The 111,024-nt window shown below is 61.7% G+C and carries 114 protein-coding genes, 1 tRNA gene and 1 pseudogene (2 of these 116 running past the window's edge); 41 read left to right on the top strand and 75 right to left on the bottom strand.

Annotated features, from left to right (window positions below; translation table 11 throughout):
* On the bottom strand, positions 1-253 hold the beginning of the coding sequence (locus O3303_RS05525; protein ID WP_269561069.1) for an aminotransferase class I/II-fold pyridoxal phosphate-dependent enzyme. Its footprint begins 998 nt before the window's first position; only the first 253 of its 1,251 coding nucleotides appear in the window; the start codon lies at positions 251-253; the stop codon falls past the left edge of the window.
* Positions 254-600: 347 nt separating this feature from the next.
* On the opposite strand from O3303_RS05525, the gene accC reads away from it, so the two are divergent.
* Both accC and O3303_RS05515 read left to right on the top strand, forming a co-directional pair.
* Positions 601-2,112, top strand: coding sequence for an acetyl-CoA carboxylase biotin carboxylase subunit (accC, locus tag O3303_RS05520; protein ID WP_269561068.1), 1,512 nt, complete (start codon positions 601-603; stop codon positions 2,110-2,112).
* A gap of 303 nt (positions 2,113-2,415) precedes the next feature.
* A complete protein-coding gene (locus tag O3303_RS05515) occupies positions 2,416-2,907 on the top strand; it encodes a hypothetical protein (RefSeq protein ID WP_269561067.1) in 492 nt (163 codons plus the stop codon).
* Between the two features lie 92 nt (positions 2,908-2,999).
* Here the strand turns inward: O3303_RS05515 and O3303_RS05510 are convergent, their stop codons facing one another.
* Positions 3,000-3,821 carry a universal stress protein gene (locus O3303_RS05510; RefSeq protein ID WP_269561066.1) on the bottom strand — a complete coding sequence of 274 codons (822 nt, stop codon included), beginning with the start codon at positions 3,819-3,821 and terminating at the stop codon, positions 3,000-3,002.
* Between the two features lie 195 nt (positions 3,822-4,016).
* Here O3303_RS05510 and O3303_RS05505 point away from each other — a divergent pair, with 195 nt between their 5' ends.
* The 3 genes from O3303_RS05505 (at position 4,017) to O3303_RS05495 (ending at position 7,183) form a co-directional block, all read left to right on the top strand.
* A complete protein-coding gene (locus O3303_RS05505; protein ID WP_269561065.1) occupies positions 4,017-5,057 on the top strand; it encodes a 2-hydroxyacid dehydrogenase in 1,041 nt (346 codons plus the stop codon).
* 286 nt (positions 5,058-5,343) lie between these two features.
* Positions 5,344-6,204 (top strand): universal stress protein, encoded by an 861-nt coding sequence (locus tag O3303_RS05500; RefSeq protein ID WP_269561064.1) that lies wholly within the window; start codon positions 5,344-5,346, stop codon positions 6,202-6,204.
* Positions 6,205-6,304: 100 nt separating this feature from the next.
* A complete protein-coding gene (locus tag O3303_RS05495) occupies positions 6,305-7,183 on the top strand; it encodes a universal stress protein (RefSeq protein ID WP_269561063.1) in 879 nt (292 codons plus the stop codon).
* 190 nt (positions 7,184-7,373) lie between these two features.
* Here O3303_RS05495 and O3303_RS05490 read toward each other — a convergent pair whose 3' ends face one another.
* Positions 7,374-7,721 (bottom strand): hypothetical protein, encoded by a 348-nt coding sequence (locus O3303_RS05490; protein ID WP_269561062.1) that lies wholly within the window; start codon positions 7,719-7,721, stop codon positions 7,374-7,376.
* 145 nt (positions 7,722-7,866) lie between these two features.
* On the opposite strand from O3303_RS05490, the gene O3303_RS05485 reads away from it, so the two are divergent.
* From O3303_RS05485 to O3303_RS05435, 11 genes are all read left to right on the top strand, one after another.
* Positions 7,867-9,483 carry a sensor histidine kinase gene (locus O3303_RS05485; RefSeq protein WP_269561061.1) on the top strand — a complete coding sequence of 539 codons (1,617 nt, stop codon included), beginning with the start codon at positions 7,867-7,869 and terminating at the stop codon, positions 9,481-9,483.
* Positions 9,461-10,516, top strand: a complete 1,056-nt coding sequence (locus tag O3303_RS05480) for a response regulator (RefSeq protein WP_269561060.1) — start codon at positions 9,461-9,463, stop codon at positions 10,514-10,516. The genes O3303_RS05485 and O3303_RS05480 overlap by 23 nt, the downstream gene beginning before the upstream one ends.
* Before the next feature lie 245 nt (positions 10,517-10,761).
* Positions 10,762-13,287, top strand: a complete 2,526-nt coding sequence (locus O3303_RS05475; protein ID WP_269561059.1) for a heavy metal translocating P-type ATPase — start codon at positions 10,762-10,764, stop codon at positions 13,285-13,287.
* Positions 13,288-13,411: 124 nt separating this feature from the next.
* The gene (gene ccoS / locus O3303_RS05470) at positions 13,412-13,576 is read left to right on the top strand and encodes a cbb3-type cytochrome oxidase assembly protein CcoS (RefSeq protein ID WP_269561058.1); all 165 of its coding nucleotides are present in this window, start codon (positions 13,412-13,414) and stop codon (positions 13,574-13,576) included.
* Between the two features lie 103 nt (positions 13,577-13,679).
* Positions 13,680-15,893 carry a cytochrome-c oxidase, cbb3-type subunit I gene (gene ccoN / locus O3303_RS05465; RefSeq protein ID WP_269561057.1) on the top strand — a complete coding sequence of 738 codons (2,214 nt, stop codon included), beginning with the start codon at positions 13,680-13,682 and terminating at the stop codon, positions 15,891-15,893.
* 73 nt (positions 15,894-15,966) lie between these two features.
* Positions 15,967-16,170: a hypothetical protein gene (locus O3303_RS05460; protein ID WP_269561056.1), complete on the top strand. Its 204-nt coding sequence runs from the start codon at positions 15,967-15,969 to the stop codon at positions 16,168-16,170.
* Positions 16,164-17,042, top strand: a complete 879-nt coding sequence (locus O3303_RS05455; RefSeq protein ID WP_269561055.1) for a cbb3-type cytochrome c oxidase N-terminal domain-containing protein — start codon at positions 16,164-16,166, stop codon at positions 17,040-17,042. The genes O3303_RS05460 and O3303_RS05455 overlap by 7 nt, the downstream gene beginning before the upstream one ends.
* A gap of 127 nt (positions 17,043-17,169) precedes the next feature.
* A complete protein-coding gene (gene ccoG / locus O3303_RS05450) occupies positions 17,170-18,579 on the top strand; it encodes a cytochrome c oxidase accessory protein CcoG (RefSeq protein ID WP_269561054.1) in 1,410 nt (469 codons plus the stop codon).
* A 27-nt stretch (positions 18,580-18,606) separates the two neighbouring features.
* Entirely contained in the window at positions 18,607-19,068 is a 462-nt protein-coding gene (locus O3303_RS05445; RefSeq protein WP_269561053.1) for a FixH family protein, read from the top strand.
* A 125-nt stretch (positions 19,069-19,193) separates the two neighbouring features.
* A complete protein-coding gene (locus tag O3303_RS05440; protein WP_269561052.1) occupies positions 19,194-19,925 on the top strand; it encodes a sulfite exporter TauE/SafE family protein in 732 nt (243 codons plus the stop codon).
* A gap of 43 nt (positions 19,926-19,968) precedes the next feature.
* Entirely contained in the window at positions 19,969-20,892 is a 924-nt protein-coding gene (locus O3303_RS05435) for a universal stress protein (protein WP_269561051.1), read from the top strand.
* 99 nt (positions 20,893-20,991) lie between these two features.
* Here O3303_RS05435 and bshB1 read toward each other — a convergent pair whose 3' ends face one another.
* From bshB1 to O3303_RS05390, 9 genes are all read right to left on the bottom strand, one after another.
* Positions 20,992-21,711 carry a bacillithiol biosynthesis deacetylase BshB1 gene (gene bshB1 / locus O3303_RS05430; RefSeq protein ID WP_269561050.1) on the bottom strand — a complete coding sequence of 240 codons (720 nt, stop codon included), beginning with the start codon at positions 21,709-21,711 and terminating at the stop codon, positions 20,992-20,994.
* Between the two features lie 96 nt (positions 21,712-21,807).
* On the bottom strand, positions 21,808-22,938 hold the full coding sequence (locus O3303_RS05425) for a M23 family metallopeptidase (protein ID WP_269561049.1): 1,131 nt from the start codon (positions 22,936-22,938) through the stop codon (positions 21,808-21,810).
* A 139-nt stretch (positions 22,939-23,077) separates the two neighbouring features.
* Positions 23,078-24,028 carry a thioredoxin-disulfide reductase gene (trxB, locus tag O3303_RS05420; RefSeq protein ID WP_269561048.1) on the bottom strand — a complete coding sequence of 317 codons (951 nt, stop codon included), beginning with the start codon at positions 24,026-24,028 and terminating at the stop codon, positions 23,078-23,080.
* Positions 24,025-24,606, bottom strand: coding sequence for a DUF6985 domain-containing protein (locus O3303_RS05415; RefSeq protein ID WP_269561047.1), 582 nt, complete (start codon positions 24,604-24,606; stop codon positions 24,025-24,027). The genes trxB and O3303_RS05415 overlap by 4 nt, the downstream gene beginning before the upstream one ends.
* A 75-nt stretch (positions 24,607-24,681) precedes the next feature.
* The gene (locus O3303_RS05410) at positions 24,682-25,545 is read right to left on the bottom strand and encodes a sigma-70 family RNA polymerase sigma factor (RefSeq protein WP_022823752.1); all 864 of its coding nucleotides are present in this window, start codon (positions 25,543-25,545) and stop codon (positions 24,682-24,684) included.
* Between the two features lie 133 nt (positions 25,546-25,678).
* On the bottom strand, positions 25,679-27,838 hold the full coding sequence (gene pnp / locus O3303_RS05405; RefSeq protein WP_269561046.1) for a polyribonucleotide nucleotidyltransferase: 2,160 nt from the start codon (positions 27,836-27,838) through the stop codon (positions 25,679-25,681).
* Between the two features lie 199 nt (positions 27,839-28,037).
* Complete coding sequence (gene rpsO / locus O3303_RS05400) at positions 28,038-28,313, bottom strand: 30S ribosomal protein S15 (RefSeq protein WP_022823754.1); 276 nt, start codon at positions 28,311-28,313, stop codon at positions 28,038-28,040.
* Positions 28,314-28,492: 179 nt separating this feature from the next.
* The gene (locus tag O3303_RS05395) at positions 28,493-29,926 is read right to left on the bottom strand and encodes an LptF/LptG family permease (RefSeq protein ID WP_269561045.1); all 1,434 of its coding nucleotides are present in this window, start codon (positions 29,924-29,926) and stop codon (positions 28,493-28,495) included.
* A 114-nt stretch (positions 29,927-30,040) separates the two neighbouring features.
* Positions 30,041-30,454, bottom strand: coding sequence for an START-like domain-containing protein (locus O3303_RS05390; RefSeq protein WP_269561044.1), 414 nt, complete (start codon positions 30,452-30,454; stop codon positions 30,041-30,043).
* A gap of 137 nt (positions 30,455-30,591) precedes the next feature.
* Between O3303_RS05390 and O3303_RS05385 the strand changes: the two genes are divergently transcribed.
* Positions 30,592-30,665, top strand: a tRNA-Met gene (locus O3303_RS05385).
* Positions 30,666-30,794: 129 nt separating this feature from the next.
* The gene (locus tag O3303_RS05380) at positions 30,795-31,883 is read left to right on the top strand and encodes a tyrosine-type recombinase/integrase (RefSeq protein WP_269561043.1); all 1,089 of its coding nucleotides are present in this window, start codon (positions 30,795-30,797) and stop codon (positions 31,881-31,883) included.
* 46 nt (positions 31,884-31,929) lie between these two features.
* Here O3303_RS05380 and O3303_RS05375 read toward each other — a convergent pair whose 3' ends face one another.
* Positions 31,930-32,280 (bottom strand): hypothetical protein, encoded by a 351-nt coding sequence (locus O3303_RS05375; RefSeq protein ID WP_269561042.1) that lies wholly within the window; start codon positions 32,278-32,280, stop codon positions 31,930-31,932.
* 80 nt (positions 32,281-32,360) lie between these two features.
* Complete coding sequence (locus O3303_RS05370; RefSeq protein WP_269561041.1) at positions 32,361-32,942, bottom strand: recombinase family protein; 582 nt, start codon at positions 32,940-32,942, stop codon at positions 32,361-32,363.
* Between the two features lie 214 nt (positions 32,943-33,156).
* On the opposite strand from O3303_RS05370, the gene O3303_RS21915 reads away from it, so the two are divergent.
* Entirely contained in the window at positions 33,157-33,498 is a 342-nt protein-coding gene (locus tag O3303_RS21915; RefSeq protein ID WP_350356608.1) for an SH3 domain-containing protein, read from the top strand.
* A gap of 392 nt (positions 33,499-33,890) precedes the next feature.
* Here the strand turns inward: O3303_RS21915 and O3303_RS05365 are convergent, their stop codons facing one another.
* The 36 genes from O3303_RS05365 to O3303_RS05190 form a co-directional block, all read right to left on the bottom strand.
* Positions 33,891-34,451: a hypothetical protein gene (locus O3303_RS05365; protein ID WP_269561040.1), complete on the bottom strand. Its 561-nt coding sequence runs from the start codon at positions 34,449-34,451 to the stop codon at positions 33,891-33,893.
* Between the two features lie 283 nt (positions 34,452-34,734).
* Complete coding sequence (locus O3303_RS05360; RefSeq protein ID WP_269561039.1) at positions 34,735-35,502, bottom strand: HNH endonuclease; 768 nt, start codon at positions 35,500-35,502, stop codon at positions 34,735-34,737.
* Positions 35,503-35,667: 165 nt separating this feature from the next.
* The gene (locus O3303_RS05355) at positions 35,668-39,282 is read right to left on the bottom strand and encodes a phage tail tape measure protein (protein ID WP_269561038.1); all 3,615 of its coding nucleotides are present in this window, start codon (positions 39,280-39,282) and stop codon (positions 35,668-35,670) included.
* An 11-nt stretch (positions 39,283-39,293) separates the two neighbouring features.
* Positions 39,294-39,746, bottom strand: coding sequence for a hypothetical protein (locus O3303_RS05350; protein WP_269561037.1), 453 nt, complete (start codon positions 39,744-39,746; stop codon positions 39,294-39,296).
* The gene (locus O3303_RS05345; protein ID WP_269561036.1) at positions 39,743-41,149 is read right to left on the bottom strand and encodes a hypothetical protein; all 1,407 of its coding nucleotides are present in this window, start codon (positions 41,147-41,149) and stop codon (positions 39,743-39,745) included. Before O3303_RS05345 ends, O3303_RS05350 begins: the two co-directional genes overlap by 4 nt.
* Before the next feature lie 5 nt (positions 41,150-41,154).
* Complete coding sequence (locus tag O3303_RS05340) at positions 41,155-43,215, bottom strand: SprB repeat-containing protein (protein ID WP_269561035.1); 2,061 nt, start codon at positions 43,213-43,215, stop codon at positions 41,155-41,157.
* Positions 43,216-43,217: 2 nt separating this feature from the next.
* Positions 43,218-43,751: a hypothetical protein gene (locus tag O3303_RS05335; protein WP_269561034.1), complete on the bottom strand. Its 534-nt coding sequence runs from the start codon at positions 43,749-43,751 to the stop codon at positions 43,218-43,220.
* Positions 43,751-44,554 carry a hypothetical protein gene (locus O3303_RS05330; protein ID WP_269561033.1) on the bottom strand — a complete coding sequence of 268 codons (804 nt, stop codon included), beginning with the start codon at positions 44,552-44,554 and terminating at the stop codon, positions 43,751-43,753. The genes O3303_RS05335 and O3303_RS05330 overlap by 1 nt, the downstream gene beginning before the upstream one ends.
* 128 nt (positions 44,555-44,682) lie before the next feature.
* Positions 44,683-44,973 carry a hypothetical protein gene (locus O3303_RS05325; protein ID WP_269561032.1) on the bottom strand — a complete coding sequence of 97 codons (291 nt, stop codon included), beginning with the start codon at positions 44,971-44,973 and terminating at the stop codon, positions 44,683-44,685.
* Positions 44,974-45,000: 27 nt separating this feature from the next.
* Positions 45,001-45,396, bottom strand: a complete 396-nt coding sequence (locus O3303_RS05320) for a hypothetical protein (RefSeq protein ID WP_269561031.1) — start codon at positions 45,394-45,396, stop codon at positions 45,001-45,003.
* A complete protein-coding gene (locus tag O3303_RS05315; protein WP_269561030.1) occupies positions 45,393-45,845 on the bottom strand; it encodes a lysozyme in 453 nt (150 codons plus the stop codon). Before O3303_RS05315 ends, O3303_RS05320 begins: the two co-directional genes overlap by 4 nt.
* Positions 45,842-46,381, bottom strand: a complete 540-nt coding sequence (locus tag O3303_RS05310; protein WP_269561029.1) for a phage holin family protein — start codon at positions 46,379-46,381, stop codon at positions 45,842-45,844. The genes O3303_RS05315 and O3303_RS05310 overlap by 4 nt, the downstream gene beginning before the upstream one ends.
* Entirely contained in the window at positions 46,381-47,406 is a 1,026-nt protein-coding gene (locus O3303_RS05305; RefSeq protein ID WP_269561028.1) for a DUF6712 family protein, read from the bottom strand. The genes O3303_RS05310 and O3303_RS05305 overlap by 1 nt, the downstream gene beginning before the upstream one ends.
* A gap of 16 nt (positions 47,407-47,422) precedes the next feature.
* Entirely contained in the window at positions 47,423-48,790 is a 1,368-nt protein-coding gene (locus O3303_RS05300) for a hypothetical protein (protein ID WP_269561027.1), read from the bottom strand.
* Positions 48,790-49,176 carry a hypothetical protein gene (locus tag O3303_RS05295; protein ID WP_269561026.1) on the bottom strand — a complete coding sequence of 129 codons (387 nt, stop codon included), beginning with the start codon at positions 49,174-49,176 and terminating at the stop codon, positions 48,790-48,792. Before O3303_RS05295 ends, O3303_RS05300 begins: the two co-directional genes overlap by 1 nt.
* A gap of 385 nt (positions 49,177-49,561) precedes the next feature.
* On the bottom strand, positions 49,562-51,262 hold the full coding sequence (locus tag O3303_RS05290) for a hypothetical protein (RefSeq protein ID WP_269561025.1): 1,701 nt from the start codon (positions 51,260-51,262) through the stop codon (positions 49,562-49,564).
* Positions 51,252-51,935, bottom strand: a complete 684-nt coding sequence (locus O3303_RS05285) for a hypothetical protein (RefSeq protein WP_269561024.1) — start codon at positions 51,933-51,935, stop codon at positions 51,252-51,254. Before O3303_RS05285 ends, O3303_RS05290 begins: the two co-directional genes overlap by 11 nt.
* A complete protein-coding gene (locus O3303_RS05280) occupies positions 51,928-52,548 on the bottom strand; it encodes a hypothetical protein (protein ID WP_269561023.1) in 621 nt (206 codons plus the stop codon). The genes O3303_RS05285 and O3303_RS05280 overlap by 8 nt, the downstream gene beginning before the upstream one ends.
* A gap of 451 nt (positions 52,549-52,999) precedes the next feature.
* Complete coding sequence (locus tag O3303_RS05275; RefSeq protein ID WP_269561022.1) at positions 53,000-53,230, bottom strand: hypothetical protein; 231 nt, start codon at positions 53,228-53,230, stop codon at positions 53,000-53,002.
* A 3-nt stretch (positions 53,231-53,233) separates the two neighbouring features.
* Positions 53,234-53,779: a hypothetical protein gene (locus O3303_RS05270; RefSeq protein WP_269561021.1), complete on the bottom strand. Its 546-nt coding sequence runs from the start codon at positions 53,777-53,779 to the stop codon at positions 53,234-53,236.
* 49 nt (positions 53,780-53,828) lie between these two features.
* On the bottom strand, positions 53,829-54,155 hold the full coding sequence (locus tag O3303_RS05265) for a hypothetical protein (protein ID WP_269561020.1): 327 nt from the start codon (positions 54,153-54,155) through the stop codon (positions 53,829-53,831).
* Between the two features lie 87 nt (positions 54,156-54,242).
* Entirely contained in the window at positions 54,243-55,202 is a 960-nt protein-coding gene (locus tag O3303_RS05260) for a hypothetical protein (RefSeq protein ID WP_269561019.1), read from the bottom strand.
* Between the two features lie 50 nt (positions 55,203-55,252).
* Positions 55,253-55,678, bottom strand: a complete 426-nt coding sequence (locus O3303_RS05255; protein WP_269561018.1) for a hypothetical protein — start codon at positions 55,676-55,678, stop codon at positions 55,253-55,255.
* Positions 55,679-55,727: 49 nt separating this feature from the next.
* Positions 55,728-56,666 (bottom strand): S49 family peptidase, encoded by a 939-nt coding sequence (locus O3303_RS05250; RefSeq protein WP_269561017.1) that lies wholly within the window; start codon positions 56,664-56,666, stop codon positions 55,728-55,730.
* Positions 56,667-56,854: 188 nt separating this feature from the next.
* On the bottom strand, positions 56,855-57,313 hold the full coding sequence (locus tag O3303_RS05245) for a hypothetical protein (RefSeq protein WP_269561016.1): 459 nt from the start codon (positions 57,311-57,313) through the stop codon (positions 56,855-56,857).
* 9 nt (positions 57,314-57,322) lie between these two features.
* Positions 57,323-57,796, bottom strand: a complete 474-nt coding sequence (locus O3303_RS05240; protein WP_269561015.1) for a LamG-like jellyroll fold domain-containing protein — start codon at positions 57,794-57,796, stop codon at positions 57,323-57,325.
* 224 nt (positions 57,797-58,020) lie between these two features.
* The gene (locus O3303_RS05235; RefSeq protein WP_269561014.1) at positions 58,021-59,838 is read right to left on the bottom strand and encodes a hypothetical protein; all 1,818 of its coding nucleotides are present in this window, start codon (positions 59,836-59,838) and stop codon (positions 58,021-58,023) included.
* On the bottom strand, positions 59,838-60,539 hold the full coding sequence (locus O3303_RS05230) for a hypothetical protein (RefSeq protein WP_269561013.1): 702 nt from the start codon (positions 60,537-60,539) through the stop codon (positions 59,838-59,840). Before O3303_RS05230 ends, O3303_RS05235 begins: the two co-directional genes overlap by 1 nt.
* A gap of 3 nt (positions 60,540-60,542) precedes the next feature.
* Positions 60,543-61,157 carry a hypothetical protein gene (locus O3303_RS05225; protein ID WP_269561012.1) on the bottom strand — a complete coding sequence of 205 codons (615 nt, stop codon included), beginning with the start codon at positions 61,155-61,157 and terminating at the stop codon, positions 60,543-60,545.
* A gap of 243 nt (positions 61,158-61,400) precedes the next feature.
* Entirely contained in the window at positions 61,401-61,802 is a 402-nt protein-coding gene (locus tag O3303_RS05220) for a hypothetical protein (protein ID WP_269561011.1), read from the bottom strand.
* Between the two features lie 20 nt (positions 61,803-61,822).
* On the bottom strand, positions 61,823-62,143 hold the full coding sequence (locus O3303_RS05215) for a hypothetical protein (RefSeq protein ID WP_269561010.1): 321 nt from the start codon (positions 62,141-62,143) through the stop codon (positions 61,823-61,825).
* 51 nt (positions 62,144-62,194) lie between these two features.
* Positions 62,195-63,559 (bottom strand): helix-turn-helix domain-containing protein, encoded by a 1,365-nt coding sequence (locus tag O3303_RS05210; protein ID WP_269561009.1) that lies wholly within the window; start codon positions 63,557-63,559, stop codon positions 62,195-62,197.
* A gap of 207 nt (positions 63,560-63,766) precedes the next feature.
* Complete coding sequence (locus O3303_RS05205; RefSeq protein ID WP_269561008.1) at positions 63,767-64,030, bottom strand: hypothetical protein; 264 nt, start codon at positions 64,028-64,030, stop codon at positions 63,767-63,769.
* Positions 64,027-64,386 carry a hypothetical protein gene (locus tag O3303_RS05200; RefSeq protein ID WP_269561007.1) on the bottom strand — a complete coding sequence of 120 codons (360 nt, stop codon included), beginning with the start codon at positions 64,384-64,386 and terminating at the stop codon, positions 64,027-64,029. The genes O3303_RS05205 and O3303_RS05200 overlap by 4 nt, the downstream gene beginning before the upstream one ends.
* Positions 64,387-64,397: 11 nt before the next feature.
* On the bottom strand, positions 64,398-64,748 hold the full coding sequence (locus O3303_RS05195; RefSeq protein WP_269561006.1) for a hypothetical protein: 351 nt from the start codon (positions 64,746-64,748) through the stop codon (positions 64,398-64,400).
* 18 nt (positions 64,749-64,766) lie between these two features.
* Complete coding sequence (locus O3303_RS05190; protein WP_269561005.1) at positions 64,767-64,976, bottom strand: hypothetical protein; 210 nt, start codon at positions 64,974-64,976, stop codon at positions 64,767-64,769.
* A gap of 170 nt (positions 64,977-65,146) precedes the next feature.
* Between O3303_RS05190 and O3303_RS05185 the strand changes: the two genes are divergently transcribed.
* Together O3303_RS05185 and O3303_RS05180 are read left to right on the top strand one after the other, a co-directional pair.
* Positions 65,147-65,485 (top strand): hypothetical protein, encoded by a 339-nt coding sequence (locus O3303_RS05185; protein ID WP_269561004.1) that lies wholly within the window; start codon positions 65,147-65,149, stop codon positions 65,483-65,485.
* Between the two features lie 78 nt (positions 65,486-65,563).
* Positions 65,564-65,923 (top strand): hypothetical protein, encoded by a 360-nt coding sequence (locus O3303_RS05180; protein ID WP_269561003.1) that lies wholly within the window; start codon positions 65,564-65,566, stop codon positions 65,921-65,923.
* A gap of 59 nt (positions 65,924-65,982) precedes the next feature.
* Here O3303_RS05180 and O3303_RS05175 read toward each other — a convergent pair whose 3' ends face one another.
* The 3 genes from O3303_RS05175 to O3303_RS05165 are packed head-to-tail and all read right to left on the bottom strand — an operon-like array spanning position 65,983 to position 66,859.
* A complete protein-coding gene (locus tag O3303_RS05175) occupies positions 65,983-66,294 on the bottom strand; it encodes a hypothetical protein (RefSeq protein ID WP_269561002.1) in 312 nt (103 codons plus the stop codon).
* Entirely contained in the window at positions 66,291-66,602 is a 312-nt protein-coding gene (locus O3303_RS05170) for a hypothetical protein (protein WP_269561001.1), read from the bottom strand. The genes O3303_RS05175 and O3303_RS05170 overlap by 4 nt, the downstream gene beginning before the upstream one ends.
* Positions 66,603-66,646: 44 nt before the next feature.
* On the bottom strand, positions 66,647-66,859 hold the full coding sequence (locus tag O3303_RS05165) for a hypothetical protein (protein ID WP_269561000.1): 213 nt from the start codon (positions 66,857-66,859) through the stop codon (positions 66,647-66,649).
* Between the two features lie 89 nt (positions 66,860-66,948).
* Between O3303_RS05165 and O3303_RS05160 the strand changes: the two genes are divergently transcribed.
* The 6 genes from O3303_RS05160 (at position 66,949) to O3303_RS05135 (ending at position 73,387) form a co-directional block, all read left to right on the top strand.
* A complete protein-coding gene (locus O3303_RS05160; RefSeq protein WP_269560999.1) occupies positions 66,949-67,311 on the top strand; it encodes a hypothetical protein in 363 nt (120 codons plus the stop codon).
* A 387-nt stretch (positions 67,312-67,698) separates the two neighbouring features.
* Positions 67,699-68,079 (top strand): hypothetical protein, encoded by a 381-nt coding sequence (locus tag O3303_RS05155; protein WP_269560998.1) that lies wholly within the window; start codon positions 67,699-67,701, stop codon positions 68,077-68,079.
* A 14-nt stretch (positions 68,080-68,093) separates the two neighbouring features.
* Positions 68,094-68,534, top strand: coding sequence for a hypothetical protein (locus tag O3303_RS05150; RefSeq protein ID WP_269560997.1), 441 nt, complete (start codon positions 68,094-68,096; stop codon positions 68,532-68,534).
* Positions 68,535-68,580: 46 nt separating this feature from the next.
* Positions 68,581-69,033: a hypothetical protein gene (locus O3303_RS05145; protein WP_269560996.1), complete on the top strand. Its 453-nt coding sequence runs from the start codon at positions 68,581-68,583 to the stop codon at positions 69,031-69,033.
* A gap of 2 nt (positions 69,034-69,035) precedes the next feature.
* Positions 69,036-70,472 carry a hypothetical protein gene (locus O3303_RS05140; RefSeq protein WP_269560995.1) on the top strand — a complete coding sequence of 479 codons (1,437 nt, stop codon included), beginning with the start codon at positions 69,036-69,038 and terminating at the stop codon, positions 70,470-70,472.
* 374 nt (positions 70,473-70,846) lie between these two features.
* On the top strand, positions 70,847-73,387 hold the full coding sequence (locus O3303_RS05135; RefSeq protein ID WP_269560994.1) for a DEAD/DEAH box helicase: 2,541 nt from the start codon (positions 70,847-70,849) through the stop codon (positions 73,385-73,387).
* Between the two features lie 185 nt (positions 73,388-73,572).
* Here O3303_RS05135 and O3303_RS05130 read toward each other — a convergent pair whose 3' ends face one another.
* On the bottom strand, positions 73,573-74,871 hold the full coding sequence (locus O3303_RS05130) for a Y-family DNA polymerase (protein ID WP_269560993.1): 1,299 nt from the start codon (positions 74,869-74,871) through the stop codon (positions 73,573-73,575).
* 17 nt (positions 74,872-74,888) lie between these two features.
* Complete coding sequence (gene umuD, locus O3303_RS05125) at positions 74,889-75,356, bottom strand: translesion error-prone DNA polymerase V autoproteolytic subunit (protein ID WP_269560992.1); 468 nt, start codon at positions 75,354-75,356, stop codon at positions 74,889-74,891.
* A 249-nt stretch (positions 75,357-75,605) separates the two neighbouring features.
* Between umuD and O3303_RS05120 the strand changes: the two genes are divergently transcribed.
* Positions 75,606-75,938, top strand: coding sequence for a hypothetical protein (locus O3303_RS05120; RefSeq protein WP_269560991.1), 333 nt, complete (start codon positions 75,606-75,608; stop codon positions 75,936-75,938).
* A gap of 433 nt (positions 75,939-76,371) precedes the next feature.
* Entirely contained in the window at positions 76,372-76,791 is a 420-nt protein-coding gene (locus tag O3303_RS05115) for an STAS/SEC14 domain-containing protein (RefSeq protein ID WP_269560990.1), read from the top strand.
* 95 nt (positions 76,792-76,886) lie between these two features.
* Here O3303_RS05115 and rplT read toward each other — a convergent pair whose 3' ends face one another.
* The 8 genes and pseudogenes from rplT to O3303_RS05075 form a co-directional block, all read right to left on the bottom strand.
* Positions 76,887-77,231 (bottom strand): 50S ribosomal protein L20, encoded by a 345-nt coding sequence (rplT, locus tag O3303_RS05110; protein ID WP_269560989.1) that lies wholly within the window; start codon positions 77,229-77,231, stop codon positions 76,887-76,889.
* A gap of 158 nt (positions 77,232-77,389) precedes the next feature.
* On the bottom strand, positions 77,390-77,584 hold the full coding sequence (rpmI, locus tag O3303_RS05105) for a 50S ribosomal protein L35 (protein ID WP_187316339.1): 195 nt from the start codon (positions 77,582-77,584) through the stop codon (positions 77,390-77,392).
* 207 nt (positions 77,585-77,791) lie between these two features.
* Positions 77,792-78,349, bottom strand: a pseudogene (gene infC, locus O3303_RS05100) (translation initiation factor IF-3); the annotation flags it as partial.
* Positions 78,350-78,613: 264 nt separating this feature from the next.
* Positions 78,614-80,557 carry a threonine--tRNA ligase gene (thrS, locus tag O3303_RS05095; protein ID WP_269560988.1) on the bottom strand — a complete coding sequence of 648 codons (1,944 nt, stop codon included), beginning with the start codon at positions 80,555-80,557 and terminating at the stop codon, positions 78,614-78,616.
* A 110-nt stretch (positions 80,558-80,667) separates the two neighbouring features.
* Positions 80,668-81,816, bottom strand: a complete 1,149-nt coding sequence (locus O3303_RS05090) for a tetratricopeptide repeat protein (protein ID WP_269560987.1) — start codon at positions 81,814-81,816, stop codon at positions 80,668-80,670.
* Positions 81,817-81,868: 52 nt separating this feature from the next.
* Positions 81,869-82,741 (bottom strand): tetratricopeptide repeat protein, encoded by an 873-nt coding sequence (locus O3303_RS05085; RefSeq protein WP_269560986.1) that lies wholly within the window; start codon positions 82,739-82,741, stop codon positions 81,869-81,871.
* A gap of 175 nt (positions 82,742-82,916) precedes the next feature.
* Complete coding sequence (locus O3303_RS05080; protein WP_269560985.1) at positions 82,917-85,874, bottom strand: DNA gyrase/topoisomerase IV subunit A; 2,958 nt, start codon at positions 85,872-85,874, stop codon at positions 82,917-82,919.
* A gap of 172 nt (positions 85,875-86,046) precedes the next feature.
* Entirely contained in the window at positions 86,047-87,963 is a 1,917-nt protein-coding gene (locus O3303_RS05075) for a DNA topoisomerase IV subunit B (protein ID WP_269560984.1), read from the bottom strand.
* A 192-nt stretch (positions 87,964-88,155) separates the two neighbouring features.
* Between O3303_RS05075 and O3303_RS05070 the strand changes: the two genes are divergently transcribed.
* Positions 88,156-89,337, top strand: a complete 1,182-nt coding sequence (locus O3303_RS05070) for an AI-2E family transporter (protein WP_269560983.1) — start codon at positions 88,156-88,158, stop codon at positions 89,335-89,337.
* A 47-nt stretch (positions 89,338-89,384) separates the two neighbouring features.
* On the opposite strand, the gene O3303_RS05065 is transcribed toward O3303_RS05070, so the two are convergent.
* Both O3303_RS05065 and O3303_RS05060 read right to left on the bottom strand, forming a co-directional pair.
* Positions 89,385-90,365, bottom strand: coding sequence for a GNAT family N-acetyltransferase (locus O3303_RS05065; RefSeq protein WP_269560982.1), 981 nt, complete (start codon positions 90,363-90,365; stop codon positions 89,385-89,387).
* A complete protein-coding gene (locus tag O3303_RS05060) occupies positions 90,362-90,811 on the bottom strand; it encodes a sugar 3,4-ketoisomerase (RefSeq protein WP_269560981.1) in 450 nt (149 codons plus the stop codon). Before O3303_RS05060 ends, O3303_RS05065 begins: the two co-directional genes overlap by 4 nt.
* Positions 90,812-91,049: 238 nt before the next feature.
* Here O3303_RS05060 and O3303_RS05055 point away from each other — a divergent pair, with 238 nt between their 5' ends.
* The 3 genes from O3303_RS05055 (at position 91,050) to O3303_RS05045 (ending at position 93,911) form a co-directional block, all read left to right on the top strand.
* On the top strand, positions 91,050-91,520 hold the full coding sequence (locus O3303_RS05055) for a PA2169 family four-helix-bundle protein (RefSeq protein WP_269560980.1): 471 nt from the start codon (positions 91,050-91,052) through the stop codon (positions 91,518-91,520).
* A gap of 168 nt (positions 91,521-91,688) precedes the next feature.
* On the top strand, positions 91,689-93,245 hold the full coding sequence (locus tag O3303_RS05050) for an exonuclease domain-containing protein (RefSeq protein ID WP_269560979.1): 1,557 nt from the start codon (positions 91,689-91,691) through the stop codon (positions 93,243-93,245).
* Between the two features lie 237 nt (positions 93,246-93,482).
* Positions 93,483-93,911 (top strand): hypothetical protein, encoded by a 429-nt coding sequence (locus tag O3303_RS05045; protein ID WP_269560978.1) that lies wholly within the window; start codon positions 93,483-93,485, stop codon positions 93,909-93,911.
* A gap of 11 nt (positions 93,912-93,922) precedes the next feature.
* On the opposite strand, the gene O3303_RS05040 is transcribed toward O3303_RS05045, so the two are convergent.
* A complete protein-coding gene (locus O3303_RS05040; RefSeq protein ID WP_269560977.1) occupies positions 93,923-94,351 on the bottom strand; it encodes a hypothetical protein in 429 nt (142 codons plus the stop codon).
* A gap of 86 nt (positions 94,352-94,437) precedes the next feature.
* Positions 94,438-96,045: a hypothetical protein gene (locus O3303_RS05035; protein WP_269560976.1), complete on the bottom strand. Its 1,608-nt coding sequence runs from the start codon at positions 96,043-96,045 to the stop codon at positions 94,438-94,440.
* Positions 96,046-96,218: 173 nt separating this feature from the next.
* Here O3303_RS05035 and O3303_RS05030 point away from each other — a divergent pair, with 173 nt between their 5' ends.
* On the top strand, positions 96,219-97,808 hold the full coding sequence (locus O3303_RS05030; RefSeq protein ID WP_269560975.1) for a hypothetical protein: 1,590 nt from the start codon (positions 96,219-96,221) through the stop codon (positions 97,806-97,808).
* A gap of 89 nt (positions 97,809-97,897) precedes the next feature.
* Here the strand turns inward: O3303_RS05030 and O3303_RS05025 are convergent, their stop codons facing one another.
* The gene (locus O3303_RS05025; RefSeq protein WP_269560974.1) at positions 97,898-99,019 is read right to left on the bottom strand and encodes a DNA topoisomerase IB; all 1,122 of its coding nucleotides are present in this window, start codon (positions 99,017-99,019) and stop codon (positions 97,898-97,900) included.
* A 277-nt stretch (positions 99,020-99,296) separates the two neighbouring features.
* Between O3303_RS05025 and O3303_RS05020 the strand changes: the two genes are divergently transcribed.
* Complete coding sequence (locus tag O3303_RS05020) at positions 99,297-100,112, top strand: M48 family metalloprotease (protein ID WP_269560973.1); 816 nt, start codon at positions 99,297-99,299, stop codon at positions 100,110-100,112.
* Positions 100,113-100,218: 106 nt separating this feature from the next.
* On the top strand, positions 100,219-101,415 hold the full coding sequence (locus O3303_RS05015; protein ID WP_269560972.1) for an App1 family protein phosphatidate phosphatase: 1,197 nt from the start codon (positions 100,219-100,221) through the stop codon (positions 101,413-101,415).
* Positions 101,416-101,616: 201 nt separating this feature from the next.
* Here the strand turns inward: O3303_RS05015 and O3303_RS05010 are convergent, their stop codons facing one another.
* Together O3303_RS05010 and mtgA are read right to left on the bottom strand one after the other, a co-directional pair.
* On the bottom strand, positions 101,617-102,075 hold the full coding sequence (locus tag O3303_RS05010; protein WP_269560971.1) for a YybH family protein: 459 nt from the start codon (positions 102,073-102,075) through the stop codon (positions 101,617-101,619).
* Between the two features lie 79 nt (positions 102,076-102,154).
* On the bottom strand, positions 102,155-102,898 hold the full coding sequence (mtgA, locus tag O3303_RS05005) for a monofunctional biosynthetic peptidoglycan transglycosylase (RefSeq protein ID WP_269560970.1): 744 nt from the start codon (positions 102,896-102,898) through the stop codon (positions 102,155-102,157).
* A gap of 140 nt (positions 102,899-103,038) precedes the next feature.
* Here mtgA and O3303_RS05000 point away from each other — a divergent pair, with 140 nt between their 5' ends.
* Both O3303_RS05000 and O3303_RS04995 read left to right on the top strand, forming a co-directional pair.
* The gene (locus O3303_RS05000; protein ID WP_269560969.1) at positions 103,039-103,674 is read left to right on the top strand and encodes an LON peptidase substrate-binding domain-containing protein; all 636 of its coding nucleotides are present in this window, start codon (positions 103,039-103,041) and stop codon (positions 103,672-103,674) included.
* Between the two features lie 83 nt (positions 103,675-103,757).
* Positions 103,758-104,996 carry a metallophosphoesterase gene (locus O3303_RS04995; protein WP_269560968.1) on the top strand — a complete coding sequence of 413 codons (1,239 nt, stop codon included), beginning with the start codon at positions 103,758-103,760 and terminating at the stop codon, positions 104,994-104,996.
* On the opposite strand, the gene O3303_RS04990 is transcribed toward O3303_RS04995, so the two are convergent.
* Together O3303_RS04990 and O3303_RS04985 are read right to left on the bottom strand one after the other, a co-directional pair.
* A complete protein-coding gene (locus O3303_RS04990) occupies positions 104,991-105,908 on the bottom strand; it encodes a diacylglycerol/lipid kinase family protein (protein ID WP_269560967.1) in 918 nt (305 codons plus the stop codon). The two genes, O3303_RS04995 and O3303_RS04990, sit on opposite strands and share 6 nt — an antisense overlap.
* 116 nt (positions 105,909-106,024) lie before the next feature.
* On the bottom strand, positions 106,025-106,834 hold the full coding sequence (locus O3303_RS04985) for a M48 family metallopeptidase (RefSeq protein ID WP_269560966.1): 810 nt from the start codon (positions 106,832-106,834) through the stop codon (positions 106,025-106,027).
* Positions 106,835-107,032: 198 nt separating this feature from the next.
* Here O3303_RS04985 and O3303_RS04980 point away from each other — a divergent pair, with 198 nt between their 5' ends.
* Positions 107,033-107,227, top strand: coding sequence for a hypothetical protein (locus O3303_RS04980; RefSeq protein ID WP_044017754.1), 195 nt, complete (start codon positions 107,033-107,035; stop codon positions 107,225-107,227).
* Between the two features lie 77 nt (positions 107,228-107,304).
* Here the strand turns inward: O3303_RS04980 and O3303_RS04975 are convergent, their stop codons facing one another.
* Complete coding sequence (locus O3303_RS04975; RefSeq protein ID WP_269560965.1) at positions 107,305-108,027, bottom strand: murein L,D-transpeptidase catalytic domain family protein; 723 nt, start codon at positions 108,025-108,027, stop codon at positions 107,305-107,307.
* Positions 108,028-108,235: 208 nt separating this feature from the next.
* Here O3303_RS04975 and O3303_RS04970 point away from each other — a divergent pair, with 208 nt between their 5' ends.
* Positions 108,236-108,628, top strand: coding sequence for a hypothetical protein (locus O3303_RS04970; RefSeq protein ID WP_269560964.1), 393 nt, complete (start codon positions 108,236-108,238; stop codon positions 108,626-108,628).
* Between the two features lie 174 nt (positions 108,629-108,802).
* Here the strand turns inward: O3303_RS04970 and O3303_RS04965 are convergent, their stop codons facing one another.
* Together O3303_RS04965 and O3303_RS04960 are read right to left on the bottom strand one after the other, a co-directional pair.
* The gene (locus O3303_RS04965) at positions 108,803-109,207 is read right to left on the bottom strand and encodes a DUF4890 domain-containing protein (RefSeq protein WP_269560963.1); all 405 of its coding nucleotides are present in this window, start codon (positions 109,205-109,207) and stop codon (positions 108,803-108,805) included.
* 277 nt (positions 109,208-109,484) lie between these two features.
* Positions 109,485-109,955 carry a DUF4199 domain-containing protein gene (locus tag O3303_RS04960; RefSeq protein ID WP_269560962.1) on the bottom strand — a complete coding sequence of 157 codons (471 nt, stop codon included), beginning with the start codon at positions 109,953-109,955 and terminating at the stop codon, positions 109,485-109,487.
* Positions 109,956-110,248: 293 nt separating this feature from the next.
* Here O3303_RS04960 and O3303_RS04955 point away from each other — a divergent pair, with 293 nt between their 5' ends.
* Positions 110,249-111,024, top strand: the 5' portion of a protein-coding gene (locus O3303_RS04955; protein ID WP_269560961.1) for an ABC-F family ATP-binding cassette domain-containing protein. The gene runs 847 nt beyond the window's last position; the window shows 776 of its 1,623 coding nt (coding positions 1-776); the start codon lies at positions 110,249-110,251; its stop codon lies beyond the right edge, outside the window.

Genomic DNA, 111,024 nt, shown 5'->3' with positions numbered 1-111,024 from the left:
ACATCATGCGGGCGCCCATGGGCAGAGCCATGCCGAACTCGGCAGCGGCGTCGGCGTCGGCCTTGCGTACCTCGGGGTGGTTGGCCAGGCCCAGGTAGTTATTCAGGCTCCAGGTGAGCACCTCCTTGCCGCGGAAAATCATGCGGGGCTTGATTTCGCCTTCCAGCTTAGGGAACGTGAAATAGCCGTGCGCGTAGTGCGAGTGGCTGCCCAGCGGGCCGCGGTTGGCGGCAATCTTCTCAAATAGATCCACGAGGGGACGGGTTAATGTGAAAGGAAACGAGCGGCTGTCCGCGAAGGGCTAACCGCCGGGGAATGTACAAAGTTATGGCAATCCGCAAAGGTAACCCCCAGCAGGCAGGCTTCCAACCATCCGCGAATTGGGCCGGGCAGTTTTACGGTCCGGCCGGAATGGCGTTTCTTTGGGTATCTGAACGCCTGTTACAGCCAACAGTAACGTCATGCTGAGCTTGTCGAAGCATCTCTACCGCTTCGTTGCAGTAGTAATACAACGAAGCGGTAGAGATGCTTCGACAAGCTCAGCATGACGTTCTATTTACATAATCCGACTCCTCTCCTACCCGCTCCACCTCTCTCCTGATGAAAAAAATCACCAAGCTGCTCGTGGCCAACCGCGGCGAAATTGCGTTGCGCGTGCTGCGCTCGGCCAAGGAAATGGGCCTCCAGACCGTGGCCATCTACTCCGAGGCCGACCGCAACGCCCTGCACGTACGCTACGCCGATGAGGCCGTGTGCGTGGGCCCGCCCGCCAGCAAAGACAGCTACCTGCGCGGCGACAAAATTCTGGAAGTCTGCCGCCAGCTGGGCGTCGATGCCATTCACCCCGGCTACGGCTTCCTGAGCGAAAACGCCGAATTTGCCCGCATGGTCACGGAGGCCGGGCTGATTTTCGTGGGGCCTTCGCCGGAAGCCATGAACCTGATGGGCGACAAGCTCTCAGCCAAGCAGGCCGTGAAAGCCTACAACATCCCGCTGGTGCCCGGCACCGACGAGGCCATTTCCGACGTGGAGGAGGCCAAGCGCATTGCTGCCACGGTGGGCTTCCCCATCCTGATCAAGGCTTCGGCCGGCGGTGGCGGCAAGGGCATGCGCATCGTGAATTCGGCCGAGGATTTCGAGGAGCAGATGCAGTTGGCCATCAACGAGGCCGTGTCAGCTTTCGGCGACGGAGCCGTATTCATTGAGAAGTTCGTGACCGGCCCGCGCCACATCGAAATTCAGGTGCTCGGCGACGAGCACGGCAACATCGTGCACCTGTTCGAGCGGGAATGCTCGATTCAGCGCCGCCACCAGAAGGTGATTGAGGAAGCGCCCTCGGCGGTGCTCACGCCCGAGCTGCGCGCCGAAATGGGCCGCTGCGCCGTGGACGTGGCCCGAGCCTGCAACTACACCGGGGCCGGCACCGTGGAGTTTCTGCTCGATGACCAGCACAACTTCTACTTCCTGGAGATGAACACCCGCCTGCAGGTGGAGCACCCCGTGACGGAGCAGATTACGGGCCTCGACCTAGTGAAGGAGCAGATCAAGGTGGCCCAGGGCTTGCCCCTCGCCTTCCAGCAGGAAGACCTGAGCATCAACGGCCACGCCCTGGAGCTGCGCGTGTACGCCGAGGACCCGCAGAACAACTTCCTGCCTGACATCGGGACGCTGACCACCTACGTGCGCCCCCAGGGCCCCGGCGTACGCGTCGACGACGGCTTCGAGCAGGGCATGGAAATCCCGATCTACTACGACCCGATGATTGCCAAGCTCGTCACCTTCGGGGCTACCCGCGAGGAGGCCATTGCCCGGATGCTGCGTGCCATTGAGGAGTACCAGATTACCGGCATCGAAACCACGCTGGGCTTCGGCCGCTACGTGCTGCAGCACCCGGCCTTCGTGAGCGGCAACTTCGACACCAACTTCATCCGCGACCATTTCCCGGCCGACGCCCTGAAACCCACCGCCCCGGACGAAGCCACCGCCAAGCTCGCCGCCGTGCTCACCGCCATGCTCCTGACGGACAAGAAACCCGGTGCCACCGCCGCTTCTGCTGAAGCACCAACCGCTACCGGCTCCGCTTGGAAGCGGAACCGGCTGGGGGTGCGGTAGACGGTAAAGTCATGCAAAAGCGAAGCCCAGCCATAACGGCTGGGCTTCGCTTTTATACCACAGGGTAGTTCTGATGGATTCCGCCCTCGCTCGGCTGTGCCGAGTGAGCCGCTACGCCCAAGCAGCTATGCTGCGCGCGTTGGTGTTGTTGAAGTCAGCGGCACGGACGGATTCGGGGCGCAATCCCTCAGGCGTGGCAGCTCATTCGGCGCAGCCGGGCGAGGGCATGGGTAAGCCTGGGGCTTCGCGCCGTTAACGCCGTCGCGCCTGCTCGTGTAGGCTCTCAATAATGACCTTTTGCGAATGAGCATCCAGGAATTTCTGCTTAAAACCTGTTTGATTATTGTTCTCCCAGGAGTGATTCTTTACGGCTGCCTGCGTGAGAATGAAGCGTTTGTCATTGAACAGAAAGCCCACCGGACCTGTCTCAACTCACTGCATGGCTCATCTGTGACAATGATGACCATCGTTGGACAAGCGGATGATGGCCACCTGGTTTATCAGCACATCGTAGATGCGTCGGCACTTCAACAGCTGCGTGTGCTCGCCAAGGGTCTACGACCGGTGCGGGTGCAGGCCGGAGGTTACAGACCGTCGCTCAGACGCTACAGTCTGCAGGTAGCCAATGGTCGTGATACGTGTAAGCTGGTTGTCTATAAGATGCCACCGGGAACGGCTGACCTACTCGATGGAGTTGGGGACAGCGCCTACGAAGCGCCCAGATTCATTCCATTTTTAGACAGTCTTTTCCGTTTACAATCCCCTGCGATAACCAGGCAGTGGCTCAGTAAGTGACAACTGTTGCCTTTACTGCCTCGCCAGCGGTAACTCCGCAACCGCGCCGCCTGGATGTAACCCGGGCGGCGTTGGTCGTTCTGGCAGCAACCCTACGCCGCGGGCAGCACCAGCACCGGCAGCTGGCTGTGCAGTAACACCTGGGCCGTTACGCTTTGGTGGAAGAGCTGCCCGAAGAAGCTCCGGTGCCGGGCAACCAGCACCACCAGATCATAATCGGCGGGGTTGGCGGCGTGCAGGATGGCGGCGGCGGGGTGCGCGTGCCCGATCGTGCGGGTGTGCACCGGCGGCAAATTGATGGTGAGGCCGGTGCGCAACACGGAGTCCAGGGCCTGGGTTTCGGTGGCAGCCGACGAAGCGCCGTCGGGGGCGACGTGCAGCACCGTGAGCTGGGCCTGCAGGGCCGTGAGCAGGTGGCGGGCGGAGCCGGCATACTCGCCGAGCGTGAACGGCTCGCCATCAACGGCCAGCAGTACGCGCCGGGGCGGAGCGGTGGTTTGCTGACTGTGGGGCACCACCAGCATAGGATACGGGCCCGTGCGCAGGATGTCGAGGGCGGTGGTTTGCACCAGCTCATCGGGCGTGTTGGCCTGGTCGGGGCGGCCCAGGATGATGAGGGCCGGATGGTAGCGGCTGACGGCATCGGCCACGGCATACGCCACGCGGCCGTGCGCCACTTCGGCCACCACGGGCACGGCCAGGTTGCCGGCCAGGCTACTGAGGGCGAGGCCGATGGCCTCCTGACTCAGGTTGGACAGCTCCCCGGTGAACATTTCAGGGTCGAGCAGGGAGTTACGGCGCACGTGCAGCAGCACCAGCCGCGCCCCCAAGGCTCCGGCCAGGTTGGTGGCGTAGTCGAGGGCGCGGTTGGCGGCCTGGAAAAAGTCGGTGAGAATCAGCAGGGAAGTAGCCATGAGGTGCGGGCGTAGCGGAAAGAGAAAGTGAGAGGCAAAGCACCGGCGCCAGCGCCGGCAGTCCTATGCCAAAACTTAGCGGCCGGCATGACATTCATCATGGAAACCGGCCGGGCCGGGCCGTAACCTTGTGGGGTAAGCTGCCCGGCCTGCCGGCTTTCGGTGGGTTGCCAGCTTGCGTTTCGCCCTGCCCCTATGCACGCCACCCTGTTCAGTGTTCAATCGTTTGAGCGCAGCTTTCTGCAACACGCCAACACCCGCCACCACCAGCTGCAGCTGCTGGACACGCGCCTGTGCGCCGACACCGCCCACCTGGCCCAAGGCGCGGCGGCCATCAGCGTGTTCAGCCCCGATGATGTGTCGGGGCCGGTGCTGGAGCAGCTCAGCAGCTACGGCGTGCGCTATGTGGCCGTGCGCGCCGCCGGCTACGACAACGTAGACCTGGTGGCGGCCCGGCAGCTGGGCATCCGGGTGGCCAACGTGCCCGACTACTCGCCCTACGCCATTGCCGAGCACGCCGTGACGCTCATGCTGACGCTGTGCCGCCACCTGCACCAGGCCGACCAGCAGCTGCGCGCCAACGACTTCCGGCTCGACCAGCTGATCGGGTTTGAGCTGCACGGCAAAACGGTCGGGATTCTGGGCGTGGGACGCATTGGGGCCGTGGTGGCGCGCATTCTGCACGGCTTCGGCTGCCGGCTGCTGGGCACCGATGTGCAGCCCAACCCCGAGCTGACCGAGCGCTACGGCCTGGAATACGTGCCGCTCAGCCAGCTCTGCGCCCAGGCCGACATCATCAGCGTGCATACGCCGCTCACGCCCGCCACCCACCACCTGATCAACGAGCGGCTGCTCAAAAGCATGAAGCCCGGCGTGATGCTCATCAACACCGGGCGCGGGGGCGTGCTGGACACGGCCGCCGCGCTGCGGGCCCTCAAATCGGGCCATCTGGGCTTTCTGGGGCTGGATGTGTACGAGGCCGAGAAGGGCCTGTTCTTCACGGACCACACCCGCGACCTGCTGCTCGACGACACCTTTGCCCGCCTGCTCACCTTCAAAAACGTGCTCATCACGGGCCACCAGGCCTACCTCACCCGGGAGGCCCTCACCAACATTGCCGAGGCCACCGTGGCCAGCCTCACGGCCTGGGGCCAGGGCGAGGCGCCGGCGCACGAGCTGTTACCGCCGCCGGTCAAAGCCGGCAGCAGCGCTACGCCGGCCAGCGCAAAGGCATGACGAATGTCATGGTCCAGCCCGTTGCTTATCAGTTTATTAGCAGAACAAACGCCGTACGTTTCCGCCAACCCTTTTGTCTGCTGTAGGCCACGCTGCCCTAAACTCCCCAACGCCATGGTAACTCCCACAATTCTGTTTACGACGCTGCTGCTGGCCGTCCTGGCCCTCACCAGCGCCTATCTGCGCGGCACGCAGCACCGGCCCAACGCCTGAGGCGCAGGCCGCTCCGGCGGCCACGCGGTGCGGGCGGCCTTGTATCCAACTCCTCACCTTCCAGCTCTGACCCATGCCTGCTTCCCTTCTGGTACTGACGAATCTGGCGGAGCCCGCCGAGCAGGCTGCGCGCTATGCGGGGCTGCTCGGGGAGCCGCTGCACGCGCGGCTGGTGCTGCTGCACCTGTACCACAATCCGGTGCTGGACCCCGAACTGGTAACCGTGACGACGGCGCAGGCCTACCGCAGCCAGGCCGAAACGTCGGTGGCGCTGCACGAGCTGGCTGCCCGCCTGACCGTGCCCGCCACCGTCGAAGTATCGGTGTGGGCGGCCCCCGAGGCCGTGGACGAGGCCGTACGGCGGCATCAGCCGCTGCTGCTGGCCATGGGCCTGAGCCCCGAGCCGGACATGCTCGACCATCTGCTGCACAACCAGGCCCTGCCCGTGCTGCGGGCCACGCACCGCCCGCTGCTGCTGGTGCCAGCCGCCGCCGCCGGGCACCGGCCCCGCCGGGTGGTGCTGGCCGTCGATGCCGAAGAGTTTACGCCGAATGCCGCCACCCGGGCCGTGGCCCCGCTGCTGGCAGCCTGGGGAGCCGTCTTCACGGTAGTGCACGTGGCCGCCGCCACCGAGCGGGAGGCCTTTGTGGGCCAGCGGGCCCTGGGGGCCGTACACCTGAGCGCGCTGCTGCCGCCGGCCACCGCGCCGGTGCTCTACGAATCCAAGCTGATGCCGCCGGCCGCCGGCATTCTGCAGGCCCTGGACGATGTGCAGGCCGACCTGCTGGTGCTGATTGCCCGCCCGCGGAGCTTTCTGGGGCGGCTGTTTCACCGGAGCGTGACGGCCCAGGTGCTGCGCAGCAGCCCCGTGCCGGTGTTGCTGCTGCCGGTAGAAGCCCCCGCACAGCCCGGCTGGATGCCGCCGATGTGCTGAGTAGCCGGCCGCCGGAGCAGCTGCCACGGCCCGTACAGGCTCTTCGCCCGTCCGGCTGCCTTGTAGCTCCAACCCACAACACTACCTTTTCCGTTGCGCCATGAAACCCAATCTGGTTGTTCTCACCGACTTTTCGGCTGCGGCCGAACGGGCCCGGGCCTATGCCGCCGCTTTGGCAGCGCCGCTGGGGGCCGAGCTGCACCTGGTGCACGCCTACTATCCGCTGCCGCTCACGGCCACCGAGTTTGGCGTCATCATGCCCCCCATCGATGCCCGCTACGTGCAGGACACCCGACAGGCGCTGGCGCAGGTAGCCGCCGACATGCCCGTGCCCGCCACGGCCGAGCTGCTGGAAACCGACTGGTCCGGGGCGGTAGTACGCGCGCTCAACCGTTACCATCCGCTGCTGCTGGTGGCCGGCCTCACCGCCACCGATGGCCTGCTGGACGAGTGGCTCAGCAACCGCGCCCTGCCCCTGGCCCACGAAACCGGCTACCCGCTGCTGCTGGTGCCAGAGCACCTCCCCGACTCGGCTCTGCGGGCGCCGCGCCGCCTGGCTCTGGCCCTGGAGGACCGGCCGTTCCGGCTGGGCCCGGCGGCCACTGCCGTAGCGCCTCTGCTCGATGCGCTGGGCACCGACGTGGTGGCCGTGTGCGTGCTCACGCCGGAGCAGCAAATCGGGGGCCACGCCGGCCTGCACGCCCTGCAGCGCTCCGGCCTGAGTGCCGCCATTGCCGGGTGCGGGCTGCACACCGTAATGAGCGAGTGGCCGGGGCCGGGAATTCTGCAGGCCGCCCAGCAGCTGTCGGCGGATATGGTGGGCCTGCTCGACCAGGGCCACGGCTGGGTGCACAAGCTGTTCCACGGCAGCGTCATCGACCATGTGCTGCGCCATGCACAGCGGCCGGTGCTGCTGCTGCCTACGATGCCAGATTCGGGGCTTCCCCACTACCCCCCGGCCCGGCCAGCATTATTATAGCTTGAAAGCAGCATATTTCTCCCTCAAAACAGGCGGGGCGGGCATCGGGCAGCAGCCTGACACCCGCCCCGCCTGCTGCTGTTTCAGCCGCAGGCCACCGGGCTGCTTCCGACGCGTTGGCTGCCTGAATTTCCGGCTGGCGCTTTATCTTAGGAAAAGGATGGGGCGTGAGGCTATTCACCAGGACGATTTAGCCACCAACTCCCCCGATACCGGCCTGCAGCAGCACCAGGCTGAGGGCGGCCACGCCGGCGCTGGTGGGCATGCCGGGCTGGCGCCACAGCTCCACGCCCTGGTGCAGCAGCACGCAGGTGGGCAGCTGCTCGGGCGCAAAGCTGTGCACCACCGCCGGAAAAGCCCCCTCATTGATTTGCATTACCTGCACGGCCGTACCCAGCCGGCGCTGAAGCGCAGCCAGATCGGGGGCCGAAAAGGCCGGCCCGGCCGCCTGGGGCGAAACGGGCAGCGCGGGCAGCAGCACCAGCAGCACGGCAGCAGCCGGCAGTTCTGGCGCCACCGGTGGAAGATGGCCTGGCATGGGCAACAGTGAAAACGGGGGAATACGAGGCCAAAACTACCGCCCGGCCACCCGCGCCAATATGACGAACGTCAGGATACCCACTGAGATAGGTCATCTGCTGTTTTTTGCGCAAGTTGCGCGCTTCCCCGCTTCTTGCTGCCCCATGCCTACCGCGCTGTACCAGAATCCGCTGACCGATATTCTGTTTGAGCAGGCCCGGGATTTTGTGGGCCTCTACGACGTGACGCTGGGCTGGTTTACGCAGGTGAATGCCGCCGGCTACCAGCTGCTGGGCTACCCCTCGGCCCAGGCCCTCTACCACGACCCGCGCCGCACGCTGCGCGCCGAGCCGCTGCCCCCCGCCGAGCGGGCTGCCCTGCACGAGCACATCCGGCAGGAAGGCCGCTACGAGCAGGAGCTGGAGGTGCGCCACCAGGCCGGCCACACGTTCTGGGCTCAGGTAGAAGCCTCGCCACTGCTGCTGGAAGGGCAGCCGTATTTCCTGATCCGGCTCACCAACACCGAGCCGCTGCACCAGGCCGAGCAGCAGTTGGCCCAGAGTCTGCGCCGGTTTGAGGCCGTGTTTGCGCACGCCACCATCGGCATCATCGTCTGCAACCGCCAGGGCAGCATCGAGCTGGCCAACGCCAAGGCCCAGGAGCTTTTCGGCTACGGCGGTCCGGAGGGCCTCACGGGCCGCCGCATCGAGGAGCTGGTGCCCGATGCCGCCGGCCGCCGCCACGAGCAGCTGCGCACCGGCTTCAACGCCCACCCCACGGCCCGCGTGATGGGCGCCCACCGCGGCGCGCTGGAGGCCCTGCGCCAGGATGGCAGCGTATTTCCGGTGGAAATCAGCCTCAGCTATTTCCACCTCGACGACGAGCTGTTCGTGGTGGCCTATATCATCGACATCAGCTTCAAGAAGGACGCCGAGCGGGAGCTGATTGCCCAGCGCCAGCGCGTGGAACGCCTCAATGCCGACCTGGAACGCAAAGTAGCCGACCGCACCCACGCCCTAATGACCACCCTGGGCCAGCTGGAGCAGCGCACCCGCGAGCTGACCCAGGCCCTGGCCGCCGAGCAGGAGCTGGGCGAGCTGAAGTCGCGCTTCGTGAGCATGGCCTCGCACGAGTTCCGCACGCCCCTGACCACGGTACTCACCTCGGCGGCCCTCATCGAAAAGTACCCCGGCGCCGACCAGCAGGACAAGCGCCTGCGCCACCTGGACCGCATCCGCACCTCGGTGAAGCACCTGAGCGACATTCTGGAGGAGTTTCTGTCGGTGGGCCGGATTGAGGAAGGCCGGGTGCAGGCCCGCCCCGCCCTACTGGATCTGCCGGAGCTGCTGCAGGAAACCGTGGCCGACGTGCAGGGGCTGCTACGGCCCGGCCAGCGCATCGTACCGGAGCTATTGGGCACCGAGCCCGCCTGGCTGGACACGTCGCTGCTGCGCAAAATCCTGGTCAATCTGCTGTCCAACGCCCTCAAATACGCCGCCGAAAACACCACAGTGCTGGTGCGCGCCGCCACCGAAGCCGGCCGCCTCACGCTGGTGGTGCAGGACGAAGGCGTGGGCATCTCGGAGGAAGACCAGCAGCACCTGTTCGAGCGGTTTTTCCGGGCCCGCAACGTCACCAATATCCCGGGCACCGGCCTGGGGCTCTACATCATTGGCAAGTACCTGGAGCTGATGGGCGGCACCATTGCCCTACACAGCCAGCTGGGGGTCGGCACCACCGTCACCATCTCCATACCCTATGAAAACCATTCTGCTGATTGAAGACAATGCCCCGATTCGCGAAAACACCGCCGAAATTCTGGAGCTGGCCGGCTACGCCGTGCACACCGCCGAAAACGGCAAGCTGGGCGTGGAGCAGGCCCTGGCCGTGCGCCCCGACCTGGTGATCTGCGACATTATGATGCCCGTGCTCGACGGCTACGGCGTGCTGCACATCTTCAACCAGAACCCCCAGCTGGCCGGCATTCCCTTCATCTTCCTGACGGCCAAAACCGAGCGCACCGACCAGCGGCGCGGCATGGAGCTGGGCGCCGACGACTACCTGACCAAGCCCTTCGACGAAACCGAGCTGCTGAGCGCCATCACGGGCCGCCTCAACCGCTTCCGCCGCCTGCAGCCCGACTACGACCTGCGCGGCGAGGGCGGCCTGCACGAGTTTCTGGACGATGCCCGCGCCGTGGGCGACCTGCAGCGCCTGTCCGTGGACCGCAAGCCCCACACCGTGCGCAAGAAACAGGACATCTACCGCGAAGGCGACGAGCCGGCGCGGGTGTACTTCGTGCAGAGCGGGCGGGTGAAAACCGTGAAAACCACCGGCGGCGGCAAGGAGCTGATTACGGGCCTCTACGGTCCCGGCGAGTTTTTCGGGTACCTGTCGGTGCTGCAGCGCACGCCCTACGACGACTCGGCCGTGGCCGTGGACGATGCCGACCTGGTGCACATTCCGAAGAGTGATTTTCTGCAGCTGGTGATGCACAACGCCGAGGTGGGCCAGCAGTTTATCCGGCTGCTGGCGGGCCGGGTGCGCGAGCGGGAGCAGCAGCTGCTGGACATGGCCTACAACTCCATCCGGCGGCGCGTGGCCGACACGCTGCTGCACATGCACGAGCAAGCCGGCAGCACTCCGGAAGCCGCCATCCAGCTCTCCCGCGACGACCTGGCCGCCATTGTGGGCACCGCGCCTGAGTCCTTGATCCGCACGCTGAGCGAGTTCCGGCAGGATGGCCTGATCGAGCTGACGCCCAAGAATATCCGGGTGCTGCAGCCGGCCAAACTGCGCAACGGCCACTGGTAAGCCCCCGGCCGCAAGCGCCAAACCACGCGCTAAAAGCCACTCAGCAACCGCTCCGGGCCAATAAAAAGGCCAGGCCGGGAGCAACTCCGACCCGGCCTTCCGGAACAACACGGCAAAGGTGAATATTTGGCGCGGGTTTTCGAAGCGGAGCCACCTGAAATGAATCAGCGGCGGGCCTGACATTCGTCAGGTAACGGGCGCGCCGTGCGGCGGAGCTTTGGGGCTGCCACCAGCCCCCTTTGCCCGTGCCTACTGCGCCCGTTTCCGCCGACACCCTCACCTCCCTGGCCTGCACCCACTGCGGCGACGCCTGCCCCGATGAGCCTGTCAAACTGGCCGAAAACCCGAAATTGCACTTTTGCTGTATTGGATGCAAAACAGTGTATGAGCTTCTGGCAGCCAGCCAGTTGTGCACCTACTACCGCCTCGATGCAGCGCCCGGCCAGAAGATAAAGCCCGTGGAGCTGCCCGGCCGCTTCGCCTACCTCGACTCCGAGGCGGTGCAGAGCCAGCTGCTGGCGTTCCGCTCCGATACGCTGGCGCGGCTCACGCTCACCATCCCGCAGATGCACTGCGCCTCCTGCATCTGGCTGCTGGAAAATCTGTTTAAGCTGGATGCGGGAATTTCGTCCTCGCGGGTCAACTTTCTGCGCAAGGAGCTCACCGTCAGCTACCGGCCGGCGCGCACTTCGCTGCGGGCGGTGGTGCAGCTGCTGGCCAGCGTGGGCTACGAGCCGCAGATTACGCTGGCCGAGCTGGGTGCCCAGCCCCACCGCGCCAGCCGCACGCTCTACTACCAACTGGGCGTGGCGGCCTTCGGCTTCGGCAACGTGATGCTGCTGGCTTTCCCCGACTACTTTTCCTTCACCGAGGGACTGCAGGCCACTTTCGGGCAGTTTTTTGGCTGGCTGAGCTTGCTGCTGGCCGTGCCGGTGCTGCTGGTGAGTGCGCGCGGCTTCTACCGGGCGGCCTGGCAGGGCTTGCGCCAGCGCCACATCACGCTCGAGGTGCCCATCAGCCTGGGCCTCACGGCGCTGTTCGTGACCAGCGTGGTGGAGGTGGCCACCCAGCGCGGCCCCGGCTACTTCGACTCGTTTACCGGGCTGGTGTTCTTCATGCTGATCGGCAAATGGGTGCAGCAACGCACCTACGACGCCCTGCGCTTCGACCGGGACTTCACGGCCTACTTTCCGGTGGCCGTGACGCTGCTTACGCCTGCCGGCGAACAGTCGGTGTCGGTGAAGGAGCTGCAGCCGGGGCAGCGGATTCGGGTGCGGCACCAGGAGCTTGTTCCGGCCGATGCAGTGCTGCGGCGCGGCGCCGGCCAGATCGACTACAGCTTTGTGTCGGGCGAGAGTGAGCCGGTGGCGAAGGCGGCCGGCGAGCTGGTGTATGCCGGCGGCCGGCAGATGGGCGAAACCGTGGAGCTGGAAGTGGTGCGTAACGTGTCGCAGGGCTACCTCACCCAGCTCTGGAACAACTCCGCCTTTCAGAAACCCGAAAAAGCCTCCCTGGAAACCTACGCCAACCACGTAGGCCGCTACTTCGTGGCCCTGACGCTGGTGCTGGCCCTGGGAGCCGTGGCCTACTGGTACCCGCGCAGCCCGGCCATGGCGTTGCGGGCCTTCACGTCGGTGCTGGTCATTGCCTGCCCGTGCGCGCTGTCGTTGGCCACGCCGTTTGCGTTGGGGGCGGCGCTGCGGGTGCTGGGCCGGCGCAAGCTGTACCTGAAAAACGCCGCCGTAGTAGAAACCCTGGGCCGCGCCGATACCCTCGTCTTCGATAAAACCGGCACTCTCACCGACGTGCACCGCGCCGCCGTTTCCTATGAAGGCCTGGCCCTCAACCCACACCAATTACAGGCCGTAGCCGCGTTGGTTCGCCACTCCACGCACCCGCTCAGCCAGCGCCTGGCGGCCGAGCTGCCGGCCAGCTCGCTGGCCGTAGCCGGCTTTGCCGAAGTGCCCGGCCAGGGCCTGCGCGGCATCGTGGGCGGCGTGGCGGTGCGGGTTGGCTCGGCCGACTTCGTGGGGTTAAACGATTGTATTGACGCGACAATTCGCGCCTCGGCGTTGAACGGTACTACTGTGGGCAATCCGAACGGCGCGAACGACGAGACGCGAAGTGTCGCGTCTTTACACGCCAATCAAACCACGACGAGCCTGCAATCCAGCGTCTATGTCAGGCTGGATGAGGCGGTGCAGGGCTGCTTCACATTCCATAACGCCTACCGCGAGGGTCTGCCCGCAGTGCTGGCGAAGCTCAGTCAGCGCTACCGCCTGGCCGTGCTCAGCGGCGACAACGATACCGAGCAGCACCGGCTCCGGGAGCTGTTCGGCCCGCAGGCGGAGCTGCGCTTCCGCCAGAGCCCCCAGCAGAAACTCGACTACGTGGCCCAGCTCCGGCAGCAGGGCTGCACCGTCGTCATGGTCGGCGACGGCCTGAACGACGCCGGGGCCCTGCAGCGCGCCGACGTCGGCATTGCCCTCACCGACACGCTCACCAACTTCTCCCCGGCCTGCGACGCCATTCTGGAGGCTGGCAACTTCGGGCAGCTGGCCACTATCCTAAGTTTCTCGCAGGACTGCCTGCGCATCGTACTGGCCACATTCGCGCTGTCGTTCTGCTACAACGGCATCGGGCTGACGCTGGCGGTGCAGGGCCGGTTCACGCCCATCGTGTCGGCCATTCTCATGCCCATCAGCTCGCTGAGCGTGATGGTGTTTGCCACGCTGCTTGTGCACCTGGCCGCCTGGCGGCGGGGGCTGTAAATGGCCGCGGATTCGCGTCTGGTCGTTGAACGACCGGAACCGCGCCAAACCACGCCGCTAAACAACATCACCAACGACGAGACGCGAATACGCGTCTCTACACCGTGCAAACTCCTCCCCCGCCATGACCATCATTTTCCTGCTTATCGGCATCAGTCTGCTGGTGGCGCTTACGTTTCTGGGCGCGTTTTTCTGGGCGGTGCGCTCGGGCCAGTACGAGGACGACTACACGCCGGCCGTGCGCATGCTGTTCGAGGACGAAATCGAGCAGGAAACGCCCGCGCCCTAGCCCGCTGCCTGACATCAATCACGCAGCGGGCTGACTTTCGTCAGCTTTTCGGGAACGGCCGGCCAGGACCTTTGGGGCAGATACTTTTCCTCTCCTCCTGGCTATGCAAGTCGAACCCCTACTCCCGGCCGCGGCCCCGCAAACGCCGCCGGCCCCGAGGCCGCCCGCGCCGGCCGTCGACACGTTTTTCTACGACAACAAGATTGTCCGCGACTTTGGTATTGCCACCGTCATCTGGGGCATTATCGGGATGCTGGTGGGCGTGCTGGCCGCGTTTGAGCTAGCCAGGCCCGAGGTGAACATGGGCACGGCTTACACCACCTTCGGGCGCATCCGGCCGCTGCATACCAACGCCGTCATTTTCGCATTCGTCGGCAACGGCATTTTTACCGGCGTCTACTACTCGCTGCAGCGGCTGTGCAAAGCCCGCATGTTTTCGGATGTACTCAGCAAGGTGCATTTCTGGGGCTGGCAGCTGATAATCGTGTCGGCCGTGGCCACGCTGCCACTGGGCATCACCACCAGCAAGGAATACGCCGAGCTGGAGTGGCCCATTGACATTGCTATTACACTGGTGTGGGTGGTGTTCGGCTGGAACATGTTCGGCACCATTGCCCGGCGCCGCGAGCGGCACCTGTACGTGGGCATCTGGTTCTACATTGCCACCTTCATTACGGTGGCCGTGCTGCACATCGTCAACTCGATGGCGGTGCCGGTGAGTTTGTTCAAAAGCTACTCCATGTACGCCGGCGTGCAGGATGCGCTGGTGCAGTGGTGGTACGGGCACAACGCGGTGGCCTTCTTCCTGACCACGCCCTACCTGGGGCTGATGTACTACTTCGTGCCCAAAGCCGCCGAGCGGCCGGTGTATTCCTACCGGCTCAGCATCGTGCACTTCTGGTCGCTGATCTTCATTTACATCTGGGCCGGGCCGCACCATTTGCTGTACACGGCCCTGCCCGACTGGGCCCAGAGTTTGGGCGTGGCCTTCAGCATCATGCTGATTGCGCCCAGCTGGGGCGGCATGATCAACGGGCTGCTGACGCTGCGCGGCGCCTGGGACAAGGTGCGCGAGGAGCCGGTGCTTAAGTTCTTCGTGGTGGCCATCACGGCCTACGGCATGGCCACTTTCGAGGGCCCGATGCTGAGCCTCAAGAACGTGAATGCCATTGCCCACTTCACCGACTGGATTGTGGCCCACGTGCACGTGGGGGCTTTGGGCTGGAACGGCTTCCTCACCTTCGGGATGCTGTACTGGCTGTGGCCGCGCCTCTACCGCACGCCGCTGTACTCCAAAAAACTGGCCACCACGCACTTCTGGCTGGGCACGCTGGGCATCCTGTTCTACGCCATTCCCATGTACTGGGCCGGCTTCACGCAGGGCCTGATGTGGAAGCAGTTCAATGCCGAGGGCATGCTGCAGTACCCCAACTTCCTGGAAACCGTGATTCAGCTGGTGCCCATGTACTACCTGCGCGGCATTGGCGGGGTGCTTTACCTGAGCGGCGTGTTTCTGCTGATGTACAACCTCTACAAAACGGCGCAGGCCGGCTCGCTGCTGGCCAACGAAAAGGCCCAGGCCCCTGCCCTGCTGCCCGAAGCCCAGGACCCGCACGTGCAGTCCGGGCACTGGCACCGCTGGCTGGAGCGCCGTCCGTTTCAGCTGGCTGTGGGCGCCACGGTGGCCATTGCCATCGGCGGGGCGGTGGAGATGATTCCGACTTTTCTGGTGAAGTCCAACGTGCCCACCATTGCCTCGGTGAAGCCCTACCGGCCGCTGGAGCTGCAGGGCCGCGACCTGTACATCAAGGAAGGCTGCTCCAACTGCCACACCCAGATGGTGCGCCCGTTCCGGTCGGAAACCGAGCGCTACGGCGAGTACAGCAAAGCCGGCGAGTACGTCTACGACCGGCCCTTCCTGTGGGGCAGCAAGCGCACCGGCCCCGACTTGCAGCGCGAGGGCCAGAAGTACCCCAACTCCTGGCACTACAACCACATGATGGACCCCACCAGCATGTCGCCGGGCTCCATCATGCCGCCCTACCCGTGGCTGTTTGAAAACACCATCGACTACAGCACGCTGCCGGCCAAAATCCGGGTGCTGCAGGGCCTGGGAACTCCCTACCCCGCCGGCTTCGACCAGCAAGCCGTGGCCGACGCCCAGCAGCAGGCGCAAGGCATCGTGGCCAACCTGAAAAAGGAAGACATCGAGCTGAAATCAGACCGGGAAATCGTGGCCCTGATTGCCTACCTGCAGCGCCTGGGCACCGACATTAAGGTGCAGCCGGCGCAGGCCGCCGAAGCCGCAGCGCAGTAGTATCTGGTTCGGTCCGGCAGCGCCGCTGTCGGACCGGAAACCAATTTCAAACCGCCTCAATCCTCCCCAAACCATGGATAAGAACGTCTTGCAATCCATTGCGGGCATCACCATCTACCCGCTTATTTCCTTCGCCATTTTCTTCTTGTTTTTCCTGGGCTTGCTGGTGTACGTGGCGGTGGCCAGCCGGCCGCACCTGCGCGCCATGAGTGCATTGCCCCTCGCCGACAACGACCTGTACCCAACCTCGCACCCCGAACCCGACGCCTCATGCTAACCAAACGAACTGTGCTGCTGAGCATCTTGGGGTTGCTGATCGGCTACGCGGCCGCGGGCCAGTCCGCGGCGGCCGCCCCAGCCGCGGCCACTACGGCCCTTACCGGGCAGCAGGTGCTGTTCTGGGTGCTGCTGGGCTTGCTGGGTCTTTTGCTGATAGTGCTGCTGCTCACGCTGGTGGGCGTGGTGGTGCAGATGAAGCCCCAGCTGCGCCAGCTCTACGAACTCCCAACCGTGCACGACACCTGGAGCGGCCAGGTGCTGGGCCTGCTGGTGGGCGACGCCCGCCTGGTGCAGGGCGAGGTGCGCGACGAACTGATGGACCACGAGTACGACGGCATCCACGAGTTCGACAACGACCTGCCGCCGTGGTGGAAATACGGCTTCTACCTCACCATTCTCATTGCCATCGGCTACGTGGGCTACTACCACGTGCTGCAGGCCGGGCCGCTACAAACCGCCGAATACGCCGTGGAAATGCAGCAGGCGGCCCTGTTCGTGCCCGTCGGCTCCGATGACCCCAACCAGGTCACCACCTACCAGGTACTCACGGCCTCCGCCGACCTAGGCAGCGGCAAAGACCTGTTCCAAACCAACTGCGCGGCCTGCCACGGAACCAGCGGCGAGGGCAAAGTCGGCCCGAACCTGACCGACGAGTTCTGGCTGCACGGCGGCGAGGTGAACCACGTCTACAAAACCATCAAGTTCGGGGTGAACGGAAAGGGCATGGTGGCCTGGAAAGGCAAGCTCTCCAGCAAGCAGATGCTGCAGGTGAGCTCCTACGTGCTGAGCCTACAGGGAACCAAACCCGCCAATGCCAAGGAGCCGCAGGGCGAGAAAGAGGCCACTACTAAGACCGTGGCCGGGCTGTAAGCCGTCGGCCGGTCCGACACCTGCCTCCAGCCGCGCCGACTGGCCCCAAAACTCAGCAGCTTACCCTTACGACAGCCGGTCAGACGCCTACGGCGTCGGACCGGAACGCCCATCAACCTACGCCCCCATGCCCGCCACTCAGTTCAAGCCCGACGACTCGTACCGCGACTCGCTTTCGACGATAGATGCGGCCGGCAAACGGGTGTGGCTCTACCCCAAGCAGCCCGCCGGCCGCCTGTATAGCTACCGCAAATGGCTCAGCTACGGGTTTCTGGCGCTGCTGTTTGCCGGGCCGTGGCTGCGTATCAACGGGCTGCCGGTACTGCTGCTCAACCTGCCGGCCCGGAAGTTCATCATCTTCGGCCAGATCTTTTGGCCTCAGGATTTCTTCCTGCTGCTAGTAGCCACGCTCACGTTTCTGGTGTTCATCATCGTCTTCACGGTGGTGTACGGGCGGGTGTTCTGCGGCTGGGTTTGCCCGCAGACCATCTTTTTGGAGATGGTATTCCGGCGCATCGAATACTGGCTGGAAGGTGACGCACCCCAGCAGAAAGCCCTCGACCGCCGCGCACTGGACTGGGACAAGCTCTGGCGCAAAACCACCAAGCACGTGCTGTTTCTGGCCGTGTCGTTCGTCATTGCCAACACGTTTCTGGCCTACATCATCGGCACCGAAGAGCTGACGCGGATTGTCACCGACCCACCGGCGGCGCACCTGGGCGGGCTGGCCTCGCTCACGCTGTTCACGGGCGTGTTTTACGCGGTGTTTGCACGCTTCCGGGAGCAGGTGTGCACCATTGTGTGCCCCTACGGCCGTCTGCAAGGCGTATTGCTCGACAAAAACAGCCTGGTAGTGGCCTACGACTACCAGCGGGGCGAGCCGCGCGAAAAGCTACGCAAAGCCCAGGCCCGTACCGCCGGCGACTGCATCGACTGCCACCAGTGCGTGCAGGTCTGCCCCACCGGCATCGACATCCGCAACGGCGCCACCCAGCTGGAGTGCACCAACTGCACCGCCTGCATCGACGCCTGCAACGCCATCATGCTGCAGGTAAATCTGCCCCAGGGCCTGATCAGGGCCGCCTCGGTCAATGGCATTGCCAACGGTACGAAGTTCCGGTTTACGGGCCGGGTGAAAGCGCTGTCGGGGGTACTGCTGCTGCTGCTGGCGGCACTTACGGGCCTGCTGGCAACCCGGGAGAACGTGGCTGCCACGGTGTTGCGCACGCCGGGGCAGCTGTATCAGAAAACGGCCGCCGGCACCATCACCAACCTCTACAACATCTCGGTCATCAACAAAACCAACCACGCCTACCCCATCACGCTGCGGGTGCTGGAGCCGGCGCAGGGCCGCATTGCGCTGGTGGGCGGGCGGCCGCTCACGCTGCCGGCGCAGGGCATCACGGAGGGCGTGTTTTTCGCCGAGCTGCCCCGCACGGCGCTGCACCGCACCAACCAGACGCTGCGCATCGGGCTGTTCAGCGGCCAGCAGCTGGTCGCCGAAACCTCCACCAAATTCCTCGGGCCGGTGCAGTAGCACCGTCGCCGCTAACCGTTTTTCGCCATGACTTCTCTTCCCGCCAACCGTACTTTCTGGCCCTACGCCATCGTGGCCGTGTTCCTGCTGTTTGCGGGCTACATCGGCTACATGGTGCAGCAGGCCATGCGCACCCCCGTCGATCTGGTCAGCCCCGACTACTACAAGCAGGAGCTGGTGTATCAGCAGCGGCTGGAGTCGGTGGCACGCACGGCGGCGCTGCCGGCGCCGGTGGAGCTGCGCTACGAAGTGGCCGCGCACCGCCTGCTGCTGCAGCTGCCCGCAGCCCTGGCGGCGCAGGGGGCACGGGGCACGCTGCACTTTTTCCGCCCTTCCAACCAGCAGCTCGATTTCACGCTGCCGCTGCAGCTGGTGGCGGGCCGGCAGCAGCTCAGCACGGCCCGCATGCAGCCCGGCTACTGGCGCATCCGCCTCGATTTTACGGCCGGCGGACAGGCCTACTTCCTCGAAAAAACGCTGGTTCTATAACCGGTAGCACTGCCACTATGCAGCCATGAACTGCGGTTCAGAAAGCAGTCTGACGCACTGAGTGCGGGAAGTCCGCATCCATTACCCCGACTCACTCCCCAATACTCTCATCTCACTACTCCCTTATGCTCTGGGCCGGTTTCGTTTTTGGGTTGCTGGGCAGCTTCCACTGCGTGGGCATGTGCGGGGCCATTGCGCTAGCACTACCGGGCCAAGCCGGCGGCCGGCCGGGGCAGTATGTGGGTGGGCGGCTGCTCTACAACCTGGGGCGCACTACCACCTACGCCACGCTGGGGGCGGCGGCCGGCCTGCTGGGCCAGGGCCTGCGGCTGGCCGGCTGGCAGCAAAGCCTGTCCGTGGCCTCGGGCCTGCTGATTCTGCTGCTGGTGGCGGTGCCGGAGCGCTACACCGGCCGCTTCGCCGCCTTGGTTGGCCTGAACCGGCCGCTGAACTGGGTGAAAACGGCCCTAGCGTCGCAGTTTCAGCGGGCATCCTGGGGAGCACTGTTCACCACGGGCCTGCTCAACGGGCTGCTGCCCTGCGGTATGGTGTATCTGGCGCTGGCCGGAGCCCTGAGCGCGCCGGGCGTGGCCGGGGCCGCCGCCTACATGGCCTGCTTCGGGCTGGGCACCCTGCCGCTGATGCTGGGTTTGAGTTTGAGCGGCCGCATAGTGCCGCTGGCCTGGCGCATCGGTATGCGGCGGGTGGTGCCCTACGCCGCCTCGGTGCTGGCGGTGCTGTTCATCATGCGCGGGCTGGGGCTGGGCATTCCGTACCTGAGCCCGCGCCTGAGCGCTGCCGCTTCGGCCGCAGTAGCCCGGCCGGTTACGCCACCTACCGTTCATTATTGCCATTAACTGCCACAAACTTCTTCCTGTCCCGTCGCCTGATGCCTGCTTTATGAACACACTCCTTGTTCCCCTCGACCACACGGCTTCGGCCGAACACCTGCTCGCCTACGCCAACAAGCTGGCCGTGCGCTGGCCGGCCGAAATCGTGCTGCTCTACTGCCAGACCCCAGCGGCCGATGCGGCCTCCCCCGCCGCCGACTTGACCGCGGAAGAGCAGCGTCTGCGCAGCCTCGTGGAGCGCCTGCGCTACCAGCAGCTCACCCGCCAGGACGGCCGCCGCATCCGCTACCACTACCGCGTGCTCAGCGGCTGCCTCCATGACCACATAGCCGCCGAAGTAGCCCGCTGCGCCGCCCAGCTGGTGGTGATGAGCCTGGAGCACGTCGACTGCGGCCGGCAGGAAGCGCCCGGCAACCACGCCGCCGCCATTGCCGACCTCATTGCCTGCCCCGTGCTGGTGGTGCCGCCGGGCCGCCGGTCGTTGCCCAGCCGGCTGGTGTTCAGCGCCGACTTCAGCACACTGCCACTCCACACCCTTCCCCGGCTGTCGGCCCTGGCCGAGGCCTTCCCCGGCACCCTGGATCTGGTGCAGTTCTACGCACCTACTGACCGCCGGCAGCGTCTACCGCTCAAGCAAGCCCAGACCCGCGCCCTGCGCCAGCTGACCTGGCCCAACGTACAAACCCACCTGCTCGAGGATGAGGCGCCGCTGGAAGGTGTGAGCGAGTTTTGCGCCCGCCAGCAGGCCCAGCTGCTAATAGTAGCGCCTGCCAGCCGCGCCGAGCTGCTGCACTACTTCGATGCCTGCTACACCACCACGCAGGCCTACCACACGCGCATTCCGGTGCTGGTGCTGCGTAGCGCCGGCACGCCCGCGCAGGCGGTATGCTGCGGTAAGTGCGCCGAGCGGCTAACGCACGATGACGGTGCGGTGGCGGCCCTCAGCCACTTCCACCCCACTTACCACGCGTAGTCGCAGTCAGCACTCACCGCCCAAAAAGGTGCCGCCCCGACTCCCTGCCAGCACGTGCTGGCGGGAAGCCGGGGCGGCACCTTTTTGCTGAGGTCAGCCCTAAATCAGCTCCGTAATTTCGCGCACTCCTACGGGCCGCTGCCGGGTGAAGCCTTCGCCAAACTCCACCCCAATCAGATGCCCGAACTCCCGGGCGCGCGCCTCCATAAAATTGCCGAACTCCCGGCTGGAAAGGTACGTCTGCGGCTGGTTGAGGTCGGGGTTGAAAAATTGGGTATGATACGCCTGAATGGACGCCCATTTATTCGGCCAGTGGGCCGTAATATCCACCACGAAATCGGCCGGAATCTGGCGGTCCTGGATGTAGTGATACACCAGACGCGGCCGCCAGGGCAGCTGGGGCTGGCCATCGTCGCCAAGGGTTTCAATCATGCGCAGGCCACTCAGGAAGCAGGAATCTGAGGCCAGCTGCGCCCCGCGGCCGTGGTCGGGGTGGCGGTCGTGTATGGCGTTGCAGAGTACCACGTCGGGCTGGTAGCGCCGCAGGGCCGCAATAAGCGGCAGCTGATGCTCCCGGTCGTTGCGGAAGAAACCATCGGGCAGGCCCAGGTTTTCGCGGGCGTGCAGCCCCAGAATGCGGCTGGCCGCCTCAGCCTCCTCGGCCCGGATGGCCGGGGTACCGCGCGTGCCCAGCTCACCCCGGGTAAAGTCCACGATGCCGATTTTCTTGCCGGCCGCCGCTGCGCCCAGAAGCGTACCGGCCGCTGACATTTCTACATCGTCGGGGTGCGCCCCGAAAGCCAGGATATCTAGTTTCATCTTGTTGAAAGGTTGAAAAGCTGAATGGTTAAATGGCTGGCTGTTCCGACGATGCGATGAACGACCAGCCATTTAACCATTCAACTCTTACACTATTTACTTGATCCGCAGCGTCCGGCCTACGCGCAGCACGGCGGTGCCACCGTTCAGGCGCCGGATCTGGGCCTGCGACACGCCGTACTTATCGGCAATTTCCGAGAGCGTATCGCCACTACGGATTTTGTGCGACACTATGCGGCGGGCCTGGGTAGGCTTGCTGCTGCTGGCACTGGCGCTGCGTGTAGCCGCCCCCGGCACGCTCCCGCCCCGGTACTTCAGCGACTTGCTGTAGTAAGCAAACAGGCCGGAGGTAATCTGGAAGTTGTCTTTGATGAGGCGGTAATCCGGGAAGTCGTACATCTGCTCCGGGTCGATGGGGTTGCCCTCGTAGCGCACCTCGTAGTGCAGGTGCGAGCCGCTGCTGCGGCCCGTGCTGCCGCCCCGGCCAATCAGCTCCCCGGCCTTCACGAAGGTGCCCGGCGTCACGAGCGACTTCTGCATGTGGCCGTAGAGGGTTTCGATGCCGTTGTAGTGGCGGATGAGCACGTAGTTGCCGTAGCCCGAGCCGTCCCACTTCACAATGCGCACCACCCCGTCGAAAGCCGCCTTCACTGAGTCGCCGGTTTCCAGGTCCAGATCCACGCCGTAGTGCCAGCGGTAGCCCCGGAAGCCGAAATCCGACGTCATGGGCGTTTTCACCAGCGGCATTTTGGCGTAGCGCTGGCGCTCCGGCTCCGTGAGTTTCAGGTTGAGCGTGTCTCTGATGCGGCGGCCATCTACCCGGTAGGGATTGATGTTGTGGGTATCCCAGATGGCGTAATAACCGGCCACCTGAATCCAGGAAGAGTCAATCTGCACCTCTTCCTTCATCTCCACAATGTGCTGCCCGCCTTCGTTGAGCGTGGAGGTATCCTCACTCACGATAGACAGCTTTTTGGCCGGGTTGAAGAAGATGGATTTGGCGGCATCGGAGCCCTCGTCGGGCAGCTCTTCCGTCTGAATCAGGATGGTGGTATCGGGCCGCACGTAGCGGATGGTGGGCGACTTAATCCGGAAAAAGTCGCTCCGCTTGCCCGCAGAGCCGGCTTTCGCCTTCGGCTCCGGCGCTTTGCGGCGCTGGGCAAGCAGCTGGCCGGGCAAGCCAAGGAACAGCCCGATCAGTAGCAGCGGCAGCAGCCAGTGTTTCACAAAATGGAGCAAGGGCAAAAATTTAATGGGTGTAGCAGGGAAGCGCACAATGAGTGAATGAAGCAGTCCGCTCAACGTTCTATCAGCCTCGATAGTGTAACGCAAGCTAACTCCTTCATTCACTCCTTGGCTTCTGCACTTAGTGGTCGCCCAGGGCAGCCAAGTACCGCTCGGCATCCAAGGCGGCCATGCAGCCGGAGCCGGCCGCCGTTACGGCCTGGCGGTAGCTGAAGTCCTGCACGTCGCCGCAGGCGAATACGCCGTCCACGTTGGTTTTGGCCGTGCCGGGAATGGTTTTCAGGTAGCCCTGCTCGTCGTGGTGCAGATAGGGCTGGAAGATTTTCGAGTTCGGGTCGTGGCCGATGGCCACAAAGAAGCCCTCAATGACCAGGTCGCGGGTGGTGCCGTCGAGCACGTTTTTCACGCGGGCACCGTCCACGGCGTGCTCGCCCAGGATTTCGTCGGTGACGGTGTTCCAAAGCACCTCAATCTTGGGATTGTCGGTCACGCGCTTCTGCATGATTTTCGAAGCCCGCATCTCGCCTTTGCGCACAATCATGTACACCTTGTTGCACAGGTTGGCCAGATACGTAGCCTCCTCGGCCGCGGTGTCGCCGGCGCCCACAATGGCAACGTCTTTGCCGCGGTAGAAGAACCCGTCGCACACGGCGCAGGCCGATACGCCCGAACCGTTCAGACGCTGCTCCGAGGGCAGCCCCAGCCACTTAGCCGACGCGCCGGTAGCAATGATGATGGTATCCGCCGTCAGCTCTACCTTCTCATCCACTATCACGCGGTGCGGGTGGCCCGAGAAGTCCACCGACGTAGCAATGCCGTAGCGGATATCGGTACCGAAGCGGGCGGCCTGCTTCTTGAGGTCCTCCATCATTTCGGGCCCCATGATGCCGTCAGGGTAGCCGGGGAAGTTCTCGACGTCGTTGGTAATCGTGAGCTGGCCGCCGGGCTGCAGGCCCTGGTACATCACGGGTTTCAGGTTGGCGCGGGCCGCGTAAATAGCCGCCGTGTAGCCGGCCGGGCCGGAGCCGATAATCAGACACTTGATGTGTTCTGGGGTGGTATTCTCGCTCATTCGAGTACGTTCTGATTTTTTGGAGATGTAAAAGTAGCGTTGTAGGCCGAAAGAAGGGCATCCTTCTCATCGGGCCAGTCATTAGCATCGGCCTCGGTCAGTTGCCCATCACACTGGCTGACCCGCGTAAGCATGCGTCCCCGCCGAAATACCAGTTGCAAGCCGTGCTCTATTTCCCAGTCGCAAGCGCACTCAACACTCAGGTATATGTCCTCGTCGCGTCGGTCCCGCCAGGATATATGTATTTCCCTCGGATGCACGTGCGCCCATACATCGGCCGGCGTGTCAATGCGGATATCCAGGTCCTCACCAACCGCTTCCACTACTTCCTGGTAATTAGCCCAGACTAAATCGGAAAGCGCCAGCCGGTCGGCCGCACCCAAAGCCAGGAAGTGCGTCAGGCACTCATCCATGTCAGCTAAGTCCGCAGCAGTAGCGCTAAGCACACCGGAAAGGACAACACTTACTGGCTGATTGTCGAAAAACGGTACGGCCACCGGTTGACTTTGCCACCAATCGTCTAAATCGGCATCTTGGAGCATCGGCCCTACAACGGTACTTTGGATGAATTTGTCCATTGCAGAACGTGATGAGTAGATTAAACAAAAAACCCCAACCGAAGGTCAGGGTTTTCTGCTACGGGGTAGAACTACTTACCCCAGATACGGCTTCAGGGCCTTGCTACGCGAAGTGTGGCGCAGGCGGCGAATGGCCTTTTCCTTGATCTGGCGAACCCGCTCGCGGGTCAGGTTGAACTTCTCGCCGATTTCTTCCAGCGTGAGCGAGTGTTCCCCGTTCAGACCGAAGTAGAGCGTGATTACGTCGGCTTCGCGCTTGGTGAGCGTGCTCAGGGCGCGCTGCACTTCCTTGCGGAGCGAGTCGTTCATCAGGCCGGTGTCGGGCGATTCTTCGTCCTCATTTTCGAGTACGTCGAGCAGGCGGTTTTCTTCGCCCTGCACAAACGGAGCATCCACCGATACGTGGCGACCCGAAATCTTGAGCGTATCCACCACTTCCGAGGTGGTCAGCTCCAGTACTTCGGCAATTTCCTCGGGCGAAGGCTCACGCTCAAACTTCTGCTCCAACTCCGAGAACGACTTGCTGATTTTGTTCAGCGAGCCAACCCGGTTCAGGGGCAGACGCACGATACGACTCTGCTCGGCCAGGGCCTGCAGAATCGACTGGCGAATCCACCAAACGGCGTAGGAAATGAATTTAAAGCCCCGGGTTTCGTCGAAGCGCTTGGCGGCTTTGATCAGGCCGAGGTTGCCCTCGTTGATCAAATCGCCCAGGCTCAGGCCCTGGTTCTGGTATTGCTTGGCCACCGACACCACGAAGCGTAGGTTGGCCTTGGTGAGTTTTTCCAGCGCTTGCTGGTCACCTTCTTTGATGCGTTGCGCCAGCGTTACCTCCTCGTCGGGGGTTAACAGATCCACCTTGCCAATCTCCTGGAGGTATTTATCCAGCGACTGGCTTTCGCGGTTGGTGATCTGCTTGCTGATTTTTAGCTGTCTCATTGCGGGCGCGAGAGAGTTGAGTTGTTGATGCTAGTAAGGTCGTGTTGGTCCGGTATACGAGGGATACCCAAACGCGGGTACCGGGTCAGTTGAAAGCAACACCCCGGTACCCGCGAAAGTTCGGCGGCAGCGGTTAAGCTGCGCCGTTGGAATCAGCAGCGCGCTCCGGTTTCGGCAGCAGCACCTTGCGCGACAAGCGGTATTTGCCCGTTTTCTTGTCGATGTCGAGCAGTTTCACGTCAATCTCCTGCCCTACTTCCAGCACGCCTTCCAGCGCGGCGAGGCGCTCGTGCGATACTTCCGAAATGTGCAGCAGGCCATCTTTGCCCGGCATGATTTCCACGAACGCGCCGTACGGCTGAATGCTGCGCACCTTGCCTTTGTAGGTCTCGCCGATTTCCGGCGTGGCCGCAATGGCCCGGATCCGGTCGATGGCCGCCTGCATATCTTCCTGGTTGGAAGCGTAGATGCTTACGTGGCCTTTCTCGTCCTTCTCCTCGATGATAACCGTGGCGTTGGTGTCCTTCTGGATCTGCTGAATGACTTTGCCGCCGGGTCCGATAACGGCACCGATGTACTCCTTATCGATCAGCATCTTGTGCGAACGAGGCGTGTGAGGCTTCAGCTCAGCTGCGGGGGCCGCAATGGTCTTGGCCATCTCGCGCAGAATGTGCAGACGGCCCTCACGAGCCTGATGCAGCGCAGCCGTCATGATTTCGGCGCTCAAGCCCTGGATTTTGATATCCATCTGGCAAGCCACGATACCTTTTTCGGTGCCGGTTACTTTGAAGTCCATATCGCCGAGGTGGTCCTCATCGCCCAGAATGTCGGAAAGCACGGCGTATTCGCCGGTTTCCTTGTCCTGCACGAGGCCCATGGCAATGCCCGAAACAGCAGCGCGGATTGGAATACCAGCGTCCATCAAGGCCATTGAGCCAGCGCAAACGGTGGCCATCGAGCTTGAGCCGTTCGACTCCAGGATGTCCGACACGATGCGTACGGTGTAGGGGTTCTCGTCGTCGGAAGGCATTACCTTCTTCAACGAGCGTTGGGCCAGGTTGCCGTGGCCGATTTCGCGGCGGCCGGGGCCGCGGTTAGGCTTCACCTCACCGGTCGAGAAGGCCGGGAAGTTGTAGTGCAGCATGAACTTGCTGTAGCCCGAGGTCATAGCCGTGTCGATGATCTGCTCATCGAGCTTGGTGCCGAGGGCCACCGTGGTCAGCGACTGGGTTTCGCCGCGGGTGAACAGGGCCGAGCCATGGGCACCGGGCAGGTAGTTCACTTCGCTCCAGATGGGGCGGATTTCCGTGAGCTGACGACCATCGAGGCGGGTGCGCTCCTTGATCATCATGTCGCGGATAGCCTTCTTCTCCGCCGAAGAGTAGTAGCGGCCGAACATCTTCATGTCCAGCTCGGGCTGCTCTTCCAGCAGTTGCGCAGTCAGCGACTTCTTGATGGCGCCAAAACCTTCCTTACGGCCGGCTTTGCTGGGGTTGCCCGAGTGCGCCACTTTGTAGGCCTGCTCGTACACACCTTCCTGAATACGCTTCTTGAGGTCGTCGTTTTCCTCGTACTTCGGGTACTCGCGCTTCACGTGGGATTTCTCCACTTCAGCGGCCAGTTCCAGCTGCACGCGCACCTGCTCCTTGATGGCTTCGTGAGCGTAGGCAATGGCTTCCACCATTTCCTCTTCGCTTACTTCATCCATTTCACCTTCCACCATGGCTACCGAATCAGCGGTGGCACCTACAATCAGGTCGATGTCGGCGCGGGCAATGTCGGCGGTGAGGGGGTTGATTTGCAGCTTGCCGTCGATGCGGGCTACGCGAACCTCTGAGATGGGGCCGGCGAAAGGAATGTCCGAAATCGAGAGGGCAGCCGAGGCGGCCAACGCGGCCAGGGCGTCAGGCTGCACGGTCTTATCGGCCGAAATCAGGGTAATCATCACTTGCACCTCGTAGTGATAGTCCTTTGGGAACATCGGGCGCAGGATACGGTCTACGATACGGCACACCAGGATTTCGGCATCCGAGAGGCGGCCTTCGCGGCGCTGGAACGAGCCGGGAATGTTGCCGGCACCGCCGAATTTCTCCTGGTAGTCAACCGACAGGGGCAGGAAATCCACGTCGCCGCGCGAGCTGGGCTGCGACACGACCGTTGCCAGCAGCATGGCGTCGCCGAGGCGCACCACAACGGCGCCGTCGGCGAATTTGGCCAGTTTGCCGGTTTCGATGGAAATCTGCCGCCCGTCGGGCAGCGTAATGTGTTTGGTAACCGCGGTGTAATTGGGCATCTGAGAGGGTGCTTGTGGAAAGCGTGCAGCGGGCGAGCAGCCGTAAAAACGGGGCCGGCAGCGGCCCCGTTTTGCTCTAAAGAATCTTATTCAGGAAAATCAACGCCCGAACCTAGCAAATGGTGCACTTGTTGGTTTCGGACAAAAAAAGAGCAGGGAACCTTCCGGGTTGGAAGGCTCCCTGCTCCAGGCATTGGGCTTACTTACGAATGCCCAGCTCCTTGATGATGGCGCGGTAGCGGTTGATTTCGCGGTGCTGGAGGTAGTCCAGCATGCGACGACGCTTACCAACAAGCTTCAGCAGACCCAGACGGGTCGAGAAGTCTTTCTTGTTCACTTTCAGGTGCTCGGTGAGGTGCGTGATGCGGTGCGTGAACAGCGCAATCTGAGCCTCGGCCGAACCCGTATCGGTGGCTACTTTTTGCAGGCTGTTTTTCTCGAAAATCGCCTGTTTTGCTTCGGTAGTGAGTTTCATCGGCAGATAGGTTTCCCCGTCTTTGATAGTAAGTATGAAAAAAAGAAAGCCACCCCGCATTTCGGGGTGTCGGCAAAGGTAAGGATTTATTTGATGCGTGTTGATGTGCTGATCAATGAAGTGCCCTTGCCTTGGACGAAAAAGGGCAAGGGCGTGACCATCTTCAACTTATCAGCCCATCAAACGGATTTCTTGTAGCCCCGAAATGGCCAGCGCAGCCACGCAGGCACAAAACGCCCCAGGTTCCAGTCGAGCAGGCCGGAGTCGTTGCGGGCTTGGTACAGGAAGAACAGGCCAAAAGGCAGCAGCGCCGCCGTCGACATCCACATCCCCACCGTGACGGGCATCACCCCTTCCCGCCCGTACTTCTCGCCCATAATGGACAGAATGTAGTAGACGATGAAAAACAGGATGGAAACCAGAATCGGCACGCCTAGGCCACCTTTTTTGATGATGGCTCCCAGCGGCGCGCCAATCAGGAACATCAGCAAAATGGCCACCGACTGCACGTACTTGCGGTAAACTTCGATGCGGTAGTTGCCCGACTCCTTAGCCAGATTAGCCAGCCGCTCGCCGGTGGTGCCGGCAAAGGCCCGGACATTGCGGGCCCGGTTGGTGGCCTGTTCCAGCACGCCCACGTTCAGGACCGGCAGGCGGGTTTCGGCCACCTGGATCAGCTCGGTCCGGCGGTTCTGGGCCTGGCCGGTGGTATCGAAGCGCAGGTAGGAGTAGTAGGGCGCAATCTGCTTGGGCACCTGCTCCCGCTCGGTGCGCAGGCGCCCCTGCAGCGAATCGATGTAGGACTCCAGCTGCGGAATGTTTTTCATCATTTTATTCTGAGAAAACAGCTCCACCTGTGTCCGGTTGAGGTCGAACGACTTCAGCGAAAACGTAATCATGTTGCGGTTGAAGGCCTGCCGGATGAACGTGGCCCCGGAACGACTGCGCGCATCGGGCTGCTCTACGTAGCTCTGCCCCCGAAACAGCTCCAGGCCGAGGTACTGCCCGCCAAAGCGCGTGAACATGCGGCCGGAGTCGGCCAGAATTACGCGCATGTTGCCGGAGCCCTGCGTATGGTCGTAAATCATGATGCCCATCAGGATTTCGCCGTCCTCGCCCAGCTTGTCATTCACCTTGATGGTGTAGCCGGGAATGCCGTTGTAGAAGACGCCGGGCCGGATGTCGAGGGCGAGCTTCTGCTGGCGCACGTCCCAGAGCAGGCTGAACGCTTTCAGGTTGGCTTTGGGCACAATGGCGTTGTTGAACCAGAAGGCCCCCACCATCAGCGCGAGGCTGGTGAGCAGTACCGGCCGCAGAATGCGGGTCAGCGAGATGCCCGAGGTCTTGATGGCCGTCAGCTCGTGGTGTTCGCCCAGCGTGCCAAAGGTCATCAGCGACGACAGCAATACGGCCAGCGGCAGGGCGATGGGCAGCAGCAGCACCGCAAAGTAGAACAGCAGCTGCGCCAGCACCTCGGCTCCCAGGTCCTTGCCCACTAGGTCGTCGAGGTACTTGAGCATATACTGCGTCAGCAGAATAAACTCCACTACGGCCAGCGTGAGCAGGAACGGCCCCATAAAGGCCTTCAGAATAAGCTTATCGAGTTTTTTCATACAGTAGCGGCGACCGGGCGCGCAGGCGGGAATGGGCCACAAAAAAGAGCGAAACGGAAACGAAGATACTGTCCGTTTCGCGTCCGCTCCGCTTTTCTACTGTGTAAACCCCGCTTAGCCGCCTACCAGTTCACGCAGCTTCACGATCAGGCTTTCCCACATGCCCTGCAACTCGTCGTCGTCGGTTTCCTCGGAGTAGTCCAGCACCCGCAGGTACACTTCCTGCGTCAGCTGCGACTCTTCCAGCGTGAAATCCAGGTAGTTGGCATCCGGCGTATGGCGCTTGTTTTGGTCGAGGAAGACATAGCGCACCGAGCGGTTGGTGCGGTGCGAGTTCATTTCTGCGAAATGGGGCTGATTGTCCCAGATGAAGTTAAAGCGGTGATCCTCGTCGATACGCACATCCTGGCAAAACCACTGCGACAGCCCGGAAGCCGAAGCTAAATACGGATACAGGATTTTCGGGGAGGCATTGATAGGAAATTCGACAGTGAACCGATGTTTGTGACGTGTGGCAGAAAGAGGCATAAGCAGAACAGACTTAGGAATTTATTGGTCCGCAGCATTCACCAAAGACCGTAGGGAAGCAATATACACGGGTTTTTTTTGCTTCAGGTCTTGTGCCGGAACAAATCTTGTTCTTACCTTTGCAGCACCAAAAACCCGGCGGGGTAGCTCAGTTGGTTAGAGCACAGGATTCATAACCCTGAGGTCACGAGTTCAACTCTCGTCCCCGCTACACACGAAAACGGCCTCTCCATTGCGGAGAGGCCGTTTTTTGTTGCATTTTATCTTTTTATCACAGTTTTATCACAGCTCCATGTTTTCGCCGGAGTATGAACCCCGACTATTCGACGCGGATGGCGATATGTCCAAACGGTGGTATATCGACTACCGGATCTGGGATACGGACAAGCAAATCTTCGTTCGCAAGCAGTACACGGGCATGAATAAATACACCACGCTGCGGGAGCGGCGGCGGGTGTGCAAAGAGAGAATGGCTGAAATCCGGCAGCTGCTGGAGGAAGGCTACACGGCCGGGGAAACGCCGGCCCTAACGCTGGGCCTGGACCCGAAAAAAGCCACGGTGCAGGAAGCCATCGAGTGGGTGGTCGAGCGCAAGGCGGCCGCCGGCGTCGGCACGGAGTTCTACAACGTGGCCCTGCGCCGCATCCGCGAGTACCCTTTCTTCGGCAACCTGCCGCTGCGCTACCTGACCCTGCCCCACGTCACCAACTTTCTCGAGCAGCAAAGCAAGCGCGGCATCGAGGCCAAGACCTATAACAACTACCGCAACAGCCTCAACGCCTCGTTCAACTACCTGGTCAAGCAGGAAATCCTGACCCGCAACCCGTGCAAGCCCACGGAGCTGCGCCGGGTGGAGGCCTCCCCTATCCACACGCCTTACACCGAAGCCGAGCGCCAGCGCATCACGGCCGAAATCCAGGCCCGGGGCGACGAGCAGCTGCTGCTCTATATCGGCTTCATCTACTATGGCTTTATCCGCAGTGGCAGCGAGCTGCGCCTGCTGCGGGTCAAGGATATCAAGACCCGCACCGTCCTCATCCCGGCCGACCGGGCCAAAAACAACAAGGCCGAGCACGTGGGCATCGTGCGCCAGCTCGAGGCGATGATCGAAAAGGCCGGGCTGCGCAGCTACCCGCCCGACTACTACATCTTCACCCGCGACCGGCAGCCCGGCCCCGTGCCGGTGGGCAAGAACTGGTTTGCCAAGCGCCACCGCAAAGTCCTGGAGGCTGTGGGCCTGCTCGATGGCGAGCATACGGTCTATGGCTACAAGCACACCGGGGCCATCAATCTGTACTTGGCCACCAAGGACATCGAGCTGGTGCGGCGCCACTGCCGGCACGCCCACGCCGGCATCACGGCCACCTACCTGCGCAAGCTGGGCATGTTTGACGACGACGATCAACTGGCCAAAATGCCGGACTTTTAATACAAAGGGCTCTCGGCATACTGCCGAGAGCCCTTTGTATTGATACTTACACCAACAATCTACTTCGCCAGCCAAGCTCCGGCGTCGTGACCATGGCGCGTCGCTCACCGCGCCGGAAGGTGAACTGGTACCAGCGGCCGTGTACCCGGCGCCACCGGGTGTAGAACCGTTCCGGGTGGGGCTTGCGGCGCTCGTCCGGCAGCACGGCCGCCAGCTGGGCCACACCCACCTGCTCGGCTGCAACTGGGGCAGCCGCCACGTCGACGTGCACGTGGCGCGCCTGCAGGTGGAGGGTGGCCAGGTCTGGTCTTGGCTGCTGAGCGTAGGCCGGCGCGCTAAAGGCGGTGGCCAGCAGCAGCCCGATGCCGCCGAAAAGCAGCACAACGAGGTTTCTCATAAAACTGGGGTTTGGTTTGGGATGTGTGAAACAAGAGCCCAAAACTCACCCTCAGCTTAGCCTGCTAAAAGGACAGGAAACTACGCGCCTAAGTACTTGGCCACCGTGCTTGGCGAAAGCCCCAGTGCAGTAGCAATGGCCCGGTTCGAGATGCCAGTGCCCTTAAGCCGCAGCACGTGCGCCTGCTTCTCAGGGTCGACTCCCGGCCGGCCCAGCGTCGCACCCTTGGCCACGGCTTTGGCCAGTCCGGCCTTTGTCCGCTCGCCCAGCCGGACCCGCTCCTGCTTGGCAATGGTGGCCAGGATGCTGATGATGGCCTCCTTGAACATACCGGTCGAGTCCAGGTACTGCTCGGAGTAGCTCTTGAACTGCACACCCGAGTGCGAGAGCCGCTGCAGGTGGTTGAGCGTTTCAATCACGCCCTCCCGGCTGAAGCGGTCCAGGGCCCAGAACAGCACCACATCGAAGCGCCGCTGGTGCGCATCAATAAAGAGTTGCTGGAACTGGGGCCGCTCGGCCTTGCCGCCCGACTCCGTGTCGAGGTACTCTTTATATACTGTGTAACCCAGCCGCGCGGCGAAGGCCCGCAACTCGCGCAGTTGGTTCTCGTTGTCCTGACCCTTGTCGCGGGTACTCACGCGGGCGTAGATGGCAGCTTCCATGCTGAAAAATAGTGTTTTGGGCACTTGCTACCACCAAGCCGAAACCTATGACCTTTTCTGAAAGTCCGTTTGTAAAATGTTATGGGTCAGTTTACGTGCTATCAACTGTCTTTTACAGTACGTAAAAGAGCTTCTCAGTTCAAAAACGATTGGTTTTGCTTGAGCTACGAACAACCTAAGCTGGTAAGGGATATAGCCCTCTTATATTTGGTTCATGTTCTTGTTCTGGTGGCTTTGCAGTGTGTTGTGTGGGCCTCCTGAGGCCCTGAGGGCTTCTGAAGTAGTTTCCCTTCCCCTCCAAGGAAGGAATACTGTGGAGCCGTTGCGGGTTGGTGCGACCTATTATGTCACGGCCAGCCTACTGAATCTGCGCAAGCAACCCGCAGCGAACGGCATAGCCATCTACCAAGTGGAGTACCATACGCCACTCCGAGTGCGGGAGCTGGCCGCGAATCATAATTGGGTCCTCGTTGAATTCACAGAAGGTGATGAAGGAGTCGTTGCCTACGTCTCGCGGTGGTATTTGAGTGATACCGTGCCGAACCTGCCTCGGTAAAGTACCCCGCTGGCAGTACCCCGCCCGGGGAGGCCAAAACTACCACGATTTCGAGACGGTGGATATAACTGGCATTACGATAACCAAAATACGTGTTAAAAACGTGTCCAAAAAAGGGTCACAAAAACGGCCCCAAAAAACCGTGTTTTCAGGGCCTTTGAGGTGGGCGCAGGAAGTGTCCAGAAATCGAGCGTTTTTTGGAGGCTACCGAGTTTACGAAACTCATCCCCTCGACGCGTTTCGTAAACTTTGATTCGTAGACGAGTTTCCTAAACTCGCCATGTGCTGCAGTAGCTTGCAGGTCGATGCTAGCGGTTCACGGAAATGAGCATTCTCCTAAATTCCTCCTGCTGGCTTTCTTCCCCTCAAATATGCGGTTTTGGTGCGGCAGGTCAGTTGTTCCACGTTCCTCGCTCGGCTATTAAGCGCCGCTTACCCGTCGGCTCTACTACCAGAAGCATGAAGCCGGCACTCATCATGTTTCTCTTGTGGCCCATCTCATAGTACACAAGCTGTTGGCCAGCAGGCAAAGGAATGGGAGTTGATACCGTGAGGAACTGGTTGATGTTGCTTCGCACCGTATCGCCGTGGGTAAGCACCACAACACGTAGCAGATCCTGACCAATAGTAATGGCGTATGGGGGCGCCACCGCTGGAGCCGCCGGCGTGATGACGAGCGGCCAATCAGCTGGCACGTCTATATGGTTACCCTCAAGAAAAGAGTGGGCGTCCTCCAGCGTGCGGCGTGGGTCATGCCTGCTGATGAATCGGTGACGCAACGCAAAACGCATCGTATCTGGGGATGACAGCTCATACGCAGATTGAATAGCATAATAAACTTCCGCAACTACTGCCTGATGAGTTGGGTTTAGTAGGATTGGCTCCTCTTCTGGCGGTTGACATGCCGTTGCGCCCAATAGAGCGAGACCTATCAAAAAGACTAGAAATTTCATAAAGAGGTAGGGTAAGGCGGTATGAAATAGCGGCTCCTTCTAGTAGCTACCTTCGTTCAAGAAAACGGTCTTTTACACAATATTACAAAAGGCATGTTCATAACACCTCACGCTAACGCCCCCGAAAAACCGCGTTTTCGGGGGCGTTAGCGTGGGTAGCACAACCGTTCAAAATAGAGTTCTAATCTGAACACTACCTTCTGGTCATAATCACGTTATTGCCCACGATTTCTCGGGCAATGCCATGCACTAGTAGCTCAACGACAGCAGCGGCCTTTAAACTCTAAGACTGAAAAACTGGCGTGTATTTCAAGGATTGCTTCAGCTCTTCAATAGAATAAGGTGGATTGCGTAGGTGAAGTACAGCGTGACAGTTCGCGCAGACGGGCCTTAGGTCTTCGATAGGCTTTACTTCGTACTCTTGCTTCCTAAGTGACAAGGGAATCAGATGGTGAACGTGGATATACCCACTCGCCTGGTCGCCGTAGGCCCGCCCAAAATCGAATCCACATACACTGCACGTTGCTCCATAGTGCTCAATGCACTGGCGTCGAGCGACGGGGTTGCGCTCATATCGGTTAACGGGGATGCGCGTATCGCTTCCTTCAAAGAGGCCGCTGGTGCCTGCGCCTGTGGCACTGGCCGCTTCCGCTTCCATTTCGAGTGTGGCCAAATCTGCGGGCTCTAGGAAGATTTCTTCCTCAAGGTCGGCCACCATGATCTTCCACGCAGCCGCCCAGGTTAGCCCAGCACTCGCAAATGCCGCTTTGACGCGTTCAACACTTGTATAGCGCACATTGCGCACGTCAATTCTGACTTTATAGTTGTCAGGTTTACCTGGCCAGGCTGGACTGTCATCCGTTGGTTTGTATTGCTTCGAGGTGGGTGTAGCGACCACCGTCACACTAGTGCGAGCTGCACTGGTAGGCACTACGAGTACTAGATCAAAGTCTTCTCTTTTGCTTCTATCATATACGTCGCTATAGCCTCGCTCAGCAATTGCTAGTATGTCAAGCTCGTTATCATACCGTTGCACTAATACCGTTTTCATACGTGGTGATTTAAGTAAGAGAAGTGTTGGGTGTAAGACTCTTTCTGGGAGGTAACGTCAGATTCTGCTGTATGCCTCAGCGGCAGAATCCGACTTCATCCTTGGCGTAAGCCCTTACCAAGAATCCCAAAGAAAGCAGATAAAAGCGCGAGTCTAAGCACCCCGTTAAGTAGTAACGCCGTTCTGCTGGTTGACCTTCTTATAGGTGTCGTAGGCCTGGTCCAGCTCGTACATCTGCTGCACCACGGTCAGCTCCCGGGCCCAGGTGTCGATGCGCTCGTCCTGCCGGCGCTGCCCCTCGACCAGCGTGCGTAGCAACGCCGTCACCTCCGACGACTCGCCTGCTAGGCCGGCGCCGACCGGCACTGGGCTATCGCCCTCGGTGGTGGGGCCGCCCTCCCGGTAGCTGCCACCGCCACGCTGGCGCTTCTGCTCCAGCCACTGCTCCACCTGCATTACCTTCGGGTCGGCGCGCATCCACTCAGGAATCACGTACTCGTTCTTGTGCACCAGGCCGGCCACGGCAAACCCGTCCTGGTCCAGCAGCTCGCCGCCCGGCGACACGCGCAGCTGATTCAGATCCAGCAGGCCCTTGCCGGCCGAGGCGCTGGTAGGGCCACCCTCGCGGAAGCCCACCACCTTGGCCGAGGCCAGGCCGGCGCGCAGCAGCGACAGGCCGTTGGTGACGAACAGCTGCGTGGCCCCGGCGGCGCCGGCTGTGGGCCCGTTTAGCGGGTTCTGGGCGGCCGCCTTGGCGTTGTTGGCCATCTCGACCGACAGGTTCAGCCCGATTTCGGTCAGCGCCAGCGCCTTCTGGGCCACGACAAACGCCTTGTAGAGTACCGACTTCTTGCCGAATACCTCGGCCAGCGCGCCCAGCTCTTCCGAGCCGATGAGCTTGCGCACGGCCGCCAGGCCCTGCTGAAACTTGACCAGCCCCTCGTCCAGCCCCTTGCGCTTGGCCACGTGCGCGGCCTGCTCCTGCAGGAACTGCGCGTTGGCCTTCTTGTACTCGGCCGACTCCTTGCCGCCCTGCTCCTGCAGCAGGGCCAGCTCCCGGGCGTGGGCAGCCTGCTTGACAGCGTACACCGCGTCCTGGTAGGCCTGCTCATTAAGCACGCCATTAGCCAGCTTCAGCTCCAGCTCGGCCAGGGCCACCTCGGCGTCCGCCTCGTTCAGCGCCAGCTTCTCGTCGAGGGCTTTCAGCCGTCGCTCCTCCTCTTCTGCCTTATGCTTGTCGACCAGCTCACGCAGCTGCAGGTCGCGCTCGACGACGATGGCCTTGACCTGCTCGGTGTAATCGGCCTCCAGCCCAGTGAGCTTGTCGACCTTAGCCGTGGCGGCCTCGAAGAGCTTCTGCCGCTCCAGCTCGCGCCGCAACGCAGCATCGTCCAGCTCCCGCGCCCCTAGTTGCTCCTTCAGCACATTGCGCTGCAGCAGCAGAGCGCCTTCCTCGGCCACCCATTGCTTCAGGTCGGCCAGGTGCTGCTGATCGGTCTTTTTTCGCTCCTCACGCTCCTTTTTAGCGGCGTCGGCGGCGGCCTTAGCGCGGTCTTTTTCCGTCGTACCATCGCCACCACCAGACGGTTTACCAGCCGGATCCTCGCCCCCGTTGCTACTGGTTTCGCTGGCCTGCGCCTCGGGCCGTAGGGCCCGGGCCGCGTTGAAGGCCCGCAGGTACTCGCGCGCAGCGCCGGCGCCCAAATCGGCAAACTCCTGCATGGCCCCGGAAAAGTCGCCGCGCAGGGCCGCCTTCCAGGCCCGACCCACCCGGGTGAAGGCTGAGGAGCCGGCCGCCACGAACCCCTCGAAGAACGCCGGCGAGTCGCGCAGCAAATCAAACAGCAGCCGCAGAGGCGCAATCATCACCAGCAGCGCCGCCTTGGCCGGCTCCGACTGCTTCACCCACTCGATCAGTGCCCGGGCCAGCATCCCAAACCCTTCGTAGACCAGGCGCGTGGGCGTGAGCAGAAAGCGTAGCACGGCACCGATGCCATTGGCAATATCCTTGGCCAGGCTGCCCTCCTTTGCTACCAGGCCAAACGACTCGGCCAGCCGGCCCAGCTCGTCCCAGATTTCGCGCAGCGGGGCCGTCAGCTCTTTGAACGTGACAATAAGTGAGGTCAGCAGCGTGTAGATGAACACCATCCCCTCGTTGCCGAGCACTTGCAGGCTGTTGCCGGTACCCTCAAACTCCTTAGCCAGCTCGTTCTGCGTGGCGGCCAGTTGCTTATTAGAGGCCAATAGCTCCTGCTGGCGCTGCACGTACACGTTGTTTTTATCCACCAACGCGTCGATACCCGTGCCCACGTTTTTCAGCGACTTCAGGTAGTCCAGGCCGGCATCCTCACCCGGCCCGCCGAACACGTCGGCAATCACAGTCTGCAGCTGGGCGGCCGGAATCTGCGTGTCGTTCATCTTCTGCGACACCCGCTCCAGAGCCTGCACCGACGAGATACTGCCGTTATTGACGCCGTCAAGGATTTCCTTGGTGAATTCGGGCCCGAAGGCGGCATACAGTGCGTCCTTGGTGGCCGAGGTCTGCTCGCGGATGCGCAGACCGAACTCCTTGACCACGTCGACGCCCTTATCGGAAAACACGCCGCTGGTTTGTGACTGGCTGATGATGCCCACGAACTCGTCGGCCGACACGCCGGCTGCCTTGAACTGGGCCGGGTACTCCTTAAGCTGGTCGAGAAACTCGCCGTTGACGTCGGCGCCGGCAATGAAGCCCTGCTCAATCAGACGCAGGGCCTCCTGCTGGGAAATGCCCATCTGCTTGGCCAGCGAGTTGCTGGCCACCAGAATCTCGTCGTACTCTTTGTTAAACGTCTTGGCCAGGCCCGCCACGCCGCTCGTGAGCTGGTCAAGCTCCGCGCCGGTGGCATTGGTGAGCGTATTGACTTTGCCGCGCAGGTCCTCGAACTCTTTGACCGTCTGAGCAATTTCCGCCCCCAGCTCCTTGACCACGTCGACAGCTGCTTCCAGGCCGACCTCCACGCCACCCAGCAGCAAGGCGTCCTTCATGGTAAAGCCCTTCTCGGCCGTGTCGCCCATCTCCTGCTGCACATCGTGGATGCGTTTCTGCAGCTGCTGATAGTCGCGCAGCATAGCCGCCCGGCCCGGGTCGTCGGCTGACAACTCGTGCAGCTGCCGCTCCAGCAACGCTGCCGAGTCTTTCATTTCCTTGAACGAAGCATTGACTTTCTGCCCGTTCAGAATGACTTCGCGGTTTTCCTGATTCAGCCGCTCAGTCTCAGCCGCCAGCTGCCGCTGCTGCTCGGCTAACTCCTCAGCTGTTTTCTGGTAGGTGCGCATCTGCTCACCGGCCGCGCTGATGCGCTGCTGCAGTACCTGGTAGTCGCGCAGCAGCGCCGCACGGCCCGGGTCGTCCGTGCGCGTATTCTCCAGTTGCTGGCTAAGAATAGCCGCGGCATCCTTCATTTCGCGCATCGATGCCGTGGCCTGCTGGCCACTACGCACGGTTTGCTCCTGCGCGGCCGCCAAGGCCTGCGTCTGCTCGGCCAGCTTGGCCTGCTCTGCGGCCAGCTCCTCCTCCGTCTGGATGATGGTGCGCAATTCGGCCCGCGTTTCGGAGATGCGGGCCGTGAGCCGCGCGAAGTCATCCTGGAGCTTAGCCCGACCGGGGTCATCGGCCGCCATTTTCGAGAGCTGGCTGTTAAGCACAGCCGCACCCGCCGCCATTTCCTTGATGCTGGCATTAGGCTGCTGCGCATCAAGGACGATTTTAACTTTCCGTTCTTCGGTAGTATCTGCCATGGGTACTTAGCTTAAAAGGTAAGGGTCACGTCCTCGGACGGCAGCGCGTCCGAGGTGGCGCTGATGAGCAGCATGCCGTGCAACTCACTCATCAGCTCACTGAGGCGTTTCATCTGGTAGCCCATCTCGCGCGAGTACCAGTTGCGCTTTTTGCGGTTGTAGCGCTTCAGGCGGCCACGGCTCTGCCGGATTCGGTCGTAGCCGTCGTCGCCCCGGCGCACGCCCTGGCCCATGCCACGGCCCACGCCCATGTCCACGAACTTGCCGTAGAGCGCATAGCTGAGCTGCAGCTGCAGCCGCCCTTCAGAGGAGCCCACCACCTGCTTTTTGAAGCTGTCGAGCAGCGTGCCCGTATCCACAATCTTCAGCTTGCGCATGTTGGCCACGAACCGCTCGATACTGATGTCGAGCCACTTGTTGGCTACTTCCAGCTCCTGCCGGATGATATCTGGGTTCTGGCTCATCGGCGCACGGGACGGTAGGTGCAGCGGGCCGACTCCAGGCGGCGGGCCGTGCTGGCAGTGAGCGAAATCTTCTCCCACAGGTACTTGCGCGGGCCCAGCATCTCCTTGCGGCCGGGATTCAGCGCCAGCAAGTCGCCCACCCGGAAGGGCACTACACGCTCCTCACTGCCGGCGCGGGCCAGCAGCTCCAGCCAGGACTGGTGGCACTGCGCGTAAAGCCCGTTCGCGCCGGCCCACTGCAGGGCCAGTGCGCTGCCGGCTTCGCGGCCGTTGGTGCACTGCGGATAGCCGGCCTGCAGGCCGCGGTCGAAAAGCAGCCGCAGCCCACAGCGCGAGTCGTCGCCCAGCCCGTAGGCCGGCGAGGCGCCCTTGGCCACGATGTGGGGCATTGCCTGCCCGGTCGCGCCATCGGTGAGGCAGTGCAGCGTGCCGGCGTCGGCCTTGATGGGCGTCTTGCCAGCGCCGAGCAAGAACTTGGCCCAGCTGTTATCAAAGCCTTTGAGCTGCTCGTCGTCGGATTCAAAGCTGAATTCCAGGCTGTAGCCCTCATAAGCGGTCGGCAGCGCGCGAGTGAGCTGGCCGGCGTCGCGCACCAAGTACTCGTCGTCGAGCGCCACGTCGCGCAGGCGCACGATGCGCAGCTCGCGCCGGGCCAGATCGAAGTCGTAGCCCAGCCCGAAGAGCTTCTGCAGCTCTACGAGCAGCGCGCCCACCTTCAGCTCGGCCGGCACGTGGCGGCTCAGCACCAGTTCCGGCAGCCGCACGCCGACCGCGTCCTCGGCCACCCGGTCGGAGTACGCGACCAGCTGCTGCACTGAGGCGTCGCTGAGCCACTCGCCCGATACCGTGTAGCCGACGGCCGCCAGCACCCGGCGCAGCAGCGGCACCAGCCGCAACTGCGGGGCTACGGCCACCCCGGTATAGCCACCGGCATACTGGTTCAGGTAGCCCGAGTAAGCCGGGTTCTTGTCGCCGTAGAAGGCCGTGTTGCGGATCGTGCCCAGCGCATAGTCTGGGGCGTCAGCGCGCAGCTCCAGTGGCACCTGCCCCAGGTTGAGCGCACCCAGCAGCAGCCCGTCGATGCGGCTTTGCAGGTCGGTGGCGCCGGCCACGAACTTGTACTGGAGCAGCCGCTTTTCGGGCTGATGTTCCTGGTACACGAGGCTGCCCACCCGCCAGAGCAGGCCGTCGAGGTAAAACTCCACCGGCTCGGGCGCCGGCAGCTCGCCCTGGGCGGCCAGCACGTGCGGGAAGTTGAGGTGGCGCAGGTTGGGCGGCGTCATCGGCAGCCCAAACGGGTAGGTCGTGACGCCCGGCACGGCGTCGTAGCGGAAGTAGGGGTTGCTGATTTCGATGCCCACGGTGCCGGGCAGCAGATCCAGCCAGCCGCGGGAAGTTTTCAATCCAATCATGGCAGTAGCAGATCCTGGCGCTGCACAGGCGGCACCGGCTGGCCGGCCGGCACCACCGGCAGCGCCGGCGTGTAGTGCCGCTCGCGCGGCAGTTGAAAGTCCAGTTCCAGCGTCTGCTGCCACTCCCCTTCCTTGAGCACCGGCACCGTGCGGACCTTGACCACGCCCGGCAGCCACCGGCGCCCGGGGCCCAGCAGCAGCACCCGGCGCGAGAGCAGCAGGTCCTGGGCCGTAGCCAGCCACTCGCGCGAGTTCTCGCGCGCGCCGCTGGCCAGCTTCACCACCGGGCGCAGCGAGCGGTCCAGCACCAGCACGTCGCCGGCCAGCGGATCCGGAAACGGCACGGGCCCGCGCTCGGCCTCCTCGCCGCTCACCTCGGCATCCAGCTGGGCTTCGCCCAGAAAAGCGGCCGTGTTGAGCCCGCCCAGCGAGTTGGCGTAGAGCACGTAGCGGCGCTGGGCCACTAGCCGGCGGTCGAGCACGTAGCGCCGCCGCTCACTCTGAGCCACGCCGTCCTCGTCGACCACAAACACTTCCCAGCTGACCAGGTGCTTGCCGGCCGGCTCGGGCAGGGCCAGCTGCGCGCGACCGGCCGGCAGGCAGTAGAGTTCGTAACGGCGCGGGCCCTCCACCTCGTCCACAAACACGGTGGCCGTGCTGCCGTCCTGATAAGTGGCCACCGCTATCTGCCGGATCAGCGGCAGCGTGGCCGTGGGCACCTGAAAGAGCAGGAACTCGGGCTGGTCCGGGGCCACCAGCAGTTCGCGCGGCTGCCAGGTAAAGAAGGGCCGATGCGCCGGTTGGTAGGAAGTGAAAAATGTGCGCTGCGCCGCCTCGTAGCCGCTCAGCCCGCCCAGCAGTACGTAATGCTGCAGCAGCGTCGTGGTACCGGCGCGCTCGGCCGGCGCGCCGTACATCTCGGCGTGCTGCAAATAAAAGCGCCGGAACAGCGGGTCGGCCCGGGCGATGCGCCGCTGGTCGGGCGCCGGCACGTAATAGTCCAGGTAGGCGTCGAGCAGCTCCTCGACCTGGAACACGGTGCGCCCTTGCCGGTCAGCCGGCTGCTCGACTGGCGCGCCGACGCGCACGAACTCGCCGCTCAGATACTCGGGCTCGATGAACACCTCGCACAGAAACGTGAGGTTGGGCTTGAGGCTGGGGTCGGCGCGGTACGCGTCGCCGGCATCGAGCGGCAGCGTGATAGGGTTGCGCGAGAAGTAATAGCGGCTGGCCTCCAGCTCCACCGAAATCGTGACCGTAGCCCCCTCGTCGTCGGTGATGGTGCACTCGTAGCTGCCAGCGGCCAGGTTGTAGCGGCTGGCCGTGGTAGGGCCATCCTGCCAGGCAAAGGTGTACGGGGCCACGCCCCCACTCACCGTGAGCAGGATCGAGTCGTCGAACTTACGCACCACCACGCTCAGGCGCGGATTCTGCTCGACGGCAATGACGCGCGTGAGCGAGGCCCCGGTGTCGGCCGTGACGGTTACGGTGTAGTCGGCGGCCAGCAGGTTGCTGCGGTTCTGGGTGGTGGGCCCATCCGCCCACGCGTAGGTGAACGAGACGGCGCCCACGGCCGTGGGCAGCAGCCGAATGGCACCGGTGGCCTGCCCGAAGCGCAGCACCGGGTCCACCTCCACGCCCAGCGTGATGGGCCGGATGGCGGGCAGGCTTTGCTCCGAGTACACCAAGTTCAGACGCGGGCTGGTGGTGGGCGCAAAGTCCCACTGCAGGTCGTAAGACCGGGCCGTAATGGTGATGACGCCGTTGCTGGTGAACGAGTCCGAGGCCACGGCCAGCGTGTAGGCCAGCGGCACGCCCAGGGCCGTGAGCCGGGCCTCGATGGCGTCGTGCAGGGTTACGGCGTTGGCGTAGCGCACCAGGTTGCTGCCGGCGCCGCTGTAGTCGCCCTGGCAGTAGTACTCCTCCGGATCCGAAGGAAACTGCGCGGCCGAAGCCACGAAGCGCTGGTAGGCGCCGTTGAGCCAGATGGACAGTTCATCGCCCGGGGCCGGGGTGATGCTGTTGAGGATAAGTTGGGCGTACCGTTCTCCTGCCATGGTTAGATGAATGCGTCGGGGGTGTAGGCCAGCGCGGCCGAGGCCGGCGTGACAAAGTCGAAGTCGAAGCGGGTGCCGTACCAGGTGCCGTCGCCGAGCGGACCCAGCTCGTCGCTGGTGATGCTGTTTGGATCGAAGCGGTTTTTCACCTGGTACTTGGAGTCGGCCAGGATGGCGCCCAGGATTTGCTCGCCGGTCTGCTCGGTGGCGTCGAGCACCTGCTCGATGGCGTCGTGGTTTTTGGTCTTGACCTGCTGCAGCACCATGAAGGCACCCGAGCGCAGGCGGGTGCGGTTGTCGCCCGCCTCGCGGTACTGGGTGTGGAAGCTCTCTACTACCAGCACCTGCTCGCCCGGGCCGGGCTTCAGGCGCACGCCGATAATCTTAGTCATCAGCTCGTGCATGTCCACCACCTTCTGGTAGGGGTCGATACTGACCACGATGCGGGCGTAGCGCGGGGCCGCCTCGGTGTGCTGGATCAGCTTGTGGCGCGTGGCCAGGCCCCGGAACAGGGCGTTGTATTCGGTAGTGCGCATTAAGTAGAGCGTTTAGCTTTGGCGTAGTCGCGGGCCAGATCCTGCATTTCGGCCAGGATGGTGCGTGCGTGCTGGCGGGAGGTTTGCTCCAGCGTGCCGAAGGCGCCGCCGGAGAGCTTGCGCAGCACCCGGCCCCAGTCGCCGGCCTGCTGGGCGCTGCCGGCGTCGGCCTCGTGCACCTCGAACACTTCCGGAAACTCCTGCTCGAGCTGGCCGCGGCAGCCGCGGTACCAGGTGGCAATGGCCAGCTTCTGCGCGTCCGGAATGCGGGTCAGCGTCTGGGCCAGGTACTCGGTGCGGTGCTCATTGAAGGGCTCGCGCCTATCGCCCTGCCAGCGCACGTCGCTCGGGCCCAGGCCAGGCACCAGCGGGCGGTAAAGCGTGGCCAGAAACCAGTCCAGGGCCTGGGCCGAGCGGTGCGTGCTCCAGGCCCGGAAATAGGTATCGGCGAAGATGAACTCGCCGAAGAGTAGGTTGCGAAAGCTGCTGCGCGGCCCCACCCACCGCACGCGGGAGCCCAGCGCCTGCAGCTCGGGCAGCAGCTGCTCAGTCAGGCGCTGCTGCTCGTCAAAGACAAAGTCAGTGGCCGCATAGAGCTGCACGCACTGCACGGCCGGTAGCGCCAGCAGCTGGGCCACTGGCACGCCGCTCAGCACGGCCAGCAGGCGCAGCCGGGGCGGCAGCGGCGGGCACTCGGGGGAGCCATACAGGATACCCATTACACCCAGCAGCTGGGCGCGGGTGAGTTCATTCCAGGAAGCGGGCACCGAGTACTTCGTGCCCCAGATCTGCAGCGGTATCATGGGGCAAAACTGCCGCCGGCTACCTCGGTGAAAAAGGACACGAAAAAGCCTCGCTGGTGAGGCGAGGCTTCGAGTTGCAGTAGGTGATTCAGGCCAGGACACACACCTGTAAACCCGGCACGGCAAACCTACACTAATTCCTCAATTCGTTTTTCCAGCCCGGCCACCACCTGCAGCAGTTGCTGCTCCAGGTTGCTGAGCGGCGTTAGGGCAAACAGATCATAGGCGGCCAGAATGGCCAGGCCCTCCCCCGTTCCGACGTAGACCGGCTCGGCCTTAGGTTGGCGCGGCGGCGGATCAGGGGCCGGCTCCTCGGGCACCGCGTCGCCAGGTTGCCACTGGAAGCCGTCGCCGGTCCCGTTGGGGTCAGATTCATTTTCCCGGCCGAAGCCGATGGGGCGCTGGCGTGTGTTGGCCATGAGCAGAAACGAAAAAGGGTAAATGATTTACCGGCGCCAGGGCTTAAGCCAGAGCACCAGGCCCGCCAAGGCCACGATAACGGCCGCGGTGCTGAGCTGCCGGCCGGTGAGCCCCTGCTGCACCGACACGTCGGAGTCGGTGTTGCCCACGTTCTTGAGCTTGACCCGGCCCCGATCCGGCGCGTTGACGTTGGCCAGGGCCTGGGTCTGGGCGTCGGTCCAGCGCGCCACCTGCCGGGCCGAGGCCTGCGCCGGGGGCGGCACCAGGTAGGCCGGCAGCGCGGCCAGCGCCTTCAGCGAGTCGGGGCTGGGCGCGCGCACCAGCGCCGGTACCGGGCGCACGGAGGCGCAGCCGGCACCCAGCCAGAAAAGCAGCAATACCAGCGCAATCAGCACCCAATCCTGGAAGCGCAGCCCCTTCATGGCTTGCTGAATAAGGCGGCCTCGCGCAGCCGGCGCGCTTCGATAGCAGCATTTGGCTTGCCGTTCACGTTGCGCCAAATCCGGAAGTAGTTCTGCAGCGTGGCTTGGTCGCGGACGGCCGTGGTATTGACGTAGCGCACCAAGCTGGACTTGGCCAGGGCCGCTTCGCCCAGGTTGAAGGCGAACGAAACCAGGGCGTTGAACTGGTTCTGGGTCAGCGGCACGGTCACGACCCGGTTGACGGCCGCCTCGAAGCGCGCCAGGTCTTGGCTGAGCAGCATCTGGCTCTGCTCGCGGGTGATGCGCATGCGGGCCAGCACGTCGGGCCCGGTATGGCCCACGCCGATGGTGGCCACGCCGGCGGCGCACCGGTAGGTTTGGAGCACTTCGCCTTCTTCCTTCGTGATAAAGGCCCGACCGGCGGCGTCGGTTTTCCTGTGTACGCTCATATGGCGGGGGTTATGGCGCCCTGAGTGGGCGCCGTGGTTGAATCAGGTTCAGGCATGGTGGGCAGTTGCTCGTCCGGGGGCGTTTTGCTGCGGAACTGGCCGGTTTCCTCCCAATCGGTCATGCCGCGACGCAGAAATTTGGGCAGCGGCAACCCCAGGCCGCCAAGCCCGCGTAGGTTCTCGTCGATGCTCTTGGTTTCGATCAGCAGGATGAAGAAGTAAATGGCGCCCTTCACGCCGAAAGCCATGTACTCGGCCCAGGGAAACTTGCTGCCGTCGACTTCGATGTTGCAGAACACGTGGGCCACGACGATGCCCACGCCGTAGTCGCGCAGCTTGGTGAACATCTGGCGCATACCGCGCGAGTGGAAGCGCCCCTGCCGGAAGCTGCGGGCCATGCCCAGGCCCGTATCGAGCAGGAACAGCACCATCAGAAAAGCTAGCGCGTTCCAGTCGTTGAACACGTATTTCTCGAACAGATGCCACGCTTTTTCCAGCACGGATAGCACGCGTGGGTGCAGGATAAGTGACAGCATTAGCAGGCGCGGAAAACGCGGGATTCCGCGGTATTCAGGGACCCTACCGGCGCGTCAGGCGCGCGGTAGGGTCCCAGGGTGAAGTAGGTGGCGTAGCGGGTGGCGGAGGCGCGCTGGTTGAGAAAGCGGCGCATCTTCTCCAGCAGGATGTCGGCCGCGCGCTGGGACTCGAAAGCCCGGGCCTGCAGCAACTGGTCGAGCCCAGCGTCGGCCTCTTTCGCGTTCGAGTCGTCGACGCGGGCAATCATCAGCTCGATGCCGTCGCCAGTCAGCCGCAGCCCCAGCTCGGGCACGGCCCGGGCCAGCGTGGAGCTGGCCAGCGCCGGCCGCACGAACTGCTCGAGCAGCTCCTCGTTTTCGGGCGTCACGGTGCGGGTGCGTACCTGCTCGCGCAGCTCACTCAGGTAATCGTAGCCCAACTGCGGCTCCAACACGAACAGCTCCTGCCGGCTGAGTAGCGGCCGCAGGGCCTCGAACACCGGCCACGAGTCCTGGATGTTCTCAAAGCGACTGAACTCGTCGGGGCTGGTGAGCAGCTGCCGGCGGTGGTGGCGCCCGGGGCCGGCGGCCCAGGCCTGCAGCGGCAGCTCAGTCGCGGTGGCGTAGTTCTGCTCCAGCCAGCGCAGCAGCACGACCATATCGGCGTAGCCCCTGCGGCTGAGCGTCTTGGCCAGGCTGTTGATCTGCCACTGAAAGGCCGTTTTGTGCGTCTGCGTGGTTTGAATGTGCACGCCGGTCTCGTCGATGGTTACCTGCAGCTCGTCCAGCGCGCCGGCCAAACTCAGCCGGGCCAGCGGCGCCTGCACCAGGCGCAGCAGCTCGGCAGCCGGCGAGTCGTGCTCGGGCAGCAGGCCGGCCGCGTACTGCGCATCGAGCCAGCGCAGCAGTTCGGCGCCGAGCACGGGCAGTAACAGCGCGCCGCGCAGGCGCTCCTGCTCGCGGCGCACCGGCTCGGGCACGTCGCTGGTTTCCACGCGCACGTAGCGGCGCAGCTCTTCACAGGTCTTTAGTAGGGTCAGCAGCATCGTTAGCCAGGTTTCTTTAGGCAGTTTTGGCCGGGGCCTCGGTGGCCTGGTCCAGCGTGTTGATTTGCGGATTGAGGAAGCGAAACTCGATGTCGGGGTCCCAGCCGTTGTAGTCGCGCACCAGGTTCAGCGGCTCGATGATGAGCTGCTGCAGGTAGTAGTGCGTGGCGATAAAGGCATTGAAGGCCACCCGCTTGTCGGAGCCCGAGCCGGCGCCCATACCCTTGCCGGGCGAGATGCCGGAAAGCGTCGGGTCCACCTGCAGGGCGGTGTAGATGTGGCTGCTGGCTTCCTGCGAGTCCTCGATGTAAATGCCCGACTTGATCTTGTCGTCGATAGCCGTCACCTTGAAGGCCTGGATCAGCTCGCCCGACTGCGGATCGGTGAACGTGATGGTCAGAATCGACTTGCCCGCCCCGTCGGCGCCGGCCATGGTCTTCTCAAACTCGGCCAGCTCGGCGGCAATGATGCCGCGACGATCCTCCGTGAGCTTGGTGTCCCAGTCCGGGTACTTCCACTTCCAGTAGCCCTCGTGGGCCTCGATAATGTACTTGAGGCTGAGCTGGTTTTTGAACAGCGCCTTCTTGAACTCGGGTATGGCCAGGGCCACGTCCAGCCAGCCCGACTTGCGGATGCTGTTCCACGCAATGAGCTGGTACAGGGCCTGGCCGGGCGAGGGCAGCGAGAGCGGGTAGATGTACTTGTAGCCGCGCGTGTCGGCGCGCAGGCTTTCCACCACGTCGAAGTAGGGGTCGAGCACCGGCACTGAGGTCGTGAAGCCGTCGCCGGGCTTGGCCTCGGGCCAATTGGCCGAGATGTGCAGCCACTCGGGCACGGCCATGTTTGGCTTGGGCACGGAGTAGCGGCTGAAGGCCGTGTCCGGCACGCTCAGGCTGGTGATGATGCTCCGGTCTCGGCTCAGAATCAGCTCGGGGAAGCCGTTGGCGAAGTTGACCAGGTTCTGGATGCCCTCGAACGAGTAGCGGCCGATGTTAGAGCGGCGAAAGAAGTCGCGGATTTCGTCGTTTTTCTCCCGCTGAAACACCTCGTTGCCGTCCTTGTCGTAGTCGACCACCTTGCCGTAGACAATGCCCTTGCCATTGATGGCGCGGGTTTTCCAGTCCAGCACGGCCGGAATGATGCTGCTCTTGGAAATTTCGCTCAGCACCTGCTGCGGAAAGTCGTTCGAGTCACCCCATAGCGCCACGTCGCCCGACTGGCCCTTGACCAGCGGCGAAGTGGGCACGTCGCCGTCCACGGGGCCGGTTTTCACGCCGGCGCCCTTCGCGGTACCCTTCGCGGCGCCCATGGCCCCGCCCAGGCGGAACACCGACCCGTTCAGATAAGCGACGCTCGCGCCGCTATTGAATACTACTTGCTCCATTAGAGGATGACTTTGCGGCCCTGCACGGCCACGATGAGGTAGATATGCACCTTGACCAGCTTGCCGGTGCGCGTGTCCACCAGGTTGCGGGTGGCGTTTGCGTAGTGGTTGGGATTTTTGGGGTTGGGCACGGGCAGCAGCTCCGGCGGCGGAATGCCGGCCGCGGCTTCAGCGGCGGCCAGGGCGGTTTCCTCGGCCGGCGTGGCGGCGCGCAACGTGGCCGTGCGGGCCTTCTTGCCGCGGCCAATGCGGGCGGCGGGCAGCGTGCCGAAGGCGCCGGCCTCACCGGTGCGGCGGTTGGCTTTCACGTAGCGCACCGACACCGGGGCCTCGCCTTCCAGCAAAGCCAGCGCGTCCTTTAAGCGAAGTGGTGCGGGGGTTTCCATGTCGCAAAACTGCCGGCCGGCGCGCCCCGCAAAAAGGACACGAAACCGCCCCCAGGCACCGGAAACGAACGAAAAAGCCAATCTCACTGCCACCCCCGAAAGCGTCGCGTCCAGGCCGTTTTTGGGGCTTTCGGGCGTTTTCCAGTCTCACTCGTGTAGCGCGATGCCCCGGCTTGCACTGTCGCGTTTTGGCAGCTGCCAGGAGCGACTTCGGGGATATCTGTGGGGGTCAGGTGGTTCACACGGACGCCGAAACAGGACACGGAGGGCATCAGCCCACCGAAGTACGCGTTGGCAGTTCCTGGCGCAAGCCAACCCCGAGGCCCAGCAAAAAGCCCCCATGCAGGCGGCATGGGGGCTTATCATGAGGTAGTAGGTACCAGGCTTAGACCACGAGCATCCTGCTCCAGTCCACGCCGGCGTTGATGATGTCGGTGCCGCAGCTAAGCATGTGCAGGTCCACGTTGTCGGTGTAGTGGGTAGCATGCTGGGCCGGGAAGCTCTCCTTCCGCTCGCTGCTCTTGACCTTGACAATGCGTCCCTTGCTGTCCTGGCTCACTGGGGCCAGCAGCATGGCCTGCACCACGTCCTTGGTGTTGACCTTGTTGAAGCGCAGGCGCAACAGCCGGGGGTCACGCTCGGAGAGCAGCGTCTGGGCCAGCTGGTAGCGCGTGGGGTGGCCCGGGATGCGGCCCAGGCCGTAGGGCCTCACCCGCCAGCCCCGCTGCCGCAAGCCTCGCATGAACTGCTCGTTGAGCGTGTAGGCGCTATCTGGACGCCGGGCGTTGCCGTACTCCTCGTCGCTGAGAAACTCCACTTCCTTCAGCAGGTGGGGCTGGTAGTAGCGGCAGAACTCGTCCAGCAGATCGTCGATAAAGGCTGGGTGCTTGACGTGCATGCCCTTGAGGAAGCGGTACTCGCGCTGGTCCGGGTGGGGCTGGCCCACGACCAGCGTCGTGATGCGCGCCCCCCAGTCCACCGACACGCGCAGCGGCTTGTGGGCGCGGCAGTCGCTGTCGCCCAGGCTCGTGGACTCGTCCTTCTCCATTCCCCTTATGCCATAGGTGGCTCCCCCAGCAGCCTTCAGCTTACCCAGATCATACTCCAGGCCCAGGATATAGCTGTCGTCGGCGCACTCCTGTACGTGCACGGCCTGGTTGAGCTGCGGGTAGAAGCCGCCCTCTACGGTCGTAGGGCGCCGGTTCATCATCTCCACCATGAAGGTAAAGTCGGTCATAAACTTGCGCTGATCCAGCAGGTACTGCAGGCCCAGGTTCTGGATGTTGTCGAAGGCGTTGGCCTCGGAGTAGAACGTGCCCTTTTTGGCCGCCGAGGGGAAATACGACACGTCCCGCATGCGCGGCACGACCTGCTCGCGCCAGATACTGAGCCGCTCCTCGTCGCTGCCGGCGTCCAGGAAGCGTACCTGGGCATCGATCAGCGCGTTCTGCCGCTCCACCAGGTCCACGCCGTGGTTTTCATAGTAGTTCGACTTGTCGAGCAGCCAGCGGCCCTGGTCGCCCCAGGGCATCGACGAAAACAGAAATACGCCGTGGTGCTTCGGGTTTTTGCCGAAATACTGGCCGTTGCCCCGGTTGGTGGCCGACAGGTCGGCGTCGAGCTTGTTTTTATCGAACAAGAGGGCCTCGTCGCCGATAAAGCCGTCCACGTTCAGGCCCCGGCTGCTGGAGCCGCCGGCATCGAGCGAGACCAGATGAAACCCGGTTCCGTTGCGGAAGATGATGAAGTGGTCGTAGCTCAGCGGGCCTTCGTAGGGCCGGTCCCAGTTGAGCGTCGGCGGCGGCTTGCGCCCGATGTAAAAATCGCGGTTGAGCTTGTAGCCCAGCCGCTCCAGTGACGAAATGGTGCTGGGCAGCGTGCGCGAGAGCACCTGCTTGTAGGTCGAGCCCACGATCACCCAGCAGCTGCGGGGCATGGTCTGCACGATTTCGTGAATGTCCCAGGCGATAATGCTCGATTTGCCCGTGCCGCGGCCCCAGAGGCTGACGCCCTCCTTCTTGCCGCGGGCCGTGATGTAGCGCAGCTGCGGCTGGTTGAACTTCAGCTTGACCTGATCAACTACCATGGCCCGGCGCCTCCTCGCCCCTGGTTTCGGCCAGCATGACCTCCATGGCCTCCACGCTAAACACGTTTTCACTCACGGCCCCCTGCAGCAGCTCGTAATCGGCATCCGACACGTCGTCGAGCTTGGTGATGTCGATGCTGCGGCTCTTGGGGCCGCGGGCACCCTGGTAGCTCACGTTGATGACGTAGTTGGTCGCCCCGCCCCCGCTGTTGGCATCCTCGGCCGTATCGGCTCGGTTCAGGCCCTGCAGCACGGCCAAGAACTTGCCCGCGGCCAGCGCCCCGCGCACGTCGGGCGGGCGCTGGGTGAGGCAGAGCTGGAGCATCATCTGCGTGTGGGTGATGAGCATGGCCCGGGCACCCTGCTTTTTGACCTTCTTCAAATCGCCCATCAGGTTCTGGGCATCGGCTAAACGCCGGTAGCACGTGGCGCGGCTGATGCCGAACTGCTTCTGGAGCAGTGGCCAGGCCTGCTCGAAGGTGTGGTAATTGAGCAGCAGCGCGTAAGCGGCCTCCATCTGCTGATTCAGGAGCTTGTCGGCCGGCGACAGGCCGTTGAGCCCGGGGCCGGTACCGTCGGCCTCCTCGATGCTGGCGGCGTAGATGCGCTCGACGGCCGTCGAGCTGGGCAGCTTAGGCTGGGCCGACGCCGGCATAAGAAGTTGTTCAGACACGTGTGGTAGGGGTTAGTTTCAATCGAATCAGGGTGATGTCAGCCTCCAGGGCCGGCAGCTCCGCGGCGCGCCTGGCATTTTTGCGCACTTTGGAGCGGGTGGCGACCAGGTTGTCGAGCCGGCGGCGCAGCTCACCCTGGTCGTCGATATCGGCCAGGACTACCGGGCCGGGCGGCAGCGCCCCTTGACGCAGCACGTGCTCCTCCAGCTGCAGAAGTTGCTGCACCTGGTCGCCAAGGACCAGGATCCGGAGCGCAAACCTGCCGCGGTCCTTCTCGCTCAGGCGCGGGGCCGTGAGCTGGGCGTGCAGCTGGCTGCGCTCGTCACGCAGGCCTCGTAAACGGGCCCGCAACGGCAGCAACTCAGGCGCGTCAGTATGGGCCTGGGTGGGCGGCAAAGTGGCAGCAGCCGGCGGTGGGGCAATTGTCACCGGTGCCGGGTCGCTGGCCAGCGCCTGCAGTTCGCGCTCCAGTAGCTGGCGGCTGTAACTGGTCTCGCCCAGGGCAAAAAGCTGCCGGTACACCGGGCTATGGCCCAGCTGCGCGTACAGGGCTGCGCCTTGGGCAAAATCGGCCGGCGCAGCCAGCCAGTGGGTGAGTTCAGAGAGGTGCATGCCGCAAAACTGCCGCGGCCTGCTTCGGGCAAAAAGGACGTAAAAACGGCTTCCCCTCTTTTACCAACCCCCGAAATCTACTGTTAAATACTTGAAAAATGGATGTCACATTTTCAGGGGCATTGTCCTTGAATGAGAGTCGATTAGGGACCTAACTTGCTCCCATTCTACTACTGCTTCCGCATTCGCTTCTCATGAGCACCTCTTCTTCTCCGCTGCTGCCTTTCGTTGCCTTACTGCTACTCGGTGGCGTACAGTCTCCCCCCGTTACGACGCCGTCCGCGGCCTAATTCCCCCTAAATACCTTTTCAGTCCCCCCGCTCCCTTCCCCACAACCAACGCCTAGGCTCCGACTCTCCAGTCGGAGCCTATTGCACGTGCTGGAGTGGCCGGAAACGCAAAAAAGCCCCAGCCATTGGCTGAGGCCTTTCCCGCTCACGCACCGTTTCTCTCACATACCGGTTTTCTGTTTCCCTGCTGGCGGCCGGCTCTTCCGGGCTTTTCTGGCTACCAGGTAAGGGAAGAGCGGATCCTTGACCAGCTCATCGGCCTCCGCCAGCGTGAGCCGGCGAAGGTCGATTTTGCGCCGTAGCCGCTGGATCTCGATAACACAGGGCGTTATGGTGGCTGTGTACTTCTCCGCGACTTCCGGCAGTAGCTGGGGCAAGGATTGCTTCTCCATTGCTTAGGCGGCAGGCTTCTCGATGACGTCGCCGGCGTAGATCTGCACGGCCTTGGCGTAGCACTCGCCCTTGAGCGTGGTGCCGCGCCGGCCGCCGGAGAGCTTACCCGAGCCGTAGCTGGGCGAAAGCTCCACCGGCAGGCCCTCAGCTCCCACCTGCAGGTAAGTGCCATCAGCGTCCGGCACGAGCAGGATGCCGTCCGTGTTTTTCATGATGTTGAACGTTTCGATGGACGAGGCCTTGTTGCCGGGGTGGAAGCCCTCGAACGTGATTTTCTGGCCACGGCCGTCCCGCTCGCCGACTACCTCGGCCTTCAGCTCGTTGGAGTCGAGCGTGATGTAGATGCGCAGAAAGCCCTTGCCTTGCAGGAAGGCGTGGTCCGTGGCGATGATGGCCGACGTGCCGGCCGGGGCCGTGCCCACGTAGGCCGGGGCCTTGGCAATGGTGGCAAACCAGCTGGTCGGGGCCCACAGCACGTAGCCCAGCAGGCCTGGCGTGTTGTCGGCCCCTTCCAGGCCGCCGAGGTGGCTCAAATTCGATAAGTCCATGGGGCTAGTCGTTAACTCTAGGTGAGAAATGAAGGAATGCGGGCCGGCCCTAGGCCTTGCCGATGGGCACAAGCAGCCCGCTCTTGGACTCGACCAGGTGCTTGAGGGCCGCCTTGTTTTTACCCAGCGCCTCGGCCGTGATTTCCTCACCCTTGATGGAGAACTTGCGGCCCAGCACGCGGTACTGCTGCTTGTCGTAGCTCACGACAATGACGTTACCCTGCTGCTGGGCCGTTTCGCTGTTGGCCAGCTGCTCAGCCTGGCCGGCGATGATGCTCTGGGCCAGCTCCAACTCGCCCTGCAGGCGCACGTTGTCGGCCGTCAGCGACTCGATGGTGGGCTGACGGGTTTCTTCTTTGTCTTTGGCTTCAGCCATGATGAGGAAAGCGTAAAATCAGTTGTGTGAAAAAATACTCCGGTAAGTGCCGGCCCCCACCTGGGAGCCGGCTGCTACCGGCGGGCCTTACGCCAGCTCCTGGTCGTTGGTGAACAGGATTTCGGGCAGGATGAAGCCCACGCCCATGCTGAAGTCGGTGAAGAACTTGAGCAGACGGTCCACGTTTTCCACCTGCACGGCCGACTGGTTTTTGACCTTGCGGCGCAGCATGATGGCGTTGCCCACCGGCGTGCACCAGATCTTCTCGGTGCTGCGGTGCGAGGGCAGGCCCTGCAGCTTGATGTTGGTTTTGTTGATGGTCAGGTCCAGCGCCCCGCCGCCGGTGTTCTTGCCGTACTTGCGCTCCTGGCCCCGCAGGAACTGGCGCGCCACCGTCGGCGAGCAGCCCAGGATCATGGGAATCTCCCAATAGTCCTTGTGGATGCCATCGGCGAAGGCCTCGAACTGCTCGACCAGGGCCTCGGGATTGGTCAGCTCCAGGGCCCCCGTCACGATGGGCGTGGTGCGCCCGGCCGCCACGTGGCCGTTGATGATCATCTTCAGCCCGTTGATGGACGTGCCGGCCGCGCCCGGCGTGCCGGCCACCGGGGCCTGGTAGACGCCCTGGAAAATCTCGTTGAACTCGATGTCCTGCTTGATCTGCGGAATCAGGTACACTTCCACGTACCAGCGCACGAAGGGCCAGGCCTTGCGGTCGATTTCCGGGCCGTCCATGAACGCCAGCCAGGTGTCCTCCAGCTCGTCGGGGTACTCCTGAGCGTCCACCTTGAGGCGGAACTGGCGGATTTCCACCGGCTGGAACTCCACGCCGGCAAGCGGGGTAAAGGCCTTCTGGAAGGGCTGCACCACGCGGCTGAAGATGGTCTTGGCCGCCCGCCACATCGTGTCGTCGGTGTTGATGGGCGTGAACATGCTCTCCGTGGTGGTCGGCGAGCGCAGCAGCGAGTAGAGGCGCTGCAGGTTCTGGCCCTGGTTGAGGTAGTAGGCGCCGAACTGGGCCACTACGGCGGTAATTGCTAAAGCCATGGATGGGGCTTAAAAAAGATGAAAAATCAGGTTTGGAGGCTGGTATGGCCCTAACCGAGCATCTCGGCGTGGAGCTTCTCGACCAGCTGCTGGGCCTCCGACTCGGAGGTAGGCTCCTCCTGCAGGTCGGCCGCGCCGTCCTTGCGCACGGGCGTCGTGGCGTCGGCACCGGGCTTCTTGCCCAGGGCAGTCACCTGCTCGGTAAGCTTGGTGTTGGCCTCTTGCAGGTCGGCGGCCTTCTTCTCCGCCTCGGCCTGCGCCTTCTCGGCCGCCTCGACGCGGCCGGCTTTGGCGGTCAGCTCCTCGAGTGCGGCGCCCGGCACGAGCTGGGCGCCTTTGATGCCGGCGGCATCAAGTTCCTGGTTGGCCGCGTCGACCTGCTCGGCCGTAGCGGATTCAGTGCCCACCAGCGCCAGCATGGAGGCGCCGAGAACAAGCGTGGTAGCGGCAGATTTGCCGAAAAGTTGGAGTCCCATGGGTAGTCAAGTGAAGTAAAAAAGTGGTCGTTGAAGTAGAGGGTGCTGCTTAGAGGGAGCGACTGGCCTGCACCAGGCGCACGCATTCGCCCAGCGCATCGGGCAGCGAGCCCAGCGCGTCGATTAGGCCGATTTCGCCAGCCTCGCTGGCAAAGCCGGCCTTGCCGGCCGCGTAGCCGGACTTGACGAAGAGCTTCTCGTTGAGGCGGCCGGCCCGGTTGGCGCGCACGGCGCCCAGGAAGCCGCCGGCAATGGCCGTCAGATTGGCCTGCACGGCTTTGTAGTCGCCCTTGGCGGCCGCGGCGAAGTCGGCGTTCTTCTGGCTGCTCTGCTCGGCGTACACCTCGTGGAAGGCCACGCCCATCTTCTCGAGCGCCGGCTGCACGTCCATCCAGCTGGCCATCACGCCGATGGAGCCAACGGTGCACGTCTCGTGGGTGGCAATGATGGTGTCGGCCGCCGAGGCTATCCAGTAGGCCGCCGAGCACATAAGCCCATCCTCGCACAGGGCCACAACGGGTTTGCCGGCCGCCTGGCAGGCCTTGATGCCGTCCACCACGCTCTGGGTGCCAAACACCTGCCCGCCGGGCGAGTCCACGCGCAGCAGCACCGAGCTGATGTCCGTGTCCTTGGCCGTACGCTGCAGGTCGGCTGCCAGCGACATAAGGCCCCGCGGGCCGCACTCCTGGTCGGCTTTCATCAGTGGGCCACTCACGCCCATCACCCGCACCAGGATGCCATCCGTGGCACCACCGGTGGCACTGGCACCAGCCTGGGACCAAGCGCCGTAGGCAATGACACCCTTGCCGGCCACGCGCACGGCGAAGTCTGCCGGAGCAGCTGCGGCCCGTAGCTCGGCCAGATCCTGGCCGCCCTGCAGCGAGGCGGTGCCCATGAGCAGCGAGGCCAGCACCGGCATATAGGAGTGCAGGTGTTCCCGCGAGATAAGCCAGGGAGAAGCAGATAAACGGGAGACTAAGCCAAGCATCGATTCAGGGTTGAAGTGATGCAAAGCTGCCAGCACCCGAGCCGGGCAAAAAGGACATAAAAAAGCCCCCGACCAGATAGGCCAGGGACTAATGGGTCAGGTGCGGTAGCCGCGCCACACAGCGCTGATTATACCGGCCAGCAGCAGCAAGGCCAGCGCGGGCACGAACCAATCAGGTAGCTCCAGCATCAGACGAAACGGCTCATAGCATCGGCGGCCTGAATGTGGCCCACAATCATTTCCTCGATGTCGATGGGCGAGTAGCGGCGCAACAACTCAAAAAAGTCGCCTTGTAGCATCACGGCCTGCTCATAGGCTTCGGCTGCTGCTGCCCACTCGGCGTTGCTCTCGCCCGCCCGGATGCGCAGGATGTTGCCGGTAGACGCTTCGACGATGGTATTGTTGTCGGCCACGAGGACTACGGAGTAGGAAGTAAAACCCGGTCCATCAATAGCCGGGCCATAGCCGTCATCCGCTGCCGCGTACAGATGCACCACCACCGTAATGTAGGCGCTGCACTGGCCATCAGGCTGCTGCTCGTGACGCAAGGAGAGAAAGCGCGCTTTCTGGCGCACGCGGGTATTGTCAAAAACACGGTCGGAAACGGGCAGGTCGATGCACTGCCGCAGGGGCGTTACTAAGGGCATAGAAAGAAGTTAACGAGTGAGCAGGTAGGCGTGCCAGGCGGCACGGGAACTGTCGGAGAGAATGGTATTGTAGAGCACCACTTCGCCATACTGCAGGCTGCGGGCAGCGAAACTGCCGTAGCTGTAGGTATTCAGGAACAGGATGGCATACTCGCCCATGTTCGGCCCATTGCCCTGCCCCTGCCCGAGCATCACGTTGTTCACCCACAGGCGCGTCAGGTTCGTGGCCGCATCGTAGTCCATGACCACGTTGTAGAACTGGCCGGCGGGCACGTTATGAGCGGCCTGCACCGCATATGTGTTGGCGTACACCGCCAGCTCCGTACCTCCGTTGCGGGCAATCAGGGCGTGGCCGCCGGGGGTGCCGAAAATACAGGCGTTGTCCTGCAGCTCCGGCTGCCGGATGCGGACCAGAAATGTGTAACTGCTACCATTGGGAAACGAATCATAGGAGCTGATGAACCCGCCATTGCTAGCCGGCATAGTAAGGTAGCGTAAGCCACCAACGGTTTCCACCGTTGGCGTAGGGCCGTTCGGACGCAGGGCAATGCCACGCGAAGTTTCATCCAGCCACTCCACGACTTGGCCACTGTCCTCTTTCAGGTACGTTGGCTCGGAACTATAGCGTCCAAACAGATTGCCCGCCTGCGGTATGGCGAACGTAGCCATCCGGCTTAGTGTGCGGCGGTGCAGGTGAATGCCAGCCATTATGCAATACCGTTGGTCAGCACCCACTCGTTCACGTCGCGCTGGCGCAGGCCGACGCTAGCCCATTGCCCGCCTGTTTTCAGCCCCGTGGCGGTGCGAATGGCCACGCCAGCGCCGGCCGCCACGGTGACGGTGCCGGTGCCATCCTGGGCAATTTCCAGCACCGTGCCCACGGCAAACACGTCCGGGGGAATGGTGCAGACGGCGGCAGCGACGAACGGCACGATATTGCCCGCATCGGCCAGCTGCAGCGTGTAGTTCGCCGTTTTACGGCTGCTCAGCGTGGCTTGGCTGCGTACCATTTCCAGTTGCGCGGCCGTAATGCCACCCGGCCCCGCACCGCCTGTGCTGCTCTCATCGACCAGCAGGTCGGCATCGGCATAGGCTGTGCTTTGCGGCAGGCGGTAGAGCGTCGACACCACGTTGCCAGCGGCCTGCAGCGTCGTACTGCCCCGCCAGGTGATACGGGCCGACGGATGCACGTAGCCGCTCAGAATCGGGCCATTGCGCGACACGACGCGGCTGTTCTCGACCACGAGCAGCGGGTAATTACTATTGGCATCGGTGCGGCCCTGGAACACGAAGGTGCCTCCCGAGATACTGCTAGGCGAATTGGTGCAGAGCAGATCGGCGTTGAGCACGTGGATGCGGTCGGCGCTGGACGCCGTTGCCTGCAGCGCATAGTGCTCAATGTAGCCACCCGCCAAGCCATGGATGCCGTTCAGCTCGATGGTGTGCCCGCCCTGACTTTGCGAAATAATGACCAACCGATTACTGAAGGTCAGGCCGAACAAGCGCACGGTGAGTGGTAGCTGAAAATTCGGAAACGCGCCGATACTAACTTCTCCCCCGACGTAGGCGGCGTTGAGCAGGTAGGTACCCGATTTGGTGATGGCGAGGCCTGGCAGGTAGCCCGCGCCCAGCAGAATATCACCCGTCTGAAACGCGGCCAGAGCAGACGCCACCGACGAAAATCGGCCTCGGCTGGCTTTGGTGGTGCCATTGAGCACCTGCAGCAGCGGCGCTGCGGCGCTCAACCGTTCCAGCACATCATTACCGAGCTTGTCGAGCACGACGGCACTGTTCCGAATGGTGGGCAGAAGCTTACCATTTAGCACCTGCAGGTAGAATTCGCCGTCGTCTTTGTCAAACACGCCTGCGACGCTTTCGGCAGTAACGCCGGCACCGGGCAAGGCCGACACGAGCGGAGCCAGCGGCAGGTAGTTCGGATCATCCGCGGCGCCGGTGGGCACCGGGTTCATAATGCCGGCCCCGGGCAGGGGCAAATCGCGCCGGGCCTGCAGCGGAATGGTCTGGCCATCCTCGAACTCAAACTTGAAGGCGTCACCGGCCTTGACCGGATAGTCCTCCAGCTGCAGGTAAGGCAAAAACTCGGGCCGCTCGCTGGGGTCGCCCACCGGCAGCCAGCGCACCCGCACCCGGGCGCTGCTCTTCACGCTCGAGTAGGCCCAGAGCGGGCCGGTGGAGTCTTTGCGCAGGATAAACTCCGCCTCGCCGGCGTCGACGCCGGTGGCCGCTGAGCCGGCATCGGTGGCGTTGGCTACCAGCGCCGACTGGCCCACGACCGTGATGCGCTGATCGACCGTGGCCAGCTCATCGAGGGTGGAGAGCAGCAGCGGCTGGCCCAGCTTGCTCCAGAGCAGCAGCAGGCTGGCCACGTCGCGGGCCTGCTCGCGCAGGTCGGCCTCCTCGATGTCGAAGAAGTCGTTGTCGGCGAAGCGCTCCTGGTACTTCTGCTGGAAAATAGTCGGGGTGAGCAGCAGTGGGGGCTGCGGGGGCACGGGGGGAAGAGCCATCAGATGATTTGGTAGGAGAGTTTAAAGCCCGAGCGCAGCACCACGGTGCGCCCGGCCGGCACGGTGGCCAGCAGCCGCCCTTCAGCCGAGCGCAGCTCCACTGCGCCCCCGGCGCCGGGCTGCAGCACCAGGCCCTCGCCCTCCAGGCCGCGGCCCGATACGGCCCAGGTGCCGGCGTAGGGCCGGGCGCGGCGCACGGTCTGGCCCAGCAGCTGCCAGTCGTAGTTGTTGCGCGCGGTCTGCGAGCCGGCCGAGTAGGCGTCCTGGAAGCTGAGCGGCTCGGTGGGCGTGCCCACGAGCTGCACCTGCCCGTTCAGGTCGCGGTAGAGCGCCACGAAGCGGCCGCTCTCCATGGTTTCGAGGCCGGCGGCCAGCGCGGCCGAGTGGCGGGGCAGCACGCCCTTGAGCTTGTGGGCAAACAGCTCGCCGTGCCGGCCCAGCGGCTTGCGGGTCTGCTCGTAGCTGACCGTGCCGCGGGTGCTCACCAGCTGGTACCAGACGGCACCCGGCACCAGGTCCAGGTGCGCGAGGGCCAGCTCGCCGGCCAGGGGCCAGGAGCGGAAGCTGCTCACCGGCGTGTACCAGAGCGCCTCCACCCCGCCCAGGTTGTCGAGGCCCGGCTCCCGGGCCAGGTTGCGCAGGCCGAACGGGTCGTAGCCGGCGGGGGCCAGATCAGCTGCGGAGGCTTGGTCGAGTGTCATCGGCTACGAAGCCGAGCCTGTCGACTCGCGCATAAGTTGCTGACGCAGAGACCGTACCTCGGCGTAGCGGGACAAACCGACTGAATCGTGGGACAATTCAGCCGTTTTCTGGGACAAATCAGCCGTTTTCCGGGACAGATTTACTACCGATTTTGCGCGTTTCTTTTTCAGCGCCGGCAGGTTCACGTTGCGCTGCACGGCCTTGCGCAGGGTCTCGTACTGGATGTCCTCCTCGCGCAGGTCGTAGCCGGCCATGAAGTCGGTGATGACGGCTTTGAAGGTGGTGTGGCGGTTGACGCACTTGCGCACCCAGGTGTAGAGCTCTTCCTTGAGCAGCTCGTCGACGTGGTCGTTGAACTGGAAGATGGTGTAGTCCGTGAGCTCGGTGAGCCCGTACTGGTGCACGGGGAAGTTGCGCAGGTCCAGCTGCAGCACGCAGGTGCAGTCCTCGCGCGTGCCAGCGTGGTGCAGCTTGCCCTTGATCTGGCGCCGCATCAAATGAAACAGCATGCGGCCGTACTGGCCCGTGTTGCTGAGCACGTAGGGGCCGGCGCCCAGGTGCACGTCCAGGTATTTGCGCACGTGCGGCTTAACGGGAAAATCGAGGGTTTTCAGCATCTATCAGGCGGATATAGCGCAAACCTATCGGCTGGCAGGGCGTGGATAAAGGACTGCAGCCCCCGCGCCGGGGTTGGCCCGCAGCAGCAGGCAAGGATAGCCATCCGCAAGGATTTTAAGGAGTGTTCGCAGGCAAACAAGATAGCCAATATCCAACGCTACACCAAAGCTTCTATCGTCGATAAACACTTGATTTATATTCAACTATATAACCTATTATCAACCAAAGATTCACACTCCAGCTCAGAGCCGAAAGTGGGCCGTCAGGTTCAGCGCCTTCTGGTTGAGCTTGCCGTAGAGACAGTTGAAGGCCGACTCGTAGCTGCTCTCAGCCGCCAGCAGGGTGCCGGCCACCAGCAGGGCGTTGAGCTGCAGCAGCTCATCGAACTCCACGCGCCACGTGCGGGGCTTCAGGTGCCGCTCGCGGGTGCGGGGCCACTCCCCTGCCAGCAGCTTTGCCAGGCGCTCGTACACGCGCAGCGTAACCCGGATGCTCATCGTCTCGGCCAGGTACAGCGGCCGGTGGCCACTGAGCCAGGTCAGGTGCTGGTGGTAGAGGCGCAGCGCGTCGCACAGGGCCCGGGCCTCGTCGCGGTGCAGCGGCAGCTTCTGGTCGAGCGCGCGCAGGTTCAGGCCGGAACTCATAGCGGAACTCATCCCCGCGCTCATACCAGGCGCACGCCTTTGGACACCCATACTTCCAGCCGGGCGCCGGTCTGGTTGTCGTAGACGATCATTTCCTTGATGGGCGACGGCCAGGCTTTCTCGAGCACGCGGCTGCGAAAGCCCCGGATGCCGTAGCGGCGCGCATCGTCGACCTGGTAGCGGCCGCTGGTGTCGTAGGAGTGAAACGTTTTCTTGAACCCGTTTTCCCACACCACCCAGGCGCGGGTCAGGGCCGTGGCGGGCCAGCCGGCGGCCGTAGCCGCAGTGGTGGCAGCCGTGGCGGCGGGGATTGTGGCAGGGTTGGATGAGTTGGCAAACATGGGGCTTGGGAAAAAAGGGGAGAAAATGCGATAGGGGAGAGAAAATCGGGGTTAGGCGCGCACCAGCCCCAGCTGCTCGAGGCGGGCGGCCAGGCGGAACAGGCCTTCCTCGCCGGCCAAGCGCCGCACCAGCGTCAGGTGGGTCCAGTGCAGGGTTTCGAGCGAGAGGCGCTTGGCCCGGTCGGAGGCCTGCACCTTCAGGCCCTGGTCCAAGGCGCGGCGCTGCTGCAGCTCGCGCTCAGCCGCATTCAGGGCCTTATCCAGGGCCGTGAGGCCGCCCTGCTTGCGGTTGATCTTTTTAGCCAGCCAGAGGCGGGTGCGCTCAAAGCCGTTCACGTTGCCGGCGTCGAAGTAGCCGCGGCCCTTGTGGATTTCGGCCCAGGGCAGGGCCGGATAGGCCTCGGGGTGGCGCTGGAAATACTCGCGGGCCAGATCCACGCGGTGCATCATCATCTCGTGGATCCGGTCCCAGTGCTGCTCAGGGGCCTGCTCCAGGGCCGGCCGGTACTGCCCTTCCCAGATGGCCAGCTTGGCCCACTGCTGCTCGAGCTCGGAAAACGGCGGCAGCTGGTCGAAGAGCATGGTGCGGGCATACTGGAAAAACCGCGCGACGTAGGCCCCGGCCCGGGCCTTGCGGGCCGCCAGGGCGGCATCCGGGGCCAGGGGGGCTTGGCGAGCCGTGCGGGCCGCCGCGCGCCCCCCGTGCCGCCCTTTCGCCGCCTGGCCGGCGTCGGCGCCCTGCCCCTCGGCGCGACCCCCCGGTTCCAGTAAGGGGGTTCCAGTTTTTTGTCCGAGTAGCGACTTATCCACTTGCACTACTTTCTCTTGCTGAGATTCTAGTGGTTCAAGAACCTCAGTAAGCGAAAGATTCTTATGGTTGGGGCCGGAAAAAGGGCCGGCCTGGGGGGCGGTCGAATGGCCCTGCTCGGCCTCAGGGAGGCTTTCCACCGGCACTTCCCACACGAAAGCGGGGTCTATCCACACGTGGAAATTGGCGCGCGTACCGCGGAACTTCCGGGCTACGATCAGGCCCGCGCGCTGCAGCTGGCGCAGGTGGGCGCGCATGGTCACTTCCGACAGGCCGCGGCGCTCCATGAGCTGGCGGGCGTTGACGGCCAGCGGCGGCAGACGGAACCGGCCATCGGGGCCCACCAGCGCTTCGCCCAGCACGGCCTGGCTGAGCAGCCGGGTGACCATGCGGCGCACCATCTGAATGAGCAGCAGCCCGGTTTCCTTGCCCCCGTCGCACACGGCCTTGGGGCGGGTGGCGATGGTGGCCGCGGGCCGCGCCACGCCGAGCACGGCGTGCGCGCGGCGCTGGTGCAGCTTCGGGGCCTGCTGCTGGCGCAGATTTTCGACAAGGCTATGCCAGGACAGGCGAATGCTATCGAGCGGTAAAAGCGTCGGACGCGTCATGGAACGGTGGAGAGAGAGGCGAGTGAGCAGGTAGTGGTAAGCAGCAAGCGTGGGCAATGGTGGCGCCGGTGGTCCTAGCAGGCGGGTATTCCTGGCCAGGGCCGGCAGCCGGGCAGCAAATGGCGCTGACCCCCGCTCCCCGGCCGGCGACGAAGCCGGACCCCTGCGGGCCGCCCCCAGGGGGCGACGGGGAGTATGTAAGCGGTGTTAGCCGGCCAGCGCGAAGGGCGGCTGGTGGGCGGCGCGCGTGAGCTGGTGCAGGCTCCGGTACACGTTGCGCAGCTGCTCACTGAGCTGCTGCTCGCGCAGCAGTAGGCGCTGGCGCTCGGCGCGGGGCGTGGCCGGGGGCAGCGCCTGCTGCTCCAGCACCAGCTCGTCCAGCTCGCGGGCCACGGAGCGCTGGTCGCGGCGCAGCTGGCGCAGGCGGGCGGCGTCGGGGGCCGGCGGCAGGTTCAGGGAAGCCAGGTTCATGCGACCAGCCCTCCCTCCTGCGACAGCGCCTGCGGAGCCGCCAGTTGCTGCTCCACGCCGGCTACCAGCCCCTCAATGCGGATGCGGTCGGCCCGGAGCAGCTCGATTTCCTGCGCGTAGCGGTGGGGCTGGCTCTGGCCCACGCCCAGCAGGTAGAGCACCGTGTCGAGCTGATGGCGCAGCACGCCCAGCTCGGTGCGCAGCTGCTGGCGCGTGGGGCGCTGGGTGTCGGGGGCGGGCAGCGCGGAGATGTCCTGTAGCACGACTGGCCGGGCCAGGTTGTCGGCCAGGTGCTCGGCCAGCTCGCGCGCGGGCGAGTTGAGCGCGGCGTAGAGGTGATGAATGGGCGTAGGCATACGGGAAAAACTTAGCGTTTGAGCTTCATACTGGCGGAAATGGGCCGCTCGCTCCCCGGCGCGTACTTGCGCGGGGGCCGGCGGCTGCTGGTGCGGGCCGGGGCGGCGCCGGGCACCTGGTCGGCGCGGCTGAAGCGCCACTTGAGCAGGTGCTTGCCGGTGCCGGGCTTGGGCGTGGCGTAGGCGGCCGCGCGCAGCACGGCCAGCAGCTCAGGCTCGGCCACGGCCCGGCCCAGCAGCTTGCCCAGCACCTTGCCCACGTGCTCGGTGGTGTACTCGGTGCCGAAGGGCGGCGTGCCGAACACGACGGCCAACGCCTGGGCCAGGGTGTAGGGGGAGGCAAGGGATTCGTCGGAAATCATAGCGAGGGGAATTGAGCGTCAGAAGAAGCCGCGGCCGGCAGGACGGCGGCGTGGGCGGCAGCCAGCCGCTGGCGGGCCGGTCCAGGTGCCGGAAACCAGCGAGAGGCTGGGCGTGGGCGTGGGCTGCTCCCAGACCAGAAAGCCGAGCTGGCGCAGCAGCCGGGCCACGGAGGGGCCCAGGTCGCGGGGGCCAGGCAGAGCGGCCACGGGTAGTAAGCTCTTGCTCATGGCGTTACCGGTAAAAAGCCTATTATTGTCCCGCGGCAGGGGCACACACCAGCAAGTGCCGGTATGCGTCGATGAAGTGGGCTCTGCGCACGGCAGACACCATTTGGTACTGTCGAGCTTGTGCGTACCTTCAAGCCTGCGCTTTCTATCCCTCCCCCACCTATATGCATATGCTTAAGCTTCTTCCTCGACTCGGCATGTTGCGTGCCGGCCTGCGGGCCGCCGCTCTTAATGAGCGGTGGCTGCTCGAGCTGGAAAGCAGCGTGCGCGACGCCCTGGAGCATGTGGCCCCCTACCGCCTGGTATCGGCCACGCCCCAGCAGGTGCAGCAGTATTTTCAGCTGCTGGAAGCCTACGCCGACGACCTGGAGCAGCACCCGCTGCCGGTGCGCCAGCAGCTGGCCCGCGAGGCCCTGCTGCTCTGCCAGACTCTGGCGCCGGTAGTGCAGGCCTGGGCAGTGGCTGGCCGAAGGCGGCTGGCAAAGGCCAGAATTAGGCGGGGTATATAGCGGAAACGACCTTAAAACGGCCTTAAAATGGCAACCGGGCGTGGAGCCAGGGCGTAGAGGCCGGCATATCCCCCCGCCATGACCACTACCTACCTTCGCCTCCAGCAACTGCGCACCGAACTCGAAACCAGCGCCGATTCCGGCGACTTCGGCCCGACGCTCCTTTTTACCATTCGCCGCGAGCTGCTGCAGCACCTGCAGCAGGTGCCACAGCAGGCGCTGGCGGCCGGTGTGGCGGCGCGCATCGAGGCCGTGAAGAGCTTGTTGCGGGCCCCCGCTACGTTTCCGGCCCGCAGCCGCGCGCTGCAGCTCAACGAAGCCCGGCAGGCGCTGAACGTGCTGGAAGAAATCCAGCCCCTGCCGGTATTGCCGCCCGCAGTTGGGCTGCCGACCCCGGCACGGGGGCGCCAGCCCAACTGCGGGCGGCAATACCGGTAGCGGCGGCCACGGGGCGCATCGGCCCGGGCCATAGAGCAGAACAGCGCGTGGCGTTTGCATCAGGCGGCCAGCGGCAGTAAGAGTTGAAACTCGCGGCGGCAGTCGGTGAGGTCGATTTCGCGGATGCCGGCCGGCAGCGTGGGCACCAGCAGTGTTTCCTCGGCGAGGCTTCCCTCCTGCTGGGCCGTGCGCATGGCCGCGGGCATCGTGCCGCGCACGTACACCGTCAGGTGGCCGCGCTGGTAGGTGTAGCCCAGAATGGGCTCGGGCGTGGGCACCAACGCGCAGCCGGCCGGCAGTGCCTGCACGCGCACGCGCTTGCCGGTGCGGGCGTCGGTGAGCGAAATGGGGGTGTCGAAGACCTTTTTCATGCGCGGGAGGCCGGTTGTGCGTCCGTGAGCAGCGAATTGTCGGCCGCCAGCGGGCCGGCCAGGCGCAGCGCGCCGCTGAGCTGGTCGCGGCGGCGATACTCGTAGGAAAGCACCAGCGGCGTTTCCTCGCGGTAGCGCGGGTTGGTGACGTTGATTTCGTGGCAGCGGCGCTCCAGCTCCGCGAGCGGGATGAGCATGACCACGGCCGGGGGCAGCAGCGTCGTGGTGAGCGTGGCCAGATCGCGCAGGCACGGGCGGCGGGCCGGTTGCGGCGGGTCGGTGTTCAGATGCATAGCAGTCGAGGGCATAGCAAAAGCCAAGTAAAAGGTGAGAGAATCAGGACTGGGAGAAATCAGGGCTGGAGCTGCGGCGTCTCGCTCGGGCGCAGGTGGACCGGAATGGCGTACTCGGGCATGGCGGCCTCCACCAGCGCGACCAGATCGGGCAGGTGGGCCACCTTGCCCTGCTTGACGTGGCCCAGGCGCGTGGCGGCCGAGGCGTACTGCTGCCCGTAGCCGGCGCGAATGGCCCGGTCCACGGCATAATGCGGCAGGATCTCGCACACCAGGGAGAGCAGGGCGTAGTATTTCTGCTTTTCCGTCATGAGAATGGGGAAAAAGAGTAGATTTGAAACTCGTATGTATGTGTTTGCCGATGACTGCTGACGCCCTTGCTTCCCACCTGAGTACCCTTGGCCAGGCATTGGCCGAGGCCACGGATACTGGCGATGCGGGCAGCGGCAGCGTGCTGGAGCAGGCGCGCCTGTTTCTGTTTACCTACCTGCCGCAGGAGCCGCACGTGCCGTACCGGGCCGACGAGCTGCTGGAGCTGCTGGCTCCCTCACCCCACTCGCACCGCAGCTGGGAAGAGGAGCGCCTGCTGCTACTGGAAGGGCTGACGATGCTGCACCAGCTCTGGCAGCCGGCCCGGCCACCACAGCCAGCGGAGACGCCAGCGCCGGCAGCAGCTGCTCCCAGGCAGCAAGTACGCCGGCGCATTGGCCGGGCGTCTGAATAAGAAAGCAGGCCTCGGCCGTGGGCAAGGCGCCCAGTGGGCGGGCCCGCAGCCGCAGCAGGTGCTCGCCGGTGGCGGGCTCCAGCTGGTAGTGCGCCTCGCAGAGCTGCCCCTCGGGGCCGACGCGGGTGCCGAGCACCGACACGGCCCCGGTGGGGTCGAATACCTGGGTGCAGGCGTAGCCTCGCTCCCGCAGCAGCGCAGCAATCGGCTCGCTTAGGTGCAACAGGTTCTCAGGCAGGCAGTACGGGGCGGTGTCTTCCATCGTGTTTGGCAGATTTCAGCCGAGGCGGCCGTACTTGGCAGCGGCGGTGAACCCGTACAAACATACGTTCAATTGGTCATAAAAGGCAACCAGATGATATTAATAACAACCATTTGGTCATAAAAATGTCAGAAGAAACTGTAAGTCAGCGTATTAAATTTTTGATCGAGAGCCTAAGAATGAATCCTAGAAGCTTCAGCATCAGGTACGGTGTTAATGAAGGAACTACTAGGAACTACATAGATAGAGGCTCCATACCTAACGCTGAGTATATAGCCACTCTGGTACGGTCAATTGATAATCTTAACCCAGCTTGGCTCTTGCTCGGCAAGGGTGAGATGTTCCTTACTGGGGCCGGTGAGGTGCAGTTGGTGGATGTGAAGCGGCCAGATGATGTTGCTGACTTTGAGAAGGAAGCGCTTCGGAAAGAGAATGAACTACTGCGCAGCCAAGTGCAGGACAAGGAGCGCATCATCCAGTTGCTGGAGTTGCAGTTGAATAAGTAACCTAAAACCCTTCTATGCCCCTATCCCTACGCAACAACTATCATATAGCCGCTACGCTCTATTTTGTAGTACTAGCTATTTATGCGCTGCCCGCACTCTACCTGATGCTACCCCAGCCGCTTGGGCCAGCCAAGCACCAAGACTTTGGTAATGGATTTATCGCGGGCATTGTGCTTGTCTGCCTGGCAGAACTCGCCTTGCTCATTGGGTTCGGCTTCGGCATACGCGCCGGCAAAACATGGGCTAAGGTGCTCTACGGGCTACTCTTGGCCTATACCCTCTATTACTTCGGCAAATCCGCTTCGGCCATAATGCACCAAAGCCTCTGGGTTGCAAGCCGCAACTTGTTTGGCCTAGCTCTACTGCTGAGCATCGGGTTCTTTCTGTTCCGGGATACGCTCATGCGCCGCAGTAGCGCTGGGGTTGCCGAGGGCGGGCATAACCAGCTGAGCTAACTATACCTTTCAACCAACTATGTGCCGCATATCTCCAGCTTGTATCATGCTCTTTAAATACCAAGCACAAATAAACGCGTTGCACTTGACGAGCATAGACTGCGTATGTCAGGTCGCCCAGCCACGTATGCAACTTGCGTATCGTATTGCCAGTAACCCTGCGGCGGATCCTAGCAACTTTATCCCGCGTCCGCTCATGCCTGGTGTTCCGGCACGTGCTCTAGCTATACCTTGCGATAATCCTTATAAAAGTCAACGTGAGGCAGATGAAGACAATTTGAACGCGTGGGGTATTTCATTACACGAAAATCCGGACGCTGCTAGGAGTTTAGCTAATCGCTACAAACGAGCCTTCACCTTTGCCACGCACATCGCTGAATTGAACATCAGCCCTGCTGATGGTCTTTGTTCTACTACAGACGACCACTATCATTTTAATATACACGAGGAACTTACCGCCAACCTTGGCGCCCGAGTCATAAAGGCTTTGCCCCGATAGCCATGCTACACCAACCCGGCTTACCGTTTGCTGCTGAGGGCTTAACCGCAGAACTCACTAAGTTCGACGACCTGCTATTTTACGACGGGCCATTGCTGTCCCATTACGTTCACAAGCAGCTCAATAAGCATTATTTATTCCATTGGGTAGATAACGATGAAACGTCTAACCGCTGGCTAGTGCTGGAGGTGAGTATGCCGCACCTATTCGACTATTTATCTGATGATCGTTCGTTGCACGACATCATCAAGCAACCGTACAATACTAAGTTGCTGGTGGTAGACACTAACAGCGAAGGTCAAGCAGTACTAGGGCTACTAGTTGACGAACGGCAATTACACGCAGACTACGTACCCGAACCGGATTCTTACTACGAAGCTGCTCCCACAGCAGAAATGCCTGCTCATTACCAAGCCCTATTTGCAGAAGCAAATACGCAGGTTGGTCATGCTCTCTATCTAGAAGAGCTTCGCGCCAAAGCTGTACGCTTCCGTCTTGAACCTGTTGATGCTTCTTACGGCACGACCTTGGCCGCTGCTGATATAGGTAGCTTCCTGCAGCGTGTCACCCGCTCCTTCAGAAGCTTCTTGGAAGCACGCTTTCTAGATCTGTTCCGAGAAAAATTCATAGCCGGCGATGAACAGAAGGCACTTAGCCTATTACTAAACGCCAGTGGCGACCCTCGAGCCGTCTTTGCAAACCACGGTAGTTTTGAAATTGATTTAGCAGTAGACGTCCTTCACCTCGCTGGCCTAGACTACGACATCATTCTTTGGCAACGCCAAGCACTACGCGAGTACAAACGAGACGTTTTTGACTTCGATTTCAGTGCCAACAACCCTTTGCCGGAAAGCCTTGCGAATGCAACAGAGGAGCAGCTACGAGGAATATTTCTGCCACTGGTTCAAATAGCTAACAGTCAGAACTACAATGTGCAGACGCGGATTGGAGTAACCGATAAATACAAAATCCTCAAACAGGTATCTAGACAGAATGCCCGTAAGGTTGTCCCAGCGAAGCCTCAAAACGATTCCGAAGAACAGTTAAACACGGTATTGACCAATGTCCTGTTTGAACTGCAAGAGGGTCGCGACCCGCGCACATTGACTTTGTCGGAATTACGCCGGGCAGTTGTATCTGTTACGACTGGTGATGAGTCAGCGACAACAGTAACTGAGTTTGTTGATGCAAACGGCACAACTATAGTCCTTCGTGAGCCTATTGAAGTAACATTGTCCCGTACGGGAGAATACTTCCAGGCTATTTACGAACCGTTAGGCATTGACACGTTAGGAGTTAATGCACGTGCCGCGCTGGAGGGAGTTGAAAGGGAGTTGCGGCGCTTACTCTCAATGCTACAGCAATACGATGAAGAGCCCAATCAACCAATAGGCGAAAAGATTGGACGAAAACTACAACTCTTTAGGGAGTTGCTCTGAGCATCGTTGCAAGCTTCATTCATGTAAGCAGACACTTTCGGCTAAGTATGACTACGCCCCACTACGCTTTCCGCACCTTGGACTTCTAGTAGCAACTGCCGACCATGTGAATACAGGGGCAGTTCTTCGACTAGCGCTAGAAAGAAGAGGATATGGTGGCGCTCTACCACATGGAAGGCAGCGTCTTTTGTAAGATATCTGAAGCAGAAGGATTACTCGGCGCTCCAGTTGTGCACGTTCACCAACTCATAGTGCTTGGCAGATTATACCAGCTATGTGCGGTTGGAGGATTTAGTATCTCACAAACAATAAGCTGCTCTAATGAACAGCAGTAGCAATACACATCGCATCGTTAATTTTTTAATTAATTTCCAATGGTTGACTTTCGCAAAAGAACCGCTGCAAGTGGCGAAAAAAAAACAAATCCGATTGAAATCTATGATTCCTTGGATACAATGGTTGGGGTCACCGGTCTTCGCCCAGCTCAAGAATCCATTTTACAAGATTGGTTTGACAAATATCGGGAGCAAAGGGATATTATTGTAAAGCTGCATACCGGTCAAGGCAAAACATTGGTTGGACTACTTATGCTCCAATCTCAAATCAATGCTGGCAAAGGTCCTGCTATATATTTATGCCCTGATCCTTACCTATCTCGTCAAACACAAGAGCAAGCTAAAAAATTTGGGATAAAATATTCGATTCTAGATACTAGCGGCGTATTTCCCAGCGAATTTCTAGAAGGCAAACGTATATTGATAACTACTGTTAAACATATGTTTAATGGAAGAACCAAATTTAAACTTGGCACAAGATCAATGCCCATAGGCACTATTGTGCTAGACGATTCTCATGCTTGCATTGATAAAATACAAGAAACCTTCACTATAAAAATAAGCAAAAGAGAAAGCGAATCTATTTATGAGACTTTTATTGCCCTGTTTGAGGATGAATTAAAGGAGCAAGGCCAATCTCGGTTTAATAATGTACGTGAAGGAGACTCAAGGACAGTTATGTTAATCCCATACTGGGCTTGGCAGGAAAAACAAGAGTTAGTTGATAAAATACTTAGAGATAATACTGCAATAAATAGCATTGGATTTGCTTGGCAGTTGTTAATAAATGACCTTAAAGATTGCCAGTGCTATATTTCAGGCACTAGTATAGAGATTTCACCTTATCACAACACTATTGAACAATTCGGATCATTCCATAAGGCAGGAATGCGAATATTTATGTCTGCCACAACTAACAATGATGCATTCTTTATAAAAAGTTTAGGAGTACCTCGTGAGGTTGTACAGAACCCCTTAATGTTTGCGGGAGAAAAATGGTCTGGGGAGAAAATGATCCTTGACCCGTATCAAATTTCTGACATATTACACAGAGGCAGTATAATCAATATGTATGCACCTGCATCTGCGGGACGCAAATACGGTATTGTAAGTCTAGTTCATAGCCACCGCTCAGCCAGCCATTGGCAAGAAAAAGGAGCCTTGGTTGTACAGGAAGTGGAAGTCGAGACAGATAAACTTAGAGCTGGAGACTATGTACAGACTCGTGTCTTGGTAAACCGGTATGATGGTATTGACTTACCAGATGATGCTTGCCGAATCCTAATACTTGATTCTTTACCTTTTGCACAAAGCCTTGGTGACACGTATCAGGAATATTGCAGGCCAACAAGCACAACAATTGATACTCGCGTAGCTCAGAAAATTGAGCAAGGGCTAGGACGTGGGGTACGAGGAGAGAAGGACTACTGTGTCATCATTATTACTGGTCCTGACTTAATAAATATGATGCGTACCCCACGATTCAGGGAGAATTTTTCAGCTCAAACCCGCAAGCAGATTGAAATAGGTATCGCCGTCAACGCAATGGTTTCTGAAGAGGCAACTTCCGGTGATCCTATTGTTCAGCTTAATGGAGTCATAAAACAATGCCTTGGCCGGGACGAAGGATGGAAAGATTACTATCATGAGGAAATGGATACACTTACCATAGGTATACCAGACTCACCTTTATTCCATATTCTAGAATTGGAGCGAAAGGCAGCTGAAGCGTATAAACAAGGTGATTCTCCCAAAGCACAAAAATTAATTAAGGATCTCATAAATAGTCATATTCTCAGATCTGATCCTGAGGAAGTCGGGTGGTATATGCAAGAAATGGCTCGTTACGCATATGCGGAACAAAGGGGAGATTCTAATATCTATCAGACCAGTGCTTACAAGAGTAACCAAGCACTGCTAAAACCTAAAGATAGCACTTACTTTAAAAAACTTGAATTCAATCAAACACAAATTGAAAATGCTAAAGATTGGCTAATGACTTTTGCTTCATATGATGATTGCAGAATTGCTGTAGACGCAATTTTAAACGCTCTTGAATTTGGAAAAGATACTGACAAATTTGAAACAGGTTTGAAAGATTTAGGAACATTGCTTGGCTTTAGCAGTGACCAACCAGATAAACAATGGAAGATTGGACCCGATAATTTATGGAATGTAGCTCAAGGGGAGTATATATTTTTTGAATGCAAAAATGGTGTAAAGTCTTCAAGAACAGAAATATCTAAGCGTGAAGCCGGTCAAACAGGACAGCACAAACTTTGGTTTAAAAAAATGTATCATGATGCTTTACTGCTCCCAATTATTATAACACCTGCTACCGAATTAGCAAATAATGCTATTCTAGAATTGGATGTTCGATTAATGGATCAGACTCTGCTAAGAAAGCTTAAGAAGAACGTTCGTGATTATCTTAAGGAATTTAAGTTACACACACTAAAGAGCCTTACTTCAGATATTGTTCGTGAGGCATTAAGTAGCCATTCTCTTACAAAAGACGTTTTTAAAAACAACTATACAGCTAATCCAATAACAAAAAGCAGTTTGAAAAGTCCTAAGTAACATTAAGCTTGACATAACCCGAAAATCTCTCATGTTAGTTGTATCAAGCTTAAACCGCTTATGTTTTAAATTATTTTAATGTTAATATTATAATAGATCATTATGTATCGACTCGTTTTTATAACGGCTAATGATATATTAAAATACACCTATTGAATTAGGATTATCAGTTTCATGCGAAAAGTTTAGGCCCTAATACACAGCAGATCCTCCCACACGGTGGTATAGGCCGGGCTCTGGAACTGGTGCTGCCCCACCCAGGGCAGCACGTACTCCCCTTTCGCCGGCAGCGCCGCCGCAAAGCCCACCTTGCCCGCCCCGAACCGCTCGTTGAGCTTGTCCAGCTCGGCCATGAGCCGGGCCCGGCGCTCGGCCTGCTCGTTGGGTTCAAACAGCAGCAGTTGCTGCTGGCCGGCCGTCTCCAGCCCGTCGAGCACCACGCCCGCCTTGCGGTACACGCCGCCCGGCTCCCACAGCCGCCGCAGGGCCGCTTTGGCGTGGCGCAGCAGCTCGCTCGTGTCGCTGGTGGCCGCGGGCAGCGTGAGCACCGCCGTGCGCGTGTGCGGGGGCGGCTCGGTCCCGTAGCGGCTTTTGCTGATAAACACCGTGAGCACGCTCGCTGCCGAGTGCTGCCGGCGCAGCTTCACGGCCGCCTTGCTGGCAAAGTAGGCCACGGCCGCCGCCACGGTGGCAAAGTCGCTCAGCGGCTCGGCAAACGTGCGCGTGCAGGCCAGACTCTGGCGGCGCCGGCTGCCGTCCTCGCTCAGCGCCAGTTGCTGGCACGGCTCGCCCTGCAGCTCGCGCACCAGCCGCGCGCCCACCACCCCGCCCAGGTTTCGGCGCGCCCAGGCCTCGCTCTGGCCAGCCAGCTGCGCGGCCGTGCAGATGCCCTGGGCGTAGAGCTTCTGCGCGTACTGGCCCCCGATGCCCCACACGTCCTCCACCCCCACCTGCTCGAGCGCCCAGCGCCGGCGCTCGTCGGTATCTAGGTGCAGCACGCCCTGCAGCGCCGGCAGCTTCTTGGCCAGGCGGTTGGCCAGCTTGGCCAGCGTCTTGGTGGGCCCGATGCCGATGCAGACGGGAATGTGCGTGCGCCGGCGCACCTGCTCGCGCCAGCCGGCCGCGAGCACCGCCAGCGGGCCGTGGTAGCGCTCCAGGCCGTGCAGATCCAGAAAGCACTCGTCGATGGAGTACACCTCCACTTCCGGGGCCACCGAGGCCAGGTAGTGCATCACCCGCCCGCTCATGTCGCCGTAGAGGGCGTAGTTGCTCGAGAGCACCTGCACCTGGTGGCGGCGCACCAGGTCCCGGAGCTTGAAGTAGGGCTCGCCCATGCCGATGCTCAGGTCTTTGGCTTCCTGGGAGCGGGAAATCACGCAGCCGTCGTTGTTGGAAAGCACAACCACGGGCCGGCCCAGCAGCCGCGGCTGGAAGGCCCGCTCGCAGCTCACGTAAAAGTTGTTGCAGTCGACGAGGGCGTACATGCTCAGCTCCGGTTGGTTTAGCTCACCCGCAAATGGCTGCTCAGCCGCCCGCGCCGGGTCTCGGTCACCACGTGCGTCACCACGCCCCACACGTCGAAGATATCAGGCGCGTTGATGGCAATTTCCGGGTACGACGGGTTATCGGGCACCAGAAACCAGGCGTCGTTGCGCCGCTTCACCAGCCGCTTGACCGTAAACTCGCCCGCCACCGAGGCAATCACCACGTCGTCGGGCTGGGCCTGCAGCAAACAGTCCACGGCCAGCAGCGCCCCGTCGCGGATGCCCGACTCGCCGCCGGTCATCGAGTCGCCCATCACCCGCACCAGGTACGAGGCGTCGGGGTGCGGCAGCAGCAGCCGGTTCAGGTCCAGCTTCATGCTCTGGTGGTCCTCGGCCGGCGAAGGAAAGCCCGCCGGCACCCGAATATCATAAAAGCGAAACCACGCGGGCTTGCGCAACACCGGAATTACAACTACCTGACACATCGCAATAAAAGGAATGGTTTGGTGCAAGTATACGCCCGACTAAAAGTATTAGCTATTTTTTTACTAAAATAATTAGTTACTTCGCCGTCGGCGACTTGCCTTTCGTAGGGCCAGCGCCGGCGCTGGTTGCGAGGGTGCCGGTTTCCTTTTCTATTCTTGCCGGGCCGTTATACCCATATTCCCGCAATCTGGAGCAGTATTTGCGCGATAGTGCATCGTTCACCTTATCCACTACTCCCTTCTTCTTCTATGCGTCGTCACTTTCTCGCCCTGCTGCTGCTCACCGCTCCGCTCTCCGCCGCCCTGGCCCAGACGCCAAGCGAAACGCCGGCCGCCTCCCCTGCCTCCGCCCACTATGGCGTCGCCTACATCAACCCCTCGCTGAATAACGGTAGCTACAAGCTCATCCTCATCGATGGCGTGACGCCCAACCCCAAGCTCAAAAACTACGAAGAGGACGGCCGGGACAAGATATTTGTCGATCAGGCCGCCGTGCTCAACTTCCTCGCCGCCCAGGGCTGGGAAATCACGCCCTCCTGGGGCGAGGCCCAACGCTTCCTGCTCAGGCGCCCGCGCCGGTAGCGGGGACGCCGGGCTCCGGCGGGGCATCGTGTTTGAGTGAATTGCCAAAACAAGTGGTAGCATTGCCCCTGACAGCCCGCCAGATGGGCTGTGAGAACGTCACAGTTTTATCACAAACGTGCCTAAAACCTGCATCACCGCAGCCGCAAAAACCGCCTATATGCTCTGCAAATGGGCTTTTACCGGAGTAGCAACCAATTCAACTCTCGTCCCCGCTACTTGTAAAAAGCCCCTTTCTGCAGCAGAAAGGGGCTTTTTTAATGCCCGCACATTGCCCGTTTCGCTCGTTCACCGCGTTGAATATGCGGTTTTGCCGAATGGGTGTAGCTTTACATGCATGAGGGTCCGCCACCCGGATCTGCCGGCGCTGGCTTACTTTGACGGGCCCATACGCCCCGTTTCGACCCTCTACTTACATTCTGCGCCTCACATTATGCTCACTGAATTAACAAATGGTTTTGGCAAGGTATACCTGACCATCAACTACGATGCGGCCAACCATTGGGTGTACAACAACTGGATAGGCTACCAGACCTATACTGGCGTAATAGCCGGCGCTGATGCTTGCCTGTTTCCTATTCAGGAAAACAACTGTCGCTATCTGCTCAACGACAATCGGCAGGTAGTTGGTCCCTGGGACCATGCGGTGGAATGGATTGCAACGAACTGGGCTCCTCGCGCAACGACAGTTGGACTTACTCACTTTGCCCATATTGTCAGCGCTGAATCATTAGCTGCCAGTTCTGCCCAGTCGATGTTTCTGGGCATTGGTGGCCGTTTGCACATGCGCATGTTCAGCAGTATGGAGGAAGCGCAAAACTGGCTACGCGAAGCCCAGAAAGAGGCAAATTAGCCCTGGACACCCTCTTACCAGTCGCACCAGTGGTACAATAAAAAAGAGCCTGATCATATCGATCAGGCTCTTTTTACAAGCAGACTCCGGGGAGCTTACTTGATTTTTTCTACGATGCCTTTGAAGGCAGCGGGGTGGTTAAGGGCGAGGTCGGCCAGAACTTTACGGTTCAGGTCGATACCCACTTTCTTGAGGCCACCCATCAACTGGGAGTAGGACATGCCATGCTCACGGGCACCAGCGTTGATACGCTGAATCCAGAGGGCACGGAACTCACGCTTCTTAACCTTCCGGTCGCGGTAAGCATAGAGCAAGCCTTTCTCAACGGCGTTCTTGGCAACGGTCCAAACGTTTTTGCGACGGCCATAATAGCCCTTCGCCAAACGCATAATCTTTTTCCGACGGTGGCGCGAGGCCGCGTGGTTGACACTTCTTGGCATAACCAGTTTTTTTTGGCGGCCGGCGGCGGGTTTAGTACCGCATCTTTTATTTCAGCCGGACGCCTGGTGAAAAATTAAAAATTAAAAATCAAGAATTGAGAACCCGGGCCGTCACCGACTAATCAGCTGAGCCGACATTCTGAATTCTGAATCCTTAATTAAATCGTAAGCATGTCTTTTACGCGGTTCATATCGGCCGAGCTAACCAGACCAACGTGCGTAAGGTTACGCTTCTGCTTGGTGGTTTTCTTGGTGAGGATGTGACTCTTGTAAGCGTGCTTACGCTTGATTTTGCCCGTACCGGTCAGCGCAAAGCGCTTCTTGGCACCGGACTTGGTTTTCATTTTCGGCATTGTGGTGATGAAAAAAGGGTGAAAAACTGCGGCGGTCGGCTGCCTAGGGCCGGTGCGCCAGCGTACAATGGGGCCGAAGCCCCGTAAAAACTATTCAGCCGGATCTTCAGCTGGAGCAGTATCGCCCGAAGCGACGGCAGCAGCAGGTTTAGCTTCTTTCGGAGCTTCTTTGCCGCCTTCTTTCGGGGTAGCAGGCTTGCTGACTGGCTTGACTGGCACAATGGCCTTAGGAGCCAGATAGAGGAACATGCGCTTGCCTTCCAGCTTGGGCAGTTGCTCTACTTTACCAAGGTCTTCGAGGGCCTGTGCGAACTTGAGCAGCAGGATTTCACCCCGCTCCTTGAACACAATGCTACGGCCTACGAAGTGCACATACGCTTTGATCTTGGCACCTTCGCGCAGGAATTCCTGCGCGTGCTTGAGCTTGAAAGCAAAGTCGTGGTCATCGGTATTGGGTCCGAAACGGATTTCCTTGATAACGACTTTCGTTTGCTTGGCCTTCAGCTCGCGGGTTTTCTTCTTCTGCTCGTACTTAAATTTCGAGTAGTCGATGACGCGGCACACGGGCGGTACAGCCGTGGGCGAAATTTCCACGAGGTCGAGGTTCTGCTCCTGAGCAAAGCGCCGGGCCTGCTCAATTGGATAGATACCTTGTTCGATGTTGTCGCCAACAAGACGGACTTCGCGGGCCGTAATCTTTTGATTGATTTTAAACGGCTCCTCGACCTGGGCGCGAGGAATATAACGGCGGTTGGGGGTTGCTATGGCTGTTTTTCCTTTAGGTGGACGTCGGTTTTAGCTAGGATTGATAAGACACAGTGGGTGCCTGGTGGGTTCAATCAGCGTGCGAATATCCGGCATTTTTTCTGAACGCTCAAGAAAGACTATATAAAATTGCCGAATGAGGCCGTCTTTTCCTGGCTGTTGGGGCCCCGAAAGGCGCCTGTTATCGGTGGCTGTTAGCGAAAAAGAGCCCCTGATGCGCGGCGCATCAGGGGCTCTTTGTCAGCGATGGATGTGGCGGGCGGGCTAGTTGCCGTCCATCATGGTCTGCACCTGCTGCTGGAAGTCAGCAATGAAGGCGGCGATGGGCATAGCGCCCACGTCGCCCTGGCCGTGGCGACGGATGGAGACGATGCCCTCGGCCTGCTCCTTCTCGCCCACAATGAGCATGTAGGGGACCTTGGACACCTCCGCGTCCCGGATTTTGCGGCCGATTTTCTCGTCGCGGTGGTCCACAGTGCCGCGCATATCAGCCTGCACCAACTGGTCGTAGACCTGCTGGGCGTAGTCGTGGTACTTCTCCGAGATGGGCAGCACGGCAAACTGCTCAGGCGAGAGCCAGAGTGGGAAGTTGCCGCCACAGTGCTCGATAAGCACGGCCACGAAACGCTCCAGCGAGCCAAACGGGGCGCGGTGAATCATAACGGGGCGCTGGCGCGAGTTGTCGGGGGCCACGTACTCCAGCTCGAACCGCTCGGGCAGGTTATAATCAACCTGAATGGTGCCCAGCTGCCACTTGCGGCCGATGGCGTCGCGTACCATGAAGTCGAGCTTGGGGCCGTAGAAGGCGGCTTCGCCCAGCTCGGTTACCGTGCTCAGGCCCTTCTCGGCCGCAGCCTCGATGATGGCCCGCTCGGCTTTCTCCCAGTTCTCGTCGGAGCCGATGTACTTGGCTTTGTTCTCGGGGTCGCGCAGGGAAATCTGGGCGGTGAAGTCAGGGAAATCGAGGGCCTTGAGCACGTAGAGCACGATGTCAATCACCTTCAGGAACTCCTCCTTCACCTGGTCGGGGCGGCAGAAGATGTGGGCGTCATCCTGGGTAAAGCCCCGTACACGGGTCAGGCCGTGCAGCTCGCCGCTCTGCTCGTAGCGGTACACCGTGCCGAACTCGGCGAGGCGCACCGGCAGGTCGCGGTACGAGCGGGGCTTGCTCTTGTAGATTTCGCAGTGGTGGGGGCAGTTCATCGGCTTGAGGAAGAATTCCTCGCCGGGGTTAGGCGTCTTGATGGGCTGGAACGAGTCGGCGCCGTACTTCTCGTAGTGGCCGCTGGTCACGTACAGCTCCTTGGAGCCGATGTGGGGCGTCACGACGGGCTGGTAGCCGGCGCGCAGCTGGGCGCGGCGCAGAAACTGCTCCAGCTTCTCGCGTAGGGCCGTGCCTTTGGGCAGCCACAAGGGCAGCCCCGCTCCTACTTTCTCGGAAAACGTGAACAGCTCCAGCTCTTTACCCAGCTTGCGGTGGTCGCGGCGCTTGGCCTCTTCCAGGCGCTCCAGGTACTCGGTCAGCTCCTTAGCCTTGGGGAAGGTGATGCCGTAGATGCGCGTGAGCTGCTTGTTCTTTTCGTCGCCGCGCCAGTAGGCGCCGGCCACGTTGAGCAGCTTCACGGCCTTGATGGGCGAGGTATCGGGGATGTGCGGGCCACGGCAGAGGTCGGTGAAGTCGCCCTGGGTGTAGAAGGTGATGGAGCCGTCATCGAGGCGCTCCAGCAAATCCAGCTTGTAGGGGTCCTGCTTTTCGGTGAAGTAGGCAATGGCGTCGGCCTTGCTCACCTCCTTGCGCTCGTAGGTGCTTTTCTTCTTAGCCAGCTCGAGCATCTTCTTCTCGACTTCCGGCAGATCATCGGTGGAAATCGTGCGGCCTTCGCCTAGGTCGATGTCGTAGTAGAAGCCGTTTTCGATGCTCGGGCCGATGCCCAGCTTTACGCCGGGGTACAGGGCTTCGAGGGCTTCAGCCAGCAAGTGGGCCGAGGAGTGCCAGAAAGTCGACTTGCCGTCCTGGTCGTTCCAGGTCAGAATGGCCACTTCGGCATCCTGGCCAATCGGGCGGTGCAGGTCGCGCACTTCGCCGTTGACGCGCACGCCGAGGGCATTGCGGGCGAGGCCTTCGCTGATGCCGGCGGCAACGTCGTAGCCCGTGGCGCCATCTACAAACTGGCGCACCGAGCCGTCGGGGAGGGTGATGTTAAGCATAAAAAAGAAGGGGGATTGTGGCTATACAAGCAGCCGTGAGGCGGCAAGTTAGAAGTTTCTATCGGCTGTTGCCCCTATTAAGGCCACAATTCCCCTTAACTACGGGCGTGCTAAAACCCCGATAATGGGCGAAAACTGCTGATCGGCTCCACCGCCTCCACGGCTGGCCGGCGCACGGGTGTTTCGTCCACGAGAATGCCGCGGGCCCGGTTGTTGGTTTTCCAGGCCTTATAGGTCCAGTGGCGGTTGCCGGGGTTTTCCTGCACCAGCAGGCGGTATTGATTGGCCGCTTCCGGATAGCGGCTCAGGCTCTCGAAGCTTTCGGCCAGCATCTGGCGGGCTCCGGCCAGGCGCGGCGAGCGGCGCAACGCCCGCTGCAGGTGCGGGACTACCTCAGCATAGCGGCGAGCCTTGTAGGCGGCCAGCCCCAGCCGGTAGTCGGCACGGTAGAAGGTGGTATCGAGCTGCACAGCGCGGGTGTAGATGCGCACGGCGCTGTCGGGCTGGTTCTGCAGTTCAAACTGGCGGCCGTAGTCGTACCAGAGAGGGCCGTAGGCGGGGGCCACCTTGAGGCCACGAGCGGCATACACGGCGGCGTTGGCCGGCTGGCGGTAGGCATTCGACAGGAAGGCCAGCTGATGCAGAGTTTCGGGCTGGCGTGGGTCGCGGGCGAGGCTGGCGCGCAGGTAGTCGAGGGCCTGGGCCGTATCCTGCAGGCCCATGTAGGCCATGCCTTTGTAGAACAGGGCGGCCGTGTGGTCGGGCTCCTGCTGCAGGGCCCGGTCCAGGTAGTCAACGGCCGTCTGGTACTCGCGGGCGGCCAAGTGGGTTTCGCCCACCAGCAGGTTCAACTCGGCAGAGGCGTAGCCGCGGCGCGAGGCAATATCGGCGGCAGCCAGGGCGCTCTGCAGCTTGCCCTGCAACCGAAGTGCCCGGGCCTTGATGAAGTGGAACTCGCCCTGCGCGTCGTCCAGGGCCAGGGCTTCGTTGACGTCGCGCAGAGCGGGCTCCAGCTGGCCGGCATCGAGCCGGAAGGCAGCCCGGCGGGCATACAGCGAAGCATTGCGGGGCTGGCGGGCAATGGCACCGTCCAGCTCCTGCGCCTGGATCTGGGGGCCGCTCTGCACCGTAGCCAGGTTCACCATGGTTTCGGGCTGGTCGGGCTCGGGGGTGCCGCAGGCCGTAGCCAGGCACGCGGCCAGCGGCAGCAGCGGCCGGACAAACCGCTCAAGGAAAGAAGCAAAAGAGAAAGCAGGCATCAGCAGCAAAGATACGCAGCCGGCCCCGGCGGCCAGCCAAGTGGCCCCGCTCCTACTCTACCCCCCGAATATGGCGCTGCACCTGCTTCACCAGCCGCCGGTTAAGCTGGGTGAGCAGGTTGCGGGAGCGGCGGCTGACTTCCAGCTCCTCGGCCGTAACGGGCGTCAGGACCACGGCATCCTGCAGGGCTGCAACCGCCTGCCGGTAGTGGCCCTGGTTGAGGTGCACGCGGGCCAGGTCGTAGGCGTACTGAATCTGCAGGGAGTCGAGGGTGTGGGCGTTGGTGAGGGCCTCCAGCGCGGCATCAGTGCTGGCCCCGCCCGGCATGCCGCCCAGAAATACCCGGCTGAAAATCCGCTCCAGGATAGTATAGTGGTCGACACGGTAGTGCCAGCGGCCCAGCAACTGCCAGGCCGGCGCAAAGTCGGGCCGCTGCTGCACGGCCAGAAACACGTGCGGCTTCATCACTTTGTAGGATAAGAGCCGGCCGCGGGCCGTGAGCAGCGTGGCCTGGTTGGCCAGGGCCAGGGCCTCGGCATAATTGCTTTCGGCCCCATCAGGCCGCACCACCAAGGCCCGGCTGGCGTAGAGGCGGGCCGTGGAGAAGTAGGCCGTTTTGCGGGTTTCGTCGGTGTAACGCGCCCCAATCCGGACGCTGAGCACGGCGGCCTGCCACAGCGCCTCGTAGGTGGCCGGCGCCAGGGCCAGCACCTGCTCGTACTTGCCCAGCGCCTCCGACTCCTTGTACTGGGCCTGCAGCGCCTGAGCCTCCGCCAGCAGCCGTACCACGGCGGAGGGTGGCGGCGTGGGCGGCGCGGCTACCGGCCGGGGCTTGGGCTTGCGGAACTGCGCCACCGCTGGGGCTGACCATAGCCCCAGCAGCACACTCACCCACAAAATCATCCGGCCAAACGGCATTCCCATTCCTAAGCAGCTACAATCCGAACGGTAAAGCTGCGGGTTTTCGGGCAATAGGTCCAAATATCGGGCGGCACCGGCCAGGTTCCGGAAATGCCAAACGCCCCGCCAACAAGGTTGGCGGGGCGCGTAGACACTCACTTTGCTCGTCGCGAAACAGCCTTTCGCGCCCCCTGGCGTGCTAGAACAGCTTGAGCTGCGACTTAGGAGTTTTGAGAATGGCCTGGGCCTGCGCAATGTCGGCCTCCGAAATATCCACGTCGCCGGTGGGCTCGGGCAGCGGCGCTTCGGGCGGGGCGGCGCTGGCGGTTGGCCGGGGCAGCGTGGCGGGGCCAGCTTTGCGCTTCACCTCGCGGCGCTCGGGCTCGGGACCTTCGTCGGTGAGCAGCGTGAGGCCGTGGATGCGGAAGTAGTTGAGCTTGTTGCCCATGGCCTTCCAGCCTTTCACGTCAATAAACTCGTGCAGGCTGATTTTCTCGGTTTCCTTGTCGGCTTTCTTGTCGCGCTGCAGCTTCACCTCCACCTGGGGCTCGGGGTTGGCCGTGACGGCTAGCATCCGGGAGCCTTTGGTTTCCGAAATGAACGTGAAGCGCTTGGCCACCGTGCTGGTTTCAATCTTGAACCGCTTCACGTAGTGCACCTTGGTTTCGCCTTCCAGGTACACAGTACTGAGCACGGTATCGGGCTCCAGCTTGCGCAGCAGCACAATGTTGGGCACGTCGAAGTGAATGGCCGGGTCGGGCGCGGTCAGCTCATAGGAGCCATCCTTGAACACCACCAGAATGGTGTTGTCGGTGTCGAAGGTGCCCAGGTAGCGGCCGTGGCCGGCGGTGTTGAGGCGACCCACCACCGAATCGAAGAACACCTCACGGCCGCCCAGCGTGGAGTCGCCGAGGCTTTTCTGAATGATTTTCTTGATGAGTTGCTTGGTCACGATGTTGCCCATCGAGCCTTTGCCCTTGATGGCCAGCTCGGCAAAATCGAAGTCGAACTGCTTGACGCGGGCCGGGGCCTTGTCGGACAGCTGAATGCCCACTATTTCCGACTCGGAGTTGGGGTTGGCCGTCAGATACAGTGTTTTGGTGCCCTTGGTGCCTTTGGTCAGGTCGTACACCTTGTCGCGGGTGATGCCCGTTACCAGGAAGCGCTTGGCGAAGCTGATGCCCGAAGCGCCGTCCTGGTACACCATGTTGTACACCAGCCGGTCGTCGTTTTTGTTGTAGACCCCCGCGTGCAGAATGTCTTTGCCCACGAAGGTCTTCTCGGCGATTTTAGTGACCGTGAACGTGCCGTCGCGGCGGATGGCAATGATGTCGTCAAGGTCCGAGCAGTCGCATACCGTCACGGCCTTCTCGTCTTTCTTCAGGCCGTAGCCGATGAAGCCGTCGGCGTAGTTCACGTAGAGCTTCTGGTTGGCCACGGCCACTTTCTGGGCTGTCACCACGTCGAAGGTGCGCAGCTGGGTTTTTCGCTCCCGATTCTGGCCGTACTTTTTCAGCAGGCCCTCGAAATAATTGATGGCGTAGCGCGTGAGGTTCACCAGATGGTCGGCTACCTCAGCCAGCTCGGTTTCCAGGCGCTGGATGAACTCCTCGGCCTTGAAGCCGTCGAACTTGCTGATGCGCTTGATGCGGATTTCAGTCAGGCGCGTCAGGTCGTCCTCGGTGAGGGCGCGGCGCAGCACAATGCGGGCGTCGTTGGCCTTAGGCTTCTCGCCTTCAATGCGCACAAACTTGCGCAGGCCGGCGTCAATGGTGGCCAGAATGTCCTCCCAAGTTTCGCACTCCTCGATTTTGCGGTAGATGCGGTTTTCAATGAAAATCTTCTCCAGCGAAGCCGAATGCCACTTTTCCTGGAGCTCCTCCTGCCGGATTTCCAGCTCCCGCTCCAGCAGCCGCAACGTTTTCTGGGTGCTGAGCTTGAGCATGTCCTCCACCCCCACAAAGCGCGGCTTATCCTCGATAATAACGCAGGTATTGGGCGAAATGCTGATTTCGCAGTCGGTGAAGGCGTACAGCGCGTCCATGGTGAGGTCCGGCGACACGCCCGTGGGCAGGTGCACCTGGATTTCCACCTCGGCGGCCGTGTTGTCGACCACCTTCCGGATCTTAATTTTATTGGCTTCCGAGGCTTTCACGATGCTTTCCATCAGCGCCGTGGTGGTGGTGCCGTACGGAATGTCGCGGATGACCAACATGGTTTTGTCGGCCTTCTCGATGGTGGCGCGCAGCCGGATTTTGGCACCGCGCAAGCCGCCATTGTAGTGGGTTACGTCGCAGAGGCCGCCGGTCGGGAAGTCGGGAAACAGCTGAATCTCCCGCCCTTTCAGCACGTCGATGCTGGCCTTGCACAGCTCGCGGAAGTTGTGGGGCATGATCTTGGTGCTCAAACCCACAGCAATACCTTCCACACCCTGCGCCAGCAGCAGCGGAAACTTCACGGGCAGCGTAGTGGGCTCGCGCTTGCGGCCGTCGTAGCTCATCTGCCATTCCGTGATGTCGGGATTGAACACCACATCCAGCGTAAACTTGCTCAGGCGGGCCTCAATGTAGCGCGGAGCCGCCGCACCGTCGCCGGTCCGGATGTCGCCCCAGTTGCCCTGGGTTTCAATCAGCAGATCCTTCTGGCCCAGGTTCACCATGGCGTCGCCGATGCTGGCGTCGCCGTGGGGGTGGTACTGCATGGTTTGCCCGATGACGTTGGCCACTTTGTTGAAGCGGCCGTCGTCCATTTCCTTCATGGCGTGCATGATGCGGCGCTGCACGGGCTTGAGGCCGTCCTCGATGGCGGGCACGGCGCGCTCCAGAATCACGTAGCTGGCGTAGTCCAGAAACCAGTTCTGGTACATGCCGTTCACGGTGGCCACGTCGTGGATGGTTTCGCCGGGCGCGAACTTGGGCTCCTCCTCGGCTTCCTCGGCCGGCGCAATGGGCTCCGGCTCGGTCACGGCCTGCACGTCGGCACTGGACTCGGCCAGCAGCAGCTCGCCGGACTCATTCACCACGGACGGCAAGGCTTGGTCGGCCGGGGTTTCCGCATCGACCGGCGTGGCCCCGAACTCCAGCGAGTCGCCGGCGCCGAACAGGTTTTCGGGCTGCTCTTCGGAATCAGGGGTCTGGGGGTTGGTTTCTTCTGACATGGGAATTTTTGTTCTTGTACCTCTCTCCGGGGCTCAGGCAAGCGCCCGAAGGTTATTTTGTATTGTTGACCGTCATGTTGAGCGAAGCCGAAGCATCGCTACCGCTGACTAATCAATGGCACTGCAACGAAGCGGTAGAGATGCTTCGGCAAGCTCAGCATGACGTTCTACTTTAGGCCAGATCCTCCTCGGCCACTTCGGCCAGCGGCAGCACGTCGGACGTAATCAGGTCTTTTTCTAGGCGCAGGTTGTCGATGATGAACTCCTGGCGGGCGGGCGTATTCTTGCCCATGTAGTAGGTGAGCACCTGCTGGATGGAGCGGTCAGACTGCAGAATCACGGGCTCCAGCTTGATGTTGTCGCCGATGAACTTGCCGAACTCGTCGGGGCTGATTTCGCCGAGGCCTTTGAAGCGCGTGATTTCGGGATTGCGGCCCAGCTGGCGCATGGCGGCCTGCTTTTCCTGCTCGTTGTAGCAGTAGATAGTGGTTTTCTTGTTGCGTACCCGGAACAGCGGCGTTTCTAAGATGAACACGTGGCCGTTGCGCACCAAGTCCGGGAAAAACTGCAGGAAGAACGTGAGCAGCAGCAGCCGGATGTGCATGCCGTCCACATCGGCGTCGGTGGCAATGACCACGCGGTTGTAGCGCAGCCCCTCAATGCCTTCCTCGATGTTGAGGGCGTGCTGCAGTAGGTTCAGCTCCTCGTTTTCGTAGACGATTTTCTTTTTCAGGCCGAAGCAGTTCAGCGGCTTGCCGCGCAAGCTGAATACGGCCTCCGTTTCCACGTTGCGGCTCTTGGTGATGGAGCCCGACGCCGAGTCGCCCTCGGTGATGAACAGCGTGGTCAGGGCTTCGGCCTCCTGCTTGCCCTCGCCGAAGTGGAAGCGGCAGTCGCGGAGCTTGCGGTTGTGCAGGTTGGCTTTTTTGGCGCGCTGGTTGGCCAGCTTCTTCACACCGGCCATGTCCTTCCGCTCCCGCTCGTTCTGCTCGATGCGCTTCTTGAGGGCTTCGGCGGCGGCGGGGTTCTTGTGCAGGTAGTTATCGAGGTGCTCTTTAACGAAGTCGAGGATGAAGCCGCGCACCGTGGGGCCGTCGGGGCCCATGTTCATCGAGCCCAGCTTGGTTTTGGTCTGACTCTCGAACACCGGCTCCTGCACCCGCACCGAAATGGCGGCCACGATGGAGCCGCGGATATCGGTGGCGTCGTACTCCTTCTTGTAGAATTCGCGCAGGGTTTTCACCACGGCCTCGCGGAAGGCCGCCAGGTGCGTGCCGCCCTGCGTGGTGTACTGCCCATTCACGAACGAGTAATACTCCTCGCCGTAGTCGTTGCCGTGGGTGAGAGCCAGCTCAATATCTTCCGCCTTGAGGTGGATGATGTCGTAGCGGCGGCTTTCCTGGTCGATTTTGCGGGCCAGCAAATCCAGCAGGCCATTCTCGGAGTAATATTTCTGACCGTTGAAGTTGATGGTCAGGCCCGCGTTCAGATAAACGTAATTCCAGATCTGGTTTTCCAGATATTCCGGGATGAAGCGATAGTTGCGGAAGATGGAATCGTCGGGCTGAAAGGTCATCAGCGTGCCGTTGCGCTGGCTGGTTTTCACCGGCTTGGCGTCGCTGGTGAGGATGCCCTGGGCAAACTCCGCCGACTTCATCAGGCCCTCGCGGACGCTCTGCACCAGAAAGTAATTGCTGAGCGCGTTAACCGCTTTGGTGCCAACCCCGTTTAAGCCCACAGATTTCTGAAAGACCTTGGAGTCGTATTTGCCGCCCGTGTTAATCTTGCTCACCACTTCCACCACCTTGCCCAGCGGAATGCCACGGCCGTAGTCGCGCACCTGCACGCGCTGGTCGGATATCTTGATTTCGATAGTGCGGCCGTGGCCCATCACGTACTCGTCGATGGAGTTGTCGATTACCTCCTTCACCAGCACGTAGATACCATCGTCGTAAGCCGAACCATCCCCGAGCTTGCCAATGTACATGCCCGGCCGCAGCCGGATGTGCTCACGCCAGTCCAGGGAACGAATGCTGTCCTCGGTGTAGCCGTGGTCGGGGGTAGTAGCGGGTACCAGTTCTTCAGCCATGAAATCAGGAAATCGAAATTTGAGGTAAAATAACACAGAAAACCGGCGGTTTCCGCGCGCTGGTTTCGCTAGCGAAGTTAGCAAATCCTTGATTCAAAACCCAGCCAGGGCCTTGTTCGTTCCCGGCTATTTCGCGAATAAACGGCCTGACAGGCCATTACGCTTCTCTCTCACTCCCATTTTTTTTAGCAAATGTTCCCTCCTGCTACCCAACACCATCTACCGCCGTCCGGCCACAAACCCAACCAGGAAGTCCGGCAGACTCCCATTGTTCAGTTCGCGTTTTTCATTCTGGGCGCCGTGCTGCTGGTGTACTCGCTGCGCGTGCTCGACGATATTCTGCTGCCACTGCTATTTTCAGCGGTATTCACGCTGCTGCTGCTGCCCATCTGCCGGTGGCTGGAGGCGAAGGGAGTACCGCGCATTCTGGCCATCATCCTGTGCCTGCTGCTGGTGCTGGCCATTTTCGCCGGCGTCATTCTGGGTTTCGGCTCGCAGCTGACGCAGTTTCAGAGCGAGATTCCCAAGCTGCAGGTGAAGATGATGGAGTTCTTCAACAACGCGCAGGATTGGGCACACAACCGGTTTGGCTACACGCCCATGAGCATTGAGGAGGTGAAGGAAACCTCTATCAAAGCGCTCAAAAAGTCGGGTGGCTCGTACCTGGGCACCACGCTCAACACCACATCGGCGGTGCTCGGCAACCTGGCGCAGGTGCTCATCTACATCTTCTGTCTGCTGCTCTACCGCGACCATCTGCGGCAGTTTATGTTCCGCTTCGTGGCCCCGGACAAGCGCACGTCGGTGCTGCACACCGTGGATAATATCCAGACGGTAGTGCAGGCCTACATTTCGGGCCTGATCAAGGTGATTATCATTGTGGCCATCCTCAACGGCATCGGGCTGCTGGTACTGGGGGTGAAATTCGCCATCTTCTTCGCCATTTTTGCCTCGGTGCTGGCCATCATCCCCTACATTGGTATTCTGATCGGGGCCACTATTCCGGCCATTATCACGCTGGTCGAAACCGGTTCGCCGGTGCAGGCGGCGCTGGTTATCGGGGTGTTTGTAGTGGTGCAGTTTCTGGAAGGCAACTTCATTACGCCCATGATTACGGGCTCCCAGGTGAGCATCAACCCGCTGGCTGCCATTCTGGCCCTGATTCTGGGCAACGAGCTGTGGGGTACGCCGGGCATGATCCTGAGCATTCCGTTGATGGCCGTGATTAAAGTGGTGCTCGACGCCAACAAATCCACTGAGCCCTGGGGCTTCCTGCTCGGCGATACCGCCGACGGCGAAGACTCCACGAAGTCCGGCAACCAGGAGCCGGGCGGCTTGAAAAAGCTCTGGCACCGCCTCACCAACCAAACCTGACGCGCTTAGCTGAAGTGGCCGTAGCGCCCAAATAAGATCTGTTTACGCTAAAAATTGAGGGTGTAGGTGTCTGTGGTTTCGGCCGTAGCACCGAAACCCTCTTTTTGGTTTAAGAGACCTTGGTTCACCACGCCCTGCACCGTGGAGATGCCAAAGGACAGCCGCTGGAAAGCCGGCACTTTGCAGCGCAGCAGCTCGGCCAGCACCGCATCTACGGCCCCCACCTGCTTGCCGCGCGGGCTGCCGCCGATGTACTGCGTGTGTACAAACCCCTGGCGGGCATCCTGAAACACCAGCACGCCGCCCACCACTTCTTCGGCCAGGCGGGCCACCCACAGCTCCAGGTGACCCGGGTTCCGGTCACGCAGCCGGCAAATTTCGGCCAGGGTGTGTACTGGCTGGCGGCCGTGCGTGCGGTGCAGGTTGGTAGCGAGCAACTCCCAGAAAGCGGCATAGTCGGCGTCGGCGGTGGTGCAGCCCACAGCCACGCCGTGAAGGCGCGCCTTGCGCAGGTTGCCGCGGCGCCAGGTACCAATCCGAAACGGCCGGGTCAGGTCGATGACCGAATTCAGCTCGCGGGCCGCCAGCTGCGCCCCCTGCCGGTGCAGCCAGAACAGGGCAGCCTCGGAAGGCTGCCGGCAGAACACCCGGGGCACCGGTTTCAGGAGCAGCTGCCGAAAGCCGGCTGCGTGCCAGGCCGTGCGCAAGGCATCCAACCAGGTTATCACATCAGGTGTTTTGGCTGCCCCAGCCGTTACGAGGCCACCGTAGGCAAGGCCGGGGTGCGCAACCAGCGTGGCGGGCTCGGCTGCATTTCGGATACGCCCGGCCACAAACACGGCCCGCAGCCGCAAGCCCTGCCACACCAGCCACGAGCAATCCTCGAACCGGTCCTGGTGATAGTCCAGATACGCGCGGCCAAACAGGAAGGGGCCGTTGGCCGAAGCCGCCACCAGCGCGTCCCAGGCGGCGGCGTGGCCGGGCTCATACCGCTCTACCCGGATGGCAGCAGGTTCCGCGCCACTCATACGCGGTGGGCGGTTGGGCTACCGGCAGGGGCCAGCGCCCGGAATGCGGCATAGTCGCGGATGTAGCTGGCCTCCGAATAAGGCTCCGATACCAGGCACAGCAGCACGGCCTGCTGCTGAAAGCGCACAGTCCGCCAGTACAGCCCGGGCAGGTAGAGGCCCACGTCGGGCCGGTCGAGCACGAAGTGCTGCTGCTGGCCCGTGGTAGTTTCCAGCGTGATTTCCAGGCGGCCACTCACGGCTACCAGCAGCTGCTGCAGCGTGTGGTGGGCATGGTGGCCGCGCTGCACCTGGCTGGGAGTGTGATAAATCCAGTAGGAGCGCGCCACCGTGAAGGGCAGCACCCCATCGGACGCCACGGCCACCGTGAAGCCGGTATCGGCGCTGCCGGTGCGCGGCAGCGGCAGCAGGCACGGTACGGAATAGACGGCAGGCGGCGGGGGCATAGAGGCTATAAGAGGCAAAACTACCGGCACGCAACCGGGCTAATCAGCCAAAAGTAACGCTTCTGCTCTTGCCACCCAACCGGCCGGCTCAGGTTCCCCCGGCGTACTGACGGCAGTGGTAGGCCAGAATTTTGTTCGGCTTGCGCACAACTCCCGCCCCGGCCTGCCAGTATACTTCCTCAGTTCGGGCCTGCTTCAGCAAGGCCCGAACTTTTCCTCCCACCTAATCAGAACCGACATGGCTGCTATTACCGGCGAAACCGCCCGCGCATACAACGACCTCGTAGAAATCAACACCACCGCCGCCAAAGGCTACCAGGAAGCCGCCGAAGGCGTAACCAACGCCGAGCTGAAGTCGAAGCTGAGCCAGATGAGCCAGCACCGCGCCCAGTTCGCCGCTGAACTAACGCAGCATGCGCAGCAGCTAGGCATCAAGCCCGAGCAGGAAAGCACGGTGGAAGGCGTAGTGGCAGAGGCTGCCGCTGCCGTACATCGCGGCTGGATCAACCTCAAATCGGCCATCACCGGCCAGGACGACTCGGCCATTCTGGGCGAGTGCGAAACCGGCGACGCAGTAGCACTGCAGTCGTACGAAACGGCACTGAAATCCAATGAGCTGCCGGCTGACGCCCGCGACGTAATCCAGAAGCAGCACGGCGCCATCCTGTCCGACAAGAACTGGATAACCCAGCAGAAAGCCAGCCGCTAGCCTATTGGCCCTACCTGCCCACTCCTGATAAAAAGCCCGCCTTGTGCGGGCTTTTTTGCGTTCGGGGGCCAACGCACTGCCCGGCGGTTGGCACGTGCAACCTTCCGGACGCGTATCTTTGTTACCAATTAGCTTAGCATCCTTTTTTTACCCGATACCGCGCCGCTTTTGTACGCCATCATCGACCTTGAGACTACCGGGGGCCAGCCCACGCAGGACCGCATCACCGAAATAGCCATCTTTATTCACGATGGCGAAAAGGTGGTGGACCAGTTCGACACCCTGCTGAATCCGGGGCGCCCCATTCCGTTTTTCATCACCCAGCTTACCGGCATCAGCGACGAGATGGTGCGCGACGCGCCCAAGTTTCATGAGGTGGCCCGCAAGGTGGTGGAAATGACCGAGGGCTGCGTATTTGTGGCCCACAACGTGCGGTTCGACTACTCGTTTCTGAAAAAGGAATTTGGCGACCTGGGCTACACGTACTCGCGCAAAACGCTGTGCACGGTGCGCCTGAGCCGGTCGCTGATGCCGGGCCAGCCCAGCTACAGCCTCGGCAAGCTGTGCCAGAACATCGGTATTCCGCTCAACGGCCGCCACCGCGCCGCCGGCGACGCCGCCGCCACCGCCATCCTGTTCGACCGCCTGCTCAAAATCAGCCAGCAGGAAGAAGCTCTGGCACAGCCCGGCCTCTCCCCCGCCGATACGCTGGCCGCCGTGGATGCCAACGCCCCCGCCGGCCGCCGGCCGGCCCCCGCGCCCGCCCGCGCCGCCAGCGCCGCCAGCGTCGGTTCCGATACTACGGAAACTACTGTGGCCGTGCCTACCAAACAACCCTCGGCCCGCAAGGTGAAGGCCGTGCAGGATGCCATCCGTACGGCGCTGCTGCCACCCAATATCACGCCCGAGAAAGTGGCGTCTTTGCCCCACACGGCCGGCGTCTACTACTTCCACGACGAGAAGGGCGAGGTGATTTACGTGGGCAAGAGCATCAATATCTACAAGCGGATTCAGCAGCACTTTGCCATCGACTACAAGTCGCGCAAGAGCATTGAGTTTAAGAACTCCATTTCGGATATCACCTGGGAGTTGACGGGCTCGGAACTGGTGGCGCTGCTTTACGAGTCGCACGAAATCAAGCGCCTCAAGCCGCTCTACAACCGCAAGCTGCGCCGCTCGGTGTTTCCGGCCGGCATTTTCCTGCGCACCGACGAGCAGGGCTACAAGCACCTCTACTACGGCCGCGCCGACGACCACACCGGCTCCCACCCACTGATTGCGCTCGGCAACCAGTTCAAGGCCAAGGGCTTTCTGTTTCACAAGGTGGCCAAGTTCAACCTGTGCCAGAAGCTCTGCGACCTGTACAAAACCAACGGCTCGTGCTTTGACTACCAGGTGCACCGCTGCAATGGCGCATGCCTGGGTCTGGAGCCCGCGGAAGAGTACAATAAGCGGGTGGAAGAAGCCATCGAAAGCTTCACCTATGAGCACGGCTCGTTTGTGGTGATTGGCCCCGGCCGCCGCGACGATGAGAAGACGGTGGTGCTGGTGGAGCACGGCCGCTACCTCGGCTTCGGCTACGTAGACACCGAAACTTTCTCCGCCCGCCGGCTCGACGACTTCAAGGAGGTCATTACCCGCTACAACGACAATAAGGATGCTCAGCAGATTATCCGACAGTACCTGCGCACCAAGCACAAAGACAAAGTGAAGGTGTTCAAATAGCCCCCTGCTGCTCCGGCCTGTTTCTTTGGCTCCGCCCTACCGGCGGAGCTTTTTTTTGCCCGCTGCCTGTGAGGTAAAGCCCATTTCGCCGGCTCCGAAAATAAACCTGCAGCTTTGAGGCGACAGCCCCAGCGACAACTGTATATTCATTAACTACTTTGCGCTAGGACTATACCCCTATTCTACCACTGCTTCCTCCTGTTCCAGGCTTGAACTGTTCCAACGAAGTGCTTTATCATGGATAACCAGCTATACCCTCGCCAGCAGTCCCTATACTTTCATAACCATCTGGCTAACATCATAGAATACCCGGATTGCTACGTGCAGGTGGAGTGGCAGCCGGCCCCGATGTACAGCAGTAGTCTGCGCGAAGTATACGAGCAGCTGCTACAGCTCCTGCAGGAATCGAAGCTTAGCAAAGTGCTATCTGACCACCAGATGATGCCGGCCATTATGCCGCCCGACCGGGATTGGCTGGTGACTGACTGGGCACCACGCGCCGTGCAGCACAGCAGCTACCGCTACTGCGCCATCATCAACTCGCACGACGTATACAACCGGCTGGGTACCACCGAGCTGGTACAACGCATCAGGGGCAGCGTAGCGCTGCACGTATCTCACTTTCAGGACCACGAGTCGGCGGCCCGGTGGCTGCTGAGCAGCTGACTGGCACTGGCTTAGCGGCCGGGCCCCTGCTGGCATTCCCGCAGCCACGCTACCGCACTGGCCTCATCGTTGAAGCGGCGCATAGTGTAGGTGTGGGTGGTGCTGGCTTCGTTTTCCTGAAATACCGGCAGCGCCTGGGTGATCTGCTGATAGAAGGGCGACAGGAGCTGGCTTAGAAATACGTTTTGGCCCAGCTGGCTGCTTAGCGTCGGAAAGAATTCCTGAAAGCCCCATTGGGTCGTTTCGGCATCGGCTGGTGTGCGGCGGCGGCCGTCGAGCAGCCAGAACGGGCAGCTGGTCTGGCGGGCGGCGGCCAGAATCTGGTGGTACCCCTCGCGCGTTTCACTGCCCGACACTTCCCGCAGCCAGCGAGCCACCAGCATATCAAGGTCGGGGCGAAAGGTGATAGACAGGTAATCTGAGTCAAGTAGGGCGTGCATAGAAGCGAAAAAGGGCCGCAAATGTACACCAGAAATACCCATCCGCTATCTGGCAACAGCGGCTGCCCACCAGCCTCAGGCAGAACCTAATAGAGCCGATGCCGCAGCAGCCAGCCGGCCCCGTCAAACTCGCTGGCGGCAGGGCTGTATTTTTCCACTTTCACGGCGCGGGGCACAGTCAGACTGTTGCCGTCGCCGCTATCGAAAACGGTTGTGCGGGTAGGTGTAGCCACCGGCGAAACCGGGCCAAGCACCACATCCTGCCCGGCTCCGTCGTAGAGGCCCACGCTGATGCCGGCTGCCGGCAAGGCCCGCAGCTCAAAAATATCGTTGCCGCCTAAGCCAAATAGTTTCAGGGTACTGGTTTCCCCGGCCTGAAAGGTACGCTGGCCGATTAGGCTGTCGGGACGGGCAGTATGGCGCAGGTACACGCGCACACGCACCTGCTGTGGCGCCGGCACCTCCACCACAAACCGCTCCGGCTGGTCGGTGCCCGGCAGCTCCACGTTGCGCGCCAGCAACGCGTAGAACTTGTCGGCCACAGCTGGCAGCTGAGCCCGGCGGCCGTTGAGCTTCTGCTCGAACTCCGGCCCTACCAGGCCATATACCTCCCTGGGCCATACGGCCAACGCCTCCTTTATCACGGCCGGCGAAAGCTGCTGCTGCAGCGAATCGGCAATCTGGCGGAAGTCTTCGCGCGAAAGGTACGCCAGCAGCGACTTGTCCATGGGCCGGGCGGCGCGGTTGAGGCCCTCCACATCCGAAAGCCGGATTCGCTCGTCGAACGTTTGGTAGTTGGACTTCACCCAGCCAATGATGTGGGTAAAAAACCCGTCGTTGAACTTGAAAAACGCGTGGTCCCGGTCGCGCGGAATGGGCCGGTAGCTGATGTCGCCGCCAAGTGCCTCGAAGCTGGCCCAGCGCCACTGGTCTTCGCGGCGGCTCCAGTCGCCGAGCCACATATCGAACAGGCGGGCCCGCAGGTAGCGGCGCGCATCTACGCTGAACCGGGGGTTGGCCAGCAGGTTGGTGAATACCTTGCGGGAGCTTTCCACACGGGTGGAATTGCCGAAGCTGGCCACCAGGCGCTGGTCGCCCTCGGGCCGCTCTTCCAGCAGATACAGGGCATTGGCAAAGCTCTTGCGAAACTCGCCCAGGCCGGGGTCGTCGGCCAAGTATATCAGGCGTGGGTTGGTATGGTACACGCCGGCAGCCTGCGCCAGCCGGGGCACTATATAGGCCCCGTAGGGATTGATAACGCTGGTCTGGTCTTTCATAAGGCGACCGATGGGGCCGGCCTGCAAACCCTCCGGCAACGCTTTGGTGGCATCTTTATCCACGGAGCGCAGCACGTACTGCACGCCGTTGCGGTCGACGAGGCGCAGGTTTTTGGTCTGGAACGAGCCTCCCTCCTGCACCGGCGTCAGGCCGCCGGGTACGGCCGTGCGCAGCTGCACGATGGGCACCGTAACGGGCAGCGCCCACAGCTCGCGGTAGTGCCGGCCCCAGAAGAAATTGTGTATGCCCGAACGCTCATACTGCGGCCCGGCGGCCACCTGTACCGTGGAGTCGGACAGCACCCGCACCTGGCGTGGGGCCGGCGGCGCGGCCGGCGCCGAGCAGGCATGGCACAGCAGCGCCGTGCATATACCACTGGCAATCCGGCTGCGGGAATTCAGGATAAAAAAAGACACGCGGCGAAACGAATAAGATGACAGCCGGACAGATGGCCGCCCTTATAGCGTAAACCCGGCCGCAGGGGTTGGCGGGCGCCCCCAAAGCTGCTGCTGCCGGCGGCGCTCCTGCTGCACCCTAACCACTGCCGGATATCTGCGTTCAAGGACTCCAGCCGCGCTTTCCGCTACGCATGACTTCTCGCTACGCCCTGCCTTTTCTTTTGCTGACGACCGTTGGCTGTGCCCGCCACACGTTTTTCCAACCCGATGCCCGCCTGGCAACCGCCCCGCTCCAGCCCGGGGCCGACAGCGCCCAGGTAACGGCCGGCCGGCACTATCAGCGCGGGGCAATCGGGCGGGTATTTCTGGGCCACCACCATCGTGCGGCCTGGGTACAGCCCGTGATGCTGCCCGTGTTTGATCCGGCCACGACTATTGCCGGCGGGCTGCGCGGCGGTAAGGTGGGCGGCGGCTTCCAGACCATCAGCATGACGGTGGTGGGGGCTGATGGCCGCGGCTACGCCCTGCGCTCCGTGGACAAAGACCCTTACCGGACGCTGCCTAAAGTACTGCGCCAGGGGTTTATCCTGAACCTAGTGCGGGATGCCACGGCCGCCGGCCACCCCTACGGCGCCTTTGTGGTGCCGCCGCTGGCTGAAGCGGCGGGCCTGCACCATACCAACCCGCGGGCCTATTATGTGCGCAACGACGAAACCGGGCTGGGCGCTGCCTCGGAGCGCTACCGGGGCCGAGTGGTGCTGCTGGAGGAAAAGCTGGAAGGCCGGCCGAACATAGCGGGCCGCCTGCCGGGTGCCACCGAGCTGGAGGAAAGCGACAATATGCTGGCCGAGCGTTACCAGTCGCCGAAGCACCGCATTGACGAAGCCACCTTCCTGCGCGCCCGCCTACTCGACCTCTGGCTCGGCGACTGGGACCGGCACGAAGGCCAATGGACCTGGGCCGCCTACCCGCAGGCGGATGGCCACACCCGCTGGGAACCGGTGCCCCAGGACCGCGACCAGGTATTTTTTCGGTTTGATGACGGCCTCATTTCCTGGCTGGCCAGCAAAGCGGTGGCGAAGTTCCGCACCTTCGGGCCGCGCTACCAGAGCATCGAGGGCTACACCCGCAACTCCCGCTACATCGACGAGCACGTGCTGACGGAGCTGGACCGTGCGGCCTACGTGCGCACGGCCCAGGACCTGCAGCGCCGCCTGACGGATGCAGTTATTGAGCAGGCTGTGCGCCAGGGCCTGCCCCGCGAGGTGTATGCGCAGGAAGGCCCCCAAATGGTAGCCGCCCTGCGCGCCCGCCGCGACCAGCTGCCACAGGCCGCCGCCGACTACTACGCCCTGCGCGCCGACGAAGTGCTGGTGGCCGGCACCGACGCCGATGAGCGGTTTGTAGTGGAACGCCTCACTGACACGACCACCGTGGTGTCGGTATACGAAATAGACCCGCCTGCCAAACGGGCCGACTCGCTGCTATACCGCCGCGTGTTCAACCCGGCCGATACCCGCCAGGTGCTGCTGCACGGCCTCAGGGGCGACGACGTGTTTGAGTTGCGCGGCTCCGTGCGCCGCAGTCCGCTCATCAGCATCTACGGCGGCCCCGACGAGGACCGGGTGCGCGACGCCTCCCGCGTAGCCGGCCTGCGCCGCAAAACCCGCTTCTACGACACCAGCCGCAACAACGACTTCGAACCCGCCCCGGAGCTCAAGGACAAAACCTCCCACGGCGTCGAAAGCCACGCCTTCGACCGGGACGGCTCGGGCCGGTAAGGTCAATTAAAAAGTAGGCCTCAAAAATTGGCCGTTCAAGAACCCCGGTATGTAGTTCCTGAACGGCCAATTTTTGAGGCCTACTTTTTTTACTTCCCTTTTCCCTCCAGCTCCGCCAGCATATCCAGCACCATGTGCTCCGTAGGGGTCAGCAGGTCATTTTCGGTGGGGTCGGCATCGTGGCGGCGCAGGTAGTCGATGAGCTTATCAGAGTTGAACAGCTCCATCACCTGCGGGTGGATGTAGTACTTGGAGCACACCGTAGGCGTATTCCCCAGGTCGTGGGCCACGTCCTTGAGGGCGCGCTTCAGCGTTTTGGGTTTCGGGAAGTCGGGCTCCTCATCCAGCACCCGCTCTAGGCACTCCACCATTTTCACGGTGCCGCCCCAGGTGCGGAAGTCCTTGGCTGAGAGCTTGAGGCCCGTTACTTGCTGCAGATACTCGTTCACGTCGCCCGATTCCAGCTCCTGCCGGTGGCCGTCGGGGGTGTAGTACTGGAACAGATGCTGGCCCGGAATTTCCTTGCACTTCTGCACCAGCTTGGCCAGCTTACGGTCGTGCAGCGTGAGGTCGTGGGCCACGCCTTTCTTGCCCACAAACGCAAACCGCACGTCGGCCCCGCTCACCTGCACGTGCTTGTCGCGGAGGGTGGTGAGGCCGTAGGTTTTGTTTTTCTCAGCGTACTCGCGGTTGCCGACCCGGATAAACGACTTGTCCATCAGCATCAGTACCAGGGCCATCACCTTGGGCTTGTCCAGCGTGGGCCGGGCCAGGTCTTTGTGCATCTGGGCGCGCAGCTCGGCCAGCTTCTCGCCGAAGGCGCGCAGGCGGCTGAACTTGGTGAGGCTGCGGGCCTGGTCCCAGGCCGGGTGGTAGAGGTACTGCTTGCGGCCCTTGGCGTCGCGGCCCGTAACCTGCAGGTGCGTGTTGGCCGAGGGCGAAATCCAGACTTCCGTCCAGGCCGGCGGAATCACGAAGCCCTGGATGCGAGTCAGCACTTTTTCGTCGCTGATTTTCTCGCCCGCTACGGTGTGGTAGCTGAAGTTGCCGGCGCGGGTGGCTTTGCGTGTCAGGCCCGGCTTGGTATCGGTGAAGTAGCGCAGGCCGGCCAGCTCAGCCTGCCGGGCGGGGTCTTTGTAGAGCTCATGGGCCTCCTGCAGCGGCGGCAGGTGCTTTTTCTTGGTTTTGGGGCGGGCAGTGGTAGCAGACATAAACAGGCCGAATAAAAGCCCGGCCAAAACAGCGCGGGCAGGCTGCGTGTACGCAAAGCAGCCGGGAAAGGTGAGGCCTTCTTCCACCCAAATACTGCCTTGGGTCAACTGGCAGAGACAGTTTTTTTTCGCCTGATCTGCAACTGGATGCAGCCGGGTTACCTGGCGCAGCCAACACACGCAGAGCCGAAACGTACCGGCTTGTAAGATTCTGGCACCGTTTTTTCTTTCGGCAGCCCAGACCCTATTTTTTCCTTCCCTGCATACCCTGCCCCCAATGCTACACCTACTGCGTAAACCCTGGCTTCTATTTTCCCTGGCCGCTACTCTCGGCGGCACGGCCGCCTGCTCCTCCGACGGCGGCGACGGCGTGCTGCTGTTTTCGGTGGAAGACGACAAAACCCTGGGCCAGCAGGTAGCCGACCAGACCGACTCCACCTACCGCGCCAAAGGCCAGCTGCTGGAGCGCAACACCCGCAACGCCCGCGCCTACCAACTGCTCGATGGCGTCGTGAATAAGGTCTTGAACTCGGGCGAGGTGCGCTACCGCAACGAGTTTCCCTGGGACGTCAAGATCATCAAGGACGATGCCGTGCAGAACGCCTTTGCCACGCCCGGCGGCCATATTTACGTGTATTCGGGCCTGATCAAGTTTCTGGATAACGAAAGCGAGCTGGCTGGTATTCTGGGCCACGAAATAGCCCACGCCGACCGCCGCCATACGTCCAAGCAGCTGCAGCAGCAGTACGGCATTAGCCTGATGCTGAGCTTGCTGGTCGGCGACAATCCCAACCAGCTGGTGCAGATTGCCACCGGCCTCGGCCAGCTCAAGTTCAGCCGCAACGACGAGACTGAGGCCGACCAGTACTCGGTCGTCTACCTCAACAAAACCCAGTACGCCTGCGACGGCGCAGCGGGCTTCTTCATCAAGGCCGAAAGCCAGAACCAGAATGGCAACCCGCCCGCCTTCCTAAGTACGCACCCCGCCCCTGCTACCCGCATTCAGGAAATCCAAACCAAAGCCGACCAGCTGAACTGCCGCACCCGCACGGTATCGAACAGCAACTTTGAGGAGCTGAAGCGGATTATTTAACCTAGCCCCAAACCCTAGGCTTAACGGAAAGCCGGCCGCGTATGCGGCCGGCTTTTTTGTGGCTATAGGCCCTGAAAAAGCATTTTAAAGCATCAATTCGGGTGATATGCGCGTACTTGCCTGCATGTCCCTGCTCAACCATCTCGGCAACCTGGCCGAACGCGCTGATTCTCTGCTAACCCGCACCCGGGCCCGGCTAGGTTTGCTGCATCCGCTGCAGCTCATTCCCTACCGCAGCTACGGCACGCCCACCCGCCTCTACGTGAAGGGCCGCCTGCTCACCGACAAGGGCATTACGGAGCCCGACGCCACCGACTCGCGCCTGCACAACCTGCTGAACATGTACCGCCGCTTCGACAGCAACGAAATCAGCGGCGCGCAGCTACTCGTGCAGCCCGCCGATGGCTCGCAGCACCCGGTCGTGACAGATGAAGAAGGTTATTTCACGCTGAACCTGGAGCCCACGAGCCTGCCTGAGCCGATAGATTTCCTCTGGTACCCGGTGGAAGTACTGCTGCAGCAGGCGCCGCACCCATATACCGCCACCGACCTACGGGCCATGGCGCCGGTGCTCATCCCACCGCCCGACGCCGAGTACGGCATCATCTCCGACCTCGACGACACCGTTATCCAGACCTCGGCCACCAATTTACTGCGCATGGCGCGCACGGTGCTGGTGCGCAATGCCCGCTCCCGCCTCCCCTTCAAGGGCGTAGCCGAGTTCTACCGGCAGCTGCAGCTGGGCCGCAACGGCAAGCGCAACAACCCGTTTTTCTACGTCAGCAGTTCGCCCTGGAATCTGTATGATCTGCTGGAGGACTTCCTGCAGCTCAACGACATTCCGCCCGGCCCGCTGTTGCTGCGCGACGCCGCGCTGGCCGGCAAAAAGTCCGGGGAAGCCTCGTCGCACCACGGCCACAAGCTCAAGGAAATCGACAACCTGCTGCTCACCTATCCCACCCTGCCGTTCATCCTCATCGGCGACTCGGGCCAAGAAGACGCCAACATCTACCGCGAGGTAGTGCGCCGCCACCCCGGCCGCGTACTGGCCATCTACATCCGCGACGTGAACCTGCCGGAGCGCGCCACCCTCGTGGAGCGCGTAACCGAAGATCTACGCGACGACAAAGTAGAAATGCTGCTGGTGCAGGATACCGTGCAGGCCGCCGAACACGCCGCCAAAGCCGGCTTTATCTTGCACGAAGCCATTCCGGCCGTGGAGCAGGAAAAGCAAAAAGACGAAGCCGCTGACACCGAAGACGACCTCGACGGCGAAGGAGATGGCAAGCCGGTGATGCAGTAATTCCCTGTCATTGCGAGCAGAGCGAAGCTAATCCTTGCTCTCTGTGAGACAAGCCACCCTAAGCAGAAAGCCCTCCGGCGTTAGTGTACTACACTATTGCCGGAGGACTTGTCTGTAAGGAAAGTTTTCAGCAGATAGAGGAAGGATTGACGCCGCTTGATGCGCGGAATGTTCTTCGTCCTCGCAATGACAAAAGGCACCCTAACTCGAATGATCGGCCACAATCACCCATTGGCCGTTCAGGCGGCGCAGCACCAGCAGGTAGTGGCCCTGCAGGTCGCCGGCGGTTGGGCGGGCCAGGTGCCAGCGGCCGACCACCTGCGCCGTTTCCGGGGTTAGGGGCGTGATGCGCAGGCCGTTGAAGCGGAGCTGGCCCATGGCTTCCGGGCTGGGGTAGCTGCGGCGGTAGTTGTCGAGGGTGCGCTGCCAGCCGTAGGTGAGGCCGCTTTTGCCGATAAACACCAGCGAATCGTTCTGCCAGTAACCCTGCATGAATCCCGCCACGTCGCCGCGGTTCCAGGCGGCGGTTTGGGTAGTCAGCAGCCGCTCGATGGACCGGCGCGTTTCGGCCGGTGCCTCCGGCGGCCCCGTCGGGGGAGTAGGGCGGCTGGCAGAACAGGCCAGCAGAAAGCCCAGCGGCAAGACAGCAAATGGTTTCATACAGCAAGAGTAACGCAGGTATATCAGAAGGCCCTAAGGTGCAAACTACCGGCGAATTAGCCGCCGCGTTGGGCAAGAGTTAGTCCAGCAGCTCGCGCACGTAGGTCGTGCCGCCCAGGCGGCGCATGTTGCGCACCACGCGGCGCTGCTTGGCGCGGGCCTGCGGGCCGGGGTTGCTGGCCCGGAACCGGAGCGGATTGGGCAGCACGCCGGCCAGCAGCGCGGCTTCTTGGCGGTTGAGGCGGCTGGCGGGCTTGCGGAAGTAGCGTTGCGAGGCGGCCTCCACCCCAAACGTACAGTCACCCATTTCCGCCACGCTCAAATACATTTCCATGATGCGGCGCTTGTCCCAGAGCAGCTCAATGAGCACCGTAAAGTAGGCTTCCGCCGCCTTACGGATGTAGCTGCGGCCGTGCCACAGAAACACGTTTTTGGCCACCTGCTGCGTGATGGTGCTGCCGCCGCGCAGCTGCTTGCCGCCCCCGAAGTTGTATTTGGCCGCTTTCCACAGCGCATTGCCGTCGAAGCCGTGGTGCAGCAGGAAGCGCTGGTCTTCGGCCGCAATGAGGGCCAGTGGCACTTCCGCCGACACCTCGTCGAGGTTCTTAAAATGGTACTTGATGCTCCGGTCGTCTTCCTGGATGCCGTAGTAGCCCAGGCCCACGGGGGCGTGGGCGCGGCGGTCCAGCATCAGCCAGGTAGCCGGCGGCGCCACCCACCGGTAGATGAGCACCCAGGCAATGGATGCCAGAAACAAGGCCACTGTCACTTGTAGGGCCACCTGCCGGGCTTGCCGCCACACGTTGCTATAATCCGTTGTCACTGCCGGAGACGAGTAAAAATCTGCTGGGGTTATTGCTGCCTAAATGGCCTTAGCACTCGTAAAAGTAGTGTTTTCAGGACCACCGGCCGGCATGGTGCCGGTTTTCGGCTACCTTTTCGCTGTTCCTTTGTTTACAAGCCATGTCGCGTCTGCTAGCCCTCTTTCCACTTAACCTAGTCGTTTTTCCCGGTGAAAAACTCAATCTGCACATCTTCGAGCCGCGCTACCGCCAGCTGGTGCGCGACTGCCTGAGCGAAGGCATCACCTTCGGCATCCCGCCCTACCGCAACGAGGCCGTGAGCATGCTGGGCACCGAAATGCAGCTGATCGGGGTCGAGAAAAGCTACGACAGCGGGGAGCTGGATATCCGCACCCGCGCCATCGGGCTGTTTCGGGTGGAGGAGTTCTACCGGCAGGCGCCGGGCAAGCTCTACGCTGGCGGCCTGGTAGACGACGTACCGGACGACAAAACTGCCGACGTGCTGCTGCAGGCGCGTATCACGGCGCACGTAGAGCAGCTGTACGACGTGCTGGGGCTGCGCAAGCTGATGCAGGAGCTGCCGGCCGACTACCGCGTGTATGACATTGCGCATCACCTGGGTTTGAATACCGAGCAGGAATTCCAGCTGCTGGAGGCCGAAACCGAAACTGAGCGCCAGGAACTGGTGCTAGAGCATCTGGAGCACATTCTGCCCGTGCTGCTGGAGACTGAGCGCCTCAAGGAACGGGTGCGTCTCAACGGCCACTTCAAGAACCTGACCCCACCGAATTTCTGAGTTATTGCTCCAGCCTCGGTCCATTGTCCGAACGATATGGCCGCCAGAACACGTATAGCAAGTAGCGTTTTATCGGTGTGCCTGTGACTTCTCCTTCGACCTTGTTTTTTTATTTGCTGGCGGGGCTGGCGGCGGCCCTCACGGCCTGGCTGCTGGGGCGCTACCGGCAGGAGCGGCAGTACCGGCGGCGCCCATACGTGGCGCCCGCTCACAACGACTGGCAGCTACACCAGCCCGATCCGGCGGTTTTGCGGCTGCACCGCGTGGCCCTGCTCGGCGACCCCGGCGCCGTGGCCACCGATGGCACCGACAACCTGCTGCGGCTGCTACAGCACTGGCAGCAGGAAACCGGCCCGGCCGGCACCGTCGTCATCCTCGGCGACAATGTGTACCCTACCGGCCTGCCCGCGCCAGAGCACGCCGGCCGTGCCGCCGCCGAAAAGCGCCTGAATGCACTGCTGGACGTGCTGCGGCCGTTTCCCGGAAACGTAGTGTTTCTGAGCGGCAACCACGACTGGAACAAAGGCCGCCCCGACGGCTACGAGTACCTGCTGCGCCAGGAAGCTTACATCCGCGAGCAGCTGCCTACGGCGCAGTATCTGCCGGTGGGTGGCACGCCCGGTCCCGTGGCGTTGCAGCTGGCGGATGGCGTGCTGCTGCTAGTGCTCAATACGCAATGGTGGGTGCAGCAGGGCCCGCGCCCAGCCTCCGACACCAAGGCGCCTTTCCGGCAGCTGGAGCAGCTACTAACCCAGAATCAGCACCAGCGGATTGTGGTGGCGGGGCACCATCCGCTGTATTCCAATGCGTTGCACGGGGGTAAGTTCACGGCCAAGCAGCACGTGTTTCCGCTGACTACGGTCCATAAGCGGGCCTACGTGCCGCTGCCGTTCATTGGCTCTTTGCTGCCGCTGTACCGCAAGCTGGTGGGCGCCGCCGAGGACATGGCCCACCCCCGCTACCGCAAAATGCGCCGCCGCCTGCTGCGCGTGCTGCACCAGCACCCGCACCTCGTATACGCCGCCGGCCACGACCATAACCTGCAGTATTTCGAGCAGCACGGCAGTCACTACCTGGTGAGCGGCGCGGGCAGCAAGACGGCTTTCGTGCAGAAAGGCGGGCAGGCCACCTTCGTGCACGAACACAAGGGCTTTTTCAGCCTCGACTATTATGCCAACGGTGAAACGTGGCTGCGCACCCTGGAGCCCGATGCGGCTGGTGCGCCGCTGCCCGAGGTGTTTCGCCAGCGCCTCTACCCCGGCCCCGTGGTGGCGGCACCGCTGGTCCGGACGTTGGGGGTAGCAGTGCCAGCCGAGCTATAGCACCGCCGATTCCGGTACCAGCACGCGCAGGCTGCGCGGCCGGATTTTCACCTCAATGGGCGTAGTCAGCTGGCAGGGCTCCCCGTCTATCTGGCACAGCACCTGCGTAGCGCCCGGCACTCTGATGCGCACCTGCCGGCCGCGTAGCCGCCGCGTGTACTCCGAGGCATCGAACCCGGCCGTGTAGAGGTTGTAAAGGATGCCTGGGGCGGCCGTACCGGGAAAGGGCTCAATCAGGCACACCTCAAACTCCCCGTCGTCGAGGTGGCTGTCAGGGTTGATGATGACGTTGCTGCCGAAGGTGCGGGCATTGGCAATTGTGAGCATAAACGCCGGGCCTTCCCACTGTTCATGCTCGGTTTCCACTTGGTACGTGGCCGGGGCATAGCTCAGGTACTCCTGCGTGGCAATGCGCACGTACGCCCCCGGTCCCCGCGTGTCACCTTGGTCGAAGCGCTCCACAATGAGGGCGTTAAAGCCCAGATCGGCCAAGTGCGCCGCAAACCGACCATTGATCTGCAAAGTGTCGATGGCATGAATCTGGTGCTGCCAGGTCAGCTTCAGCGCCTCCCGCGGGTCCTGCGGAATCCCCAGGTCCTTCGACAGGCCGTTGCCGGAGCCCAGCGGCAGAATCCCCAACGGCACCAGCCCATTGAGCAGGGCTTCGGCAACCAGACTTACGGTGCCGTCGCCGCCGGCCGCAAATACCGCGTCGTAGGCGTGCTGCTGCAGGTGGTGCCGCAGGTTTTTCAGGTCGTTTTGGCCGGTGGTATGGTAGAAACGGGCCTTGCGGCCGCGCTCCGTACAATAGGCCGTGATGGAGCTTTCCAACTCCACCTTGCTGATATCCCCCGATACGGGGTTTAGCACGAACAGCAGGTTGCGCAGCGGTGCGGGAATGGAAGCGGCCATGACGAAGGAAAGCGTGGAGGAAAGGCGAAGATACGGGCCTTATAAGCGGGTAAAAGAGAAGAGGCCGACCGTTTGGCCGGCCTCTTCTGGCAGTACTTTGTTGGCAATCGGTGCCGCTACGGCTTCAAGCCCGCCGGTACGCCCTGCGGGTACTCAGTAGCAATGGCCTGCTCCAGCTCGCCGATCCGGTTGCCGGGGTTAGGGTGTGTGCTCAGGAACTCGGGCTGGCCACCGCCGCCGCCGGCTTTCTCCAGAATCTGCATCACCTGAATCATGGCGCGGGGGTCGTAGCCGGCCTGCGTGGTGTAGTTGACCGCCAGACGGTCAGACTCCAGCTCGTCCTCACGGCCGAAACGCAGCGTCATCAATTTGCCCACCATAGCTGCGGCCGCCGAGCCCGCTGCCGTAGCCGGCCGGTCAGGGTCGTACATGCCGATGGCAGCAGCTCCACTCAGCCCCTGCGTCAGCTGCGACTTAGCAATCTGCTCGGCCGAATGACGGCCTACCACGTGGCCCACCTCATGCGCCAGCACGCCAGCTACCTGGCCCTCAGAGCTCAGGTTTTTCAAAAGGCCGGCCGTGATGAATATCTGGCCGCCGGGCAGCGCAAAGGCATTGATGGTGTTTTCATCGGCCAACAGATGAAACTGAAATTTGTAGGGGCTCTGGCTGGCTTTGGTGCTCCGGATAATGTCCTGCCCGATCTGCTCGACACGGGCACTGGCTTGGCGGTCGGGGTGCAGGCCGCCGTATTGCTGGGCCATTTCGGGGGCGGCCTGGAGGCCGAGGGCAATTTCCTGCTCGGCCGTCATGTCTACGTGCTGTACTTCGCCTGTTACCTCATTCACAGAGCGTTTACAGTAGTAGGTCAGCAGCGTTACCCCGGCCATGAGCAGGGCAATAATGTAGCGAAGATTTCCTCTCATGAGTGTAGTTGGTTAGAAGGGAATGGAAGGGAGCGAAAGCAGGGATAGGCCGTTCTGACGGCTGTTTTGGCTTGTAACGGGCCGTGGCAGGCAGGGTTGCCTGCCCGATATACCCAAAACGCCGACTTCGCCGTATGTGTCCCCATCCGGCCTGCCGGTCACTCTCCCTTCTCTCCTTCCACTCCAACTTTCCATCTCATGAACCAGAAACGCACATTCGGCTCCATTCTTACCATATTGGGCATCGTCGGCATCATCTATGGCGCGCTGGGCTTCCTGCACATGGCCGGCGTCTCGCTAAGCAAAGTCAATTCCATCGTGCCTTTCGCGGTGGGTCTGATTTTCTTCTTCGCCGGCATCAACCTGGTAAAAGCCACCGGCGACCGGGCCTAACCCAACTCGCACAACTATAAAGCAAAAGGCCCGCCTGAATCCAGGCGAGCCTTTTCTTGTAAATCAATTAGGCAGAACTAGGCGCCGGGCAGGCCGCGCCACTGCGCGAAAGCCGTCAGGGCGGGGTCGAGCTGCAACCATGTCGAGGCGTAGGAGGCGCTGCTGGGCCCGTGCGCATACACCACGGACCCGTTGCGGATTGCCCGAATGATGGTGGGCGCCTGCGCTACTGGCAGCGCCGGACAGCCCTGACTGCGGCCCAGGCGCCCATGCTGCCGCACAAACTGCTCGCTCACGTAGTCGGCGCCGTGTACTACTACGGCCCGGCTCGCAGCATTGGTATTGTGGCGGGCATCCTGGCCGTGCAGCTTCAGCGAAAGGCCGTGCTTGCCCTGGTAGGTTTGGCCCGTTACGTAGAAGCCCAGGCTGCTCATTTCCGAGCCTTCGACGTTAGAGAAACGCTGGGCCATGTTGTCGCCGGTGTTTTTGCCGTGAGCCACCAAGGTATGGAACAGCACCTTTTGCTGTTTCAGATCAATTACCCACAGCCGCTTCTGCGTGCTGGGCAACGAAAAGTCGATGATGGTGATAACGGGCTGGCTGGCGACGCCGCTCCGGTGCAGGCTGTAGTAGCCAAGCAGCGCCTCCCGATAAACATTCGGGGAAAGGCCATAGTTGGTAAGCCGGGCTTCCGCGTAGCTGCTCATCGTGTATTGCTCGAAAGCCGCCAGATACTGCACCCGCAGCGCACGGCTGCTGATATTGCCGGTAGGCTCGGAATCGGGGCGGGAACCCGCCACTGGTGAAGATGCAAAAAGGCTGGCGGCAAGAAGTAGCGTGGCTACGGCAGTCGGTGCAAAGGTCATCGGCTGAACGGGCGAAACAGGGCGAAAAAGCAGGCGAATGTTCTGGACCCGGGTCCGGGTTTACAAAAATAGTATTTTAGCGCATTCAATCCTGCTGCCGTCAACCCTTTTTAACAGGCACTCAGTTCCGTACCTCCCAACTATGTCCTTCCGCCGGTTTGCCTACACCCTCATTTTCATGCCACTTCTCGCGGCGTGCAGCCCCGCAGTTCCAGAGCTGCCTGGCTTCGATGCGGCCGTGTGGCGACGCGACACCTACGGCTGCCAGGACCTGCGCCCGGCGCAGCTAAAAGGCCTGCTACAAAGTAAAGAGCAGCTATATGGCCTCCGCACTGCCACCATAGAAAAGCTTCTCGGTCGTCCCGATGAAGAAGAGCTGGCCGAGCAAACCGAGAAAATCTACAACTACTACCTGGAATCGGGCCCGCACTGCCTGCCCACGCACCAGCGTTCAGGAGCCAACAAGCTCAGTATCCGGTTTGGGCCAATTGGTACCGTAACTGAGGTACTGACGGCTCGCCCGAACAATCCCTAAATATAAATTATCCTCTATTTACTTTACTTATTAGTTCGCAATTCCTTCAGCTCCGGCCTTCAGTATCCCGTTCAGCAGTGCACTCGCGCTATGTCGCTGGGCTTAAACCAAAAGCGGCATCCCCGAATGGAGATGCCGCTTTTCAGTTGAATAAGGAATTGTGCCAGCAGGCTGCTAGCCCAGGCCACCCTCCTGAGGGTCAGCTTTCGGCGGAACGCTGTCTTGCTGCTGCTCGGCGCGGTAGAGGCTTAGCTGTGACGGGGTCAGAATGCGGCTGCATTCGTCTTCGTACTGGGCTTCCAGCTCGCCTAGCTTGGCCCGCTGCTGGGCGATGTCATCTTTGTACTGCCAGCTGATTTCGTCCATGCGCGTGAGCTTGATCTGGTTGACGGCGCGCAAACGGATGAACTGGGCTTCGTTCAGGTGTAGCGTGTTGGACATCTGGCGGGTCATTTCCTCTACACGAGCCGCCGACGGGTCCCCGATGCCCGGCAACTCAGCATGGCGGTCCTGTTTCTGCGCAGCGGCGCTGCTGGCCAGGCCGGCAAACAGCAACAGAGTAAAGGCGGCAGATTTCATAACAAAGGCAAAAAACGGTAGGTGTCAGGAAGTGAAGACAGGCAAATAGGCAACAATGCGGCAGGATAATTAGATTCTATTGTTACTATATTTAATGCAAATATATGTTAGCATAATTACAATATCAATTTTTCCGGTTATTTTTTCATTTCTGCTTTTGGGACAACCCGCTTCTTTCCTGGAAAGTGCCAGTTACCAGTAAAAAAATACGGTATAGGGTAAAATAAGAAGAGGCCGGCTCCTTCCGGAGCCGGCCTCTGCACAGGTTTTTTTGCCGTTATTCAATTCCCTCAATAGGCTTATGATCAGGGCTTTTAAAGTACTGCATGGCTATCAGCGAGATGATGACGCCAACCATGGCGCCCTGCAGCAGGATGGCCAGAAACGCAATCAGCGCCGACAGCTCCAGCCCAAACAGGTCGCGGGCATGAATCTGGTCCATGATATCGGGCCGCAGGGCGGTGACCCCAATAAAGAAGAAGCCGAACACCAGCGACGACACCGCCGCCGTGATGATACCGGTGCCGAAACCCTGCAGGTAAGGCATTCGGTCGTGTTTGTAGCGCTTGAAGTTGGAAATGGCTAAGCAGACTCCGACGGCCATGATGGCGAAGTTGAGGAAGCTGAACTCAATCCGGCTGGTGAGGTCCAGGAAGGAGGCCACCACAAAATAGAGCATCATACCAATCGACGTGAAAAGACCGTAGCGGACGCCGTTGGTTTCGGGAGTTATGCGGGAGTCGTTCATGTAGCGAAATGGTTAAAGGTTGGAAGAGAAAACCCAGACGACTAGCGGAACCGGAACAGATATAACTACTGTTTGTCAATGGGCTGGCCCTAGCCCCGCTCCTTCTTCTATACCGTTCTGCGGCCGTGTTGTTGCGTAGAGGGCATAAATTTGTCTTTTTGACTGATTGTTTTGCCAAGCTTCGCTGGTTGCGTCAGGCTTGGGTGCGGAGGCGCGGGGCATTTTCTGTATTTTTGCGGGCCAGCGGGCCGGTTGTGCCTCGCATTGCCTGATTTTTCGTCCTTTCTTTTTCTATGATTAGCACCTCCAATGTCAGCCTGCGCTATGGTAAGCGTGTGCTGTTTGAAGACGTTACCATCAAGTTCATGCCTGGCAACGTGTACGGCCTCATCGGCGCCAACGGCGCGGGCAAGTCCACGTTCCTGAAGATTCTGGCCGGCGACATTGAGGCCAACACGGGCTCGGTGATGATGCCGGCCGGCTCGCGCCTATCGGTGCTGCGCCAGGACCAGTTTGCGTATGATGCGCAGGCCGTGCTCCAGACCGTGATTATGGGCCACCACCGCCTCTGGAAGGTGATGGAAGAGAAGGATGCGCTCTATGCCAAAGCAGACTTCTCGGACGCCGACGGCGAGCGGGCCGCGGCATTGGAAGGCGAGTTTGCCGACCTCGAAGGCTGGAACGCCGAGTATGAGGCCGCCGAGCTGCTTTCCGGCCTGGGCATCGGGGAGGACAAGCACAACACCCTGATGGGCGATTTGGGCGGCTCCGACAAAGTGCGGGTGCTGCTGGCCCAGGCCCTGTTTGGCAACCCCGACGTGCTGCTGCTCGACGAACCCACCAACGGTCTCGACGCCGAAACCGTGCTGTGGCTGGAGAACTTCCTCGACTCGTTCCAGAACACGGTGATTGTGGTGAGCCACGACCGTCACTTCCTCGACGCGGTGTGTAACTATATGGCTGACCTCGACTTCTCGAAAATCACCATGTATCCTGGCAACTACTCGTTCTGGTACGAGAGCAGCCAGCTGGTTTTGCGCCAGCGCCAGGATATCAACAAGAAGACGGA

The sequence above is a fragment of the Hymenobacter canadensis genome (assembly GCF_027359925.1).
GTDB classification, from domain to species: Bacteria; Bacteroidota; Bacteroidia; order Cytophagales; family Hymenobacteraceae; genus Hymenobacter; species Hymenobacter canadensis.
This window is presented reverse-complemented; position numbering and strand designations above follow the sequence as displayed.

Excerpts from the sequence above, each read along its gene's own strand:
- O3303_RS05115 (WP_269560990.1), top strand. The coding sequence starts at position 76,372 with ATGCTCACTGAATTAACAAATGGTTTTGGCAAGGTATACCTGACCATC.
- O3303_RS05415 (WP_269561047.1), bottom strand. The coding sequence starts at position 24,606 with ATGGACAAATTCATCCAAAGTACCGTTGTAGGGCCGATGCTCCAAGAT.
- O3303_RS05390 (WP_269561044.1), bottom strand. The coding sequence starts at position 30,454 with ATGCCTCTTTCTGCCACACGTCACAAACATCGGTTCACTGTCGAATTT.
- O3303_RS05065 (WP_269560982.1), bottom strand. The coding sequence starts at position 90,365 with ATGAGTGGCGCGGAACCTGCTGCCATCCGGGTAGAGCGGTATGAGCCC.
- O3303_RS05455 (WP_269561055.1), top strand. The coding sequence starts at position 16,164 with ATGCTAACCAAACGAACTGTGCTGCTGAGCATCTTGGGGTTGCTGATC.
- O3303_RS05160 (WP_269560999.1), top strand. The coding sequence starts at position 66,949 with ATGACTGCTGACGCCCTTGCTTCCCACCTGAGTACCCTTGGCCAGGCA.
- ccoN (WP_269561057.1), top strand. The coding sequence starts at position 13,680 with ATGCAAGTCGAACCCCTACTCCCGGCCGCGGCCCCGCAAACGCCGCCG.
- O3303_RS05515 (WP_269561067.1), top strand. The coding sequence starts at position 2,416 with ATGAGCATCCAGGAATTTCTGCTTAAAACCTGTTTGATTATTGTTCTC.
- O3303_RS05060 (WP_269560981.1), bottom strand. The coding sequence starts at position 90,811 with ATGCCCCCGCCGCCTGCCGTCTATTCCGTACCGTGCCTGCTGCCGCTG.
- O3303_RS05175 (WP_269561002.1), bottom strand. The coding sequence starts at position 66,294 with ATGAAAAAGGTCTTCGACACCCCCATTTCGCTCACCGACGCCCGCACC.
- O3303_RS05075 (WP_269560984.1), bottom strand. The coding sequence starts at position 87,963 with ATGGCTGAAGAACTGGTACCCGCTACTACCCCCGACCACGGCTACACC.
- O3303_RS05300 (WP_269561027.1), bottom strand. The coding sequence starts at position 48,790 with ATGGAGCAAGTAGTATTCAATAGCGGCGCGAGCGTCGCTTATCTGAAC.
- O3303_RS05190 (WP_269561005.1), bottom strand. The coding sequence starts at position 64,976 with ATGAGCAAGAGCTTACTACCCGTGGCCGCTCTGCCTGGCCCCCGCGAC.
- O3303_RS05445 (WP_269561053.1), top strand. The coding sequence starts at position 18,607 with ATGACTTCTCTTCCCGCCAACCGTACTTTCTGGCCCTACGCCATCGTG.
- O3303_RS05505 (WP_269561065.1), top strand. The coding sequence starts at position 4,017 with ATGCACGCCACCCTGTTCAGTGTTCAATCGTTTGAGCGCAGCTTTCTG.
- O3303_RS05350 (WP_269561037.1), bottom strand. The coding sequence starts at position 39,746 with ATGAGCCAGAACCCAGATATCATCCGGCAGGAGCTGGAAGTAGCCAAC.
- rpsO (WP_022823754.1), bottom strand. The coding sequence starts at position 28,313 with ATGAAACTCACTACCGAAGCAAAACAGGCGATTTTCGAGAAAAACAGC.
- O3303_RS05395 (WP_269561045.1), bottom strand. The coding sequence starts at position 29,926 with ATGAAAAAACTCGATAAGCTTATTCTGAAGGCCTTTATGGGGCCGTTC.
- O3303_RS05225 (WP_269561012.1), bottom strand. The coding sequence starts at position 61,157 with ATGCTGAAAACCCTCGATTTTCCCGTTAAGCCGCACGTGCGCAAATAC.
- O3303_RS05150 (WP_269560997.1), top strand. The coding sequence starts at position 68,094 with ATGCCCCTATCCCTACGCAACAACTATCATATAGCCGCTACGCTCTAT.
- O3303_RS21915 (WP_350356608.1), top strand. The coding sequence starts at position 33,157 with ATGTTCTTGTTCTGGTGGCTTTGCAGTGTGTTGTGTGGGCCTCCTGAG.
- rpmI (WP_187316339.1), bottom strand. The coding sequence starts at position 77,584 with ATGCCGAAAATGAAAACCAAGTCCGGTGCCAAGAAGCGCTTTGCGCTG.
- O3303_RS05200 (WP_269561007.1), bottom strand. The coding sequence starts at position 64,386 with ATGCCTACGCCCATTCATCACCTCTACGCCGCGCTCAACTCGCCCGCG.
- O3303_RS05070 (WP_269560983.1), top strand. The coding sequence starts at position 88,156 with ATGTTCCCTCCTGCTACCCAACACCATCTACCGCCGTCCGGCCACAAA.
- O3303_RS05025 (WP_269560974.1), bottom strand. The coding sequence starts at position 99,019 with ATGTCTGCTACCACTGCCCGCCCCAAAACCAAGAAAAAGCACCTGCCG.
- O3303_RS05500 (WP_269561064.1), top strand. The coding sequence starts at position 5,344 with ATGCCTGCTTCCCTTCTGGTACTGACGAATCTGGCGGAGCCCGCCGAG.
- O3303_RS05170 (WP_269561001.1), bottom strand. The coding sequence starts at position 66,602 with ATGCCCTCGACTGCTATGCATCTGAACACCGACCCGCCGCAACCGGCC.
- O3303_RS05265 (WP_269561020.1), bottom strand. The coding sequence starts at position 54,155 with ATGGCTGAAGCCAAAGACAAAGAAGAAACCCGTCAGCCCACCATCGAG.
- trxB (WP_269561048.1), bottom strand. The coding sequence starts at position 24,028 with ATGAGCGAGAATACCACCCCAGAACACATCAAGTGTCTGATTATCGGC.
- O3303_RS05510 (WP_269561066.1), bottom strand. The coding sequence starts at position 3,821 with ATGGCTACTTCCCTGCTGATTCTCACCGACTTTTTCCAGGCCGCCAAC.
- umuD (WP_269560992.1), bottom strand. The coding sequence starts at position 75,356 with ATGTGTCAGGTAGTTGTAATTCCGGTGTTGCGCAAGCCCGCGTGGTTT.
- O3303_RS05275 (WP_269561022.1), bottom strand. The coding sequence starts at position 53,230 with ATGGAGAAGCAATCCTTGCCCCAGCTACTGCCGGAAGTCGCGGAGAAG.
- O3303_RS05290 (WP_269561025.1), bottom strand. The coding sequence starts at position 51,262 with ATGGTAGTTGATCAGGTCAAGCTGAAGTTCAACCAGCCGCAGCTGCGC.
- O3303_RS04980 (WP_044017754.1), top strand. The coding sequence starts at position 107,033 with ATGAACCAGAAACGCACATTCGGCTCCATTCTTACCATATTGGGCATC.
- O3303_RS05305 (WP_269561028.1), bottom strand. The coding sequence starts at position 47,406 with ATGCTGCTGACCCTACTAAAGACCTGTGAAGAGCTGCGCCGCTACGTG.
- O3303_RS05180 (WP_269561003.1), top strand. The coding sequence starts at position 65,564 with ATGACCACTACCTACCTTCGCCTCCAGCAACTGCGCACCGAACTCGAA.
- O3303_RS05435 (WP_269561051.1), top strand. The coding sequence starts at position 19,969 with ATGAACACACTCCTTGTTCCCCTCGACCACACGGCTTCGGCCGAACAC.
- O3303_RS05365 (WP_269561040.1), bottom strand. The coding sequence starts at position 34,451 with ATGAAATTTCTAGTCTTTTTGATAGGTCTCGCTCTATTGGGCGCAACG.
- bshB1 (WP_269561050.1), bottom strand. The coding sequence starts at position 21,711 with ATGAAACTAGATATCCTGGCTTTCGGGGCGCACCCCGACGATGTAGAA.
- O3303_RS05140 (WP_269560995.1), top strand. The coding sequence starts at position 69,036 with ATGCTACACCAACCCGGCTTACCGTTTGCTGCTGAGGGCTTAACCGCA.
- O3303_RS05315 (WP_269561030.1), bottom strand. The coding sequence starts at position 45,845 with ATGAGCGTACACAGGAAAACCGACGCCGCCGGTCGGGCCTTTATCACG.
- O3303_RS05015 (WP_269560972.1), top strand. The coding sequence starts at position 100,219 with ATGCGCGTACTTGCCTGCATGTCCCTGCTCAACCATCTCGGCAACCTG.
- O3303_RS05090 (WP_269560987.1), bottom strand. The coding sequence starts at position 81,816 with ATGCCTGCTTTCTCTTTTGCTTCTTTCCTTGAGCGGTTTGTCCGGCCG.
- O3303_RS05360 (WP_269561039.1), bottom strand. The coding sequence starts at position 35,502 with ATGAAAACGGTATTAGTGCAACGGTATGATAACGAGCTTGACATACTA.
- O3303_RS05380 (WP_269561043.1), top strand. The coding sequence starts at position 30,795 with ATGTCCAAACGGTGGTATATCGACTACCGGATCTGGGATACGGACAAG.
- O3303_RS05045 (WP_269560978.1), top strand. The coding sequence starts at position 93,483 with ATGGATAACCAGCTATACCCTCGCCAGCAGTCCCTATACTTTCATAAC.
- O3303_RS05410 (WP_022823752.1), bottom strand. The coding sequence starts at position 25,545 with ATGAGACAGCTAAAAATCAGCAAGCAGATCACCAACCGCGAAAGCCAG.
- ccoS (WP_269561058.1), top strand. The coding sequence starts at position 13,412 with ATGACCATCATTTTCCTGCTTATCGGCATCAGTCTGCTGGTGGCGCTT.
- O3303_RS05240 (WP_269561015.1), bottom strand. The coding sequence starts at position 57,796 with ATGCCGGCTAGCAATGGCGGGTTCATCAGCTCCTATGATTCGTTTCCC.
- O3303_RS05135 (WP_269560994.1), top strand. The coding sequence starts at position 70,847 with ATGGTTGACTTTCGCAAAAGAACCGCTGCAAGTGGCGAAAAAAAAACA.
- O3303_RS05210 (WP_269561009.1), bottom strand. The coding sequence starts at position 63,559 with ATGACGCGTCCGACGCTTTTACCGCTCGATAGCATTCGCCTGTCCTGG.
- O3303_RS05310 (WP_269561029.1), bottom strand. The coding sequence starts at position 46,381 with ATGCTGTCACTTATCCTGCACCCACGCGTGCTATCCGTGCTGGAAAAA.
- O3303_RS05295 (WP_269561026.1), bottom strand. The coding sequence starts at position 49,176 with ATGGAAACCCCCGCACCACTTCGCTTAAAGGACGCGCTGGCTTTGCTG.
- O3303_RS05370 (WP_269561041.1), bottom strand. The coding sequence starts at position 32,942 with ATGGAAGCTGCCATCTACGCCCGCGTGAGTACCCGCGACAAGGGTCAG.
- O3303_RS05145 (WP_269560996.1), top strand. The coding sequence starts at position 68,581 with ATGCTCTTTAAATACCAAGCACAAATAAACGCGTTGCACTTGACGAGC.
- O3303_RS05205 (WP_269561008.1), bottom strand. The coding sequence starts at position 64,030 with ATGAACCTGGCTTCCCTGAACCTGCCGCCGGCCCCCGACGCCGCCCGC.
- O3303_RS05325 (WP_269561032.1), bottom strand. The coding sequence starts at position 44,973 with ATGGCCAACACACGCCAGCGCCCCATCGGCTTCGGCCGGGAAAATGAA.
- O3303_RS05250 (WP_269561017.1), bottom strand. The coding sequence starts at position 56,666 with ATGCTTGGCTTAGTCTCCCGTTTATCTGCTTCTCCCTGGCTTATCTCG.
- O3303_RS05130 (WP_269560993.1), bottom strand. The coding sequence starts at position 74,871 with ATGTACGCCCTCGTCGACTGCAACAACTTTTACGTGAGCTGCGAGCGG.
- O3303_RS05440 (WP_269561052.1), top strand. The coding sequence starts at position 19,194 with ATGCTCTGGGCCGGTTTCGTTTTTGGGTTGCTGGGCAGCTTCCACTGC.
- O3303_RS05235 (WP_269561014.1), bottom strand. The coding sequence starts at position 59,838 with ATGGCTCTTCCCCCCGTGCCCCCGCAGCCCCCACTGCTGCTCACCCCG.
- O3303_RS04985 (WP_269560966.1), bottom strand. The coding sequence starts at position 106,834 with ATGAGAGGAAATCTTCGCTACATTATTGCCCTGCTCATGGCCGGGGTA.
- O3303_RS05335 (WP_269561034.1), bottom strand. The coding sequence starts at position 43,751 with ATGCGCACTACCGAATACAACGCCCTGTTCCGGGGCCTGGCCACGCGC.
- O3303_RS04970 (WP_269560964.1), top strand. The coding sequence starts at position 108,236 with ATGTCCTTCCGCCGGTTTGCCTACACCCTCATTTTCATGCCACTTCTC.
- O3303_RS05245 (WP_269561016.1), bottom strand. The coding sequence starts at position 57,313 with ATGCCCTTAGTAACGCCCCTGCGGCAGTGCATCGACCTGCCCGTTTCC.
- O3303_RS05185 (WP_269561004.1), top strand. The coding sequence starts at position 65,147 with ATGCTTAAGCTTCTTCCTCGACTCGGCATGTTGCGTGCCGGCCTGCGG.
- O3303_RS05485 (WP_269561061.1), top strand. The coding sequence starts at position 7,867 with ATGCCTACCGCGCTGTACCAGAATCCGCTGACCGATATTCTGTTTGAG.
- O3303_RS05120 (WP_269560991.1), top strand. The coding sequence starts at position 75,606 with ATGCGTCGTCACTTTCTCGCCCTGCTGCTGCTCACCGCTCCGCTCTCC.
- O3303_RS05490 (WP_269561062.1), bottom strand. The coding sequence starts at position 7,721 with ATGCCAGGCCATCTTCCACCGGTGGCGCCAGAACTGCCGGCTGCTGCC.
- O3303_RS05320 (WP_269561031.1), bottom strand. The coding sequence starts at position 45,396 with ATGAAGGGGCTGCGCTTCCAGGATTGGGTGCTGATTGCGCTGGTATTG.
- O3303_RS05030 (WP_269560975.1), top strand. The coding sequence starts at position 96,219 with ATGACTTCTCGCTACGCCCTGCCTTTTCTTTTGCTGACGACCGTTGGC.
- O3303_RS05480 (WP_269561060.1), top strand. The coding sequence starts at position 9,461 with ATGAAAACCATTCTGCTGATTGAAGACAATGCCCCGATTCGCGAAAAC.
- O3303_RS05280 (WP_269561023.1), bottom strand. The coding sequence starts at position 52,548 with ATGCACCTCTCTGAACTCACCCACTGGCTGGCTGCGCCGGCCGATTTT.
- O3303_RS04960 (WP_269560962.1), bottom strand. The coding sequence starts at position 109,955 with ATGAACGACTCCCGCATAACTCCCGAAACCAACGGCGTCCGCTACGGT.
- O3303_RS05270 (WP_269561021.1), bottom strand. The coding sequence starts at position 53,779 with ATGGACTTATCGAATTTGAGCCACCTCGGCGGCCTGGAAGGGGCCGAC.
- O3303_RS05230 (WP_269561013.1), bottom strand. The coding sequence starts at position 60,539 with ATGACACTCGACCAAGCCTCCGCAGCTGATCTGGCCCCCGCCGGCTAC.
- O3303_RS05020 (WP_269560973.1), top strand. The coding sequence starts at position 99,297 with ATGCTACACCTACTGCGTAAACCCTGGCTTCTATTTTCCCTGGCCGCT.
- O3303_RS05215 (WP_269561010.1), bottom strand. The coding sequence starts at position 62,143 with ATGTTTGCCAACTCATCCAACCCTGCCACAATCCCCGCCGCCACGGCT.
- O3303_RS05080 (WP_269560985.1), bottom strand. The coding sequence starts at position 85,874 with ATGTCAGAAGAAACCAACCCCCAGACCCCTGATTCCGAAGAGCAGCCC.
- O3303_RS05340 (WP_269561035.1), bottom strand. The coding sequence starts at position 43,215 with ATGGCAGGAGAACGGTACGCCCAACTTATCCTCAACAGCATCACCCCG.
- O3303_RS05460 (WP_269561056.1), top strand. The coding sequence starts at position 15,967 with ATGGATAAGAACGTCTTGCAATCCATTGCGGGCATCACCATCTACCCG.
- ccoG (WP_269561054.1), top strand. The coding sequence starts at position 17,170 with ATGCCCGCCACTCAGTTCAAGCCCGACGACTCGTACCGCGACTCGCTT.
- O3303_RS05195 (WP_269561006.1), bottom strand. The coding sequence starts at position 64,748 with ATGATTTCCGACGAATCCCTTGCCTCCCCCTACACCCTGGCCCAGGCG.
- O3303_RS05155 (WP_269560998.1), top strand. The coding sequence starts at position 67,699 with ATGTCAGAAGAAACTGTAAGTCAGCGTATTAAATTTTTGATCGAGAGC.
- thrS (WP_269560988.1), bottom strand. The coding sequence starts at position 80,557 with ATGCTTAACATCACCCTCCCCGACGGCTCGGTGCGCCAGTTTGTAGAT.
- O3303_RS05085 (WP_269560986.1), bottom strand. The coding sequence starts at position 82,741 with ATGGGAATGCCGTTTGGCCGGATGATTTTGTGGGTGAGTGTGCTGCTG.
- O3303_RS05330 (WP_269561033.1), bottom strand. The coding sequence starts at position 44,554 with ATGATACCGCTGCAGATCTGGGGCACGAAGTACTCGGTGCCCGCTTCC.
- O3303_RS05495 (WP_269561063.1), top strand. The coding sequence starts at position 6,305 with ATGAAACCCAATCTGGTTGTTCTCACCGACTTTTCGGCTGCGGCCGAA.
- O3303_RS05355 (WP_269561038.1), bottom strand. The coding sequence starts at position 39,282 with ATGGCAGATACTACCGAAGAACGGAAAGTTAAAATCGTCCTTGATGCG.
- O3303_RS05260 (WP_269561019.1), bottom strand. The coding sequence starts at position 55,202 with ATGGCTTTAGCAATTACCGCCGTAGTGGCCCAGTTCGGCGCCTACTAC.
- pnp (WP_269561046.1), bottom strand. The coding sequence starts at position 27,838 with ATGCCCAATTACACCGCGGTTACCAAACACATTACGCTGCCCGACGGG.
- O3303_RS05255 (WP_269561018.1), bottom strand. The coding sequence starts at position 55,678 with ATGGGACTCCAACTTTTCGGCAAATCTGCCGCTACCACGCTTGTTCTC.
- O3303_RS04990 (WP_269560967.1), bottom strand. The coding sequence starts at position 105,908 with ATGGCCGCTTCCATTCCCGCACCGCTGCGCAACCTGCTGTTCGTGCTA.
- O3303_RS04965 (WP_269560963.1), bottom strand. The coding sequence starts at position 109,207 with ATGAAATCTGCCGCCTTTACTCTGTTGCTGTTTGCCGGCCTGGCCAGC.
- O3303_RS05010 (WP_269560971.1), bottom strand. The coding sequence starts at position 102,075 with ATGAAACCATTTGCTGTCTTGCCGCTGGGCTTTCTGCTGGCCTGTTCT.
- O3303_RS05220 (WP_269561011.1), bottom strand. The coding sequence starts at position 61,802 with ATGAGTTCCGGCCTGAACCTGCGCGCGCTCGACCAGAAGCTGCCGCTG.
- O3303_RS05375 (WP_269561042.1), bottom strand. The coding sequence starts at position 32,280 with ATGAGAAACCTCGTTGTGCTGCTTTTCGGCGGCATCGGGCTGCTGCTG.
- O3303_RS05040 (WP_269560977.1), bottom strand. The coding sequence starts at position 94,351 with ATGCACGCCCTACTTGACTCAGATTACCTGTCTATCACCTTTCGCCCC.
- rplT (WP_269560989.1), bottom strand. The coding sequence starts at position 77,231 with ATGCCAAGAAGTGTCAACCACGCGGCCTCGCGCCACCGTCGGAAAAAG.
- O3303_RS05000 (WP_269560969.1), top strand. The coding sequence starts at position 103,039 with ATGTCGCGTCTGCTAGCCCTCTTTCCACTTAACCTAGTCGTTTTTCCC.
- accC (WP_269561068.1), top strand. The coding sequence starts at position 601 with ATGAAAAAAATCACCAAGCTGCTCGTGGCCAACCGCGGCGAAATTGCG.
- O3303_RS05055 (WP_269560980.1), top strand. The coding sequence starts at position 91,050 with ATGGCTGCTATTACCGGCGAAACCGCCCGCGCATACAACGACCTCGTA.